Annotated in this window: 95 protein-coding genes (1 of these 95 cut by a window edge); 62 read left to right on the top strand and 33 right to left on the bottom strand. The window is 39.0% G+C overall.

The window, feature by feature from the left end:
* Positions 1-135: 135 nt before the first annotated feature.
* Together H6541_06640 and H6541_06635 are read left to right on the top strand one after the other, a co-directional pair.
* Positions 136-1,107: a 4Fe-4S cluster-binding domain-containing protein gene (locus tag H6541_06640; protein ID MCB9015459.1), complete on the top strand. Its 972-nt coding sequence runs from the start codon at positions 136-138 to the stop codon at positions 1,105-1,107.
* A gap of 5 nt (positions 1,108-1,112) precedes the next feature.
* The gene (locus H6541_06635) at positions 1,113-3,053 is read left to right on the top strand and encodes a tetratricopeptide repeat protein (GenBank protein MCB9015458.1); all 1,941 of its coding nucleotides are present in this window, start codon (positions 1,113-1,115) and stop codon (positions 3,051-3,053) included.
* Between the two features lie 179 nt (positions 3,054-3,232).
* Here H6541_06635 and H6541_06630 read toward each other — a convergent pair whose 3' ends face one another.
* The 5 genes from H6541_06630 to H6541_06610 form a co-directional block, all read right to left on the bottom strand.
* On the bottom strand, positions 3,233-3,610 hold the full coding sequence (locus H6541_06630) for a DUF3127 domain-containing protein (GenBank protein MCB9015457.1): 378 nt from the start codon (positions 3,608-3,610) through the stop codon (positions 3,233-3,235).
* A 30-nt stretch (positions 3,611-3,640) separates the two neighbouring features.
* Complete coding sequence (locus H6541_06625) at positions 3,641-4,117, bottom strand: nucleoside deaminase (GenBank protein MCB9015456.1); 477 nt, start codon at positions 4,115-4,117, stop codon at positions 3,641-3,643.
* Entirely contained in the window at positions 4,110-4,823 is a 714-nt protein-coding gene (locus H6541_06620; protein ID MCB9015455.1) for a leucyl/phenylalanyl-tRNA--protein transferase, read from the bottom strand. The genes H6541_06625 and H6541_06620 overlap by 8 nt, the downstream gene beginning before the upstream one ends.
* Positions 4,824-4,979: 156 nt before the next feature.
* Positions 4,980-6,050: a 3-phosphoserine/phosphohydroxythreonine transaminase gene (serC, locus tag H6541_06615; GenBank protein MCB9015454.1), complete on the bottom strand. Its 1,071-nt coding sequence runs from the start codon at positions 6,048-6,050 to the stop codon at positions 4,980-4,982.
* Positions 6,051-6,225: 175 nt separating this feature from the next.
* The gene (locus H6541_06610) at positions 6,226-7,143 is read right to left on the bottom strand and encodes a hypothetical protein (GenBank protein ID MCB9015453.1); all 918 of its coding nucleotides are present in this window, start codon (positions 7,141-7,143) and stop codon (positions 6,226-6,228) included.
* Between the two features lie 117 nt (positions 7,144-7,260).
* On the opposite strand from H6541_06610, the gene H6541_06605 reads away from it, so the two are divergent.
* The 5 genes from H6541_06605 to H6541_06585 all read left to right on the top strand — a co-directional run bounded on the left by H6541_06605 (position 7,261) and on the right by H6541_06585 (position 13,232).
* Positions 7,261-8,289 (top strand): hypothetical protein, encoded by a 1,029-nt coding sequence (locus H6541_06605; GenBank protein MCB9015452.1) that lies wholly within the window; start codon positions 7,261-7,263, stop codon positions 8,287-8,289.
* Positions 8,290-8,443: 154 nt separating this feature from the next.
* Positions 8,444-8,716, top strand: coding sequence for a type B 50S ribosomal protein L31 (locus H6541_06600; protein MCB9015451.1), 273 nt, complete (start codon positions 8,444-8,446; stop codon positions 8,714-8,716).
* 111 nt (positions 8,717-8,827) lie between these two features.
* Positions 8,828-10,003 carry a GlmU family protein gene (locus H6541_06595; GenBank protein ID MCB9015450.1) on the top strand — a complete coding sequence of 392 codons (1,176 nt, stop codon included), beginning with the start codon at positions 8,828-8,830 and terminating at the stop codon, positions 10,001-10,003.
* A 156-nt stretch (positions 10,004-10,159) separates the two neighbouring features.
* Positions 10,160-12,604 carry an endopeptidase La gene (gene lon / locus H6541_06590; protein MCB9015449.1) on the top strand — a complete coding sequence of 815 codons (2,445 nt, stop codon included), beginning with the start codon at positions 10,160-10,162 and terminating at the stop codon, positions 12,602-12,604.
* Between the two features lie 49 nt (positions 12,605-12,653).
* Positions 12,654-13,232: an NAD(P)H-dependent oxidoreductase gene (locus H6541_06585; GenBank protein MCB9015448.1), complete on the top strand. Its 579-nt coding sequence runs from the start codon at positions 12,654-12,656 to the stop codon at positions 13,230-13,232.
* An 80-nt stretch (positions 13,233-13,312) separates the two neighbouring features.
* Here the strand turns inward: H6541_06585 and H6541_06580 are convergent, their stop codons facing one another.
* A complete protein-coding gene (locus tag H6541_06580; GenBank protein MCB9015447.1) occupies positions 13,313-15,307 on the bottom strand; it encodes a T9SS type A sorting domain-containing protein in 1,995 nt (664 codons plus the stop codon).
* Positions 15,308-15,455: 148 nt separating this feature from the next.
* On the opposite strand from H6541_06580, the gene H6541_06575 reads away from it, so the two are divergent.
* The 5 genes from H6541_06575 to H6541_06555 all read left to right on the top strand — a co-directional run bounded on the left by H6541_06575 (position 15,456) and on the right by H6541_06555 (position 21,583).
* Positions 15,456-17,105 (top strand): ABC transporter substrate-binding protein, encoded by a 1,650-nt coding sequence (locus tag H6541_06575; GenBank protein ID MCB9015446.1) that lies wholly within the window; start codon positions 15,456-15,458, stop codon positions 17,103-17,105.
* Entirely contained in the window at positions 17,095-17,604 is a 510-nt protein-coding gene (locus H6541_06570) for a flavin reductase family protein (GenBank protein MCB9015445.1), read from the top strand. Before H6541_06575 ends, H6541_06570 begins: the two co-directional genes overlap by 11 nt.
* 151 nt (positions 17,605-17,755) lie before the next feature.
* Entirely contained in the window at positions 17,756-18,304 is a 549-nt protein-coding gene (locus H6541_06565) for a hypothetical protein (GenBank protein MCB9015444.1), read from the top strand.
* A 46-nt stretch (positions 18,305-18,350) separates the two neighbouring features.
* A complete protein-coding gene (locus H6541_06560) occupies positions 18,351-19,250 on the top strand; it encodes a 4-hydroxy-tetrahydrodipicolinate synthase (protein ID MCB9015443.1) in 900 nt (299 codons plus the stop codon).
* Between the two features lie 26 nt (positions 19,251-19,276).
* Positions 19,277-21,583, top strand: a complete 2,307-nt coding sequence (locus H6541_06555) for a carboxypeptidase regulatory-like domain-containing protein (GenBank protein ID MCB9015442.1) — start codon at positions 19,277-19,279, stop codon at positions 21,581-21,583.
* 5 nt (positions 21,584-21,588) lie between these two features.
* Here H6541_06555 and H6541_06550 read toward each other — a convergent pair whose 3' ends face one another.
* A complete protein-coding gene (locus tag H6541_06550; protein ID MCB9015441.1) occupies positions 21,589-22,392 on the bottom strand; it encodes a hypothetical protein in 804 nt (267 codons plus the stop codon).
* A 326-nt stretch (positions 22,393-22,718) separates the two neighbouring features.
* On the opposite strand from H6541_06550, the gene H6541_06545 reads away from it, so the two are divergent.
* The 3 genes from H6541_06545 (at position 22,719) to H6541_06535 (ending at position 27,788) form a co-directional block, all read left to right on the top strand.
* Positions 22,719-24,158, top strand: a complete 1,440-nt coding sequence (locus tag H6541_06545; protein MCB9015440.1) for a hypothetical protein — start codon at positions 22,719-22,721, stop codon at positions 24,156-24,158.
* Between the two features lie 86 nt (positions 24,159-24,244).
* On the top strand, positions 24,245-27,136 hold the full coding sequence (locus tag H6541_06540; protein MCB9015439.1) for a TonB-dependent receptor: 2,892 nt from the start codon (positions 24,245-24,247) through the stop codon (positions 27,134-27,136).
* A gap of 193 nt (positions 27,137-27,329) precedes the next feature.
* A complete protein-coding gene (locus tag H6541_06535) occupies positions 27,330-27,788 on the top strand; it encodes a toxin-antitoxin system YwqK family antitoxin (GenBank protein MCB9015438.1) in 459 nt (152 codons plus the stop codon).
* Positions 27,789-28,261: 473 nt separating this feature from the next.
* Here H6541_06535 and H6541_06530 read toward each other — a convergent pair whose 3' ends face one another.
* Entirely contained in the window at positions 28,262-28,612 is a 351-nt protein-coding gene (locus tag H6541_06530; protein MCB9015437.1) for a carboxypeptidase-like regulatory domain-containing protein, read from the bottom strand.
* Positions 28,613-28,740: 128 nt separating this feature from the next.
* Positions 28,741-29,406, bottom strand: a complete 666-nt coding sequence (locus H6541_06525; protein ID MCB9015436.1) for a YggS family pyridoxal phosphate-dependent enzyme — start codon at positions 29,404-29,406, stop codon at positions 28,741-28,743.
* An 85-nt stretch (positions 29,407-29,491) separates the two neighbouring features.
* On the opposite strand from H6541_06525, the gene H6541_06520 reads away from it, so the two are divergent.
* The 19 genes from H6541_06520 (at position 29,492) to H6541_06430 (ending at position 55,348) form a co-directional block, all read left to right on the top strand.
* Positions 29,492-29,941, top strand: coding sequence for a hypothetical protein (locus tag H6541_06520; GenBank protein MCB9015435.1), 450 nt, complete (start codon positions 29,492-29,494; stop codon positions 29,939-29,941).
* Positions 29,942-30,173: 232 nt separating this feature from the next.
* Positions 30,174-30,425: a hypothetical protein gene (locus H6541_06515; protein MCB9015434.1), complete on the top strand. Its 252-nt coding sequence runs from the start codon at positions 30,174-30,176 to the stop codon at positions 30,423-30,425.
* A 17-nt stretch (positions 30,426-30,442) separates the two neighbouring features.
* The gene (locus H6541_06510; protein ID MCB9015433.1) at positions 30,443-32,575 is read left to right on the top strand and encodes a GHKL domain-containing protein; all 2,133 of its coding nucleotides are present in this window, start codon (positions 30,443-30,445) and stop codon (positions 32,573-32,575) included.
* Complete coding sequence (locus H6541_06505; protein ID MCB9015432.1) at positions 32,572-34,011, top strand: sigma-54-dependent Fis family transcriptional regulator; 1,440 nt, start codon at positions 32,572-32,574, stop codon at positions 34,009-34,011. The genes H6541_06510 and H6541_06505 overlap by 4 nt, the downstream gene beginning before the upstream one ends.
* Before the next feature lie 276 nt (positions 34,012-34,287).
* The gene (locus tag H6541_06500) at positions 34,288-35,940 is read left to right on the top strand and encodes an L-lactate permease (GenBank protein ID MCB9015431.1); all 1,653 of its coding nucleotides are present in this window, start codon (positions 34,288-34,290) and stop codon (positions 35,938-35,940) included.
* A 62-nt stretch (positions 35,941-36,002) separates the two neighbouring features.
* Complete coding sequence (locus tag H6541_06495; GenBank protein MCB9015430.1) at positions 36,003-38,834, top strand: FAD-binding oxidoreductase; 2,832 nt, start codon at positions 36,003-36,005, stop codon at positions 38,832-38,834.
* 68 nt (positions 38,835-38,902) lie between these two features.
* Positions 38,903-40,132: a hypothetical protein gene (locus H6541_06490; GenBank protein ID MCB9015429.1), complete on the top strand. Its 1,230-nt coding sequence runs from the start codon at positions 38,903-38,905 to the stop codon at positions 40,130-40,132.
* A gap of 326 nt (positions 40,133-40,458) precedes the next feature.
* Positions 40,459-41,643, top strand: coding sequence for an acetyl-CoA C-acetyltransferase (locus H6541_06485; GenBank protein ID MCB9015428.1), 1,185 nt, complete (start codon positions 40,459-40,461; stop codon positions 41,641-41,643).
* Between the two features lie 9 nt (positions 41,644-41,652).
* On the top strand, positions 41,653-42,396 hold the full coding sequence (gene fabG, locus H6541_06480) for a 3-oxoacyl-ACP reductase FabG (GenBank protein ID MCB9015427.1): 744 nt from the start codon (positions 41,653-41,655) through the stop codon (positions 42,394-42,396).
* Between the two features lie 61 nt (positions 42,397-42,457).
* Complete coding sequence (locus H6541_06475) at positions 42,458-44,017, top strand: sodium:solute symporter (protein ID MCB9015426.1); 1,560 nt, start codon at positions 42,458-42,460, stop codon at positions 44,015-44,017.
* A 14-nt stretch (positions 44,018-44,031) separates the two neighbouring features.
* Positions 44,032-45,345 carry an acetyl-CoA hydrolase/transferase family protein gene (locus H6541_06470; GenBank protein MCB9015425.1) on the top strand — a complete coding sequence of 438 codons (1,314 nt, stop codon included), beginning with the start codon at positions 44,032-44,034 and terminating at the stop codon, positions 45,343-45,345.
* 15 nt (positions 45,346-45,360) lie between these two features.
* Positions 45,361-46,368: a ketoacyl-ACP synthase III gene (locus H6541_06465; protein ID MCB9015424.1), complete on the top strand. Its 1,008-nt coding sequence runs from the start codon at positions 45,361-45,363 to the stop codon at positions 46,366-46,368.
* A 12-nt stretch (positions 46,369-46,380) separates the two neighbouring features.
* Positions 46,381-47,427, top strand: coding sequence for a 3-oxoacyl-ACP synthase (locus H6541_06460; GenBank protein MCB9015423.1), 1,047 nt, complete (start codon positions 46,381-46,383; stop codon positions 47,425-47,427).
* Positions 47,428-47,591: 164 nt separating this feature from the next.
* Positions 47,592-48,422 (top strand): hypothetical protein, encoded by an 831-nt coding sequence (locus tag H6541_06455; GenBank protein ID MCB9015422.1) that lies wholly within the window; start codon positions 47,592-47,594, stop codon positions 48,420-48,422.
* 116 nt (positions 48,423-48,538) lie between these two features.
* Positions 48,539-50,152, top strand: a complete 1,614-nt coding sequence (locus H6541_06450) for a hypothetical protein (protein MCB9015421.1) — start codon at positions 48,539-48,541, stop codon at positions 50,150-50,152.
* 123 nt (positions 50,153-50,275) lie between these two features.
* Positions 50,276-51,133: an alpha/beta hydrolase gene (locus H6541_06445; protein ID MCB9015420.1), complete on the top strand. Its 858-nt coding sequence runs from the start codon at positions 50,276-50,278 to the stop codon at positions 51,131-51,133.
* 88 nt (positions 51,134-51,221) lie between these two features.
* The gene (locus H6541_06440) at positions 51,222-52,655 is read left to right on the top strand and encodes a hypothetical protein (protein ID MCB9015419.1); all 1,434 of its coding nucleotides are present in this window, start codon (positions 51,222-51,224) and stop codon (positions 52,653-52,655) included.
* Positions 52,656-52,888: 233 nt separating this feature from the next.
* Positions 52,889-54,103 carry a cation:proton antiporter gene (locus H6541_06435; protein MCB9015418.1) on the top strand — a complete coding sequence of 405 codons (1,215 nt, stop codon included), beginning with the start codon at positions 52,889-52,891 and terminating at the stop codon, positions 54,101-54,103.
* Positions 54,104-54,268: 165 nt separating this feature from the next.
* Positions 54,269-55,348: a methyltransferase gene (locus tag H6541_06430; GenBank protein MCB9015417.1), complete on the top strand. Its 1,080-nt coding sequence runs from the start codon at positions 54,269-54,271 to the stop codon at positions 55,346-55,348.
* 11 nt (positions 55,349-55,359) lie between these two features.
* On the opposite strand, the gene H6541_06425 is transcribed toward H6541_06430, so the two are convergent.
* Genes H6541_06425 through H6541_06410 form a run of 4 tightly spaced genes read right to left on the bottom strand, consistent with a single transcriptional unit; the run spans position 55,360 to position 59,750 of the window.
* Complete coding sequence (locus H6541_06425; protein MCB9015416.1) at positions 55,360-56,307, bottom strand: GDP-mannose 4,6-dehydratase; 948 nt, start codon at positions 56,305-56,307, stop codon at positions 55,360-55,362.
* A gap of 1 nt (position 56,308) precedes the next feature.
* On the bottom strand, positions 56,309-57,196 hold the full coding sequence (locus tag H6541_06420) for a flippase-like domain-containing protein (GenBank protein ID MCB9015415.1): 888 nt from the start codon (positions 57,194-57,196) through the stop codon (positions 56,309-56,311).
* A 1-nt stretch (position 57,197) separates the two neighbouring features.
* The gene (locus H6541_06415) at positions 57,198-58,142 is read right to left on the bottom strand and encodes a glycosyltransferase family 2 protein (protein ID MCB9015414.1); all 945 of its coding nucleotides are present in this window, start codon (positions 58,140-58,142) and stop codon (positions 57,198-57,200) included.
* The gene (locus H6541_06410; protein MCB9015413.1) at positions 58,143-59,750 is read right to left on the bottom strand and encodes a glycosyltransferase family 39 protein; all 1,608 of its coding nucleotides are present in this window, start codon (positions 59,748-59,750) and stop codon (positions 58,143-58,145) included.
* A gap of 162 nt (positions 59,751-59,912) precedes the next feature.
* Between H6541_06410 and H6541_06405 the strand changes: the two genes are divergently transcribed.
* Positions 59,913-61,772 (top strand): sulfatase-like hydrolase/transferase, encoded by a 1,860-nt coding sequence (locus H6541_06405; GenBank protein MCB9015412.1) that lies wholly within the window; start codon positions 59,913-59,915, stop codon positions 61,770-61,772.
* Between the two features lie 287 nt (positions 61,773-62,059).
* Entirely contained in the window at positions 62,060-64,912 is a 2,853-nt protein-coding gene (locus H6541_06400) for a cache domain-containing protein (protein MCB9015411.1), read from the top strand.
* Between the two features lie 24 nt (positions 64,913-64,936).
* On the opposite strand, the gene H6541_06395 is transcribed toward H6541_06400, so the two are convergent.
* The 6 genes from H6541_06395 to H6541_06370 all read right to left on the bottom strand — a co-directional run bounded on the left by H6541_06395 (position 64,937) and on the right by H6541_06370 (position 71,786).
* Positions 64,937-65,116, bottom strand: a complete 180-nt coding sequence (locus H6541_06395) for an ArsR family transcriptional regulator (GenBank protein MCB9015410.1) — start codon at positions 65,114-65,116, stop codon at positions 64,937-64,939.
* 15 nt (positions 65,117-65,131) lie between these two features.
* Positions 65,132-66,379, bottom strand: coding sequence for a DUF1015 domain-containing protein (locus tag H6541_06390; GenBank protein MCB9015409.1), 1,248 nt, complete (start codon positions 66,377-66,379; stop codon positions 65,132-65,134).
* A gap of 190 nt (positions 66,380-66,569) precedes the next feature.
* A complete protein-coding gene (locus tag H6541_06385; GenBank protein ID MCB9015408.1) occupies positions 66,570-66,980 on the bottom strand; it encodes a four helix bundle protein in 411 nt (136 codons plus the stop codon).
* Positions 66,981-67,121: 141 nt separating this feature from the next.
* Positions 67,122-68,045: a 3-phosphoglycerate dehydrogenase gene (locus H6541_06380; protein ID MCB9015407.1), complete on the bottom strand. Its 924-nt coding sequence runs from the start codon at positions 68,043-68,045 to the stop codon at positions 67,122-67,124.
* Positions 68,046-68,202: 157 nt separating this feature from the next.
* Complete coding sequence (locus H6541_06375) at positions 68,203-68,841, bottom strand: class II aldolase/adducin family protein (protein ID MCB9015406.1); 639 nt, start codon at positions 68,839-68,841, stop codon at positions 68,203-68,205.
* Between the two features lie 5 nt (positions 68,842-68,846).
* Positions 68,847-71,786, bottom strand: a complete 2,940-nt coding sequence (locus H6541_06370; protein ID MCB9015405.1) for a glycoside hydrolase family 92 protein — start codon at positions 71,784-71,786, stop codon at positions 68,847-68,849.
* Between the two features lie 189 nt (positions 71,787-71,975).
* Between H6541_06370 and H6541_06365 the strand changes: the two genes are divergently transcribed.
* Positions 71,976-72,707 carry a hypothetical protein gene (locus H6541_06365; GenBank protein ID MCB9015404.1) on the top strand — a complete coding sequence of 244 codons (732 nt, stop codon included), beginning with the start codon at positions 71,976-71,978 and terminating at the stop codon, positions 72,705-72,707.
* 74 nt (positions 72,708-72,781) lie between these two features.
* Here H6541_06365 and H6541_06360 read toward each other — a convergent pair whose 3' ends face one another.
* Complete coding sequence (locus H6541_06360; GenBank protein MCB9015403.1) at positions 72,782-73,672, bottom strand: endonuclease/exonuclease/phosphatase family protein; 891 nt, start codon at positions 73,670-73,672, stop codon at positions 72,782-72,784.
* Positions 73,673-73,732: 60 nt separating this feature from the next.
* Complete coding sequence (locus H6541_06355; protein MCB9015402.1) at positions 73,733-74,482, bottom strand: copper homeostasis protein CutC; 750 nt, start codon at positions 74,480-74,482, stop codon at positions 73,733-73,735.
* A 243-nt stretch (positions 74,483-74,725) separates the two neighbouring features.
* Between H6541_06355 and H6541_06350 the strand changes: the two genes are divergently transcribed.
* Both H6541_06350 and H6541_06345 read left to right on the top strand, forming a co-directional pair.
* Positions 74,726-75,544: an SDR family oxidoreductase gene (locus tag H6541_06350; protein MCB9015401.1), complete on the top strand. Its 819-nt coding sequence runs from the start codon at positions 74,726-74,728 to the stop codon at positions 75,542-75,544.
* A gap of 86 nt (positions 75,545-75,630) precedes the next feature.
* Positions 75,631-76,104: a hypothetical protein gene (locus tag H6541_06345; GenBank protein ID MCB9015400.1), complete on the top strand. Its 474-nt coding sequence runs from the start codon at positions 75,631-75,633 to the stop codon at positions 76,102-76,104.
* Here H6541_06345 and xerD read toward each other — a convergent pair.
* Positions 76,101-77,012: a site-specific tyrosine recombinase XerD gene (xerD, locus tag H6541_06340; protein ID MCB9015399.1), complete on the bottom strand. Its 912-nt coding sequence runs from the start codon at positions 77,010-77,012 to the stop codon at positions 76,101-76,103. The genes H6541_06345 and xerD overlap by 4 nt on opposite strands.
* A 269-nt stretch (positions 77,013-77,281) precedes the next feature.
* Here xerD and rpmG point away from each other — a divergent pair, with 269 nt between their 5' ends.
* The 6 genes from rpmG to H6541_06310 all read left to right on the top strand — a co-directional run bounded on the left by rpmG (position 77,282) and on the right by H6541_06310 (position 81,426).
* Positions 77,282-77,470 (top strand): 50S ribosomal protein L33, encoded by a 189-nt coding sequence (rpmG, locus tag H6541_06335; GenBank protein ID MCB9015398.1) that lies wholly within the window; start codon positions 77,282-77,284, stop codon positions 77,468-77,470.
* Between the two features lie 9 nt (positions 77,471-77,479).
* On the top strand, positions 77,480-77,635 hold the full coding sequence (locus tag H6541_06330) for a DUF4295 domain-containing protein (GenBank protein ID MCB9015397.1): 156 nt from the start codon (positions 77,480-77,482) through the stop codon (positions 77,633-77,635).
* Between the two features lie 146 nt (positions 77,636-77,781).
* Positions 77,782-78,735, top strand: coding sequence for a signal recognition particle-docking protein FtsY (ftsY, locus tag H6541_06325; GenBank protein ID MCB9015396.1), 954 nt, complete (start codon positions 77,782-77,784; stop codon positions 78,733-78,735).
* A gap of 82 nt (positions 78,736-78,817) precedes the next feature.
* Entirely contained in the window at positions 78,818-80,128 is a 1,311-nt protein-coding gene (rimO, locus tag H6541_06320; GenBank protein MCB9015395.1) for a 30S ribosomal protein S12 methylthiotransferase RimO, read from the top strand.
* A 43-nt stretch (positions 80,129-80,171) separates the two neighbouring features.
* Positions 80,172-80,933 carry a toxin-antitoxin system YwqK family antitoxin gene (locus tag H6541_06315; GenBank protein ID MCB9015394.1) on the top strand — a complete coding sequence of 254 codons (762 nt, stop codon included), beginning with the start codon at positions 80,172-80,174 and terminating at the stop codon, positions 80,931-80,933.
* A 10-nt stretch (positions 80,934-80,943) separates the two neighbouring features.
* Positions 80,944-81,426, top strand: coding sequence for a PaaI family thioesterase (locus tag H6541_06310; protein ID MCB9015393.1), 483 nt, complete (start codon positions 80,944-80,946; stop codon positions 81,424-81,426).
* Positions 81,427-81,501: 75 nt separating this feature from the next.
* Here the strand turns inward: H6541_06310 and H6541_06305 are convergent, their stop codons facing one another.
* Complete coding sequence (locus H6541_06305) at positions 81,502-82,158, bottom strand: CoA pyrophosphatase (protein MCB9015392.1); 657 nt, start codon at positions 82,156-82,158, stop codon at positions 81,502-81,504.
* Positions 82,159-82,277: 119 nt separating this feature from the next.
* Between H6541_06305 and H6541_06300 the strand changes: the two genes are divergently transcribed.
* The 7 genes from H6541_06300 (at position 82,278) to H6541_06270 (ending at position 88,852) form a co-directional block, all read left to right on the top strand.
* Positions 82,278-82,550 carry an ATP-dependent Clp protease adaptor ClpS gene (locus H6541_06300; protein ID MCB9015391.1) on the top strand — a complete coding sequence of 91 codons (273 nt, stop codon included), beginning with the start codon at positions 82,278-82,280 and terminating at the stop codon, positions 82,548-82,550.
* Between the two features lie 117 nt (positions 82,551-82,667).
* Positions 82,668-83,468: a M48 family metallopeptidase gene (locus H6541_06295; GenBank protein ID MCB9015390.1), complete on the top strand. Its 801-nt coding sequence runs from the start codon at positions 82,668-82,670 to the stop codon at positions 83,466-83,468.
* Between the two features lie 49 nt (positions 83,469-83,517).
* Positions 83,518-83,985 (top strand): NfeD family protein, encoded by a 468-nt coding sequence (locus tag H6541_06290; GenBank protein MCB9015389.1) that lies wholly within the window; start codon positions 83,518-83,520, stop codon positions 83,983-83,985.
* Between the two features lie 5 nt (positions 83,986-83,990).
* Positions 83,991-85,001 (top strand): flotillin-like protein FloA, encoded by a 1,011-nt coding sequence (gene floA, locus H6541_06285; GenBank protein ID MCB9015388.1) that lies wholly within the window; start codon positions 83,991-83,993, stop codon positions 84,999-85,001.
* Between the two features lie 95 nt (positions 85,002-85,096).
* Positions 85,097-87,307: a bifunctional (p)ppGpp synthetase/guanosine-3',5'-bis(diphosphate) 3'-pyrophosphohydrolase gene (locus tag H6541_06280; GenBank protein MCB9015387.1), complete on the top strand. Its 2,211-nt coding sequence runs from the start codon at positions 85,097-85,099 to the stop codon at positions 87,305-87,307.
* Positions 87,308-87,314: 7 nt separating this feature from the next.
* Positions 87,315-87,785: a hypothetical protein gene (locus H6541_06275; GenBank protein ID MCB9015386.1), complete on the top strand. Its 471-nt coding sequence runs from the start codon at positions 87,315-87,317 to the stop codon at positions 87,783-87,785.
* Positions 87,786-88,327: 542 nt separating this feature from the next.
* Positions 88,328-88,852: a hypothetical protein gene (locus H6541_06270; GenBank protein ID MCB9015385.1), complete on the top strand. Its 525-nt coding sequence runs from the start codon at positions 88,328-88,330 to the stop codon at positions 88,850-88,852.
* 29 nt (positions 88,853-88,881) lie between these two features.
* On the opposite strand, the gene H6541_06265 is transcribed toward H6541_06270, so the two are convergent.
* The 5 genes from H6541_06265 to gyrA form a co-directional block, all read right to left on the bottom strand.
* Complete coding sequence (locus H6541_06265; protein ID MCB9015384.1) at positions 88,882-89,361, bottom strand: hypothetical protein; 480 nt, start codon at positions 89,359-89,361, stop codon at positions 88,882-88,884.
* A gap of 56 nt (positions 89,362-89,417) precedes the next feature.
* Positions 89,418-89,720 carry a hypothetical protein gene (locus tag H6541_06260; protein MCB9015383.1) on the bottom strand — a complete coding sequence of 101 codons (303 nt, stop codon included), beginning with the start codon at positions 89,718-89,720 and terminating at the stop codon, positions 89,418-89,420.
* A gap of 104 nt (positions 89,721-89,824) precedes the next feature.
* Positions 89,825-91,828, bottom strand: coding sequence for an alpha amylase C-terminal domain-containing protein (locus tag H6541_06255; GenBank protein ID MCB9015382.1), 2,004 nt, complete (start codon positions 91,826-91,828; stop codon positions 89,825-89,827).
* Positions 91,829-92,157: 329 nt separating this feature from the next.
* Positions 92,158-93,300 carry a tetratricopeptide repeat protein gene (locus tag H6541_06250; GenBank protein MCB9015381.1) on the bottom strand — a complete coding sequence of 381 codons (1,143 nt, stop codon included), beginning with the start codon at positions 93,298-93,300 and terminating at the stop codon, positions 92,158-92,160.
* 58 nt (positions 93,301-93,358) lie between these two features.
* On the bottom strand, positions 93,359-95,968 hold the full coding sequence (gyrA, locus tag H6541_06245; protein ID MCB9015380.1) for a DNA gyrase subunit A: 2,610 nt from the start codon (positions 95,966-95,968) through the stop codon (positions 93,359-93,361).
* Positions 95,969-96,289: 321 nt separating this feature from the next.
* On the opposite strand from gyrA, the gene H6541_06240 reads away from it, so the two are divergent.
* The 4 genes from H6541_06240 (at position 96,290) to H6541_06225 (ending at position 102,157) form a co-directional block, all read left to right on the top strand.
* Positions 96,290-98,839, top strand: a complete 2,550-nt coding sequence (locus tag H6541_06240; protein MCB9015379.1) for an ATP-dependent Clp protease ATP-binding subunit — start codon at positions 96,290-96,292, stop codon at positions 98,837-98,839.
* 120 nt (positions 98,840-98,959) lie between these two features.
* Positions 98,960-101,254 carry a response regulator gene (locus H6541_06235; GenBank protein ID MCB9015378.1) on the top strand — a complete coding sequence of 765 codons (2,295 nt, stop codon included), beginning with the start codon at positions 98,960-98,962 and terminating at the stop codon, positions 101,252-101,254.
* A gap of 51 nt (positions 101,255-101,305) precedes the next feature.
* Positions 101,306-101,719 carry a hypothetical protein gene (locus tag H6541_06230; protein MCB9015377.1) on the top strand — a complete coding sequence of 138 codons (414 nt, stop codon included), beginning with the start codon at positions 101,306-101,308 and terminating at the stop codon, positions 101,717-101,719.
* A gap of 27 nt (positions 101,720-101,746) precedes the next feature.
* Entirely contained in the window at positions 101,747-102,157 is a 411-nt protein-coding gene (locus H6541_06225; protein ID MCB9015376.1) for a carboxymuconolactone decarboxylase family protein, read from the top strand.
* A gap of 40 nt (positions 102,158-102,197) precedes the next feature.
* Here the strand turns inward: H6541_06225 and H6541_06220 are convergent, their stop codons facing one another.
* Entirely contained in the window at positions 102,198-103,562 is a 1,365-nt protein-coding gene (locus H6541_06220) for a peptidoglycan synthetase (protein ID MCB9015375.1), read from the bottom strand.
* A gap of 125 nt (positions 103,563-103,687) precedes the next feature.
* On the opposite strand from H6541_06220, the gene H6541_06215 reads away from it, so the two are divergent.
* Together H6541_06215 and H6541_06210 are read left to right on the top strand one after the other, a co-directional pair.
* Positions 103,688-104,530, top strand: coding sequence for an MBL fold metallo-hydrolase (locus H6541_06215; GenBank protein ID MCB9015374.1), 843 nt, complete (start codon positions 103,688-103,690; stop codon positions 104,528-104,530).
* A gap of 9 nt (positions 104,531-104,539) precedes the next feature.
* Complete coding sequence (locus H6541_06210; GenBank protein ID MCB9015373.1) at positions 104,540-105,247, top strand: phosphoadenylyl-sulfate reductase; 708 nt, start codon at positions 104,540-104,542, stop codon at positions 105,245-105,247.
* A 124-nt stretch (positions 105,248-105,371) separates the two neighbouring features.
* Here the strand turns inward: H6541_06210 and H6541_06205 are convergent, their stop codons facing one another.
* Positions 105,372-106,595, bottom strand: a complete 1,224-nt coding sequence (locus tag H6541_06205; GenBank protein ID MCB9015372.1) for an ABC transporter permease — start codon at positions 106,593-106,595, stop codon at positions 105,372-105,374.
* A 76-nt stretch (positions 106,596-106,671) separates the two neighbouring features.
* On the opposite strand from H6541_06205, the gene H6541_06200 reads away from it, so the two are divergent.
* A complete protein-coding gene (locus H6541_06200) occupies positions 106,672-107,910 on the top strand; it encodes a DUF1343 domain-containing protein (GenBank protein MCB9015371.1) in 1,239 nt (412 codons plus the stop codon).
* Between the two features lie 56 nt (positions 107,911-107,966).
* Here the strand turns inward: H6541_06200 and H6541_06195 are convergent, their stop codons facing one another.
* Positions 107,967-109,163, bottom strand: coding sequence for a pyridoxal phosphate-dependent aminotransferase (locus H6541_06195; GenBank protein MCB9015370.1), 1,197 nt, complete (start codon positions 109,161-109,163; stop codon positions 107,967-107,969).
* A 150-nt stretch (positions 109,164-109,313) separates the two neighbouring features.
* Positions 109,314-109,787, bottom strand: a complete 474-nt coding sequence (locus H6541_06190) for a DUF1573 domain-containing protein (protein ID MCB9015369.1) — start codon at positions 109,785-109,787, stop codon at positions 109,314-109,316.
* A gap of 285 nt (positions 109,788-110,072) precedes the next feature.
* Between H6541_06190 and H6541_06185 the strand changes: the two genes are divergently transcribed.
* The 3 genes from H6541_06185 (at position 110,073) to H6541_06175 (ending at position 113,575) form a co-directional block, all read left to right on the top strand.
* Entirely contained in the window at positions 110,073-110,579 is a 507-nt protein-coding gene (locus H6541_06185) for a hypothetical protein (GenBank protein ID MCB9015368.1), read from the top strand.
* A 303-nt stretch (positions 110,580-110,882) separates the two neighbouring features.
* Positions 110,883-112,694 (top strand): DegV family EDD domain-containing protein, encoded by a 1,812-nt coding sequence (locus H6541_06180; GenBank protein MCB9015367.1) that lies wholly within the window; start codon positions 110,883-110,885, stop codon positions 112,692-112,694.
* 119 nt (positions 112,695-112,813) lie between these two features.
* A complete protein-coding gene (locus H6541_06175; protein ID MCB9015366.1) occupies positions 112,814-113,575 on the top strand; it encodes a DUF1295 domain-containing protein in 762 nt (253 codons plus the stop codon).
* A gap of 177 nt (positions 113,576-113,752) precedes the next feature.
* On the opposite strand, the gene H6541_06170 is transcribed toward H6541_06175, so the two are convergent.
* On the bottom strand, positions 113,753-115,343 hold the 3' portion of the coding sequence (locus H6541_06170) for a glycoside hydrolase family 3 C-terminal domain-containing protein (protein ID MCB9015365.1). 590 nt of this gene lie beyond the right edge of the window; only the last 1,591 of its 2,181 coding nucleotides appear in the window; its start codon lies beyond the right edge, outside the window; the stop codon is at positions 113,753-113,755.

Here is a 115,343-nt window from a genome sequence, read left to right as displayed (position 1 = left end):
TTTTTGGTAATATTGTTCTGAAAGTAAAAAAAATGATGAGTTAAGAGTTACTTTTTCTGCATATATAAATAAACAATTGACGTAGACATAAAACTGATAATTTTATCAGTTTATTTCTGTTATCACTACTACTGAATGAAACGATCAGAAACCCATACAAATTTTGATTCAGGGTTAAATCTTTCAGATTGCACCATTTGCCCGCGCAATTGCAGGGCTAACAGGTTTTCTGATGTAAAGGGATATTGCCAGGCAGGCACAGGCTTCGAAATAAGTTCTATATGTCGGCACCAGGGTGAAGAGCCAGTTTTATCAGGAGAGTATGGAGTGTGTAATGTCTTTTTCAGCCGCTGTAACCTGCAATGTGTTTACTGTCAGAACTGTCAGATAAGTACCAATGATCCTGCTGTTAAGATGCCTGTATTGAGCTTGCAGGAAACCTTGGACAGGATATGTAACTTGCTGGACAATGGATGCAGAGCTGTTGGTTTTGTTTCACCTTCTCATATGGTGCCTCAGGTTATTCAGATTATTAATGCTTTAAAGGAGATGGGGCGGCACCCTGTATTTATTTATAATACAAATGCTTACGATAAAGTTGAAGTACTTCAGTTATTGGAAGGTATGATTGATGTTTATTTGCCAGACTTTAAATATTCAGATGAAACCCTGGCAATAAAATGGTCTGATGCAAAAAATTATGTTAAGGTTGCCTCAGCCGCACTTAAAGAAATGTTCAGGCAAAAGGGGACATCACTGGTTACAGATGAAAATGATTTGGCAATCAGTGGCATAATTATAAGGCATATGGTTATTCCTGGACATGTTGAAAACAGTTTAGGCGTTTTAAGATTTATTGCCGGGGAATTGTCTCCACGAACTCACATTTCTTTAATGTCACAATATCATCCAATGCCCGGGGTATCAAATGATCCGGATTTGGGCAGAGCTGTTTGGGAATCAGAATATTTACAGGTAAAGGATGAAATGCTACAATTAGGACTCAACAGAGGATGGGTGCAGGATTTTTGCAGTAGTTCATTTTACTTACCTGACTTTGATAATGAACACCCGTTCGAAATAGGGTTGAATAATCTTACAAATTAATTAATTTGGTAGACTTTTTTATTACCGGCATGAAATATTTCAGAATAATCCTTTTTTTAGGATTTTTTGCTGTGTATCAACCACTCTCAGGTTCAAATACACAGCAAAGGGTCGATAGCCTCAGGCTTTTGCTTGAAAAGGCTACAGATCCTGCTGAAAAATCAGCTTTGTTAAAGCAGCTTACCCGGCTTTCATTTGAATCAGGTGATTATTTTTCTGCAAGTGAATTTCTTAAAGATGAAATTCAACATAACCTCCTTGTTGTCGATTCTGTTTCATGGGCCAATGCATGCTATAATCTGGGTATGGTAAACAGTATAACCCGAAACTTTGAAGAAGCCATACAATACAGCAGAGTTGCACTTGATTATTTTGAGGCAAACAGAATGTTTGCGCAAATAGCCAACTGTTGTATTAATCTTGGCTATATTTATAATGAGCAACGCCAATACGATCAGGCACTGGAATATTATTTCAGAGCTCAGATGATATTTGAAGATATGAAAGAACAGCAAGGTATGGAAGCTTCCTATCTTAACCTTGGTGTTTTAGGCAGTGAGCAAGGCGATGTTGGTAAAACAAGGCAAATTTATGAACAATCGCAGGGCGTCTCTCAATCCATTAACATGACATCGCTCATGTCAGTTTATATTAACATTGGCAATATTTTTCAGTCAAAGCAGGATTTTGTGCAAGCCGAGAGCTTTTTAGACAAGGCTTTTGCACTGGCAAAACAAAATAATAATCAACAATACCTGGCCACATCACAGGTTTATCTCGGTTCAGTATATTTCAAAACCGGACGTAAAGCTGAAGCATACAGAACGATTGAAAAAGGGATAGAGTTGGCAAAACTGGTCAAACTCCGTCCTCTGATAATGGAAGCATATGGTGAATTGGCCAGGGTCTCAATGAGCTTAAACCAACCTAAATTAGCCTATATTTTCCTTGAGACTTACAGCAAATACAAGGATAGTTTGTACAACGAACAGTTGGCCTTGCAAATGAGCCATGTAAGATCGAAGTTTGAAACAGGAAGCAGGGAGCTTGACAGTGAACGTTTGCTGCGCGAAAATCTGGAGCAATCTCTCAATATGGAGCGTGAGCAGAAATCAAGAATTGCTTTAATTACAGTATTGGTTTTGGTCATTGTTTTTATGGGTTTCTTCTTTAAACGATATTATGTAAAAGCCCGTTCAGCTGAGAACTTTGAAGAAAGCAATAAAATTATCCTAAAACAAAAAGCCGAACTTGAGCAATTGATTGCAACCAAGGATAGATTCTTATCCATAATCGCGCATGATTTAAAAAACCCGTTTACTTCTCTGTTGGGTTTTGCCGATTTAGCATATACTGAGTTTAATGAAATTACTGACCAGGAGAAGTTGTCTTATTTGGGTATCATCAGGCAGTCAAGTCAGAATATTTATGCTTTGCTTGAAAATTTACTTACCTGGTCAAGGGCGCAGTCGGGTCGTATTGATTTTAATCCAGAGCCCGTAGATCTTCCCGAAATTGTTGATTTTTCAATAGACGTAGTCAGATCGGCAGCTGAAAATAAGCAAATCTCACTTTACACTGATTTTTCAAAAGATGTTATTGTTAAAGCTGACAAGAACATGCTTTCTACAGTGCTTCGCAATTTACTCAGCAATGCCATAAAGTTTACTCCTAATGGAGGTTCGGTTACCATTAGTTGTTTGTGTAATAATGGAAAAGCCAGTTTAAGCGTTGCCGATACTGGTGTGGGCCTTGAACAGGATGAGTTGTCCCGTTTATTTAAAATAGATGGTAATCTGAAGAATCCAGGAACAAACAATGAAACCGGAACAGGGTTGGGATTGATTCTTTGTCAGGAGTTTATGAATATACACAAATCCAGGATTACAGCCGAAAGTACACCCGGAAAAGGCAGTGTGTTTAGTTTTAGCCTCGATGTAATTTAATTCAAATCAAATTTCTTTTGATTGATTATTTGCTTCCATTCTCTTTACCGTTGATTGATGAAAGTCCCGGGGTTGATATATCTATGGGGCATTTATACATGAAGCAATGCGGAATGTAAAAAAAACAAATGCCGGAATATTCAATTATTCCGGCATCCTTAGCTTGTTTAAGAAAAAAGTTAGAAGGGGAGATCACCTTCCGAATCCTCGGTAAGAGGAGGGAGGTTTTCTGATTGAGGCAGCCCGGCGGCGGGTGCTCCGGCTGAATCGGCACCGCCTTCTACTTTCCACGCTTCAAGATTGGTAAAGTAGCTGACATTGCCATCTTTTTCCCATTTTCTGCCTCTGAGGTTAAATGCCACTTTAATTTCCTGTCCAATGTTGTATGCATCGATAAGGTTACAGCGATCCTGAGTAAGCTGAAATTTTACCATTTCCGAAAAACTCAGGTTAGGGTTATCTCTGAATTCAATTACAAATTCACGTTTTTTAAACTTGTCAGAAACATTCTGTGTAGGGTACTTTTCGATTAATTTTCCGGTAACTTCAAAAGCCATTTTGCTTAGTTTTATTTGTGATTTATTAAATTAATAGGGGATTTTAACATCGGATTTTACCCAATGTTTAAATATTTCAATTGCTTCCTGGCGCATAAACTGATGGGTTGGGATGGAGCGTTTTTCAATCGGGACATTGATTTCTTCATAGATAAAGTTATCGTCAAAGCCGGCTTTTGCTGCATCTTCACGACCAGCAGCAAAATATACTTTTGCTGGCCTGGCCCAGTATATTGCGCCCAAACACATAGGGCATGGTTCACATGAACAATAGATTTCACAGCCATCAAGCTGAAAGCTGTCAAGTTGTTTACAAGCTTCTCGTATTGCAACTACCTCAGCATGCGCTGTAGGGTCATTCCAAATTGTAACATGATTGCTGCCGCGGGCTATTATCTGGCCATCCTTAACAATAACGGCACCAAATGGTCCACCATTGCCATTTTCAATATTAAGCCCGGCCAGGCGAATAGCTTCTGCCATAAATTTGTTTTGCAGTTCACTCATCATTCTCATTATTATTGTTTAGCCAAACTCCTTGTCTGGTTGGGTGTTTAAGAGCATCGTTCAACATAGTAAGGTAGGCGCTTCTTTGAACAACAACAGCACCCAGACTTAATAAATGACTGGTTTCCATTTGTGCATCAATAAAATGATATCCATCATTGAAAAGTTGATTGCAAAGATAATACAACGCGGCCTTGGAGGCATCGGTTACTGAATGAAACATTGATTCTCCAAAGAACGCTTTACCAAGTGATACTCCATATAATCCACCGGCTAACTGGCCATTATGCCACACTTCAAGTGAGTGAGCGTATCCGCTTTGGTGAAGTGATGTATAAGCTGCCATCATTTCAGGAGTGATCCATGTTCCGCTATCTCCATTTCTGTTAGTGGATGCACATAATTTGATAACTTCTTTAAAACTATGATCAAACGTAAATGTAAATTGTCTGTTGCGCAATTTTTGCCTAAGACTATGCGAAACTTTAAAGGAATCAGGCTTAAACAAACATCTTTCCAGGGGCGAGTACCACATAATGGGTGACCTTTCATCATACCAGGGAAATATTCCATTGCTATAGGCATTAATAAGCCGTTCTTCAGACAGATCTCCACCAATTGCCAGCAAACCGTCGTTCAGGCTTTCTTCAACCGGAGGAAATGGATCCTGGTTTCTGATATAGAATACACGTTTGTTTATCAGCATTTTAACGTTTAAGGCTTCAATTCTCAAAGGTATAAAATAAACCTCAATCTGCAAATTCAACTTTAAGTTGATTCGCGTGATTTTGTATTTGATGTGACGGGTGAAAATAAAAAAACCGGTCCTTGAGGGCCGGTTTTCATTATATTAAATCAATAATTAAGCGTTTTGGGCTTCAAATTCTTTCATGCATGCAACGAGTGCTTCAACACTCTCTTTGGGCAGGGCATTATATGTAGAAGCCCTGTACCCACCAACTGAGCGATGTCCTTTAATACCAATCATTCCTTTGCTTTTGGCAAATTCCATAAATGCATCTTCTTTGTCTTTGTATTGTTCCTTCATAACAAAGCAAATGTTCATGAGCGATCTGGAATCTTTGGCAGCAGTACCTTCAAACATTCTACTGTTATCAATGGCATCGTAAAGAATTCCGGCTTTTTCAATGTTCATTTTTTCAAGCTCAACAAGTCCACCCAAACTCTTGATCCACTTCAGAGTTTCCTTTACCGTGAAAATGGGTAAACATGGAGGTGTATTGAACATCGAACCCTCTTTTATATGCGTTCTGTAATCAAGCATGGTGGGAATCGGGCGGTCAGCTTTTCCTAAAATATCTTCACGAACAATCACAAAAGTTACGCCGGCAGGTCCCAGATTTTTTTGAGCACCACCATAGATCATCGCATATTTTGATACATCAACAGGCCTGCTAAGAATATCTGATGACATATCGGCAACCAAAGGAACAGGACTGTCAATGTCAGTGCGGATTTCAGTTCCGTAAATGGTGTTATTGGTTGTAATATGGAAGTAGTCAGCATCAGTTGGAATTGAGTAACCTGCTGGGATGTAAGAATAGTTTTTATCGGCTGAAGAAGCTACAACAGCTGTTTCGCCAAAGAATTTAGCTTCTTTAACTGCTTTTTTTGCCCACACGCCTGTTTCCAGATAAGCTGCTTTTTTAGCAAGCAAATTGAAAGGAATCATGCAAAACTGTAAGCTGGCGCCTCCTCCAAGAAAAAGTACCTGATAGCCTTCAGGAATTCCTAGAATTTCTTTAAAAAGCGCAACAGCTTCGTCTATAACAGCCTGGAAATCTTTGCTTCTGTGTGAAATTTCAAGTATTGACATGCCTATGCCATTCAGGTCTAAAACTGCTTTTGCAGTGTTCTCGATGGCCACCTGAGGCAGGATGGATGGGCCTGCATTGAAATTGTGCTTTTTCATGATAATGTTAATTTGTTTGTTGCGGTTAATATGTAAAGTTCGGTTATTTTGACCTCTGAAAATCGGAACAAAGGTATAAAGATTTCAATATTGGCAAAATCAGTTGTATATTTTTAAATTATAGTGTAAGGCGCTTAGCTACAGTTGGTTATGTCTGCTTTATTCTGAACTGTTTTTATTTTGAAGGAAATAAACCTTGTTGAGGCCTGTTAGGCTTCGTTTGTGGCTTTTTTTCCTGAGCAGGATTGCGGGCAATAATATTTTCGGTGTAAACCCAAAAACCATCCAAAAAAATAAAAGCATCATAAACATTACCTGCAGGAACCATAGCCCAATTCTGGCCCTGCAAATTTTCGTTGAGTGAAATCAATCTGTCAACTACTATCATGTTATCATCAACATTGCGTTGCGATCGCCTTACACCAGATAAGGTAACTTTTTGGCGGCTATAATTCATTGTAAATGAAGCCTGGGCTGAATATTCATATACAATTCTGTGACTGATTCCATCTTTTGATTTAAAAACAGGTGCTCCGAAAACAGGTTGTCCATTCGAATCAAAAGAGAGCCATTCTATTGATTTTCTTGCGGTTGTGCGGTTAAATCTGTCCCAACTTAATAGCGTATAGGTTGTTTGTCCTTTGTTTTTTTTGCTGATAATCTTATAGAAAAGCCCCGACGGCCATTCTCCGCTTTTAAAAATACGATCATGTAAAACACTGACTAATGATTTTTGTGTAGGAAGCGGAGTTACAATGGAATTATCCCGGGTGATTATTGCAGAATAATAGTTGTCTCCGTTATTCTGTTGAATATTCCAGCAATATATGGTTACATGGCCATCGTCAGAAGTTACCTTTCCAATATTTAATGAATCGGGAATTAATGGCACAGCAGAATCATTTTTAAGCGTTAAGGTCAATTTATTAAAAAATTCAGCGTTCAGCGACAGCCGTAAAGAGTCATCCTTTACTTTTCGGGTGCTGTCAAGCAACACCTTAAGTAAATTATTGGTTTTTATGGGAGAATTTTGTTGTGCCCATGATATATGAATACATTGCAAAAGGAAGGTTAATAATATCAGTTTACGCATGATCAGGGTTATTGGATGTTACATATAACGCAGCAATTCAGGTTTGTGTATATGTCAGAGCATAAAGTTTAACTTTGCTGCAAATATACCATCCGGTTGACGAAAAATAGAAAAGAAATGAAATTAAAAGAATTAAAGGCTTTTGCAAACCAACTTTCACTGTTTGAGGAGTTCGGTAAATCAAAGCCTTACGAAGCGCAAATGCCGGAAGAATTTAAGGATTTTGCCAGTTTGATTGCCGGGTATACAGCCTACAATCCCTGGTTTGTTGAAGATCATATCTGGTATGCGCTTGGTCATCTTAAACATAGTATTTACCATTTGAGTGATTTTTTGGGGTATGATGGCAGTGATTGTAAAAACAAGAACATCGTTTTTCTCATTGACCCGGAAGCGCCCCTTGAAGGAATTGGAGAAATGATATACTCAGCACTATCAGGCCATAATTGCTGGCTCAGCATGCCCGAAAGTGATATTCCATTGTATAAATCTGTTATCAAACTGATTGATTTAACCGTGCCTGGCTTTGCCGGGAAGTTTAAATTTCAGGATGGTTTAATACGGGATTTTGATGCTGCAATTGGCTTTAATCAACGGTTAAACCCAACGGTAGAAAAGTATTTCTCGAAACAGCCGTTCCTTAAGCTTGTTTCAAAAGGACGGTCAATGGTTATTACCGGAAATGAAGATTCAGAAACCTTGTCAGCTATAGCCGAAGGTATTTGTATGTATTTTGGCAGATCAGGATTTAATATTAAGAACATATTTATTCCGGAAGGGTACAGTCTTGATTCATTAATTGAAAAAACTGAATCTTTTAAAAGAAATGGGTTTCACAACAGGTACTTTAATCACTATGAATACCGTAAATCAGGAATGTTAATTAATTTGATTAAACACCTGGATAATGGTTTTTTATTGTTTTCAAACGATGAAAGTCAACTAGGGTTTGTAGGAGTTTTACATTATGCTGTTTATCAGGATTTTAATTCAGATGTACTTCATTCCGGATGGATAAAAAGTTATCCTCTTTCAAATGTGAAAGCTGATTTGACGGGCGGAACGTCTGTTTATAAAGGCATAAAAGCAACAGAAGACTTGTTTGAGAACGCTGCATTATTGCGTCAATTTTTTAAAAGTATATGAAAGCACTAATTTTGATTAAAATTAGCGGACTGAATATTTGCTAATTAAAAAAAAGTTTTTACTTTTGCAAACCCAAATTAACCGGTTTTGTTACAGATAGCTTTTCTTAACCGGCGCACTATTTAGCAGGGGTCCACAAAAAATAAACTGACAAATGAAAAAAGACATTCATCCCAAAGATTACAGACTGGTTGTTTTTAAAGATATGTCGAATGACTACGTGTTTATGACAAAATCAACCGTAGCCACTAAAGACACCATTGTTTGGGAAGACGGACAGGAATATCCGCTGATTAAACTCGAAATTTCAAACACTTCACACCCATTCTATACCGGTAAGATTAAACTTATTGATACAGCTGGTCGTGTTGATAAATTCAAAACCAAATACCAGAAACATTTCGAGAACCGCTCAAAGGTTCAATAAGTTTTCAGCAATTTGCTGTTAATAAGATTTCGAGAGCCCTTACATTGTGAAGGGCTTTTTTAGTTATTTTTGAGCAATTGAAACGAAATATTCATAAAAACACCTACATATATGAACTACGTTCTTTTTGATGAATCGAGGAGGAATAATCTACTGCCACTTACTTTTATACGTCCGGTTGCTGACATCAGGTTTGGCATACTTACCATACGGGAGAAATGGGAGAAATATCTTCATTGCTCCACATCCACTCTTACAGAAGCGTATTTATCAGCCAAATATCCATTGGTTAAAGAAAAAGATAATATCATTATCAATGGAGCCATTTGTCCTAATCCGGCTTTAATTCAGGAAATAAGTAAATTGCTTCCTGGCCAGGCGTTGGTAAAAGGCGACAGCGTTATTGCTATGTACCTGAATGAAAAAGACTTTGAAAAGCAATCAGGCGCTATTGAAGAGATTGAAACCGAAACTGATTTTCTTGAAATATTGAACACCTGGGATATTTTTGCAAAAAATGCTCAGGCAATTGCTGATGATTTTGCACTGCTTACAGAAGGTCGAAAATCAGCGAAACTTCCTGAAAACAGCATCTATTTTGCTGCTGAAAATATTTTTATAGAAGAAGGTGCTCAAATTCTGGCATCTACTCTCAATGCCACGGATGGCCCCATTTATATTGGCCACAATGCAGTTGTGATGGAAGGTTCAAACCTGCGGGGGCCTCTTGCATTATGCGACAATGCTCAAATAAAAATGAGTGCTAAAATTTACGGGCCTACAACCATAGGGCCTCACTCTAAAGTGGGTGGTGAAGTGAATAGTTCTGTAATTTTTGGCTATTCCAATAAAGCTCATGATGGGTTCTTAGGCCATTCAGTTATTGGCGAATGGTGCAACCTTGGCGCCGATACCAATACTTCAAATCTTAAGAATACTTACGATTCTGTAAAATTGTGGAGTTATCCCGATGAATCATTCGTTGATACAGGTCTGCAGTTTTGTGGATTGATAATGGGTGACCACTCGAAATGTGGCATAAATACCATGTTTAATACAGGTACTGTTGTGGGTGTAAGTACCAATATATTTGGTTCAGGATTCCAGCGGAATTTTGTTTCTTCATTCAAATGGGGTGGTGTAAGCGGATTTTCAACTTTTTTGCCTAAAAAAGCCATTGAAGTTGCCAAAGGCATGTTCAAGCGTCGCGATCTTGATTTTACTGAAATTGACGCTCAGTTAATTGAAGATGTTTATAACCTTACCCACAACTATCGCAGAATGTAAACTTTTTAGATGTAACGTTGTTGATCCGGTACCATGACTGGTGCCGGATTTTTTGTGCCAACAGACTAAACGGCACGAAATTTGACAAGTGCCCGTTTAAGCTTTTTGTAAACTATAATGACAACCTGACACTTTGTCGGGATTAAGACGATAACTATGAATAATGAAGGAATCAGGTTGACAGACCTGATAGAAAATGAAACCGAATTTATACCCTTGCTCACCACCGAAGATGAGGAGCAAATGAATGCAGAGGTGGTTCCTGATACACTTCCTATACTTCCTTTGCGTAATACAGTATTATTTCCTGGAGTAGTAATTCCGATTACCGTCGGAAGAGATAAATCAATTCGGTTAATTAAAGACTTTTATAAGGGCGACCGCATCATTGGAGCTGTTGCTCAGCGGGATGTAGAAATTGAAGATCCGAGATTCAGCGATTTAAATGAAATTGGTACCATTGCTTATATTATTAAGCTGCTGCAAATGCCTGATGGTACAACCACTGCTATTATACAGGGAAAAAAGAGATTTCGCATTACAGAAATGGTTCAGGAAGACCCGTATTTTGTTGCAAAGGTCAAGCCATTCGAAACCGTCAAACCCATTGTTAAAGACAAGAAGTTTAACGCCCTGATGTCTTCAATTAAAGATTTGGCCATTCAGATTATCAATCTTTCGCCAAACCTTCCGTCAGATTCTGTATTTGCCATCAGAAATATTGACAGTCCGGTTTTTCTTGTGAATTTTATTTCATCAAATCTCAATATTTCGCTTGAAGAAAAGCAGATGTTGCTTACAATTGATGATTTGATTGACAGGGCCAATACTGTGCTTGGGCTTCTTACCAAGGAGTTGCAGATTATTGAACTGAAAAACCAGATTCAGAATAAAGTAAAAATAGACCTGGATAAACAACAGCGTGATTATCTGCTTAATCAACAGTTAAAAACTATTCAGGAAGAACTTGGAGATAATCCTCATACACAGGATATCGCAGATCTTAAATCAAAAGCATCCAAAAAGAAATGGGGTGACAACGTTGTGGAGGTTTTTGAGCGTGAACTCGCCAAGCTTCAGCGGATGAACCCTTCTGCCATGGAATATTCCATGCAGTTGAATTATCTGGAAGTGCTGATAGATTTACCATGGAATGAATATACAACCGACAATTTTGACCTGAAAAGAGCTCGAAAAGTATTGGATCGCGATCATTTTGGATTAGAAACTGTCAAAGACAGAATTATTGAGTATCTGGCTGTGCTAAAGCTTAAAGGCGACATGAAATCACCCATTTTATGTTTGTTTGGCCCTCCGGGAGTTGGTAAAACGTCTCTCGGCAAGTCAGTAGCTGAAGCTGTTAACAGAAATTATATAAGAATGTCGCTTGGCGGGTTGCGCGATGAGGCAGAAATCAGAGGACACCGTAAAACGTATATCGGAGCTATGCCAGGTCGTATCCTGCAAAGCATAAAAAAAGCCAAAGCATCCAATCCTGTTTTTGTTTTAGATGAAATTGACAAGGTTATTGGTGCCAATGTAAACGGTGACCCGTCTGCTGCATTGCTTGAAGTATTGGATCCGGAGCAAAACAGTACTTTTTACGACAATTTTGTCGAACTTGAATATGACTTGTCGAAAGTTATGTTTATTGCTACTGCCAATAACTTGAGTACCATACATCCTGCCTTGCGCGACAGAATGGAGATAATTGAAATTAATGGATATCTGCTTGAAGAAAAGCTTGAAATTGCCCGCAGGCATTTGGTTCCCAAACAGCTCTCAGAGCATGGAGTTAAACCCGGCCAGCTTGAATTTCCCAAAAAGATAATTGAAAGCATTATTGATGGCTATACCCGCGAATCAGGAGTGAGATTACTGGAAAAACAGATAGCGCGGATAATTCGTTACCAGGCAAAATCGATTGTTTCTGGCGATGATTATAACGTAGTTGTAACTGATGAAGACATTCGTAAAATTCTGGGCCCTGTTAAATTTCAAAGAGAATCAGATGTTTTACCACATGAAACTGGCGTTGTTACTGGCTTGGCGTGGACACCGGTAGGAGGGGAGATTTTGTATGTTGAAACCAGCCTCAGTCATGGCAAAGGTTCTTTAGGCCTCACAGGAAACCTTGGTGATGTGATGAAGGAATCAGCTACATTGGCTTATGAATACCTGAAATCTCAAAGTCACTTGCTGGGGCTTAATGCCGAAATATTTGAGAAGTGGAATGTACATATTCATATTCCTGAAGGAGCAACGCCTAAGGATGGTCCGTCAGCTGGAATTACCTTGTTTACTGCTTTGGCATCTGCATTTACCCAGCGCAGGGTGAAGTCAAAACTGGCAATGACCGGAGAAATAACGCTTCGGGGAAAGGTGCTTCCTGTTGGAGGAATCAAGGAAAAAATTCTTGCTGCAAGACGGTCAGGAATAAAAGATATCATTCTGCCTAAAGACAACCAAAAGGATATTGAAGAAATTAAACCTGTTTATCTGAAGGGTTTGAATTTTCATTATGTGGATAAAATGATAGAAGTGATAAACATTGCACTTGACACAAAAACTGCGCCTAATCCATTAAATATTAACTACTAACTGATGTATTGGCCGGTTGCAGCCGTCCGGTAGTGTTGAACTTTACTGAATGAAAAAAATACTGATCATCATAGGCCATCCTGTAAAAGATACGTTTTCAGATTTACTGAGAACCTCTTATTTAAAAGGTGCAACTGAGTCTGGAGCAGAAATTCGGCAGATTCTTCTGAGAAAACTTAGTTTTGATCTTAACTTTAGTGAAGGATATCGCGGTAATCAGCAACTCGAACCTGATTTGCAAAAAGCACAGGAGGATATACTATGGGCCGATCATCTGGTAATTATTTACCCTAACTGGTGGTCAACATTTCCGGCACTGTTGAAAGGATTTATTGACAGAACTTTTTTGCCGGGTTTTGCTTTCAGATACCGGAAAGGTAGCCTTTTATGGGATAAATTGCTGACTGGCAAAACTGCCAGACTCATCATCACAATGGATACTCCGCCCTGGTATTACTGGCTCGTTTACCGCAGACCCGGACATAATGCCATGAAACGCGGAATTCTTGAATTTTGTGGAATCAGGCCTGTAAGAATTACAACCCTTGGTCCGGTCAAATTGTCTTCAGAAAAGAAAAGAGCAAACTGGTTGCGAAAAGTAGAAAGCCTTGGCAGAAAGCAAAATTAATTTTTCCAATACCTGTCATGAGCTGTTGTTAAAAAAAAGCCTGTTTCAACTTGAAACAGGCTTTTTTGGTAAAACTTATTCTATCGGGCAATAACCAGCTTTTCGGTTAGCTTTTGCTTATTTGTGATAAGAGTTACAATATAAGTGCCGCTTTTGAATGCGGTAGTATTAATATTTTCGCGCTGGGTGCCAGCAAAACGGTGAAAGTTCCCCGAATTATACACCTGCTTCCCGTTAATATCACTTATAAGCAATGTTACATCTGAGGCTGTTTGTAACTCATAATGAACAGTAACCTTATTTTTAGCAGGGTTCGGTTCAGGTGCAAGCAGAGTAGTTTGAGGGGTTGATAGCTGAGGAGTACCTACAATTGTCTGCGCTTCTTTAAGAATGATCCTGTTGTTAGGGTCAAAAGTAAGCGCAACAGGCTGTTTGTTAAATTGCATGACAAAAACCTGGTGGTTTACATCATTCATTACTTTCACAATCGAATCACTGGCATCTTCAAACTGAATGCGGATTTCAAGAGGCATAGCAAAGAAAGTTGCATCGCTTTGAGTCTGATTGGCCTGAAAATGAACATTCCACTGATTATTTTCCATTTCCTTAAAACTATACGTATTGTTATATTCAGGATGGTTAGGCTGGTAAATCCACTCATTGAAAAACCAGTCAAGATCCTGCCCTGTAGATTCATTCATTTTAGCGATAAAATCCGGAATGGTAGCTGATTGATATCTGAAATTCAGCGTATCATTGGCATAATCGTATAAACTACTGAAAAACAAAGAATCACCAACCACATAACGATACATATAAAGAACGCATGAGCCTTTCATGTAGGTGATGGAATAATTAAACAGCACATTGTTCGAAGGAGGGTTGATTGCCCAGTCAGGGTCGGAAATAGGCCATCCAGGGTTTGTGGCCAGATAATAAGCTGCATTGTCGGCCAATTCTTCTTCATAGGCTGGCTGGCCGTTAACTTCACCTGTCCACAATGCTTCAACATAGGTTGCAAAGCCTTCGTTTAGCCACAAATCAGCCCAAGTGGCGCAAGTAATCATATCGCCAAACCACTGATGCGCAAATTCATGTGCAATAAGACTTGAATACCAACAACCAGGGCAAAGGCTTGTGAGCGTTTGGTTTTCCATGCCTCCCCATTGAAATTGAGGATTGAGTGTTGCAAATCCATCTTTTTCAAAAGGGTGATCACCAAAAAGTGAGTAATAAAAATTAGCCAAAGGGGTAATCATATTGATCATGGCTGTGGGGTTTTCGCCTGGATTATAGTAAAATCTGAAAGGAATAATTTCATTCTCATTTCCCGGATTTTGCCAGTTTACAATCTGAAGATTATAATTTACACGAGAACTGATGACCATGAGATAAGTTGCAATCGGATCGCGGCTTGTCCATGTGTACCAAAGGGAGTCAGCAACAATAACTGAATCGGCAAGACTGCCGTTAGAGCCTAATTTTACGTTAAGTGGCACCTTGGCTCTGAGTGTAAGCCTGGCTTTGTCGGATGGCTGATCATAACAAGGAAACCACTTTCTGGCGCCCTGAGGTTCACAGTCAGTAAATACAAAACCATTACTTACATAAAACGCATTGTCAACTACGTTAAGGTGTTGGTAATGAATGCTAACCTCTACAGTGTCTCCTGCTTCGTAGGTATCATTCAGGTTAATTGTAAGTTTATCATTTTCATGAAGGAAGGATACTCCTGCCATTCCAACAGATTGTATTTGCAGTGAACCATTATCTGCATCCAGATCAATGGAATTTAACACGCTGTCGACCTTAAACCGAACAATATTGGAAGCAGTAAAATTTTTCGGATAAGGACTTGAATAACAATGAAAAATATCGAGATCAAGATTATAATTCAAAACGTCAAATTTATGACGTGGTGAATTGGGAGATCTATTGTCAATCATCTGGACAGAAGCTCTGTGTTGTTTGCCAAAAGCACAAACAGCGCTGCCTTTTTCAATGTTTAAGTCCTGACCAACAGCAGTTAACATGCCAGCCATGAGAAAGAATGAAGTTATTGCTCTGATTTTCATTGTCATTATTTTAAGTTGATTCAAAAATACTATTAATCATAACATTATGCCCATAATGATTTGATAACTTATAAAAAGAGGGTTAATTTCGGCTTTAAGCTTAATAAAACAGGCCAATAATAGTATTTTTGCTTTATTAAATAAAGCTATGAAACACTTTCGCCGATTATTCATGCTCTTAATTCCAGTATTGCTGGTTTCCTGTTTTAAAAAAGGGAATGACCATGGGACAATGACGGTATTCAGGTATAACGAATCAGCGGGAATTACATCACTTGATCCGGCATTTGCAAGAAATCAGGCCAACATTTGGGCTGTTAATCAACTGTATAACAGTCTTGTTCAGCTCGATAGTAATTTAAACATTCAACCTTGCATTGCCCGAAAGTGGACGATTTCGGACGATGGAAAAAGCTTTACCTTTTATTTAAGAGATGATGTTTATTTTCATGACAATCAAGTTTTTAAAAATGGCAAAGGCCGGAAGGTTACAGCCCGGGATGTGGTATATAGTCTGTTTCGTTTGGCTGATGATAAACTTGCATCGCCCGGGGCATGGGTGATGGGGCCTGTTTTAAAAATAAATGGGAAACCTGCTATTCATGCGCCTGACGATACAACGGTTGTAATTGTACTTAACAAGCCTTTCCCTCCATTTTTGGGAATGTTAGGCATGCAATATTGTTCGGTTGTTCCGCGTGAAGCTGTTGAGTATTATGGAAATGAATTTCGGTCGCATCCCGTCGGAACTGGCCCTTTTTACTTTAAAATGTGGAAGGAAGGTGTTAAACTTGTCATGCTTAAAAATCCAGGTTATTTTGAAACTGAAGAACAAAGCAGATTGCCTTATCTTGACGCTGTTTCGGTTTCATTTATAATTGATAAACAATCAGCGTTTCTTGAGTTTGTAAAAGGAAATTTAGACTTTATGTCGGGGCTTGATGCAAGTTATAAGGATGAGCTGTTGACTTCAACCGGTAAATTGAATCCAAAGTATAATCATCAAATCCAGCTGAGAAGTCAGCCTTATCTTAATACAGAGTATCTGGGAGTGTTATTTGATGAAAAGAATCCGGTAATGAGGAATAATCCACTGACAGACATACGGATAAGAAAGGCCATAAATATGGGTTTTGACCGGGAGAAAATGATTCGTTATCTTCGGAATGGTATAGGGCAGCCCGGAACACATGGTTTTATTCCTTATGGTTTGCCTGGCTTTGCGCTTGATTCAGATTTTGGTTATCAATATAATCCGGCTGAAGCCCGTAAATTATTATCCGAAGCAGGTTATCCCGAGGGAGCAGGATTGCCGCCAATTACCCTTTCAACCAATGCTTCATATCTTGATTTATGCCAGTTTATTCAGAGTCAGTTAAGTCAGATTGGAATTGATTTGCGCATTGATGTCAGTCCGCCGGCTACTTTGCGTGAAAATATTGCTCAAGCGAGGGTTGCATTTTTCAGGGGGTCGTGGATTGCTGATTATCCTGACGCTGAGAATTATTTGTCGTTGTTCAGTACTTCGGCCAAAAGCCCCGCAGGCCCTAATTATACACAATATTCCAGCCCGGTTTTTGACGAACTTTATAAAAAAGCCTCATTAGAAACTGATGCTGATGTGCGTTCAAGGCTATACAGGGAAATGGATAGTCTGGTTATGCAGGATGCGCCGGTAATTGTGTTGTTTTACGATCAGGTTCTTCGTTTTTCGCAAAGAAATATATCAGGACTGGGAAGTAATCCGTTAAACTTGCTGGAACTTAAACGAGTAAAAAAAAGAAATAATGAAAAATGAGATGATTTCGATTAACCCATTGGAATTAAATGAGAATGCAATAAATCTCATAGGTAAGGAATGGATGCTGATTTCTGCCGGTACACCCGATAAATTAAATACCATGACAGCCAGTTGGGGAGGATTGGGAATGTTGTGGAATAGGCCGGTTGTATTTATTTTTATCAGACCTCAGCGTTACACTTATGAATTTGTAGAGCAAAACGATTATTTTACCTGTTGCTTTTTTGATAAAAAGTACAATGATGCTTTGCATTATTGCGGCTCCCACTCAGGGCGTGATGTCAATAAAATCGAAGAAACCGGTCTTCGTCCGGTAAAATCACCTTCAGGAAGCATATTTTTTGAAGAAGCCCGAATTTCGCTGGAGTGTAGAAAGATCGCCTTTCAAGACATAAATCCTGATGGTTTTTTGCAAGAATCAATTGCCAAGAATTACCCCGGGCATGATTATCATCGCATGTATATTGGCGAAATTACATTTTGTGGCATAAAATGATCAATCACTGATCAATTTATTTTGAAAGAAGGCATAAAGTTCCCATAGTTTTATAATTTTATGCTTTCCAATTTACGTTTCTCATGTGTTAGCGTATTGGGCCTGTATAAGGTTGTTAATGCGTTAATTTATAATCTATTATATTACTACATTGAAATTTTTCACCAACATACGGGTTAAACTCGGTCAACGGTCGCTTAAGAAAGAAGTGGCAAAATCTGTGCGGGTTAAAAAGGCCATCAACCTTGAGGCTGCCCGCGAGATAGGAATTTTGTTTTCGATGCAATCAGAAGCTGATTTTGATCGTATTACGCGTTTTGTCAATGAACTTCACGCTGTTGGAAAGAAAGTGCAGGTTGTCGGATTGTATCATTACAGGAAATTACCTCCTTATTATGCACAAAAACTTTCCTACGACCTTCTTTTACCCGGAGATTTAGATTTCTTTTACCGTCCACAGGCAAAATTTGCAAAATCATTTATTGAGCATGAATTTGACATGCTCATCGACTTAAGTCCAGCCAATGATTTTCCTCTTAAATACATGGCAGCAATGTCAAAAGCATCATTCAAGTTAGGTAGTTCATCAGGCGAAGATGATTTACCATATGACCTGATGATAGAAACCAGCGGTCAAATTGAAAGTGATGAATTAATCAGGCAATTAATTCATTATACAAGCGTATTCAAATTTAAATAGAGAATTCAAATCTCAACTTTTCAGTTATAAAGATAAAAGTTAAGCGATGGCAGTAAAATTAACAGGAACAGGTGTTGCATTGGTTACACCATTTCATAAGCAGGGAACTATTGATTTTGGTTCTCTCGAAAACCTGATTGAATACACCATTGTCAATAAGGTAGATTACCTTGTTGTTCTTGGTACCACAGGTGAGGCCGCAACTCTTTCAAAAGATGAGAAGCGGGCTCTTGTAAGTTTTGTGAAAGATGTGGTGGGCAAAAGAGTGCCTATCGTTCAGGGTATTGGTGGTAACAATACCCAGGATGTTATCAACCAGCTTAGCAGCAATGACTGGGAAGGAATTGACGCAATTCTTTCAGTAACACCTTATTATAACAAACCTACGCAAAGAGGGTTGTTTCTTCATTTCAAGCACGTAGCCAGTGCGTGTCCGGTTCCTGTTATACTGTACAATGTGCCTGGCCGCACCAGTGTGAATATGCTGCCTGATACAGTAATTGAACTGGCCAATGAATTTGAAAATATAATGGCCATTAAAGAGGCTTCGGGAAATATAGCCCAAATAATGGAAATTATCAGAAACAGACCCAAAGGATTTAAAGTTATTTCAGGAGATGATGCACTTACCATGCCTCTTATCTCTGCTGGAGCTGACGGAGTGATTTCGGTAGTTGCCAATGCTTTTCCTTTATCGTTTTCAAAAATGGTAAATGCTTCGCTCAAAGGAAACCTTGAAGAAGCCCGCAAAATTCATTACCAATTGCTGCCCTTTATAAATGCTTTGTTTGCTGATGGAAGCCCCGGGGGTATCAAAGCTGCCCTTGATGTTATGAAACTGGTTCCCAATAACCTCAGACTACCTGTTGTGAAAGTAAATAAAGCAACTCAAAACCAATTGGCGGGTTTAATAAATGAACTCAGAGACAAAGGGATAGAATGTTAATTTTAAACCAACTACATAAATCTAAAATGAAAACTTTTTTAACCTTCGCTTTTTCTTTAGCGTTTTTTATCGTTTCTGCCCAGGTTTCGATTAAAGAGGCTGATGTTGATCAACTTTTTAACTCAAAAGGTGAGATTTATTTTGCGCTTCCTCATTCGGGCAGTAGTGCTGGCCAACTAACAAATTTAATTAGCATTGACAATGTCAGAGGCGATACTGTTTTTGCTTATGCAAACCGCAAAGAATTCGTAAAACTTCAAAATGCAGGAGAGCGGAGTTTTATACTGCTCAAACACCCGGGCACATTAATCAACCCGGTTATGTCGTCAGATTTAAGACAAATTCAAGAATGGGATTCATACCCAACCTATACGGCATATGAGCAAATGATGGAGCAATTCGCTGCTGACTACCCCTCAATCTGTTCACTTCATACAATTGCTGTATTGCCCAGCGGTCGTAAAATACTTGCAGTTAGGATTACTGACAATGTAAATATTGATGAAGATGAGCCTGAATTCTTATATACATCTACCATGCACGGAGATGAAACAACCGGTTATATTCTGAATTTAAGACTTATTGACTACCTGCTTTCAAATTATGGTCAGAATGCCAGAGTGACCAATATGGTAAACAATATTGATATATGGATTAATCCTTTGGCAAATCCCGATGGAACATACGCCGGGGGAAATAATTCAGTTTACGGTGCAATGCGTTACAATGCAAACTATGTAGACCTTAACAGAAATTATCCTGATCCGGAAGATGGCCCGCACCCTGATGGTGAAGCATGGCAGCCAGAAACCATAGGTTTTATGAATTTTGCTGAAAATCACAGTTTTGTAATGTCGGCAAACTTTCACGGAGGTGCCGAAGTTATCAATTACCCGTGGGATACATGGAGCCGGCTTGCTGCCGACAATAACTGGTGGGTGATGGTGAGCCGTGAATACGCTGATACCTGCCATGTAAATAGTCCGGCAGGTTATATGACCTATCTTAACAACGGAATTACTAACGGATATGCATGGTACACAACTGCTGGATGCAGACAGGATTATATGAATTATTTTCAGCAATGCAGAGAATGTACGATTGAACTTTCAGATACAAAGTTATTACAGGCTAACCAGTTGCCAAGTCTCTGGAATTACAATTACCGGTCATTGCTTAACTACATTGAACAATCCAATTATGGTGTAAGAGGCATTGTAACTGATACCGTTACAGGAGAGCCACTCAAAGCTCAGGTCTTTATTTTTGGCCACGATATGGATAGCTCAATGGTTTTTACCAGCTTACCTGTAGGAGATTATCACAGACTTCTCAAAGCCGGAACCTACAATCTTACTTTCTCGGCACCTGGTTATAATCCCAAAACCATAAACAATGTTGTTGTAACTGATAAGAATACTGTACGCCTTGATGTTCAGTTGTGGAACGGAGCGGCATCTGCATCATTCACATCCAGTGATACAATTACCCACGCTGGTGGTACCATCCAGTTTTTTGATAATTCAACCGGAAATCCAACCTCAAGATTATGGACTTTTGAAGGGGGGAATATTGCTACATCTACTCTGCCTGATCCCATTGTTACTTACAATGAACCCGGTGAATATGAGGTTAAACTATTTGTATCAAATGCAATGGGTGGCAACGAACTCGTAAAACAGGATTATATTACTGTTACTCCTGATTATTATATTGGTAATTTAAACCCCACTACCTGTTTTGCCAGATTTTATGATAGTAAGGGTCCTGAATCAGATTATCAGGCAGGCGAAAATTCGGTAACGACCATTACTGCTGCTGATAATACAAGAGTATTGCGTATTAGTTTTACAAGCCTTGATATCGAAAGCTCAGAAGGCTGTGTCAATGATGTACTCAATATTTATGATGGCCCCGATACAAATGCCCCTCTGCTAATGAGTGTTTGTGGTTCCGAAATTCCTGATGATATTCTTTCCAGCGTTGGAGGTGGTTCTGTTACATTTGAGTTTAAATCAAACGGTAGCATCAATGGCGCCGGGTGGAGTGCAATCGTGAAATGTGACAGCGGTGTAGGTATTTCAGAAAAACCGGAATCTACCCTCAGAATATATCCCAACCCTGTAGCCAACGGCGAAGTTAATATTGAATCTGCCGAGCCTGTTGAGTGGATTGAAATTCTTGATTTTGCCGGAAGGGTTGTATACAAAACTTCTGTGAATACATCAAAAACAAGCATTGCCACCGAAAGCCTGAAAACTGGCCTTTATCTGGTTAATGTTAAAACCAGAAATGGTATCTCAAAAAATAAGCTTCAGGTAATTGGTCAATAATTTCTCTAAAATTTCAGGGGAAAGCTAAGCGCGACTCTGTAAATTATCAGAATAATAAAAGCAGCAGCTATCAGGCTGCTGCTTGCTTTTATAACCTTATGATTTTCATCAAAATATATTACAGGAAAATTGTTGCTGTTAAGAAATGAAGGCAGTATAATCAAAACCGGCGTAACTAATCTTAGCGATTCATAATAGTTCATCGGGTATCTTATTGCCGCTATAATCAAAGTGCCCAGTATAAATGGGAGCAAGGTAGAATAAAAGAGAAAAGCAGGTCGCTCTGACGGTTCCTGTTTGTTGTAATAGCTGTTTGCTGTAAGTAAAATCAATCTGGTAATCCCGAAACCAACAGCCGCCAGTCCAAAAAATCCAATTAATGTAATGATCATTTTTCCGGTGTCGGCCATAAAGAGCCAGATTAATACATGACCAAACCCTTCTCCAAGCAAAGCACCGGCCAATGCTGAACCCAAAAATAAGTTTATGCAATGAATAAACCCCCAAAGGAAAAATGATTTTAATAAGCCGTCATATTCACGGAATTTAATGGCTACTACCAGCATGAAAATTGATAAAATAAAACATATAACCGGCCCGGCACTAAATATGATTTTTACTGAATCAAAAGTCCATTCATACTCATAAACCCAATAAATAATAGTGGTATAGTTTAATTCAACCGGAAAACTAAAGATTTTGCAGGCGATAATTGTGAAGAACTGGTGAATTAAAAATACAAACAAGTAGGACAACAAATATATGGCCGTTGAATTGGCAGTTATAAAGAGGTTGTTTTTAAGTTTCATTTATTGCCGGTTTGTAGTCTTCAGGTGAAACAACAATGCAAATATAAATGATTAGAGAGTAGGGCGCCTAATCCTGGGCAAGGTGAATACTGGGATTTTGTCTTCGGCCAGTAAAAATGTGCCGAATAATTTGGCCGGTTTTTGGAAGTAATTTTATATAATATTGAAATATAGTGAGATAAGAGGTGTGATTTATGTCATTTCCAATTGGTTTATAAAAGAATAACGGTTAACATTAACTTAATGTATTGTTAAAAGTGCCTTAATCTGTTTTAGAAATTGATTCGGTTACTTTGCCATCGTTAATCAACAAAAAAAATTGAGAAATGAAAAAATTTATGACGTATGCTTTGATTGCTTCTATCGCAATCTTAAGTTCGTGCAAAAAAGACGAAGAATCATTTAAAGTTCCTAGTGCTACAGCACCAGCAGCTACAACTGTTCAAACAGATGCTGTTGTTGAACTTACTTTCAATTATTTGGCTGAGGCCGGATTTAAATCATCTGCTGTTACTGCAACAAACGGAACTGCCAGTATTAAAACTGACGGAACTGCCAATGCAACCTCAGGAACCGTAGTTGTAAACTACATTGCCGGAAGTGCTGCCGGTGCCGGTTCAGTGGTACTGACTGTAACTGATTCAAAAGATCAGACCTCTACTGCAACAGCAGTTATCAGCGTAGTTGAAGAGCAACTTGTTTTTAATGTTACAGGTAATATTACCAGCAATACAACCTGGGAATCAGGAAAAGTATATGTACTTGAGAGCCGTATTGCCGTTGTTTCAGGTGTAACACTTACTATTGAGCCTGGTGTTATTGTTAAAGGACAAGCTGGAACAGGGGCAAATGCAACGGCCTTGTTAATTGCCCGTGGTGGCAAGTTAATAGCTGATGGAACAGCTAATGCTCCTATTATTTTTACATCGGTTGCCGATGAAATTATGCCCGGTGAAATCGCAAGCCCAAATCTTGACGCTGAGTTGAATGGATTATGGGGCGGATTGATTATCCTTGGCAATGCACCTATTTCAGCTGATGCTGCTTCAGTACAGATTGAAGGTATTCCACCATCAGACCAAAACGGACTTTATGGCGGCACAGATGCTACCGACAATTCAGGTATAATCCGCTATGTTTCTATCCGTCACGGAGGAGCCAATATTGGAGAAGGAAATGAAATTAATGGACTTACTCTGGGCGGGGTTGGCTCCGGAACAATTATTGAAAATATCGAAATTGTTGCCAATCAGGACGATGGAATTGAATGGTTTGGCGGAACAGTAAATGTTAAAAATGCCATTATCTGGAATGCCGGCGACGATGCAGTTGATACAGACCAGTCATGGGGCGGTACACTTGATAACTTTATTGTGGTGAACCCAGGTGATGAATGCTTTGAACTTGATGGTCCGGAAGGCACGATGGTTGCTAAACATACCATAATGAACGGGACTGTTTATGCTGCTAACGCAGATGGTTTGGTTGACAATGATCCAAACTCAAATGTTGATATGAGCAATGTTTACTTCCGCAACATAAAGGCTGGTCAGGATTTTGACCAGATGCCTACTGATTATATCTGTGTATTTCAAAATCTTCAGGTTACATTACCAGAAGGTACAGTTGTTACAGACTTCTTTAAAGATGGTTCTGACGCTTTTGTAACAGTTGTTCCAATGGGAGCCAATACCGTTGGTGCTGATATAACTAAGTTTCAGACCTGGTCTTGGGCGGTTGTTTCAGGTGCTTTAAATGGTTTTTAATGATTAACCTCACACGTTTAATCCAAGCTCACGGGTCAATTGGCCTGTGAGCTTATTTTACTGAATCAAAACCCAAATTCACACACATGAATTCGTTGAAAAAATTAACCACATTTATTATTTTTCTTTTGTTTTCGTTGATTTCAGTTGCCCAGAATGGTTTTATACGGGGCACAGTGTATGATGACGCAACTGGCGAATCGTTGCCAGGCGTTACCATTTTTGTTGAAGGGACTACAACAGGAACCATGACTGACTTTGATGGAAAGTTTAATCTCAGTATAGCTCCCGGAAACTACACTTTGAGGGTTTCATTTATTTCATATGAAACAATTAACATCAAAGGTATGCAGGTTAAATCTGGTGAAGTAAACCTGCTTGACAATCTGCGATTAAAAGAAGCAAAGATTGAACTTTCAGAAGTAACCATTACCGCTGATGTAGTGCGTAACTCTGAAATCGCGATGCTTACGATGAAGCAGAAATCTGCCAATCTGCTTGACGGGATTTCTGCAGTGAACTTCAGAAGAATCGGAGATTCAGATGCGGCCTCATCCATGAAACGTGTGTCAGGCGTTTCGGTTGAAGGAGGTAAGTATGTATATGTTCGTGGATTAGGCGACAGGTACACAAAAGCCATCCTCAATGGTGTTGATATACCAGGGCTCGATCCTGATAGAAATACCCTGCAGATGGATATTTTTCCAACAAATGTGATCGATAATATAGTAGTGCATAAATCATTCAGTGCTGATTTGCCCGCTGATTTTACCGGAGGTGTGATCAATATTGAAACTAAAGATTTTCCGGAAGAGAAAACGGGAAACATTTCGTTCAGCCTGGGTTATAACCCACAAATGCATCTGAACAGCAACTATCTAACCTACGAAGGGGGTAAAACTGATTTTCTTGGGTTTGATGACGGAACAAGAGATATTCCGGCTTCGACCGATATCCCTCTCTTTTCTGAAGTTGTGGGTAATCCTGACGGGGACAAGGGCTTAAGGTATCGCCAGATTCTCGAATCATTCAATCCGACCCTGGCCACAATGAAACAGAATAGCTTTATGGATTATAGCATCGGAGCCACTGTTGGAAATCAAATTTCAGGCAAAAAATGGACCTGGGGTTACAATGTGGCACTTTCGTACAAGAATAATACGGAGTACTATGAGAATGCTGAATATGGTCGTTATGGAATGTCAGAAAACCCCGGGATTAACGTGTTGGAAACGCGCGAACTGCAAAGTGGCGATTTTGGTATTAACAATGTACTGTTGAGTGGATTGGCAGGAATAGCCATAAAGTCCAATCATTCAAAAATCCGTATCAACTTTCTAAAATTGCAGAATGGTGAGTCCAAAGCAGGTGTTTTTGATTATCAAAAATCTAACCAGGGTACTGTTTTTGAAGGGGTTCAGCATAATCTTGAATACAGTCAGCGTTCACTCACCAACATCCTTTTTAACGGTAAACACATCATTCACAATTGGGAAATTGATTGGAAACTCTCACCAACTTTTGCTAAAATTAAAGACCCCGATGTACGTTTTACGCGATATGAAGTGCGTGATGGAGCATATTCCATCAGCACCGAATCGGGCTTCCCTGAGCGAATCTGGCGCGACCTTGAAGAAACAAATCTGGCGGGCATTCTGAATATAACGAAGGAAATGAGCGTTCTGGGCAATAAATCAAAATTGATGTTTGGTGGCGCATATACTTATAAAGAAAGATCGTATAGTATCTTGAATTTTGCCATTAATATCCGCAACGTTCAACTTACCGGTGATCCCAATGAGATTTTTAGCCCGGAGAACTTATGGCCGATGGGAGGTTCTTCTGTAAAAGGGACAACCTATGAGGCTCCGTTTATTCCTACAAATCCTAACCAGTTTGATGCCAATAACGCCAATACGGCTGCCTTTGTTTCATGGGAGCTGAACCCTGTTAAACATCTGAAAGCTATACTTGGGGTGCGTGGTGAAAATTTCATACAGCGCTATACAGGCCAGGATCAACTTGGAACAAATGTGTTGGATAACGAGGTTGTTATTGACCAACTGGATATTTTCCCGACGGTAAATCTTATTTACAACGTTACAAAAAACCAGAATATCAGGGTTTCTTATGCTAAAACAATTGCCCGTCCTTCATTCAAAGAGTTGTCTTATGCTGAAATCTTTGATCCAATTACAGGCCGGACTTTTATTGGTGGTTTATTCCGCGATGCCAATGATTTTGCAGGTATTGAATATTGGGATGGAAAGCTTCAAAGCACCAATATTCAGAATTATGACATCAGGTGGGAATTGTTTGGCCAAAAAGGAGAAACTGTTTCATTGGGGGCTTTTTATAAGTCGTTTAGCAAACCTATTGAAATTGTGCAGTTTGCCACGCTTGTGGGCGCTTTCCAACCCCGAAATGTGGGCGATGGAGAAGTTGCCGGCGTTGAACTAGAATTGAGAAAAAATCTCGATATTATAAGCCAGACATTGAGCAATTTCTCTTTTTCTGCCAATCTGACTCTCACCCGTTCAAAAATAAAACTGAGCAATACTGAATATCAGTCGAGAATTGAAAATGCCCGGAATGGACAGTCAATTGATAATTATCGCGATATGGCCGGACAAGCTCCTTTTATTGTCAATGCCGGTTTGGCTTATAATGGCGGTGAAATGGGTTTCTGGAAAGGTTTTGAGGCTGGAGTTTATTACAATGTACAAGGACAAACTCTTGAGATAGTCGGTATTGTCGATCGTCCGGATATTTATTCAAAACAATTTCATAGCCTCAATCTGAATACCAATAAATCATTCGGCAAGAATAAACGTATGCAGATTGGTTTGAAAATTGAGAATATCCTGAATCAAAAGAAAGAATCGGTGTTTGTATCTTATAACACAGCTGACCAGTTTTTTACCAAATTGAATCAGGGTACAACTTTTCAGCTTCGCCTGGGATATAAATTCTTTTAATCTTTTCATTTCTCAGTTTGTAAGTCTTCATCGGCAAAATCAAAACTATCAGTGGCAATTTGCTGATTATTTAGCAGTCATGCCGCAATCATTTGAAAAACTGATGAATGTATTTTGGTTAACTGATATTCATTATCTTTAGCTATTGCATGAAGCAGCAAAACTGAGGCAATTGATTTAACACAAAATAATTATGAAAAAAATAGCGATTTCGATTCTTTTTCTGACTCTTGGAGCCTTTGCATTTGCTCAAAACCTGGAATATCAGGACGGTAGGTATTATAAAAAAGGCATGCTATTTACCGGCCAGAATATTGAGTATGATGAAAATGGGAAAATCCAGCTGGAACAAAATATCAAAAATGGCCTTGTTCACGGTAAAATGATTCTGTATTACCCTAACGGAAACATAAAGGAATTACGCGAATATGATGAAGGCAAGAAGACAGGAAAGTGGAACAACTGGAGTGAAGAAAATGTAAAAACTGCCGAGGCCGGATATGAGAATGATTTAAAAAACGGAGACTGGTTTGTTTGGGACAACAATGGTAATCTGCTTTATGAGATGCATTATATTCTTGGCAAAAGGTCGGGTATATGGCGAAAGTGGGATGAAACCGGCAAACTGATTATGGAACGTGAGTATGAATAGTTTATAGTTTAACTCTTGTTTAGCCAGGCTTTTTAGTTCTGTTAATCTCACGATTCAGCCTTTGTTTTTAATAAAATCAGATCATAAACCGGTTGCAATTTTGCTGCAACCGGTTTATGTTTTTATCAACAGAATTTCTCTCAACTTTAGCTCTCTCTGTAATTTAAACCTAAGCTTTACTTAACTGGCTTATTGAGCCGATTGGGATATTTATAAATACAGTAGTCATTGAAAAAAAACGGGAACTGCTCTGCTAAAGCAACATTCCGGAATTATAAACATCCTCTGCTCTTTGGTATGTATAGCGATCGGGTGATTAAAATAAAAATACGCCCGCACCTTTCCTTGTTGCTTTTGATGTAAAAACGCAGGTTGCTCATTTCACATCCGAAAATGTATCACTAAAATATAAAATGCCGGAAACAAAAAAAGGAGCCATTTCAAATGGCTCCTTTCAAAGTATCTGGCAGAGGTTATTTGTTGTCGAGTTTAATATCCATTTCTTCTTTATCATTAGCCTGCAGCTCAACATTTTCAATTAAGCTGTTTTTATATGAAATCATAGAAAGAATGAGATTGTAAGTTCCGGGTTCAAGGTTATTGATAGTAAAATTACCATCAAGATCAGTGTAAACCTTCAAATCGGTTCCTTCTACTGATACAGCAACACCAGCAAGCGATTCGCCGGAATTAATATCCTGAACTGTGCCACTTACAGTTGCTGTTGCAACCGGTAAATGAGTTGGATGGCCTTCAGCAAATGATAAACTGCTGAATAATAATGCAAAAGCTGTAACGGCTAATATTTTAATTGTGTTTTTCATGGCTTATCTTTCTTTGATGTTGCAAATTTATAGCGACATCTTTAAGTGTAAGTTAAGCCAATGTTAAAACAATGTTAAGTTAATGGAGGTGATGTTAGGCACAATACATATCAGGCTAATGCAAATGCTTAACGGTCGCCGAAAAGCGCTGTGCCAATTCTTACCATCGTACTGCCTTCTTCTATGGCTATTTGATAATCGCCCGACATTCCCATTGACAATTGATTGAAAGATGACAGATTAGCAAAATGCTTTTGTTTAACTGTTTCAAAAATCGCTTTCAATGAAGTAAACTCCTTTCTGATAAGTGAAACATCATCAGTAAAGGTAGCCATACCCATAAGCCCGCATATTCTGATGTTGTTCATCGTTTTATATGCTGATGACGACAGTAAATCTTCCATCTCTGTTTCGTCGAGGCCAAATTTTGATTCTTCTGTAGCTATATACACCTGAAGCAAACAATCTATAACCCGGTTGTTTTTTTTCGCCTGTTTATTTATTTCTTCAAGTAATTTCAGGCTTTCAACACTGTGAATCAAGTGAATAAACGGAGCTATGAACTTCACTTTATTGGTTTGCAAATGACCTATCTGGTGCCATCTGATATCACTGGGCAGGTTAGAATGCTTGTCAATCATTTCCTGTACCCTGTTTTCGCCAAAGTCACGCAAACCTATGTCATAGGCCTGTCTCAGTACCTCAACAGGCCGTGTCTTGGTTACAGCAATGAGGCTTACATGCGCCGGTATCTGCTGTATAATATTGTTAATATGTTCAGTAAGGATTTCCATAATTAAAAAGTAGCTCATGCAAATTTATTATAATAATTCAGGGATTCTTTAGCTTTATACAGAAAATAAGCTCTATTTTTATGTGATGATTTTAAACGCAATTTTATTACTGGCTGTCTTATCGGCCATTTACCATACCATTGTAACCAGGAAATTATATCCGGCCATTGTTACAACTGGAATGGCGGCAAGTGTTCTGATCACTGTTTTTATTCCAAAATCTTTCGGATTTTCAGGATTTTATGTTTACCTGATTTTTGTAGCATTGGCTTTTATTTATGGATTAACCGTAAAAAGGAAGCCCATTTTTGAACGAACGATAATATGCCTGATGGCAGCCACTATATTTTTATACTGGCTATGGATTTTTAATCACTGGCATGGGAATTCAGTTTTGGCTGCTGTTGTTACACTTTTAGTGGCTTTAACAGGAATACTTGGAAAAGCCAAATTAAAGAATGAGGCCGGGTTTCTTTTAATTCTTGTTGCTGATGCTATTGTAATATTGATCGAAAATTACCTTAAGCTTCAATAAAAGTACCAGTTAAGGCTGTTGCTCAGCATAATGATTGCCTGAGTTCAGTTGCTTGTAAGTTGGTTTTTAGCCGTTTACATAAACAACAATACAAATATCTCATCGCTTTTACCCAGGCTGTTCATGATAGTGAAGGCCTTGTGGCAAAATATTGTCTATTTTTGAAAACACTTCGGATAGAATCTTAAAGCAGCCTGAATAATTTTCATTATTATTTACGAATCTCAATCAGATGAAGGGAAAGCTGATAATACTTCTTGTATTTTTTATTCCGTTATTGGTTCAGGCACAGCGAAAAAAAGTGCTTGTATTCCATTCTTACAATGAAGGATTAACCTGGACTGATAATGTGAATAAAGGCATTCACAGAGCTTTTAAACCTGTTGAGGAAAGTGTGGAACTCTTTTTTGAATATCTTGACAGGAAAAGAAATCTGAATCAGGACTATTTTGAAGGCCTTGAAAAATTATATGAAATAAAATAAAAGGAACTTCTTTTGATTTGGTGATAACAAGTGACAATGATGCGCTTGATTTTGTGCTGAGAAACAGAAAAAAATACTTTGGTGAGACTCCGGTTGTTTTTTGCGGTATCAATAATTACAGCCCATCCATGATTGAAAACCAAAAAAGCATTACCGGCATTACAGAAGATCCCGACTTTAAGGCTACAATTGACCTGATTACGGCTTTGCATAAGAACAGCGATAAGCTTTATATCATCAATGACAATAAAACAACCACCGCAATTGAAAATATTCATCTCCTGAAAAAACTTGAACCATTTTATCATCAAAGGTTACGGTTTATTTACTGGGACAATCTGCGGAAAAGTGATTTTTATGATTCAATTCGCAGCCTGGACGATCAAAGCGTGATATTACTCCTTACTTTCAATAAAGACAAAGATGGGACGTTTTTATCTTACCGCGATAATATTGACTTGATACCCAAAGATGTAAAAGCTCCTGTTTATACTACCTGGAAATTTTTTATGAATGGCCGTGTAATCGGGGGTAAGATGATAAGCGGTGAGGAGCAGGGGTTTAAAGCCGGCCAAATGGCCATTGAAATACTTCAGGGTAAACAGCCCGACAGCATTCCTGTCATTATTGAAAGTCTTAGTCAGTATATTTTCGATTATAATCAACTCAAAAAGTACAAAATATCTCTAAATAAACTTCCGGCTGAATCGCAGATACTAAACAAGCCTGTTAGCCTTTATTCAACCAACAAAAAGCTGATAAACATTGGTATCATTATTCTTTCTGTAGCATTGGCAATTATTTTGATTTTATCTAATGCCATTCGCAAAAGAGTTGTTGCAGAAAAATCACTTCAACAAAAGCAAAAGCATCTTGAAGACAGGTATGAGTTTCAAAAGTTGATAGCTGACGTTGTGGTACTTCTTAATTCAACCAATGACTTTACCAAAGTAACTGATCCAATTCTGCAGCGTATTACCAATCATTACCATATTGGTAAAGTTTCCTTGTATAAGTTTGATGTTCGGGGGGCTATTAAAAACATTATTGGAAGCAAACTTTCTATTGAAGGGAAAGGAATACTCGAACTTAAAAAACAGGAGTACAGCAAGTTGAATAGAATAATTGAGGAGCTCAAAAAATCTGACTTTTTTATTTCTGAGAACCTGTCTAACCTGACTCCTGAAGAGCAAACATTTTATCAACAGCGTGAGATTGGTGCAATTGCAATTTTTCCTATCAGGGTTGGAACAAAGCTAATCGGAATGGCTGGGTTTTCGCAGGCTTATACTTATAAATGGGATGAAAGTGAAATAAATGAACTGACCACTCTTGTGCAGCTCATTGCCAACGCCTGGGAACGTAATATGCAAATGAATATGCATCTTGAGGTAGAGAAAAAACACGTTAAAGCCATACAAATTCTCGAAAAATCATCGCGGCTTGCATCCATTGGGGTAATGGCATCGGGCATTACACATGAGATAAATCAACCGCTGAATGCACTGCGCGTTACAGTCGACAGCATTGCTTATTGGGAGCGCCAGAATTCAACTGAGCTTCCTGAAATCATCAAAAACAAGTTAACGACCCTCAAAAGTGGCATCTCACGTATCGATGAGATAATCCGGCACATGAGAAATTTCTGGATTGCACCTTCATCGACAGAATCGGAACTCGAGGTTGATTTGGTTCAGATAATTAACAATGCCTATTCGCTTCTCGAAACACAGATTTCTGAACAAAAAATAACAACTAAACTTATCCTTCCCGAAAATGAAATCATGATCAAAGCTTCATTCATTCAGATTGAACAAATAGTTATCAACCTGTTGGTGAATGCAATGCAGGCTTTAAAAAATGTTGAGCGCTCCGAAAAAAGAATAGTCATTAAAGTGAAAGACAATGCAGGACATATCCGGCTTTCAATTGCTGATAACGGCCCCGGAATTCCTGATGAAATTGGTGAAACACTTTTTGACCCGTTTTATTCCGGCCAGAAAGAATCAGGCGGTACGGGGCTGGGATTGGCCATTGTGAAGACTTTTGTTGAAAAACTTGGAGGAAAAATTGAATTTAAAAACAATGCAGAGGGTGGAGTAACCTTTACTTTAACTCTTTATAAACTGAATAAACCTGAAATTTTATGAAAATATTGGTTGTTGATGACAATAAACTTAGTCGTGAAGCAATTGCACAATTTTTAAGCGAGCAATTAATGCATCAGGTTACAATGGCCGTTTCGGGCGAGCATGCACTTGAATTTCTGAGCGAAATGCCTTTTGAAGTTGTGGTCACCGATATGAAAATGCCTGGAATGAGTGGCATTGATTTAACAAAAGAAATAAAAAAAATAAGAGCAGCAACCGAGGTGATCATTATGACCGGTCATGGCGATATGGAATCGTCTATCAATGCTTTAAGAGCAGGTGCCACAGACTATCTGCTTAAACCGGTAAATATTGAAGAGCTGCTCATTACACTGGAAAGAATTCAGAAACTTAACCTGCTGCAAAATGAGAATTTGCAGTTGAAAGACACGGTGAAAAATTCTGATGAATTGCTGAAAGAAGAAAATGCCAAATTATTCACACTGCAATCAACCCTAAGAGAAGTTACAAAAACAGGTTCTATTGGTATATTTTCATCGGCCATGAAAAATATAGTAAACATGTGCGAAAAATATCATAAAGAAAGAGATGTTCCTGTTTTAATTCAAGGTGATACCGGTACCGGAAAAGAAATTATTGCCAGACTGTTGCATCACGGCAATGGGCAGAACGACGAGCGTCCGTTTGTTCCAGTAAATTGTGCTACCATCGCCCCTCATTTATTTGAAAGTGAACTATTTGGCTATGCTGAAGGCGCTTTTACCGGAGCACGTAAAAATGGTGCGGTCGGGAAAATGGAATTGGCCCAGGGAGGCACACTTTTTTTGGATGAAATAGGGGAGATGCCGAAGGAGTTTCAGCCCAAATTGCTCAGGGCATTGCAGGAACGCGAGATTTACCGGGTGGGTGGCGATAAATTAATTAAACTTGATGTGCGCTTTGTTTTTGCCACCAACAGAGATCTGAAACAAATGGTTGAAAAAAATGAATTCCGTAATGATTTATACTACAGGCTCAATTTGGGTCAAATCAAAATTCCTCCCTTGAATGAGCGAAAGGATGAAATTGTTCCGCTTGCCCAGATGTTTCTTGAAAAGTACGCTATTAAAAGAATGAAAGCCTTCAGGTTTATTGCTGATGATGCGCGTGAAATCCTTGTGAATTACCCTTGGCCCGGAAACGTAAGAGAGTTGCAAAATACGATTGAGCGTGTTGTTTTACTTTATAATGATGAAATTTTGAAAGCCCATCATATTACATTTTTGCTTAATAATCCATCCATATCCCATGATCTTATGGGAGCAGTAATTGAGCCCGGCAGTATTTTGCTTCCCGATAACAGATTGCCTATCGAAGAAATCGAAAAAGAGATTGTTTCAAAGGCCATGAAAAAATTTCAGGGCAATAAAACGAAAGTTGCTGAGTATCTGGATATTTCGAGAAGTGCTTTAAGAAGCAAGCTAAGAAAATTATAATTGAGCAGCCTGTCATTGATTTCTATAAAACAAGCATCAATTAACTGATCCAAATGGAACAGCTGTGCCAATCGGAACACCACAAGAATAACAACTGTTCCAAACAGATCAGTTTCTTAAAATGCCCATTTTTAAAACCTGAATAATTTCCTGTAGCGTAAAAAGCTCATAATGTGCAACATATATTTAGAATCTATCTAAATAGATATCATCATTTGTTTTTGGCATTTCTATTGACTTAGGGCAAGCCAGTAGAAACTAAAAAAAGCCAAAACTATGAGCGCCTTTCTCGCCTTTTTGCCTATCCTTTTAACAATTGCATTAATGGCCGGATTTAACTGGCCGGCCAAAAAAGCTCTTCCATTTGCCCTTCTTGTGGCTATACTGGTTGCCTTTTTTCAGTGGGATATGAGTTTGTCTCATATTTTCGGATATACATTTTTCGGGTTTCTGAAAGCCATTGATATTTTAGTCATTATTTTCGGAGCTATTCTGATTCTCAACACACTCAAGCTGTCGGGGGCAATGGCCACGATTAACAATGGCTTTAATGGCATTACAAAGGATAGACGTATTCAAACCATTATTATTGGGTTTATGTTTGGTTCGTTTATTGAAGGGGCTGCCGGATTTGGTACGCCAGCAGCGTTGGCAGGTCCTTTACTTGTGGGGCTTGGTTTTCCGCCCTTAGCCGCAGCTTTAGTCGCCCTTATTTTTAATAGTACAGCAGTTACTTTTGGTGCAGTCGGCACTCCGATATTCGGAGCCATGAGCACCTTAGGGGCCAACTTAGAACCAGCCGGAATAGGGGCCGACAGCTTTATGCTTGCCCTTACCAAATGGATTGCTATTCCTAACGCTATTGCCGGAATTTTTCTTCCATTGCTTGGAATTATGATTTTAACCCGCCATTTTGGTAAAGAGAAGTCTTTTAAACCTGCATTTGCTGCAATGCCATTTGCCATTTTTGCAGGTTTGTCATTTATGGTTCCTTATCTGCTTATTGCTATCTTCTTCGGACCTGAGCTGCCTTCACTCGTTGGTGCTTTTATCGGTTTGGGTATTGTTATTTTTGCTGCAAAAAAAGGGTTTCTTGTGCCAAAAACTTCATGGGATTTCCCGGAAGAAAGTGCATGGCCTAAAATATGGAAATCAAATAGTGATACAGGTACTACCGGTCAGGCTAAAATGTCGCTGCTGAAAGCCTGGGCCCCATATTTACTCATAGCTGTGATACTGGTCCTTACCCGAATTCCGTCTATTGGTTTAAAAAGTATCTTGTTATCACAGGAAATTAAATACAATCAGGTTGCTGGTATCGAAGGACTTAATTATGTGCTAAAATGGGCTTATCTGCCAGGAACTATTCCTTTTATTTTAGTTGCCTTGCTCACTCATTGGATGCATAAAATGCCTGTCAGAGACATCAAAACTGCCTGGATGCTCACTTTAAAACAGATAAAAGGTGCAGCTATAGCTTTGTTTGCCGGTGTTGGTATGGTTCAGCTGATGCTTAACTCAGGTGTAAATGGAAGCGGAATGGAAAGTATGTTAACTGAAATGGCTTCAGCAGCTGCAAAAATTAGCGGTTCAGCCTATCCTTTATTTGCTACCATGATTGGAATGCTAGGCTCATTTATGTCGGGTTCGGCTACCGTTTCCAATATTCTTTTCATGTCATTTCAATTCGAAACAGCTTCAATTTTAGGCCTGCCTCAAATATTAGTGCTTTCAATGCAGGGTATTGGCGCTGCAGTGGGAAATATGATTTGTGTAAACAACGTAGTGGCCGTTGCTGCTACTGTGGGATGTTTGGGAGCTGAAGGCCGGATTATCCGTACAAATTCATTTCCCGCATTCATTTACTACCTGTTTATCACCATCCTGATAGGATCTTTGATATTTATCGGTTTTAGTCCGGCAATTTAATCGCCGTAAAAAGTAGTTCATTACAAGGCTTGATACCTTAGTCTGAAAAAAACAAAAGAATTATGAATAACTTACCTGAAAATTACAAGAAACTTTACCACAATCTGGTGCAATACATCGATAAAAGCAGGTTGTTGACAAGTCCGCTCAGCACCCTGGCTTTTGGCACCGATGCGAGTTTTTACCGGCTGATTCCAAAAATTGTGATAAAAGCGAAAGATGTTGCAGAAGTATCGCGCATTCTTAAGGATTGCAGTGCATCTGGCATTCCGGTTACTTTCAGGGCTGCAGGAACCAGTCTTTCCGGACAGGCTATCTCCGATTCTGTTTTAATTATTGCCGGTAATGGTTGGAAAAATCATCATATTCTGGAAAATGGTCACAAAATCAGGCTGGAACCTGGAGTTATTGGCGCACATGCGAATAACTTCTTAAAACCTTTTCAAAGAAAAATCGGGCCTGATCCGGCATCTATTAATGCGGCTATGGTTGGCGGAATTGTGGCAAATAATGCCAGCGGAATGTGCTGTGGCACTGCAGAAAATTCATACCAGACAGTTGAAAGTATGAAAGTGCTTTTGCACGATGGTACTTTACTCGATACTGCAGATGAAAACAGCAGGCACGCCTTCCGCATGTCGCATGGCAAACTGCTCGAAGACTTAACCCAACTTGCACGGGATATTCAGAGCGACAGCGAATTAAGCCAACGAATCAGGCAAAAATTCAAAATGAAAAATACAACGGGGTATAGCCTCAATGCATTGGTCGACTTTGATGATCCTTTTGAAATTCTGCAGCATTTGATGATAGGCTCTGAAGGTACTCTCGGCTTTTTGGCAGAAGTAACGTTTAAAACGGTAGTTGATGACCCTTTTAAGGCAAGTTCGCTCATGATTTTTTCAAATATTGAAAAAGCCTGCCAGGCAGTATCCAGATTGAAAAGCGAACCTGTTTCTGCCGTTGAACTGATTGACAGAGCCGGGCTTAAATCAGTTGAAAATGATTCTGATGTCCCTGCATATCTGAAAACCCTTTCTTCCAAAGCTTCTGCCATATTGGTCGAAACTACCGCAGCCACTAAAGAATTGCTTGACGATAAGGTAACGCAAATTATTAGCGCATTAAAAGAGATACCAGCAGAGCTTCCCATAACTTTTACCGCTATTCCGGTTGAATATGCAAAATTGTGGAAGATTCGGAAGGGTTTATTTCCATCAGTTGGAGCTATGCGCAAAACTGGTACAACTGTTATTATTGAAGATGTGGCTTTTCCCGTTCCGCAGTTGGCCGAAGCCACACTTGCTTTGCAGCAATTATTTGCCAAGTATAAGTATCATGAGGCTGTTATCTTCGGCCACGCCCTTGAGGGAAATCTTCATGTGGTATTTAACCAGGACTTTAATGAGCCCAAGGAAGTGAAGCGGTATGCCGAATTTATGGATGACCTGGCTGCAATGGTTACCGGACAATTTGACGGTTCGCTTAAAGCCGAACATGGTACCGGCCGTAATATGGCACCTTTTGTTGAACAGGAATGGGGAAGTAAAGCTTATAACATGATGAAAAGGATTAAGCATATTTTCGACCCGGAAAATTTGCTCAACCCGGGAGTAATCCTGAATAATGACCCCAAAGCTCATTTGAAAAACTTAAAACCTATGCCTGCATCAAACGAATTAGTAGATAAGTGCACTGAGTGTGGGTTTTGTGAACCCGCTTGTGTTGCACATGAACTTACGATGTCGCCCCGCCAGCGGATTACAGTTTATCGTGAAATGAAGCGATTGGAAAAAAGCGGAGAACAACCTCACATTCTGGCCTCGCTCATACAGGAGTATGATTACAAAGCTCTTCAAACTTGTGCCACCGACGGACTTTGTGCATTGAGCTGCCCCGTAAAAATTGATACTGGTAAACTTGTTAAACATCTCAGGCATGATCAACTTTCTGACAGAGACAAAAAGATAGCAGCTTATCTTGCTCCCCGAATGGATAAAGTAACAGGTTATGCCCGCTTCGGACTTAACACCGTAAATGCATTTCATACCATTTTAGGCACAGGCGCAATGAGTGTTATTGCAAATGGTGCCAGAAAAATTTCAGGTGATAAAATACCTCAATGGAACCCTTTCTTCCCCAAAGGAGCACCCAAAATTAAAACCACGACACACTTAAGTGATAACCCTAAAAAGGTTGTGTATTATCCCGCTTGTATTAACCAGGCAATGGGTATTTCAAAAGATTATGATGAGAAAGTTGCCCTTACGACAAAAGTGAAACAACTTCTGAATAAGGCTGGTTTCGAAATTATTTATCCTGATAATATGCCCAATTTATGTTGTGGTATGGCATACTCAAGCAAAGGATTTAAAGAGTTGGGTAAAAACAAATCAGACGAGCTGGAAGCTGCTCTGTTAAAAGCAAGTGAACATGGTAAATATCCGATCTTATGTGATATGAGCCCATGCCTTTTTACCATGAAGGAAAATATGGGGAATTCACTAAAATTATATGAACCCATTGAGTTTGTGCTTGAATTTCTGGTCCCTCATCTGACTTTCAATCCAATTAATGAAACTGTTAGCGTTTTTGCCGTTTGCAGTGCGAAAAAAATGGGCCTTGAAGATAAGATGGTGAAACTGGCTGAAATGTGTGCCCAAAAAGTTGTTAAACCCGATACCAATTGCTGTGGATTTGCCGGAGACAGAGGATTTAGCCATCCTGAGTTAAATTCTCACGGGTTGAGAAATTTGAAATCGCAAACTCCTGCAGAAGCAACTCATGGATATTCTACCAGCCGGACCTGTGAGATTGGCCTGACTAAACATAGTGGCATTTCTTACAAGTCAATCCTTTACCTGGTTGATAAAGCAACAGTTGCAAAAGTATAATCTGAATTATCGATATTCAGATTGGCTCTTCACATTAACACAAAAGTCTAAACGCTAAAAAATATAAAATGAAAAAAATAACCTTGCCACTTTTGGCTGCTCTTTTTCCGGCTTTACTTTTTGCACAAGAAGCTAAAGATTATTCTGTTACGCTGGGTGGTTTTGTCAGCTCTGAATCAATATTTGATTCACGACAGGCTGTAACTGCCCGTGAGGGAGATGTTTTTCTTTTTCCTGCTCCGGTTTCGAACGATGCAAACGGAGATGATTTGAATGCTATTGCCAATTTTAATATGTTTAGCATTCACAGCCGGCTTCAGGCTAAAGTGTCAGGTCCTGAAATGTTGGGTGCGCGCTCAAGTGCTTTACTTGAAATGGACTTTGTGGGCAATGCCAATCCGGTAATCAGTATGATGCGCCTGCGGCATGCCATTATCAAACTTGAATGGGCTAAAACATCTCTTTTGGTTGGACAATTCTGGCATCCGTTCTTTGTTTTAAATTCATATCCTGAAGTTTCGGGATGGGGTGGAGGTGCACCCTTTGCAGTTTTATCAAGAAACCCGCAAATCAGATTTGGATTTAAATTATCGAATAAATTAAGTGGCCATATAAGTGCACTCACGCAAAGAGACTTTTCCAGTACTGGCCCTGGCGGAGCATCTCCTGATTATATGAGAAATGCTGTTGTTCCAGAAGTTAATCTCAATCTTGAATACCAAAATGATGGATGGAAAGCCGGCTTTGTGATTGGTCAAAAAACCTTAAAACCACGCTTAAAGGATACTGAAGGGTTAAAGTTTACAAAAACCTTGAGCTCATTTCAGGGGAATGTTTATTTGCGCAAAGATGCCGGAAATTTTACTGCTAAAATTCAAGGACTTTATGGCGAAAACATGTATAACTTTCTGATGATGGGCGGATATGTTGAATCGATTGATCCCCTTACCGGTTCAATTGAATACTTTAATATGAAAACAGCTTCTGTATGGACTGAACTTTTATTAAAAAAAGGAAAGCTCACCTATTCTGTTTTCGGTGGATACTCCAAAAACCTGGGACTCTCCAGCAGTCCGGATGAACTGGCTGAAATTAACCGTTATGGAAGGGGAAGTGACATCAATGATACATACCGTATTGCACCTCGTGTAACCCTTACCATTCATAAGTTTGCTCTTATGACTGAATGGAGTTACAATATGGCTGCATATGGCAGCGTTCAGGCAAACGGGACAGTAAGCAATACCACTCAGGCAGATGGATTCCGGCTACAAACCCATTTAAAATACTCGTTCTAGGAAACATACTTGTTGAATTGATTCCCGGACAAGGAATTAAATACTGATTCTGCTAGAATTATAACTTCCATGGGCTTTTCAGATGAACTAATCCCTTACAGTTCTTTCTGAAAGCCCATTCCTGTTTTTAATCCTTAACTTCTGATAGAAATTAAAAATATTAAGTCCACAACTTAATTGATACACCTAATACGCTGTATATTAATATTATAAACAAATATCCAACCAAATATATTGCTTTAAGTCAACCCTGAAATCTTGTAATTGAACTGGACTTGGGCCGGGTGAATGCTGTTTCTTCGTGAAAAAAAAGTAAACCTGTTTTCATGAAAGAAGTAGTAATTGTATCAGCAGTTCGCACCGCAATCGGAAATTTTGGAGGTGCATTGGCAGGGGTTTCGGCCACTGAATTAGGAATCACAGCTGCCAAAGAAGCCATTCGCCGGGCAGGAATTAATCCTGATGAAATATCAGAAACAATTATTGGAAATATTCTTTCGGCCGGACTAGGGCAGAATGTAAGTCGCCAAATTGCCATTAAAGCTGGCATACCCGATACAAAGCCTGCCATGACCATCAACAAGCTTTGCGGTTCGGGCTTAAGGGCGGTTTCTATGGCGGCACAGTTTATTATGCTGGGCGATGCCGATGTTGTGCTGGCCGGAGGAACAGAAAGCATGTCAAATGCCCCTTACCTTATGATGCAGGGACGCACTGGATACCGGATGGGCCACGGACAGATTATGGACAGCATGATTCTTGACGGTCTTACCGATTCCTTTAACAACTACCATATGGGTATTACTGCTGAAAATATAGCCGAACGCTGGAATATTAGCCGTGAGGAGCAGGATGCTTTCGCATTGGAAAGTCAGCACAGAACTGAAGAAGCCCAGAAAGCCGGGCGGTTTGCTGAAGAAATTGTTCCTGTTAGTATTCCTCAGCGTAAAGGCGACCCGGTTATTTTTGATACGGATGAATTTCCTAAACACGGTCTCAAAATTGAAAAACTATCAGCATTACGACCTGCTTTTAAAAAAGACGGGACTGTAACAGCCGGCAATGCTTCAGGAATTAACGACGGGGCTGCCATGCTGATTATTATGTCAGCCGAAAAAGCAGCTCAACTTGGACTTAAGCCGCTGGCCAGAATATTATCATACGGTAATGCAACTCTCGACCCTGCAATTATGGGCTATGGGCCGGTGCCAGCAACACTGGCAGCATTGAAAAAAGCCAATCTGACTATTGATGACATTGATTTGGTGGAAGCCAATGAAGCCTTTGCAGCGCAATCATTGGCTGTTGTGCGCGACCTGAAAATAAACCCGCTCAAAGTAAATGTGAACGGTGGAGCCATTGCATTAGGGCATCCCATCGGCGCATCAGGTGCCAGAATCCTGACCACCCTGATTTATGAAATGAAACGCCGTAATGCAAACAGGGGCTTGGCCACACTTTGTATTGGAGGCGGACAAGGAACAGCTTTAATTATTGAAAACATTAAATAAACACATATTATGAAAAGACTTGAAAATAAAATTGCAGTTATTACCGGAGGAGCCGATGGACTTGGACGTGCCGCCGCACTTAAATTTACGGATGAAGGTGCCAGGGTAATTATCTGGGATATGAACGAAGAAAAAGGAACGCAAACAGTAAACGAAATAAAAGCAAACGGTGGAGAAGCATTCTTTGCCAAAGTGAATACGGCCTCGTTTGCTGAGGTTGATGCTGCAACACAGCAAGCCATTGCTCAATTTGGCAGAATTGATATTCTTATCAACAACGCCGGTATCACCCGTGATGCTTCAATCAAAAAGATGACTCCCGAATTATGGCAACAGGTAATAGATGTTAATCTGACCGGCGTTTTTAATTGTGCCAAATGCATCAGTGCCCACATGGTTGAAAATGGGTTTGGGCGAATTGTAAATACATCCTCGGTAGTTGCCCTTTATGGAAATTTCGGACAAACGAATTATGTGGCAACCAAAGCAGGTGTAATTGGTATTACCAAAACTCTGGCTCGCGAACTCGGTCGTAAAGGCATAACAGTAAATGCGGTGGCACCCGGGTTTATTGCAACTGAAATGGTGAAGAAAATGCCTGAAAACGTGCTGAAATCCATGGAAGAGAAAGTTCCTCTTGGCAGACTTGGCGCTCCCGAAGAAATTGCATCTGCTTATTTGTTTTTAGCAAGCGATGAAGCGGCATATATCAATGGCGCAACTATCAGCGTTGATGGAGGAATTACAATTTAGTTCATCAATTATGGAAAAGCTAATTTAATTTTCGTGAAATTTAGCATCCTAAACCAACCCTATGGCATCAGCACAACAAGTAACCGGAGGATGGATTTTAATCGCACTTTATGCGATAGCTATCCTGTTTTTTGTAATTCGTGGAGCGCTGCGCACCAAAAATATCAGTGACTACGCTGTTGGAAATTTTAATTTTTCGCCCTGGTTTGTAGGGCTTTCACTTGCTGCAGCTATGACAAGTGCTGCTACATTTGTTATTAATCCCGGGTTAATTGCCGCATATGGTATCAGCGGAGTATTATCATTTGGGGTGTTTTTTCCTTTGGCATCACTGGTATCACTGGTATTGCTTACCAAAAGCTTTCGCAGATATGGCAGTACGGTTAAGGCACTTACCCTGGCTAACTGGATTGGCTCCAGATACAACAGTAAGGGATACGCCCTGTTTATTGGCTTTCTCTCTGTTTTGCTACTTACTTTTATTGTTCTGATTCTTGTCGCAATTACTAAAGTATTAAGCAAATCACTAAACGTTAATGAGATATACGTTTTACTGGGAGTTGTCATCTTTGTATTTGGATATATGATGTTTGGAGGTGCCAATTCCATGGTTTACACCAATACTATCCAGGCAATGGTCATGGTAATTGTTGCGGTTGTGCTTATATCATCAGGCTATCCCTATCTGAAAGACGGACTGTTTTCATTCTTCGATAAACTTGCTGCTATCAATCCGGTGCTTGTCAGTTCAACCAATGAAAGCAGCCCCTTGTTTCGCGATTTCTTCGAAATTATTTTAGCCCAGATGATTGTGGGAGCTGCTGTTGTTTGTCAGCCTCACATCATTACAAAATCACTGTTGCTCAAAAAAGAAAGTGATGTAAACAGATACCTGGTTGCGGCTGTTATTATTCAAGTCCTGTTTTATTCGGTAATCGTTACAGGGCTGTATGCGCGTTTAACTTTTCCTGAATTAACTGCAAATGGCAAATCTCTGAATGTTGACGGCATTATACCGGCTTATGTTGTTCAGGTTTTCTCACAAGGCTGGATAGCCATCGTAATTGGTCTTATTGTAATACTGGGATTACTGAGTGCCGGACTGTCGACCATTGAAGGTCTTATTCAAAGTTTAAGTACCACTATAACTTCAGATATTATTAAACCATTATTTGGAAAACATATTGATAATGATCAAAAGTTTATTTTGATAAATCGATTGGTGATAGTGGGAATGGCTGTTGCATCATTTGCAGCTGCCCGATCCCAGATTTTACATCCCAATCTGAGTGTTGCTATTTTTGCACAGAACGGTGTTTATTCTTTCTTCTCCATTGCCTTTGTACCGATTGCTTTTGGGATATTTTTAAAAGATACTTCCAGAAACACGGCATTAACCGGCTCAATTACTGCATTGGTGGTTTATTTTATGGTGTACTATGTCTTCCCCTGGATGGTTAACACCCAAAGCATGAGCTTTGGCTTCTTCGACAGGTATTTTTCCGGTAAAGTCCAAAATCCAGCTATAGCAGCAGCCAGCGCTATAACTTTGTCTGTTATAGCAGGCCTTTTGGTGTATTTATTAACGAAAAGCAAAACTACAGCTTCTGCTAAAAACTAAATTCTGTAAACCTGATGAAAACGAACGAGAAAATATACAAGGAAAAGCTTATCAGCATTGAACAAGCAATAAGTTTTATCAAAAGTGACACAGATATTATTGTAGCTCAGTGTGCATCAGAGCCACAAGGCTGTATGTCAAAATTTCATCTGGCCAGGGAGCGTGGTGTGACTGATGTAAAGGTATTTTCGGTGCTTACATTGAAACCGTATGATTTTTATATGAAACCTGAAATGAAAGGGCATTTTGAACTTTGCAGTTGGTTTCATGCCCCGGGTTCACGGCAGGCGCTCAAAGCTAAAACAGGCACAGTTACCTATGTGCCCAATATGCTTCACCGGTCAGCAACTGATCGGCTGAAAGTGCGCAAACCTCATATGTTTTTCGGCACCTGTACACCTCCCGATGAGCGGGGCTACGTGTCACTGTCATTGGGAATTACCTATGAAAAGGATATTATTGAGGCCGCTGAAATAACTGTACTTGAGGTCAATGATCAACTTCCCCGCACGCTCGGTGATACCCATATTCATGTCAGTGAAATTAGCTACTTTGTTGAGTTCTCGCAAACACCTCCAACTTTGCCCGCTCCACAGCCCGATAATGTTGCCTTAAGCATTGGCAGGCACATTGCTGATTTAGTTGAAGATGGTTCCACAATTCAGCTGGGGATTGGAGAAATACCCAACGCTGCGGCCTTATCGCTAAACACAAAAAAAGACCTGGGCGTCCACACTGAAATGATGGTTGATAGCATGATGGAGTTATATGAAGCCGGTGTTATTACCAACAAGAAAAAGGCTGTTCATAAAGATAAGTTTATCTGCACATTTGCTATGGGAAGTGAAAAACTTTATAAATGGCTTGATAATAACCCCAGTGTTGAGTTTCTGAGGGGGAAATATGTAAATGACCCGTGTGCTATGAAACAAAACAGCCGCATGGTTTCAATCAATACGTGTATTATGGTTGACTTCACAGGGCAGGTTTCCAGCGAATCTATTGGCATAGAACAATATTCGGGCACCGGCGGACAAACCGATACTGCTGTGGGCGCTATTGAAGGTACTGATGGGCTGGGAAAATCCATTATTGCCTGTCGTTCAACCGCACGAGGCGGTACCATTTCTACCATTGTTCCTGTATTGCCCGAAGGAAGCGCTGTAACCCTGCATAGAAGTCATACTGATTATGTTGTAACAGAGTGGGGGAGTGTAAGACTAACAGGACGTACAGTTAGGGAACGCACAAAATTGCTGATTTCTATTGCTCATCCTGATTTCAGAGAAAGCCTTACTGCACAGGCTGAAAAACTCGGGTTTATTTAACTTAAAAAAAAACAAATGCTTGCTGTTAAAATATTAGGGACTGGATTATATGTCCCGGGTGAAAAAATTTCAAACGCAGAATTAAAGCAAATAACCGGACTTGAGTTTAAATCAGATAAACTCGAAGAAAAGCTTGGTGTTTTTAGCCGACATATGGCTCATTTGCGTGGAATAGCAGAAACAACGGCTGATTTTGCTACAAAGGCTGCTCAAAACGCCATCTCAGATGCTGGTTTATCAGGCGATGACATCGGGCTTTTTATTGTGGGTACTGATACCCCTGAGTACATCTCTCCGGCTACCGCTATTCTGGTACAAGGTCGAATACAAAAACAAGAAACTTGGGCCTCAGCTTTCGATATTTCAGCTTCGTGTGCAAGCTTTACCATTGCGCTTGATAATGCTGTAAGGATAATGGCTACTGACCCCGCTATCAATTACGCAGTGGTTACCGGGGTTTACAATATGCCAGCCTATCTGAGACCTGACGATGCTTTTGGCTATTCTTTATTTGCCGATGGAGCAGGTGCAGTGGTTTTAGCAAGAACCGATAATGAAAAACAGGGCTATATCGGCAGTCAGCTTTTAACTGACGGAACCCAATTTGACTTTATAGGTGTTTATGCGGGAGGAACTAAAATGCCCGTTACACGGGATGTTCTCGATAATAACCAGCAAGGGCTCCTTAGTCTGCAGCCCATGCCTGGCGATAGAAATGTGAGACTTTGGCCAATGGTGGTGAGAAAACTACTCGACAAATACAAATTATCAGTTTCTGAAATTGATCATTTCATCTTTACCCAAATTAACCATTCGGTAATCAACGATGTAATGAACGTGTTGGGCGTATCCATGTCAAAAACAACCACTGTGATGGATAAATATGGCTACACCGGCTCAGGCTGTGTACCAATGGCTTTTCATCATGCCGTTAAAGAAGGCAGGATCAAACGGGGCGATCGCGTGTTGTTTATGGCTTCCGGGGCTGGCTTGGCAGTTGGTAGTAACCTGTTTATTTATTAATTAATCCTGATTATGACAAACACAAAAGAACAGGGATTTCACGTTGGAATAGCTGGCACTGGTGTATATATTCCTTCATTGCGCATGTCAGCTGCCGAAATATCTGCCAAAACCAACGGACAATGGACTGAGGAAGCCATCGTGCAAAAACTGGGCATTTATGAAAAACCTGTACCTGGTATAGGTGATGGAACCCAGGAAATGGGCGTTAAAGCTGCAATGGATTGTCTTAAAAATACAGGCATTCATCCTGAAAAAATTGACCTTATCCTCTCCATTGGTGAAGAATGGAAAGAGTTTCCGCTGACAACCACCGGTATCTATATTCAGGAACGCATTGGTGCAGTAAATGCATGGGCTATTGATCTACAGCAACGTTGCTGCACTTCAGTTGCTGCTCTGAAAATTGCCAAAGACATGATGTTTGCCGATGATGATATCAACACTGTGCTTATTGCAGGAGGATATCGTAATGGCGATTTTATTGACTACACCGATAGCTCTGTCTCTTTTATGTTTAACCTCGCTGCAGGTGCAGGAGCTATTTTGCTGCAGAAAAATTTGGGCAAAAATGCCTTATTAGGGACTCACATTGTGACTGATGGTTCTATGGCCCGTGATGCCGGTGTTGAATTTGGAGGCACTGAGAAGCCGATTACCTGCGAAAATATTTCGGAAGCTTATTGCTCTTTGCGGGTTTTTGATGAGCAACATATGAAAGCTAGATTAAATGAGGTTTCCATGCAAAACTGGATGACCTGTATACATCAAGCCTTCGCTAAATCAGGTTTAAAAATAGCTGACCTGGATTATCTTGCTGCTTTACATTTCAAACGTTCCTTGTATTTTGGGTTAGTAGAGCAACTGGGGATTAAACCAGAACAAACGATTTATCTTGAAAATTACGGCCACCTGGGGCAAATAGATCAGATTCTTTCCCTTCATCTTGCACAACAAATGGGTAAACTAAAGGAAGGTAGTGTGATTTCCATGATAGCTGCGGGTATTGGCTATGCCTGGGGTGCCAATGTAATTCAATGGGGGAGATGTAAGGTCTGATAGTTTTGTAAACATTGTATAGTTCTGTATATCTGAACTATAAATGATGCATTAAATCAATTTGCCTTTTAAGTCAACCCTATAAAATGTTTCAAAAATTCGTAACTTACAATTCAAAAGAATACCTTTAACCCACTAATAAACAACCTTAAAAATCAATCAACATGAAAAACAAAGCAATTTTATTCTTATCCATTGCATTTGCTGCAGTTTTAGGATTTTCTTCATGCAGTAAAGATGAGAATCAGGCACCCAAAATTAAATCAGCCGAACTTTCATCTGACAACAAAACAATAAATGTGACTTTTTCAGAAGTTGTTTACGCCAAAGCTGACATGACCGGAGCACTTGATGCATCATCGTTAACTGTAACAGCTCCTGCATCAGTTGACTTTACTTATACTGTTTCTCACACCGCCGGTAGTGCTACTGCCACCATTAATCTGACCATTACCTCTATTTTACAGGGAACTGAAAAGTTTACCGTAAAACCAGCTTCTGCTACTTCTATTTATGATAACGAAGGAAAAGCAATGGAAGCCGCTGAAATGATAGAAAGTAATGCAGCTGCTCAGGATTTGGGAATCATGGGAAGCTGGGTTTCGGAAGGTAGCAATGTTGCTCCGCTGCTCGTAACCTATTTCAATGTACTTAAGGTAGAAGCTGAATTTAAGGCTGATTTTACTTACGTTGTGAACCAGTTCAACATTGGCAATGCAACTACTACACCTGATTTGGTATTTACCGGAACCTATGAAATTGTAAAATCAACGTTTGGTAATATCTGGACTATCACCTGCAGCCAGGAGTTGCCTTACACTGCAACCGCTTCTGGTATTTTTGAAATTAAAACCGGCCCTGAAGTACTCTGGTATGAGGTTGTTCAAACTTCTGGCACCCAAAATGTACCTCCAACTCCTGCTTTGGGCTTTGGAAGCTCAAATGGCGGAACACTTGGCGAATTAAATATTCAGAAATTTGTTCGCGTTCAATAAGTTATCTGCTTTGCTTTAAAGTGGAAATTTAAATACAAAAAATTAAATTAAGGCAAAGCCGAAGTTAATGAATTGACCCGGCTTTGCCTTTTTTTTAACATCTTAATACTTGCTACATGAATAAAATTACGAAAGTTTTTTTGGTTGTTCTATTGGCTCTCGTGCAGCAATTGCCGGCTCAGATAACGGGTGAAAAGCCGGTGTCGGATGCCAACAAATTCAATTTGTTCAGCAACGACATGCCCTATAATGCTAAAGCAAACAAGGAGTTTCAGTTTCTGGCATTTTTTATCACACAGGGCGTAAATTCCAACATGTACCCTAAAGCCAGTTTGTTTAATGGACAGCTGGTAGGCCGTCTTTTTGGACCAAATTCATCTTCAACATCTGACACCAGTACTTCAAGCTATTTCGAGCAGCGTATTATCCCGTTTTTTATTTATCAGCCTAAGCTGTTTAATGGAAAGGCAATTTTAAGAACTTCGTTTGAAATTGATTGGACCTGGGGCGATCAGGCATATGGAATTAGTGGAAATAAAGGAGGGGCTATCAATGCCGACCAGGTAAACATTCAAACACAAAATGTTGAGCTGGAGTTAATTCCGGCAAAGAATTTCGCTATCAATCTTGGCTTGCAAAGACTTTATGATACACCGTACAACCCGTATCGCACAATGTTTGACAAGATGACTACAACCGGGTACAGACTTGCATACTGGGGTACTGATGCAGTTGGGATTTCAGCAAGGTATGACGGAGATTTTCAAAAAGTTAAGGCCGGTTATTACCTGCTTTATGAGAATAACACTGAAGCCGTTGATGATGTTACTTTAACCGAGTTGGTTTATCAGCAAAAACTAAGTTTAAAGTGGAATGCAGGTGCTTCTTTATATTATGTGCGCGACAGAGGCAAAGGACAGGGAGGCGTTTCAGTTTTTGGTGAAGGCCTTACCAGCACGCTGGCGGCCTATAATGGCTCTTTTGTTTTTAATATGCCACGAGATTATAAAGCAGATATAGCCTGGTTAGGTCTGACTCTCAGCCGTAATCCTGATTTTTGGCTCGATCCGTTTCAATTAACCAGTTTTGTTAATTTTAACCTTGGAACAGCCCAGGCAAAGGTTGGCAATTCCTATGAAAAAGCTGCAGATATTGCCGGTTTTGCTGCAAATATAAGAGCTGCTTATCGTTATGGCCGCACGTTAAATGATTATGTGTCCGCTGATTTTATCTATGCATCAGGCGATCCCAATGGAATTGACGATAAAAAGTTTAAAGGTGTTATTACGGGCAACAGTTGGGGAATGCCTTCAAGCATTTTTATTGGCACCGGTGGTTATCTTTTGTTCCCTCATGCAAATGTGGTCAACCGATTTACACCGGTTGTAGCTGATATTTCAAACATGGGTTATGGCTTAATTGGAGGGACGATGAATGTTGCGCATGATTTTATCCCTCATAAACTGAATGCGAAAGCAGGCTCTGCATTTGCAGTGAGTCAGGCCAAACCCCAGGGTGGCGGTTGGAGCCTGGGCACTGAATTAAATGGTTCTGTTTCTTATTCTCTTGGGCCATTTATGAGTATTGAGATGCATGGAGCATATCTGTGGCTGGGCGATTTCTTCGATAGCCAGGATGATTCTCATGGCTCTTCAATAAACGGAAATTCAATAACCCGACCTGTCAATCCGTATACTTTTTTTATAGTTTACAAATGGTTGATGTTCTGATTATTCAAGTAAAACTTCACGATGAAAACATATACAAAAATGAAACTTAAATCATTCATCCCGTTTATTTTCTTGCTGTTAACTGCTTGTAATCCTTATCAGAACATAACAAAAATCAGTTCAATGAAGGATTTAAAGTACGATTATCCGGTAAAGTATGCCGAATTAAGCAATGGAATTAATCTGGCCTATATTGATGAAGGAAAAGGCTCTGAAACTATATTAATGATACATGGTCTGGGAAGCTACCTTCCTGCCTGGAAAAAAAATATAAATGAGCTCAGTAAAAATTACAGGGTAATTGCCATTGACCTGCCGGGATATGGAAAGTCATCAAAAGCTCCTCATAGCGGTCTCATGACTTTTTATGCAGGAGTCATTGCCGAGTTTATTCAGCAACTTAATATTGGCCCGGTGAATCTAGCCGGACATTCAATGGGCGGGCAAATCTCAATGGTTTTGGCACTTGAGAAACCCGAGCTGGTAAAAAGGCTGATTCTTGTCGATCCCGCCGGTTTTGAAGCTTTTCATGCCGGTCAACGCAACTGGTTTAAAGATGTAATGACCCCCAATCTGGTGCGATTGACAAGTCTCGAAGCCATTGAAACCAATCTGGCAAGCAACTTTTTCAGAATGCCGGCTGATGCAAGGTTTATGATAGAGGACAGAATTGCTATGCGCGATGCCACTGATTTTGATGCATATTGCCTTGCAGTGGCCCGTTCCGTTCATGGAATGGTGGATGAACCTGTATTGGATAAAATTTCAGCCATTAGCGTACCAACGCTAATTTTCTTTGGCGAAAACGATATGCTGATTCCAAACCGGTATCTGAACCCGGGTTTTACGGTTAAAATTGCTGAAACCGGTGCTAATCTTATTAAAGGGAGCAAGCTGGTTATGGTTCCTAAATGCGGACACTTTATGATGTTCGAAAAATCTGATGTTTTTAATGAAGAAACCAAAAAATTTATTCAATAATTCTGTTGGTTGATTTATTATTCATAATGGGGGCTCACCTTTGAGCCTCCATTATTTTTTGTTGTAATTTAAAGCCAAAATCTGACACATGAAGTTGAAACTTGTTACGTTCAGCCATTTTGCCAATCATCTTTACCCACATGAAGCTGATTACCTTTTAAGTATTCAAAAATTCAACAAGAGCCAGAACAGGCAAATACTTGACACTCTTCATCATAATTGCCACAACCCATCCAAACGCAAGGAGTATGATGCTTCTTTGGATAAACGTTCATACTCTTATTTAAAAACATGGATTGTTCAATCGCTTGATAAAATTGATGTTGATAAATTCTACGAGTGGCTTGCCTATACCGAAAAACAAGTATTAACAGATGCAATAACGCCCGAAGAAGAAAAGGAAATTCTGAATTACATCAAGTCGATAAATCCAACCCACTACTTCTTCCTGAGATTTTACGAACTGGTTCAATATTTCAGAGACTATTTGCTTATAAGAGTACGAAATCAGTTTTATAAGCCAACCAATGCGTTTCTGCAGAAATATGAAACAGCCTATCGCAAGAGCATTGAAATTAATAACCAACTGAATCAGGCTGCCGAAGAAATTATAAGGCACCATGCTTCACTTGAAGCCGAGCCAATACATTTCAGCGAATTTCTGCAATCCACTTTTAATAATTCAGATCTCGACGGATATACCCGATACAGAGCCGCTGTCAGACTTACTTTCCTTTACTACAACTATCGTGAGTTTGAGAACCTCCGAGTCGTTTACAACGAGTTGGATGAGCTTTTTAAAACATCTCTCTTTTACTCGAAAAGGCTTTTGGCTAATTATTATTCAAACAGAGCCATGATGCACAGCAAGTTGAATGAGCTTGAGCTTGCCGAGCAATTCGGGTATTTGTCTATCAGGCAAAAAAACAGCGATTATTTGTTTTATCTGGCCAATTTGTGTGGTGTGCTTCTGCGCAGCAGAAAGTATAGTGTTGCTTTAAAATTGATGAATACATCCATTCCCGACTTAAAAAAAACCAACAGTTTTTATAACAAAATCGGGTTTGTAAGCTTTTATACCAGAACATTGGTGTACAATAAAATGGCAAAGAATGCTGTCAGTTATGCCTCTACTTTTCTTGATGCCTATAAAAAAGAAATTTTTGAAACACGCTGGCATCTGTTCTTTACAGCCTATCTGCAGGCACTGCTAAGCGCCGAAAAATACAGCCGGTTGGTTGCTGTTGCCAAACATTATAATTTACTGGCACTGGAAAATAAAATTGTCGACAAAACAGTGTATATGCCTGTGATTTTATGGTATAACGAAGTGGCATTGTATATGGAAGGCAAACAAACCAAAGAAAAAATGCAGGAAACCATCATTTCTTCTGCCCGGATTTTGCTTCAAAATAAATATAAAGCAGGTAGAATAAATGAATTACTACTCAGTTTTTCCGATTCAATTCCTCTTGAAATTGAAGAAATTAAAGCCAGCCTGTTTCCGCTTCACGAGCATTAACATACCTGGTATTTACGTTTTGAATGCTATAATTGTAATTGTGAAATGTAACGTTTGAAACTAATCGGGTTTGATACTGTTGTGCATTTATGAAACTGTTGTATAAACCTTGTTGAAAACAAGAAGTTAAATTAACTTCGCAACATTAAAACTTACATTCAGGCAGGTATTTTTACCAATGAGAATGGCAAGTAAAGCAGTCCGGAATTTTAAGTTCATTTACGGGTTAAAAAATGACAACAACCATCATCATTACTTTCTGTCTGCTTTTGCTTATTGCATATCTGTTTGATTTATCTGCTTCAAAAACAAGGATTCCAAGCGTAATTTTATTGCTGATTCTGGGATGGGTTCTGCGCCAGATGTCTGTGTTTTTTGAAATTAAAATTCCTGACCTTACCACCATTTTGCCCGTTTTTGGCACAATCGGATTGATTCTGATTGTGCTTGAAGCCTCGCTTGAGCTCGAGCTGGATAAGTCAAAAGTTTTACTTATCAAGCAATCGTTATTAGGCGCCTTGCTTCCCATGTTTGCATTGACACTCATTCTGACATACTTGTTTTATCACATTGGAAATTATTCATTCAGAAATAGTTTGATAAATGCCATTCCTTTTAGTGTAATAAGCAGTGCCGTGGCCATTCCAAGTGTGCGTAACTTGGCAAAATCGCTCAAAGAGTTTATTATTTACGAAAGCAGTTTTTCTGATATAGCTGGTGTTATTTTCTTCAATTTTATTGCATTAAATGTTAGCTTTGGCTTGGCTTCATTTGTAAACTTCGGACTTCAGCTGCTGGTTATAATCCTCATCTCATTTGTTGCAACAATAGCTCTTGCAATTTTGCTGCACCGCATTGAGCATCATATCAAATTTGTTCCAATCATATTATTGGTAATTCTGATTTATGCAATTTCCGAAATTTATCACTTGCCTGCCCTGGTATTTATCATGTCATTCGGCTTGTTTATAGGCAACCTGAATAAATTAAAACGATTTAAACTTATTGCCCGCATTCAGCCTGAGGAGCTGGAAATTGAGGGCAGAAAATTTAAAGAAATTACAACTGAGGCTGCCTTCCTGGTCAGGGCTTTATTTTTTCTTTTGTTCGGCTTTATTCTTGAAACTTCTGAAATTCTGAATACAGAGACGCTGCTCTGGTCGAGTGGAATTTCCCTTATCGTCTTTATTTTAAGGGCCATACATCTGGAAATTTTGAAACAACCCTTAATTCCATTATTGTTTGTAGCTCCCCGGGGTCTGATTACTATATTACTTTTTCTGTCAATTGAGCCAGTGAACAGAATAATAATTGTGAACAAGTCGCTGGTTATTCAGGTAATTGTTATTTGCGCCCTTATTATGATGTTCGGACTAATGCTGATAGACCATGAAAAACCTGTACGAAAAAGGTTAAGCTCTTTCAGGAACAAACAGCTTGATGCTTAACGCAATTGCCTCAGGCATGGAATAAATCAGGCTTTTACGAATTATTTCCTCATATTTGTGCTGATTTCAGGGCTTTGTTTTTCTTTACCTGACAACAGAATTGTCTGAATTCATTTCGCTAAAGAGGTTTATACTTTTGCCATGCAGGATTTATCAGATTACAATATGAGCCGTGAGAATATCATTCAGCCTGAATGTCCGTTTCCTATCGATATCAATAGTGAAGCGTATATTTATCATCGCGGGGTTATTCCTCAGAGCGCAGTTGAAGCTTTGGCTGAAGGATTTTTTGTTTTAATTGATGATTACTACAGCAGTGGACTTGAAGTGTTGAATGCCTTAAAAAGGTATGTCAATCAAAAGTATTCTGCACAGTCATTTAGTGAACAACGCAGTGCACGTTCGGTTTATCGCGAGTTATCTCACAGGTTATTGTTAAAGATTGCAAATCATAAGCTGAGTGTGAGGAAAGCACCCGAAATTGGTTGGTTGAAAATTTTTTACCCCGGATTAAGCGAATTTTTATTGCCATTCCCACAGGTACAGGGACTTAATAGTTCATGGCAGTGGTATAAAAAAGGAATTTATATTCCTGTTCTGAAAGAGAAGATTCATCCCTGGTATGGGACATATTTTCCTACACGGTTTGAACATCTTGAACTTTTTGAAAACTGGCTAACCCAATACAAAGGAGAAAAAAAGTCGGCCTATGATATTGGAATAGGTAGCGGCATCCTTTCATTACAAATGCTTCGGCATGGTGTGAGTAAAATATGGGGAACAGATATCAATGCCAATGCCATTATCGGGCTTCGCAAACTTATAAAACAGCAACAACTGTCCGATAAGGTTGAATTAATCCATGGAAATCTTTTTGCAGAAGTAACTGAAGCCTCAGAACTGATTGTTTTTAACCCACCCTGGATACCAGCTTCCTGTAATTCAGAAGGGCTCGATCACGCTATTTATTACGATGAAGATCTTTTCCCCCGTTTTTTTTCTGAATCATTTCAACATCTTGTTCCGGGAGGTAAAGTGGTATTATTGTTTTCTAATATTGGCCAGATAACCGGCACTCAGGAACTACATCCCATTGAATTTGAGCTGGCCAACGAAGGAAGATTCAGAAAAAAGATGTGTACTCGTAAAAAAGTCAGGGCTGCTTCTCAAAAAACCAAGCGAAACCCGTCGTGGCGCAGTGATGAATTGGTTGAACTGTGGGAGCTGGAAAAAATCAGGTCGTGAATAAAGAATAATCAACACATTTTTTGATCTTTAAACATTTTAAGAAGGCCTTTTTTGACAGGGTAATCGGGTTTATAGTCGAGCATTTTTCGGGCTTTATCAACATCTGCATAAGTTATTTCAACATCGCCCGGCTGCATGGGCTGCCAGTTGATGATGGCTTTTTTGCCCAGCGTTTCTTCAATTCCATGCACTAAATCAAGAAGTGAAATGGTATCACTGTTCCCAAGATTAAAAATCTCATAACCTTTCAGCCTTTTCACTGCAGCTGATAAACCGCTAGTTATATCATCAATAAAGGTGTAATCACGGCGGGTAGTTCCATCTCCAAAAAGTGTGACAGGCTCACCATTTAAAATTTTGCGGCCAAATTGCTGAATGGCCATTTCGGGGCGCTGCCCGGGTCCGTAAACTGTAAAAAAGCGCATACAAAAGATGTTGAAGTTATACAAATGGTGATAAGTATAACAAAGCAATTCGCCTGCCTTTTTTGTAGCAGCATATGGAGAAATTGGATTATCAACCGAATCCAGTTCGCTGAAAGGAACTTTTTTATTATTGCCATAAACTGAGGAGGAGGAAGCAAACAGCATATCTTTTATGCCGGCACTCTTCATTGCTTCAAGTAAAACCAATGTGCCATTTACGTTCACATCATAGTAAAGACCAGGTTCCTGAATAGAAGGTCTCACTCCGGCACGGGCCGCCAAATGGATAATCAACTCAGGTTTCTCCGTCTCAAAAATATGGTTGATAAATGATTTGTCGCGTATATCTCCTTCGTAAATTCTAAAAGATTCAGATAACTTAAGTTTCTTAACCGCTGCTCGTTTAATTTCAGGATTATAAAAGTTGTCAAAATTGTCAATTCCAATTACAAAATATCCTTCTTTAAGGAGTCTGGCCGAAAGATTGGAACCAATAAATCCGGCAGCTCCCGTAATGATAACCTTTTTCATATCAGGTATTTTCCATATTTTTAAATGAATTGTCTGAAAGTTGCAAATTCAGTGCTTTTTCATTCAGACTATAATAAATTCCAATCAGTGAAACAAAAGCAGTTATCAGATAAAACAATAAACTAAGCGCAATTGACTGATGGATATCGAGATGCATGATTTCTGCACCAAAAAGAAAAGTAATTTCACGCGAACCAATTCCCCCGATGGTAATAGGGAGGGTAGCCACAATGGATGAAATCAGAAACAGGAAAAGGTAGGAAATTGTATTATCCTGATTGTTATTGGCATAGAGAATAAACCAGGCTGCCACTATCTGAAAAACCTGAACTGCTAAAGACTGCAGGTTGGTTTTATTTACTCCTGAATAAAAATCCTTAAAAAAGTATTTGATGACAATATAATAAACGGCGATTGAAACGGGGATAGCGCTTATAGCTAAATATTTGTACAGCATTGGAATCGGTATAAATGGAACCATCACCATTGCAAGAACAAAAAGGGCAAGCACGCCATTTACCCTGTCAAGCAAAACTGCCCAGAAAAGCTTTTTCGCCTTTACCTTGAACAGTTTGTTAAGCAGGTAAATTTTATAGCCATCACCTCCAATTCCGCCGGGCAGAAACAAATTGTAATACATGCCCAACAGGTAAAGCTTTAAATTACTCAAACCGGTAAGGGCAGAATTTATATTGGCAAAAAACACATTCAACCGAAAGGAAGAAAATACTTTGGATACAACAAACATAACAGTAGCCGCAAGCAACCAGCCATAATGTACACTGCTGAAAATGCTTAAAACCTCCTGCAAGTCTATTTTGGTGTAAACATAATAGAGCGCTGCAACAGATAATGCAATTTTAAGAAAGGCTTTGAGATACCCCGGCATGCTATGAATTAAAAGTATGAACTTTCCGGACTTTGTATGGCCGTTTTTTCTGCGATTCGTAGTAAGTTCTCATTAAAAGCTCAGCCATAATACCCACTGTAATAAGCTGAATGCCGGCAATAAGCAGAAGTATTCCTAAAAGTAGCATAGGTTTACCCCATATATCGTGCCCCATAATTTTCTCAAACAGAAAATAGGTATTGATAAAAGTGCCAATGATAAAAAATACCAACCCGAGACCACCAAAAAGATGCATGGGCTTTTGCATGTATTTCTTAAAGAATAGCATCAGTAAAAGGTCGCTCACAACTTTAAAAGTGCGGTTAATCCCGTATTTCGATTTGCCAAATTCACGTGCATGATGTTTAACATCCACCTGCGTAATCCTGGCACCTTCAAGACTGGCCAATACAGGGATAAAACGGTGTAATTCACCATAAAGCCCTATATTTTTCGCTAAATCGCTTTTAAATACCTTTAACGTACAACCATAATCTTTAATGTGCACTCCCGTACTGTTTCGGATAATTGAATTGGCTATTTTGCTTGGTATTTTCCTCAGAAAAACGCCATCCTGTCTGTTTTTTCTGATTCCGGCAACTAAATCCCAGTCTTCATCTTCTGCCATTTTCAACATCATGGGGATATCAGACGGGTCATTTTGTAAATCGCCATCCATGGTAACCAGGTATTCACCACGTGCATGCTCAATGCCTGCATAAAGCGCAGAGCTTTGCCCGTAATTTTTCCGAAATTCGACCAAAACAACCCTGGGATCATTCAGCGAAATAATTTCCTGCCTTGTGCGGTCTGTTGAACCATCGTCAACATAAACTATTTCATAATCAATATCTTGTATCGACTCATTAATCCATTTGTTGAGCGGTTTTATATTTTGCTCTTCATTGAATACACAAATGATAATGGATAATTTTGGTTCGCTCATTTATTCAGATTTTATAAGGTAAAGTTCGGTCTCCATCAGTTTGATGGTAAATTTCTTATAGATTTTGTAGTTAACCAAACGATCTGCAAAATTAGCCAGATTTTTTTTATCGGTTAAATAAAAAGCCGGTTTCTGCTTAATTTCAGATGTTCGGGTCAATATCTGTTTGCGCTCACGTGTTATGTAAAATGAGGCATCATGGTTTACCGGCGTATCACCCAAAATAAATAAATCATAATCACCGGTAAGACGCCCTGCCATGATCTCATCCTGGCGATAAGTGGCGTCAGGGTATGAGTTATACCTGGCTGGCAGATTAAAAAGATTGAAACTTATTCTTACACAAAGCAATACAATTAAGATGAATAACAACCTGTAATCTTTCATTTTTAATGAAAAATATGCGGACAAAACAGAAACTATGAATAAGAGGGGGATATAAATCCAAACGCCACTCATTTGATTTGTTTCGCTCCAAAATAAATAATAAAGAATTGAAAAAGAGCCAATAAAGGCAAATATTTGCAAAGTCAAATCTATCATTCTGAAAAGTCTGGCCTCCACCTTTTGCGACTCATGATAGGCCTTTGCCGCAATTAGAAAGAGCAATGGCACCAGCATAAAAAGATAGCGTGGCCTCATATCAGCCGAAATCCAGTAAATGATGATGTTAGATGCAAAAATGAGCAGGCAAAATTGCAAAAATTTCGCTGACATGGTCTTTCCTCTGACTTCCTTATTGAACAATAAAAGCAGCAAGACAGTCCATGGTGCAAACTCATAGCCTAAATCCAAAGGAAATTTGAACAAGTGAATGGTCCAACTTAATATTGTTCCCTCCTTATCTTTAATTCTGTTGGATTGATCAAAGAGGGTAGAGAAAACATCCTGCAATGAATTTGTTTGCAGATAAGCATAATAATACAAGCCAGTTACAAGTAAAAAAACCCCAATACCCACAAGGTGTTGCCAGCTAAAAAGCTTTCTGATTTCTTTAATAAACCCCAACCACACTACCACACTTATGGCTTGAAAAGCAAGAGATGGAAGTCCTTTCATCAGATACCCGATGGCTGTTAGCAAATAAGAAACAGCAAACAAGAGCAGAAATTTGCGCTTTTCCGAGAATACATACAAGGCTGCAAAAGAACAGAAAGTTACCAAAGAGTAAGTTATATCTATCAACCCTTGAAATGAATCCCAAAAAAGTATCCTTGAAGAGGTAACAAACATCAATCCGGCAATGGCTGCATTGGTTTTTCCAATTTCTTTTTTCCCAATCAGAAATATGGCTAAAGCAAACAACAATAATGAAATCACAGTGGGAAGTCTGAAAATCACCTCATTCAAATTTCCTGTTAAATAGGCAAAACCGGCAAGTATCCAGTTAAATAAAGGAGGTTTATTGTAGTAAAATTCACCGTTAATTGTAGGTGTAATGTAGTTGCCCTTCACCATCATTTCAAGCGTTACTATGGCTCTGGTGGGTTCATCAGAAAGTAAAGGCATTAATCCGATATTGATAAAAAGGGCAGGAATCAATAAAAGCAAAACCAATATCCAAATGTAATATGGATGATTTGTAAGGGATTTAATTAACCATTGCATGAATGAACTGTTTGTACAAAGTAATTGCAAAAGTAATGATATTTGGTATGATTCACCGGCCGGTGCAATAACGCGTAAATTAATTCATTATTAAAATGCTTGATAAAGTATTGTAATTTTGCACACTCTAATTCAGGTTGTCTGACTTTGAACTCTTAAACTATGAAAAAAATACTGTTGGCTTTTCTGAAAATGTTTATTTTCTGGATGTTATATTTTGCAATTGCCAGAACCCTGTTTCTGGTTGCCAATGTGAATCTGCTGAAAGTTGAAGGTATTGCATTTTCCGAGATAATGGCATCGTACCTGTATGCACTTCATCTCGATTTTGCAACAGCTTGTTATTTTATGATGATACCTTTTGTATTGTTTTTAGTTCAATCTGTTTATAGTCCAGCCTGGCTCAATAAAGTATTGAAGGTTTATACCTATATTGGTCTCTTTCTTTTTAGTTTATTAACTGTTGTAGAACTGGGCATATATCCTGAATGGAAAACGAAACTTCCATTTAAAGCATTTACATATCTGAGCCATCCGGCTGAAATCTATGACACTATTTCCACTGCCAGTTTTTTCTCTTTATTGGGAGCTTTTGCTGTTTTTTTTATGATCAGTCTTTTGATTTTCAAAAAGTGGTTCTATAAAGATATTGTTCAGGTAAAGAGAAATTATCTCTTCTCGGCTGTTTTTGCAGTTATCACACCCATAGTCCTGTTTATTGGTGCTCGCGGAGGTGTTCAGCAAATTCCCATCAACCAAAGTGAATCGTATTATTCGCACCATAATATTCTCAATCTGGCATCGGTCAACTCAGGGTTTAATCTGTTTATCAACATCATCGAAAACTATAAAAACTTCGGCAAAAATCCATTTGCATCTTATCCCGATGGCGAAGTTAAAGAAACAATCAATGAAATTTTTAAAACCCCGGTCGATACTACCATCAGGGTATTGAATACTGAGCGTCCCAATATTGTGTTGATTATAATGGAAAGCTGGTCGGCCGATTTGATTGAATCCCTGGGAGGTGAACCTGGCATCACACCCGAATTTCATAAACTTGAAAACGAAGGTATTTTATTTACCAATCTTTATGCTACAGGCCCCAGAAGTGAACAAGCAATGTCGAGCATTTTTGGTGGTTTCCCTGCTCATCCAATTTCTTCTATTACAGTTCAGCCCGATAAATTTGCCAAATTGCCCACCCTGACAAACAAGCTAATCAATGAAGGTTATGCTACTTCGTTTTATTTTGGCGGACAACTCATTTATGGAAATATCAAAGGATTTATCCTGCACAATGGATTTAAAAGAATAACGGAAGGTGCAGACTTTGGAAATGATGTGAAAAAAGGAAAGTTGGGGGTTCATGATGAATTTGTCCTGGCGCGACAGCTCAATGATTTAAACAAAGAAAAGGAACCTTTTTTCTCAGCACTTTTTACACTGAGTTCGCATTCTCCGTATGATCAACCTATGGAAGAAGTGCTGCATTGGGGCGATAATGAAAGAAAATACATTAATTCCGCTTACTATACCGATCGTTCGTTGGGGCAGTTTATTTCGAATGCCCGAAAGCAACCCTGGTTTAAAAACACACTCTTTATTTTTGTCGCTGACCATAGCCATAACTCTTACCGCAACTGGCCATTTACCACACCTTTATATCACCGGATACCTCTCTTGCTTTTTGGTGATGTGATTAAAGATGAATTTAAGGGGATGAAAATCAAAAGGCTGTCAAATCAACCAGACCTCGCATCCACTTTATTGCATCAACTTAATATAAGCGCTGATGAATTTCACTGGAGCCGCAACCTTTTTAACCCGTATTCACCTGAATTTGCCTATTATTCATTTGAAGAAGGATTGGGTTGGGTGCGCCCGGCCGGACATTTTGTATGGGATGCCCGGGTAAAACACTATAACGAAAATTCAATTCCGCCTGCATTTCAAGATTCAATTATAAGAGAAGGAAAATCTTATCTGCAGGCTGTTTTTCAGGAGTACATGGACTTATAAATTCCCTGATTTTTTATGTTTTTCTATAGTTACTTTTGCTGATATTCGCCATTATTCATTAGATTTGCTAATGAATCAGAATGACTTGGTGAGAACTGCTTTTTTGAATTTTTTACTTGTTTGATTTAATCATTTGAAAACAATGAATTAGGTTGGCAAATTATCATTTGTGGTGTTCTGAAATCATCTTTATTTATGTAACTGCATTTGATTCATTAACAGCTCTCTTAAGAATTTTATCAGGTTCATCTACTGGAGTTATTAATTTCTCAGACATTCGACATATTTTGAAATTATATAGCAGAATTATTAATTACATCAGAAATCAAAGCCTTATTACGGTGCTTTCGGTGAGCTTTATGGCCATAGCATCGCTGGTTGTATTGTCCGTCAGCTTTTATCTGGCATATTCCGAGATGAAACAATTTAAGGCTGAATCTGATAATTTGAGAAGCTCTTTTAATGAAACACAAAAACTCCTGATTAAAAGTGAGGTTGAAAGAGCGATTAAGTACATTGAGTATAACAGATCACTTTCACAGGAAAATATTAAGCGAAGCATCAAACAAAGGGTTGATGAAGCATATGAAATAGCAAATAATATCTATACCGAGAATAAATCTATCAAATCGAACAGCGAAATAGCTAAGATGGTGAAAGATGCACTCCGCCCTATCAGATTTAACCAGGGCAGGGCTGATATCTTTATTTATACGTGCGATGGGTATTCTGTGTTGCTGCCGAGAAGCCACAAATTTGAAAACCGCAACAGTATCAATTTCAGGGATAGTTTAGGTAATTATCTGGTAAGAAATGAAATTGAATTTTTAAAACAGGTGGACAGGGGATTTTTGACATACAGAGCCCCTATTAATGAAAACATACAGGATTCTGTTGTATATAAATTTACTTATGTCAGAAAATTTGCTCCTCTAAACTGGTATTTTGGCTCAAAAGACTACCTGAAAGATTTTGAGGACGACTTAAAAGAGGATTTGCTTGAATGGCTCTCTCATTTAAGATATGGAAATGCTGGTTACATTTTTATCAATACGCTTGATGGTAAGGCATTGTTATCTAACGGAGATCGTCCTGCAAAGCCTGTGGATATATTGCAAAGCGGTGATAAAAACTGGATAGATATATTTCAGAATTGCCGCAGAATAGCCCTTGATGAAAATGACGGTTTTTATGAATACAAATTTATAAAACTGGCTTCCAATGATTTTGAGCCTAAAGTCTCTTATGTTAAATACTTTAAGGAGTGGAACTGGATTGTAGGAGCTGGCTATTATAAGAATGACATTGAAAATGATATCCTTTTAAAACAGAATGACCTAAAAGCTAAAATATTCTCATGGGCTATCCGGCTGGTGGTTTTATTGGTGTTGTTCCTGCTCTTATTTTACATATTTGCCCGGTTAGTGTCAGGAAGATTATTGCTTGAGTTCAGCCGGTTTACCGCAAACTTTCGAAAAGCCAGTCTTGAATCAATACTGATTGAAAAAGAGATGGTTTCATTTAAGGAATTTCGCGAATTGTCAGAATCTGTCAACAGTACGATTCTTGAACGGGATGCAGCAAGAATTGCACTTGAAAAAGAACAGGCATTGTTACGTTCTCTCATAGATTCAATTCCTGATTTTATTTTCTTTAAAGACACTAACAGTAAATATGTTGGGTGCAATAAAGCCTTTGCCAGTTATATCGGAATGAAAGAGACTGATATTATTGGTAAAACAGATTTTGACTTTTTTCAAAAAGATTCTGCAGAACGTTATTTGAAATCAGATTTAAAGATTTTAGAAGATCATATCCCCATTAGAAATGAAGAATGGAACGTTTTTTCAGATGGTTCGAGGCGACTGCTTGATACTGTAAAAGTAATTTATACTGATAATAAAGGTCAGGTTTTGGGCATTATGGCTATTAGCCGCGATATTACCGAAAAGGAAGAAATTCAAATGCAATTTAAAGCAGCCAAGGAAAAAGCGGAAGAATCTGACAGGCTAAAAACCGCATTTCTGGCAAATATGAGTCATGAAATCCGCACTCCAATGAATTCTATTATCGGATTTTCATCACTTCTTTCTGAAGATAGTTTATCGGCTGAAGAAAAAACGGAATACATTCAACATATCAACAATTCAGGGGAAGCATTATTAAACCTAATTGATGACATTATTGATATTTCAAAAATTGAAGCCGGGCAATTAAACATTTCAATTGAGCCTTGCAACCTGAAGGAGTTGGTTAATGAACTCTTTGTGTCATTTTCCGATCAACTTAATCGTAAGCTTAAAACCGATGTCAAGTTGATTGCTGAAGTTGAACAACACGATATTTCAGAATTGGTGTATACCGATCCGTTCAGATTACGACAGGTGTATTCCAATCTTTTGGGCAATGCAATTAAATTTACAGTAAAAGGAGCCATCAGATATGGTTACAAACTTGATGGAGGCAATTTATTGTTTTATGTTAAGGATACTGGGATTGGTATTTCTGAAGCTGACCAAAAAGTTATATTCACCAGATTCAGGCAGGTCATTGATTCGGGCATCAGACACCGCGGTGGTACCGGTCTCGGGCTTGCTATTTCCCAGAATATAATTGAACTTCTGGGTGGTTCAATCTGGGTTGAATCAGTTTTAGGCGAAGGTTCAATATTTTATTTTACTGTTCCATATAAACCTGTTGAGCCGAATTATTTATCACCGAAGCAGAAAAATCACGCTGATTTTCCGTTACTTTTTGACTGGAGCTCAAAAACCATGTTGATCATTGAGGACATTGATTCACACTTTAATTATATTTATACAGCGCTCTCCAGAACGGGTATAAACTTATTAAGAGCCAAAGATGGTGTCACAGGACTTAATATCTGCAAAGAGAATGGACAGGTTGATTTGGTAATTCTTGATGTCAATATTCCCAAAATGAATGGGTATGAAATTGCACGTGAAATCAAGAAATTATCGCCGAAAATGCCGGTTATTGCACATTCTAACAGGTTGACTGCAAATGAGGAAAAGTTATGTTTCCAGGCAGGCTGTGATGATTATATTGCCAAACCAGCTAAATTTAATATTTTGATGAATATCTTATCAAGATACCTTGAAACAAAGCATCAGAAATAAAAAGCGGGGCTATTGCCCCGCTTTTTATTTCTTTGGTTCGTAGTAACATACTTTAGGCGAACTCAACTTATCTTCTTTTTTTAGTTTTTTGATAGCATTGTCCACCTCTTTCTTATCAATGCCGGTTGATTCAGCAATTTCACCTGCTTTCATAGGTTTGCCGGCATCGGTAAGTGCTTTTAGAATTTGTTCTGCTATGTCCATATTTGCTGTGATTGATTAGTCAAGTAAATGAACAACTAATCCGCTTCTGAGTTTGGGCTCAAACCAGGTTGTTTTAGGAGGCATAATATTACCGGAATCAGCAATATCAATAAGCTGCTGTAAAGAAACAGGGTAAAGTGCAAAAGCAACAGCCATTTCACCACTGTCTACTCTTCTTTTAAGTTCTCCTAATCCACGTATACCCCCAACAAAATCAATTCTTTTTGAGGTTCTCAGATCCTGAATGTCAAGCACTTTTTCCAGAATTTGTTTGCTTAAAACAGTCACATCAAGAATGCCTATAGGATCATTATCGTCATAAGTGCCTGTTTTAGCCTTCAGTGAGTACCATTTACCATCAAGATACATACTGAAGTCATGTAATTGTTCTGGCTTATAAATTTCTTCCCCTTTCTCTTCAATCTCAAAAGCCTCTCTGAGCTTTTCTATAAAATCAGGGCCAGTTAAACCATTCAGGTCTTTCACCACTCTGTTATAGTCGATAATTGTCAGCTGATTGGAAGGGAAATGAACAGCCAGGAAGTAATTATATTCCTCATTTCCTGTATGTTCAGGGTTATTTGCTTTCTTTTCATTGCCAACCAGGGCTGCTGCTGCTGTGCGGTGATGTCCATCTGCAACATAAGTGTAAGGCACCTTTTCAAAAAGCGAGGTAAGCGCACTTATCGTAGCTTTATCCCTTATCACCCAGAAATGATGACCAAATCCATCATCTGCTGTAAAGTCATATTCAGGCTGCTCATTGCTGACAATCTTTTCAATAATGGCATCAATTTCAGCAACTGCAGGATAGGTAAAGAAAACCGGCTCCATATTTGCGTTAGTTACACGCACGTGCTTCATTCGATCTTCTTCCTTGTCTTTTCGTGTAAGCTCATGCTTTTTTATAATACCATTCATGTAGTCTTCTACACCGGCACATCCAACAAGTCCATACTGAGTGCGGCCGTTCATTGTTTGAGCATAGATATACAGAAATTCTTCATTATCCTGCTCCAGCCATTTGTTTTCACGAAACTTATTCAGGTTTTCTTTAGCTTTTAAGTATACTTCCTCTGCATGCTCATCCATGTCTTCCGGAAGGTCTATCTCAGGTTTGATAATATGCAGTAATGACCATGGATTACCATTAGCTTCGATGCGAGCTTCTTTTGAATTGAGAACATCGTAGGGTCGTGAAGCGAGTTTTTGTGAAATGTCTTTGGGTGGCCTTAGCCCCCTGAATGGTTTAAGAATTGCCATAATGAGTTTTATTTTATGTAAGATTCCATGAACCGGTAATCATAAAAAAACCGGAATTAACAATTCCGGCAAAAAGGGTAAATAAATACCATACCCGCATGCCGGATGTGGCAAAAATATAGAATATTATCGGAATGCAAAAATATACTGTTTACAAACAGATGGAATTCAATTTTTACATATAAAGTTGTCAATCAGGATCTTCTGCATTTAAATCAGAGGCCCGCTGTAAAGAACCAATAAGCGCTCCGATCATTTTGGTCATTTCCATCAATTGCCCTCTTGATTCTTCAACTTCAGTTTCGTTAATGTAGCCTAGTTTTGACGCAAGCAGCGTAAAAACAACACACTCCCTGACTGCGCTTTTGGCCATTTTAAGATAGTAAATAAACTGACTTTTATTTCTGGCCGAACCTTCTGAAATATTAAGTGCAATGGCCTGGGCAGAAAGGCCGAAACGCCCTCCAATGCTTGCCTGATTGTCATTTGGAAATTGAGATGTTTTAATAGTTACCCACTCAATATAATCTATTGCTTTATGGTAAATTCTTAAATCTTCGAATCTGAAGAAGGTTACTGCTTTTTCGAGTTCAGAATCCATTTCTAGTAGTTTTGTTGGTTAGTAATTTTATATCTGTCTTTTTTTCAGAAAATTATGCTGGTCATTCTGAAAATCTGCTTTATTTATCTGGTAAACCATGTTGAACCTTAAAAATAAGATTCAACATGGTTTAGAAAATCATTATTTGTTTACTTGAAAAGTAGTTACTCCGTTTTCAAGGAAATTCACTATCTGGTTAGCTGCAGCAAGTCCTGCATTTATATTGGCTTCTGAAGTTTGCGCTCCCATTTTTTTGGGAGTAAAGAAGAATCTTCCGGCATATTTTTCAGAAATTTCAGTTTTTGCTTCAGGTTCAATGTCACTTAAATATTTAAAGTCCGTTCTTGATTCAAATATTTTTAATAAACCTTCTTCGTCAATAACCTCTTTTCGTGCTGTATTAACAAGGGTAGCACCCTTAGGCATTTTTGAAAGCAGGTCAAATCCAATCGACTTTTTAGTTTGAGCATTAGCAGGAATATGAAGCGAAATATACTGGCATTTGCTGTATAACTCATCAACTGTACCAATAGATTTAACACCGTCTTTTTCCATAGATGCAGCATCAACAAACGGGTCAAAGGCAAAAACCTCCATTCCGAAACCCTTGGCTATCTGGGCAACATACTTGCCAACATTTCCATAGGCATGAATACCCAAAGATTTTCCCCTTAATTCAGTTCCACTGGTGCCGTTATAGGCATTGCGAGCCATATAAACCATCATTCCAAGTGCCAGTTCTGCAACTGCATTAGAATTCTGTCCTGGTGTATTCATGGCAACAACTTTGTGCTCGGTAGCTGCAGCTAAGTCAATGTTATCGTAACCGGCACCGGCACGAACAATAATTTTTAAGTTTTTTCCAGCCTCAATTACACTGCGGTCGGCAATGTCACTGCGAATAATCATAGCATCAACATCTGCTACAGCATTAATTAAGTCTGAATGTTCAGTGTACTTTTCGAGTAGAACGAGTTCATAACCTGCTTTCTCCACAATTTGCCTTATACCATCTACCGCAACTTTGGCAAAAGGTTTGTCTGTGGCAACAAGAACTTTTTTCATAAAACAAGTATTTTTAGAATTAAACAATAAAAGTAAATAGGAATATTAAGGTTTCCAAATTTCTGCATCAATTTCTGTTCGATTTCGTGCAAATTGTTATTTCAATGTCCGAATCCGGTCATTTTTTTGTCCAATTTGTAAAGTATGTTAACAAATGCTATTTTAAAGTATAGGTTAACAGGGATTCAACTTGTACATTATTCAGAGCTTTCGCACTGAAATTACTCTGAAGTAATATATTGCAGGCCAATTCAAAAAAGACAGCCTTCTGTATAACATCCTGATAGGACTTTCCGCAAACTACCTGCCCATGATTGGACAGTTGAACCAGCGAGCATTCTCTCATTTTGTCAATAACAGCCTCGGCCAGCTGATGAGAACCTGGTGTAAAATAGGGCAAATGGCAAATTTTACCGATATAAATCGGAATTTCAATGATGACATTATAATCAGGCTCAATTCCCATACACGCTATTGTAGTTGCAGCCTGAGACTGAAAATGAAGAACGGTATTGATTTCTTTTCTTGATTGCATAATTCCCAGATGAAATTTATGCTCGGCAGATGGTTTTATATCGTTTATCAGGGTGCCATCATCAATATTAAATATAGCAATTTGTTTGGCTGTAAGTTCTGATAGCCAACAACCCGATGCTGAAATCAACATTTGATTATTTTGAACCCGATGCGACAAATTGCCACTACTACACTTTATGAGGGCATGTTTTGCTGTTTCATTCGCCCAAAAAGCAAATTCATTGAATTCTGATTCTTCCATTGTTCTGTGAACCATCATATCAGTTAAAAATTAATACTGATCTCATCTGCAAAAATCCAGGTAATATTTCCACTTGCCGGATGCCATTCTGGAATCAATCCGGCATTTTTTGCAATAATCTTAATAAACCTCTCCTTTATGTTTAAATTATTGAAGATGTATTCATGTGTAAATGTACCCCATTTGTCGACAGGGAAATCATTTTTTATTGAATTTATTTTATGAAAAGTAACGCCATCAGCTGAAGTGAAAAGATCTATCTGTGAGGGCATAAATATCCATGAATTGATGTCCTGCAAAAACCCCGATGAGATGGAATTAATCGGCTTATTATTGTTTATTTTCAACACAATTTCCATATCAACCCCCTGAAATCCCTGCCAGCCTCCCAGTCTGTAATCATTGCTTCCTTTCAAACCATCAATCAGGTTATTCCGGCCTGAACCCGAATACTGACTGGCATATGGTGAAATTGATATTACTTCAATATCTGCAGGGCTTTGGGTAAAATCAGCCTGTTGGGTACTACCCTGAATATATCCATCCTTAAATGCATTAAATTTTAAGGTTGTATTGGATGTTATGAGAATAGGTTCTTTATATTTTTCTGAATTCTTTTCCGGTTCAGACCCATCTGTGGTATATGTAATAGTGGCCCCGTCATATCCCTTCAAAGTAATGCGCTGATTATTATAAAAAATTTTGTTGTTTGGTTCAGCGTAAGGAGCCGGCAGAATTTCTTTCCCTTTTACAGAGGTTTCCGGAGCATTGAAAGGCAAAAGGGAAGGAGAGGAGCTCATCTCAAATGTAAGCTCACCGCCTGCCATTATTTCATCATGTTGAATAAAACTCCGGGTTAAATCCAGGCCATTTAATTTTATGTTTTTAACGTAGATATTCTCAGAATTTAAACGAAGGGCTTTCACTACAAATTTTTTACCGTTCTCAAGATTTATCGATGCCTCGCTGAATAGTGGTGTGCCAATAGCATATTGAGTACTTCCGGGACATACAGGGTAAAACCCCAAAGAACTAAATACTGCCCAGGCTGACATCTGCCCGCAGTCTTCATTCCCTATCAGTCCGTCAGGAGTGTTGGTATAAAAATTCCGCATAATAAAGCTGACTTTTTCCTGGGTTTTCCAGGGCATATCGCAGTAATCATACAAATAAGCAATGTGATGACTGGGTTCATTGCCATGAGCATACTGTCCTATGAGTCCAGTAATATCTGACTGATCGCGACCGGTAGTTTTAGATGAAACATTGAAAAGACTATCCAGCATCACAGATGTTGCTTGTTTGCCTCCGTGCAAGGCTATAAAATGATTCATGTCATGCGGAACGTAAAAACTATATTGCCAAGAATTGGCCTCGGTATAGTTAAAATTCACTTCAGCAGGATCGAAAGGGGCATACCATCCGCCATTGTATCTGGCCCTCATAAAACCAGATGCCGGATCAAACATATTTTTATATGATTGAGCTCTTATTGCAAATACATCACGGATGGAGTCAAGTCCTAAACTATCGGCCATTACCGAAATACACCAATCGTCATAAGCATACTCAAGCGTTTTTGAGACTGATTCGTGTTCGTTTTCAGCAGGGATGTACCCCATTTGCCTGTAATACTTCAGACCCATGTGATCCTGCATTGCACTGTTTACCATAGCCTTAAAAGCTTTATTTTGGTCAAAACCTCTTATCCCTTTGATGTATGCATCGGCAATTACCGGAACTGCATGATAGCCAATCATGCAAAATGTCTCATTTGAAGATAATTCCCAAACAGGCAAAAGCCGCCCCAGTTCATACTGTGAAATAAATGTATTGATAAAGTCATTCGTCCGCTTATGATCTATAATGGTATATAAAGGGTGTAGAGCACGATAAGTATCCCATAATGAAAATACAGTATAATAATTGTTTTGGGTATTTTTATGCGGTTGCAAATCTCTTCCTAAAAAAGTACCATCAACATCATTGTATATGTTAGGGCTTATCATGGTGTGATAAAGTGCTGTGTAAAAAACTGTTTTCTCATCTTTTGAGCCTTCTTTTACTGAAATCTTGTTCAGCTCGTTTTCCCACAAACTCCTCGCCCGATGCCTTGTTTCATTAAAATCCCATCCGGGAGCCTCAGTCATCAGATTCAAACGGGCATTTTCAATGCTGGTGGCTGATAAGCCAACTTTTATTACAATAGTTTCGCTGCCTGACTTTTCGAATTCAAGCCATGCCTTCAAATTTTTGCTTGCAACTTTGCCAGAAAAAGGAATTTTCTCATCATCAGCAGCTATTCCGGTTGAGCTGAATGGTTTTGAAAATTGTGCAACAAAATACAACCGTTGGTCTCTGGCCCATGAAGATGACCCTCTGTAACCAGCTATTTCATTTGTATCAGTAATTTCAAGCCATGAATCGGTCACTTTATCGCGATGAAATAAATCAATTAAAATGCACTGTGTCTTATTCTTCTGAAAAGTGTAAGCATGCATTCCGACTCTCGCTGTAGCAGTTAATTCTGCTTTAATCCCGTCTTTTTCAAGCTCTACCGAGTAGTAGCCCGCCCCGGCAGTTTCATATTGATGACTAAATTTACTCCTGTAACCCGGCTTGCCATCAGCACCATTGTTAAGCAATACTTCGCCGGAAAAAGGCATAAATAAAATATCACAGTAATCAGGCACACCCGTTCCACTCAAATGGGTATGGCTAAATCCATAAATGTACTCATCGCTATAGTGATAACCACTGCAACCGTCCCAGCCGTCAAGTCTTGTATCGGGACTAAGCTGAACCATTCCGAACGGAACAGTTGCGCCTGGAAAAGTATGACCATGGCCGCCTGTACCAATAAAAGGATTTACAAAATCAACCGGACTTTGTCCGTAGCAAATGAAAGGAGTTATTGTCATCAAGAACAATAAGCGGGTAATGTATCTGATATTAAGTAACATCATCTGCGAAACTTATTAAATAAATATTGTATTTCTCACTCTATCAGCTTTATCTGATCGGATTCAAACCTACGTATTTTTTTTCACTGTCCCAAATAAACATGCTCAATAACTTAAAATGAATTGATGGATAAAAATTGGAAATACATTAAGATTGTTTTACATTTGAACAAAACAATCAACAGTCTTATGAAGAAACTTTTATTTATTTCGACACTGGTTTTAATTTGTTTATCAGGCAAAGCTCAAACATGGTTTGACATAGGCCTGAAAGGTGGAATCGGGAGCTCGTTTATGTACAATAGTCAGATATTTGACGACCAGCTTATAGTTCATAAGTTTAAACCTGCATACGCTTTTGGTGCAAAAATCGGATTTAACTTTATTCAGGAGCATCAGATTACATTTGATATAATGAAATCGGCCTTTAACCAGGGATTTACCTATACTCCCGAAAATTCAACTATTCCCGGTGAAGAATCGCTGCGTGAGTATAAAATAGGAGGGATGGATATGTTATTGATGTACAGGGCAAATAAAAATGGTACTTACTTCGAAATCGGGCCGCAATGGTCTACTTATTCAACTGTTAAATATTCTGACACAGGAGGCGATCACGTTTCTCCGAATGCTATTGGCGACTATGTCAATAAAAGTAATTTTGGAATGGCAGTTGGGTTTGGTGGCTATATTTTTGGAACCGATAATTTTGGTGTAACCACTGGAATCAGGTTAAATTATATGTTCAATGATTTAGCATCTGAAGAAGGGAAAACTGCCAACTTTCCTATTTTACAGCAAACAGGTAAAACAAATGCCACACATAATATTGGCGCATTATTCATTATTGAAATGAATTATGACTTTGGATACCTGGTAAGTTCGCGATGCGGACAAAGAACTAAATTGTTTGTATTTTAACCTGTTGGTTGACTTTACTTTTTCGTAACTACAGCTTAACCGAAAAAACAAAGAAGACTTCAATAAGCTAAAGCCTACTTTATATTGAGGATTGCAATTACCGGCAGGTGATCAGATAAGTATTTCCCTTTGGCTCTGAAATCAAGAATTTCATTGTAAATAACGTCTATATCCCAGGAAACCATAATAAAGTCAATCAATTCGGTAGGTTCAACTGACGGATCGAACCCAACAAATGAAAAATCGGGGCCTGTTATTTGCGCTCCAACCCTGGTTCTTGAATCTGACAGCGTGTATTCATTTTCAGAAAAGGTAAGGATACGGTAGGCTTTACTTTTTTGAGTTACATTGAAGTCTCCGGTTAAAATAACCGGTAAATGATTGGCTATGGAAGCCAGTTTTTTAATGATAAGTTTCGCACTTTCCACCTGAGCTATTTCGCCCATATGATCAAAATGGGTATTCAATGCAATAAAGTGCTTTCCCGTATTTTTATCTTTAAACTCAGCCCACGTAACTACCCTGTTGCATGCTGCATCCCAGCCTCGGCTACCAGGTATATCAGGAGTTTCAGAAAGCCAGAAAGTACCGCTTCTGACAACTTTCAATGATTGGCCTCTATAAAATATTGCACTAAATTCCCCTTCCTTTTTCCCATCATCACGACCAGCGCCAATATATTTATACCCTTTCATTCTTTTCTTCATGTCTTTTAACTGGCTGTAAAAAGCCTCCTGAACACCCAAAATCAATGGCGACTGCTTCACAACCTCCCGACAAAACTCATCTTTTCTATACTTCCATTGATTTAAGCCATCGTCAGGTGTATCCAATCTGACATTCCAGGTCATCACCTTCAGGTTATCATTATTCTGGCTATATGATGCCGAAGTCATGAAAAAAAGAGTAATTAACAGGAAAATGACTACCTGATATTGTTTGAATGCTTTTGTTTTGATATTCATACCGGCTTCGATTTACAACGGCGAAATTACGAAATCACATCTGCTGTTTGATAAAAACAATTATAGATTCTTGGCAATTTTACAAATTTCACTCACCAGCTCCTGGCTTGTCTGAGCAATCATAAATTCATCAGAGTACCCGTTTCCCATTCCAACTCCCTGATTTTTATACATCATTCTGCTATTTATCTTAACAGTTGCCGACAGATGGAATTCAGCTGCATTGGTTTTTTTGTGCAATTCAGACAGGTTTGATGAGTTAATTCCACTACCTGGCATAATTATTATTCTGTTGCCTGAAGCCTTTACCAATTCAGCAATCAAACCTGCCCCTGAAAAGGCATCAGCCGCCTGCCCCGAAGTAAGTATTCTCTGACAACCCAGTTCTACAATATCTTCAAGGGCTTTTAACGGGTCTTTGGTCATATCAAAGGCCCTGTGAAACGTAACTTCCAATGGTTTTGCAATTTCCATCAATTCTTTCATTCTGCATGTATCCACTGTTCCGTCAGTATTCAACATCCCAATCACAATTCCATTTGCACCTTTTAATTTTGCCGAGAAAACGTCAGATTTCATAACATCAAATTCAGCCCTGGAATAATTAAAATCTCCGCCTCGCGGGCGTATGAGAACATTTGTTTTAATTTTCAGATGCTTCATCACATATTCCAGTAAAGCAACGGATGGCGTTAATCCTCCTTCGCTCAAAGCACTGCAAAGCTCTATTCTGTCTGCCCCGCCTTTTGCTGCTGCAATGGCTGATTCTACCGAACCGGCACAAATTTCAATTGTTATATTTTTTGCCATTTAATCTATATTTCAGATTCTAAAAATATGTAAATTAACTTTATCGGGTCAAGCAAAAAGATTAAAAAAAATATCTTGTAAATTCAGTTTATTGCTTGATTTAATTCATAGAAATTATTTTGTGCTCAGGTAGGTTCTATTAATTAACTTAGTTTATCCTTTATCTTTAAGGAATTTTAAAGGAGTTAAATAAATACCGCTTTACCTGCTTGAAAAAATGGTATACTTGCACTGCCAATTATTATGAAAAACTTAAGAGATAAAGTAGTGATTATCACCGGAGGTTCGTCAGGCATAGGTTATGCACTGGCGCACGAATTCGGTAAGTTTGGCGCCAGAATTGTTATTTCGGCGCGCAATAGTGAAAAGTTAAACCAGGCAGCTGCTCAACTTAATTCATTAGGAATTAACACCTTTGCTGTTCAGGCTGATGTAAGCATAGAAAGCGATTGTGTTAAACTGATTGAAACAACTGTTTCAAAATATGGAAAAATTGACATTCTGGTTAATAATGCCGGGATTTCGATGAGAGCCGCGTTTGTGAATACCGACCTGGAAGTTCTGCAGAAACTGATGAATACCAATTTTTGGGGAACTGTTTTCTGCACCAAACACGCCATGCCCTTCTTGCTTAAATCCCAGGGGTCAGTAATTGGAGTAATATCCATTGCAGGCTATGTGGGATTGCCCGGCAGAACAGGGTATTCTGCATCAAAATTTGCTATCCGGGGTTTTTTAGATACCCTCAGATGTGAAAACCTGAAAACCGGATTACATGTCATGGTGGCTGCCCCCGGATTTACATCCTCGAATATCAGAAATGCAGCACTTACAGCAAATGGAGCTCCTCAGGGTGAAACTCCGCGTGATGAAGCTAAAATGATGTCGGCCGATGTGGCTGCCAGAAAAATTGTGAAAGCAACTTTGAAACGAAAAGATTCCATTGTGCTTACTTTTATTGAAGGCAAGTTTACCGTCTGGCTAAACAGTATTTTTCCCAAATTAGCAAGCAGGCTTGCTTTTTACTATATGTCTAAAGAGCCTGATTCTCCATTTAAATAATTGGAAGTGAAGGCAAAAGAATGAATGCTGACTAAGTTTAATTAACTTATTATTAACAATCTCAAATTCAGATGAAACAAATGAAAATGGAAATTCTGCTGCTTGAAGGCCTGGCCGATTTAAAGTTTGGTGATTTGCCTGTTGCTGTTGAAAATACCTTAGGCAAACCTCATGAAATCGAAAACCTGGGTGAGGAAGCTGATGAAGAACTGGATACCATTCTTTGGAACTACGATAAAGAAGGATTGTCGGTGTTTTTCGAAGGTAAAAACAACCATGTTCTTTCCTGCTTTGAAACTGACAACGAAGAAACTACTCTTTTCGGAAAAAAAGTCTTCAGTATGACCGAACAGGAAATTATTGAGCTTATGAAAGAGGAAGGACTTACCCAAATTGATACTGAAGAAGAAGAATGGGGAGAAAAAAGGGTGTCTTTTGATGAAGGCTTGATCGATTTTTATTTTCAGGACGGGAAACTGGTTACTGTTAACTGGGGCGTTTTTGTAAATGAAGATGGTGAAATTGAAGAATTCGACGAAGAAGACGAAGACGAAGATTAGTTTTTCATATTCCTTCGAGGATGATACTTCAGGATATTAGTCCTGAGATATTCCCTGTCGAGGTGAGTGTAAATCTCAGTGGTGGTAATGGAAGCATGACCCAACATTTCCTGCACCGCCCTGAGATCTGCACCGTTTTCAACTAAATGTGTTGCAAATGAATGCCTCAGAGAATGCGGACTGATATTTTTTTTAATTCCTGTTCCTGCAATAGCTTTTTTCACTATTTCAAATATCATAGCTCTGGTCAGTTTTGCCCCGCGTGCATTCAAAAAAAGGAAATCCTCCTGTCCTTTTTGTATTTTACCCGTTCTTCTCACGTAAGTCATGTATCTCTCAATTTGTGCCGAGGCCTTATTTCCAATGGGCACAATCCGTTGCTTGTCACCTTTTCCGGTCACTTTAATAAACCCATCTGTAAAAAACAAATCAGAAATCTTCAGATTGATCAGTTCTGACACCCGCAAACCACAACCATATAAAGTTTCTAAAATGGCTTTATTCCGTTCGCCGTTAGGGTTGCTTAAATCTATAGTTTGAATTAAAAGCTCCATCTCATCAATCGTAAGCACATCAGGTAATTTTCGTCCAATCCTTGGCATAGCAAGCAATTCGGTTGGATCGGTCAAAACTTCATTTTCAATTAGTAAATAGCTAAAAAAGGATCTGATTCCTGATATAATACGTGATTGACTGCTGGCAGCTATGCCAATATCGGCAAGTGTATTCACAAACAATTGCAAGTCCTTGAGTTGAACCTGAGAGGGCTTAATTTCCTGGTTTCCGGCATTAAAATATGCAACCAGCTTGGAAATATCACGGCAATACGCATCCACAGTGTTTGCAGGCATTGACCGTTCAACCTGAAGATAAGCTTTATAACCATGAATATAAATCTGCCAGTGCATCAGAGTAATTTTAAGTCAAACCTACCGTAATTTTTAATGCAACTGCTATTTTGGTTCCAAAATTTCTCAATTGTTTGATCAATTTTTAACAATAAATTGTTTATAATTATAATATTACACTTAATATACTCTTTTACAATCACATACAACAATACATCGGGGCAAATACAGATAAAAAGTACGAAGCGGGCTATTTTTTCTGCTTTGGCTTTTGGATGGTAAGTAAATTTTTGTATTTTTGCAGTCCGAAAATTTAAAGGCTTACAACAATGGCTAAGAAGAGTAAAGAAGCAAGAATCCAGGTGATACTGGAATGCACCGAGCATAAAACCAGTGGTATGCCCGGAACCTCGAGGTATATTACTACCAAAAATAAAAAGAATACTCCCGAAAGGTTGGAGATTAAAAAGTATAATCCTATCCTTAGGAAAGTAACTGTTCATAAGGAAATTAAATAACATTACACCATGGCAAAGAAAGTAGTTGCTACCCTCAGAACAAGCTCGGGTAAAGATTTTGCAAAAGTAATCCGCATGGTACGGTCAGAAAAAACCGGTGCGTATTCTTTTAAAGAAAACATTGTTCCAAACGACCAGGTAAAAGATTTCCTGGCTAAGAAATAATTGCATTTATGCTCTATAAAACAGGGCCTTTTCTTTCAAAAGAGAAGACCCTGTTTTTTATTTTCTGATTTCAGAGGTGTTTAATTTGTTTAATTACCTAATTTTGCTTCTGTTAAAATCTAAAATCTAATACATCTTCCTGAAATATGGGTATTTTTTCATTCTTCTCGAAAGAAAAGAAACAGGATCTGGATAAAGGCCTTGAAAAAACAAAAACAAGTTTTTTTGGTAAACTTTCCAAAGCAATTGTTGGCAAATCAAAGGTTGACGATGAAGTCCTTGATAACCTTGAGGAAATTCTTGTTACATCTGATGTAGGTGTTGATACTACATTGCGCATTATTCAACGAATTCAGAACCGGGTATCGCGTGACAAATATCTGGGAACTTCAGAACTAAACCAGATTCTGCGTGAAGAAATTTCCGCTTTGCTTGACGAAACCTCAAACCCCGGGTTGATTGATAGCTTTAACTTTCCTAAGCGTGAAACGCCATATGTCATTATGGTAGTTGGCGTCAATGGTGTTGGAAAAACCACTACAATCGGCAAACTGGCATATCAATATAAAGCTGCCGGTAAAAGTGTGGTACTCGGCGCAGCTGACACTTTCAGGGCTGCTGCAGTTTCACAGCTTGAAATCTGGGCAGAAAGGGTAGGAGTGCCATGCATTACGCAGGGCATGGGTGCCGATCCGGCCTCTGTGGCCTTCGATACACTTAAATCGGCAATGGCCCGAAATGCCGACGTTGTAATTATTGACACTGCCGGTCGACTTCATAACAAAATCAACCTGATGAATGAACTTTCAAAAATCAGGAAGGTGATGCAGAAACTTTTACCTGACGCACCAAACGAAATATTGTTGGTGCTTGACGCCTCCACAGGCCAGAATGCAATTGAACAGGCCCGCCAGTTTACAGCTGCCACCGAAGTGAATGCATTGGCTCTTACCAAATTAGATGGAACGGCCAAAGGAGGTGTAGTGATTGGTATTTCTGATCAATTTAAAATTCCGGTTAAATATATCGGTATTGGTGAAAAAATGACCGATTTACAACCTTTTGTTAAAAATGAATTTGTCGATTCTCTCTTTAGCTGATGGTCTGAATTTATTCTATTTAGTTCAGGCGGAATTGGTAAAGAGCTGATATCCTGTGTGCAGTCTTTAAAACTCCTCCGCTTTGAAAACCAAATTATTTAATCATAAAACAGTCAATGTAATTACACTGGGCTGTTCAAAAAATCTAGTTGATTCTGAAGTAATGCTCCGGCAACTCAATGCCGCAGGACTTCAAACTGAACATGATGGCGCATCTGATGCTGATGTTGTTATAATCAACACCTGCGGCTTTATCAACGATGCCAAAGAAGAATCAATCAATACCATCTTGCATTGGAGCCAGGCCAAAAAAGAGAATCGCATCGAAAAACTTTTTGTGATGGGGTGTCTTTCTGAGCGCTATCGTCATGATCTTGAAAATGAAATCCCTGAAGTTGATGGCTTTTTTGGTGTCAACGATTTAAATGCAATCCTCAATGCAGTAAATGCACCCTTTCGTTCCGATTTGCTCAGCGAACGAATTATTACCACTCCTCCTCATTTTGCTTATCTCAAAATATCTGAGGGTTGCGACCGGCAATGCTCTTTTTGTGCCATTCCCGGAATCAGAGGTAAAAACATTTCAAAACCCGTCTCCGAAGTTATTGCAGAAGCCAGGTTTTTAGCTTCTTCAGGGGTTAAGGAAATTATGCTTATTGCCCAGGATTTGACCTATTACGGCATTGATTTAAACGGAAAACGACAACTGGCCGATCTTCTTGAAGCTTTGGTAAAAGTTGATGGAATCGAATGGATTAGATTACATTACGCCTATCCTGCCGGCTTTCCTGTTCGCGTTCTTGATGTGATGCGCAACAACCCTAAAATTTGTAAATACATCGATATCCCGCTTCAACATATCAACAGCCGTATCCTTAAATCGATGAAAAGGGGACTCGATAGTAGCAAAACCCGTGAACTTGTTGAAAAAATAAGACTCAAGGTGCCGGGCATCGCTATCAGAACAAGCTTTATTGTAGGATATCCCGGAGAAACTGCAGAAGAGTTTAACGAACTCAAAAAATTTGTGCAGGAAGCCGGCTTTGAAAGAATGGGCGTATTTACTTATTCTCATGAAGAGAACACTCCTGCATCCAAGTTGGTTGATAATATCAGACCTGCCGTTAAAGCCAGAAGAGCTGAACAACTTATGCTTCTACAGCAGGAAATCTCCACCCGGCGAAATCAAACGCTTGTTGGCACAAAAATGAAAGTAATAGTTGATAAGGCTGAGGATGGCAAATGGATTGGCCGTACTGAATTTGACTCTCCTGAAGTGGATAATGAAGTCTTGATTTCAGTTCTGAATAATCCGCCAATCCCCGGACAGATGATTGAAGTCACCATAACCGGTGCCGATATGTATGATCTTTTTGCTGAATTTGTAAGCTAAGAAAATCCCTTTATTTAATTTGAATTATTAAAACGCTTGTATGATGAAAAAACAATTCCTGACTTACTTATTGGTTGCTATTTTACCCGTTTGTTTACTTGCACAGGGAAATCAACCTATCAACAATACTGATTCCAAAGGTTTGAAACAGGGACGCTGGATTGAATTAAATAATAGTCTGGAATCAAGCGGGGATTATGTGAACAATATGAAAAATGGTATGTGGATTACACATTTTCAGGATAACAATATGCTTTACAAAATTGAGAATTTTGAAATGGATAAAAAGCAGGGGGTATTTATAGAATTGTCTAAAAGAGGTTCGCTCGTGTCGGAGCAGTATTTCACCAATGATATGCCCGATGGGCCCGTCAGACAATATGCGCCTAACGGGTTACTTTTGTCTAGTGGAAATTACCGGCAGGGTGTTTTACATGGAATTCAAACATCCTATTATGAAAATATGCAAAGTAAAAAATCAGAAGAATCTACTTTTTCAAATGGAGTTAAAGATGGCCCGTCAAGGTGGTTTAATACCGAAGGAGCCGTTATAGCCGAATACATTTATAGCAACGGAATGCTTCAGGGAGAGCAAAAATCTTTCTACAATGGTGAAAAAGTTAGAACCCTCGAAACTTATCTCAACAATATTCAGGAAGGGCCTTCAATCGAGTATTTTGAAAATGGCCAGATAAAAATAAATGGACAATATAAAAACGGACTAAAAGAGGGCAACTGGATGGAATATGATGAAAGTGGAAAGCTTATAAAGTCTGTTTCTTACTCTAAAGGCAATCTTCGTTAACAGATCAACCATGAGCAAAATAACGAATCCTTTTGTTAAACAGCCCGGCTATAACTGCTTTGGTTGTTCGCCTGATAATAAGTTTGGCCTCAAGCTCAGTTTTGTTGAAGAGGGAGAAGAAGTAATCGCACACTGGTTACCCCAACCTCAGTTTCAGGGGTGGAACAATACATTGCATGGTGGAATTCAAACCACCCTTTTGGATGAAATTGCCAGTTGGCTTGTTTTTGTCAAGCTAAACACTTCAGGAGTTACCTCAAGAATGGAGGTTAAACTCCGAAAACCGGTAGCTATGGACCAGGGAGCTCTGATTTTAAAAGCCAGACTTCGCGAAATGAAAAGAAATATTGCCGTGATTGACACCTGGCTTTATAGCCATCAAATGGAATTACTCACAGAAGCTGTTATGTATTATTATACCTTTCCAGCCGATATTGCCGCTGAAAAGTTCTGGTATCCTGGCAAGGAAGCTTTTTATGACGAGCCTGTCTGATAATTCTGACAATCTGTCAGATTGTTATCTAATCTCCTGAAAATAAAGTTGATATCTGTTTAATTTCGCAACAAATTAATCTGCCAATCCATTGGCTTTTATAATATATATCAACTCACTCAGAATCATAGCTGTAGCACCCCAAATAAGGTGATTTTGAAACATAAAACCAGGCACTTTCACCTGATTTCCATTTCTAAATGGTATTGAATATTCTTGCAACACGCCGTTGTTTGTGAAATACGAAAGCGGAACCGTAAAAATTTCAGCTACTTCTCTTTTATCAGCAATAAAACCTGGCTTCACCTCAGTTGTAGCCACAAATGGGCGAATAATAAAGTTACTGGGCGGAACAAACAAATCGCTCAGCTGTCCAACAATTTTGATATTTTTTTCTTCTAATCCAATCTCTTCATGAGATTCCCTTAATGCTGTATTCTCCAAACTTGAATCGGTTTCTTCAAATTTGCCCCCCGGAAACGCAACTTGCCCGCTGTGAACACCCTCATATTCAACTCTTTTAATAAATGCAGTGTGAACTTCTCTAACTTCATCAGGAAAAAGAAGTATCAATACACTGCTTTTTCGCGCTTGATCAATTCCTTTGCTGTTTTTTATCAACTCATTCCGATTGGACGGAGCAAGTATCTCGTGAGCCCTGGGTCCGGGTAACTCTGATAAAAGTGCAGAGGGCAATTTTTCAATAAAACGGTCAAACTTAATGGATGGCATTGTTCTTGTTAAATTAGTTGCAGAAACATAAAAAAGCCGATTAAGTGTAAATTAATTTACATTTATTGCGTATTTTTATGGGATTAAAAGAGGCAATGTTTAAACACCTGAATTTGAAAATGGTTAAGGAAAAAACGATTACAACGCACAAAGATAAGGAGCAGGTTGTTAGTAACCGCGAACTTGTTTTGTATAATGATGATTATAATACATTTGAATTTGTAATTGAAACACTTATTGATGTTTGTGATATTGAGCCTGTTCAGGCAGAACAAATCACACTGATTGTTCATTACAAGGGAAAATGTGGTGTAAAAAGCGGTTCAGAAACCGAACTTAAGCCTGAGTATAACGAAATGCTCAACCGTGGCCTTACGGTTTCCATCGAATAACCCTGAATGGGTAACAAATGAATTGTTTTAAAGTAATTCATCAATTCACCTTTCTGAATAAATTAGTTTCCTGAATAACCCATCATTGTTTCGGCCTGTAAACAAATTATTTTTCGAATGAAAAATCAGATTTTCGCAATAGTCTTAGGATTAGCACTGGCATTGACATCATGTTCAAAAGTGCCAATTACCGGTCGCCGGCAGTTTAACGTTGTACCCGGACAGATGATTTCTGAAATGAGTTTGACGAGTTATCAGGATTTTTTATCACAAAATCCTCCTATTCCGGAAAGCAATAAAAATACGCAACAGGTCAAACGCGTTGGACAAAAAATAGCTCAGGCAGTTGAGGAATATCTGATTAATAACGGGCAACAGGATAAAGTTTCGGCATACAAATGGGAATTTAATCTGGTTGAAAGCCCTGAAGTAAATGCTTGGTGTCTTCCTGGAGGTAAAGTAGTTGTTTATACGGGAATTCTTCCTTTGACCAAAGATGACGCAGGCCTGGCTGTCGTTATGGGCCATGAAATTGCGCATGCCGTGGCCAATCACGGAGGTGAAAGAATGAGTCAGCAGCTGGCTGTAGTTCTGGGAGGGGTGTCGCTCGACATTGCGTTACAGCAGAAACCCGCCCAAACCAGAGAATTGTTCAATATGGCTTATGGAATTGGCTCAACTTTAGGAACACTGGCTTATTCGCGAACCCACGAATATGAGGCCGATAAACTGGGAATGGTTTTTATGGCTATGGCTGGTTATGAGCCCGAACGTGCTGTCAGTTTCTGGGAAGAAATGGCTGCCATTCCCGGACAAGCCCCGCCTGAACTGCTTAGCACGCACCCCAGCAGTCAGAATAGAATCAAAGAACTTAGGAATTATATCCCTAATGCCCGTATTTATTTGAAAAAACAGTAATTTGCATCGTTTCTAAACGTATATTTGTAAAACATAGAATCAGGGTAAAATGTCATTGACACTTATTATCATATTAATCATCGCCGGTCTGCTTTTTATCATGCTTGAAGTTTTGGTAATTCCCGGAACTACAGTAGTTGGAATAGCAGGTTTCGCACTTTTGGTATTTTCGATTTGGGAGGCATACCATGTTTATGGAACTCCATCTGGTCATTATATACTCACAGGAACATTGGTTCTTTCTGGAATTGTAATTTATCTTTCATTCAAAACCAACACCTGGAACCGGTTGATGCTCAATACAGAAATAACCGGAAAGGTTAATGAAATTGACAATTCGAAAATACATGTTGGTGACGAAGGAAAAGCTGTTTCACGTATTTCTCCCTCAGGAAAGGCTGTTATTCATAACGAGTTTTTTGAGGTTCATACAAACGGAGATTTTATCGATCAGGAAACTGAAATAGTTGTTTCACAGCTTATTGATAATAAAATATTTGTTAAACGTAAAGTATAAAAACTATGGCTGAATCAGGCTTTTTGGTAATTGTAGCAATAGGAATTGCTTCCCTTTTCGGGTTATGGATAATTTTCTATTTTATCCCGGTAGGCCTTTGGTTTTCGGCATTGTTGTCGGGAGTCAGGGTTTCTTTATTACAACTGGTTTTTATGCGTTGGCGAAAAGTGCCACCCTCAGTAATTGTAACCGCTATGATTAATGCAACAAAAGCAGGTTTGTCAATTACACGGGATGAACTTGAAGCGCATTATCTGGCAGGCGGAAGAGTTAAACTAGTGGTGAATGCACTGATTTCAGCTGACAAAGCGAACATCCCCCTGAATTTTAAAGCTGCAACTGCCATTGATTTGGCAGGACGTGATGTTTTTGAGGCAGTGCAAATGTCAGTTAATCCAAAAGTTATTAATACGCCTCCGGTAGCTGCGGTTGCCAAGGATGGTATTCAGCTGATTGCTAAAGCCAGAGTAACCGTAAGAGCTAACATCAAACAATTAGTTGGAGGTGCAGGAGAGGAAACTATCCTGGCCAGGGTTGGCGAAGGTGTTGTTTCTTCTATTGGTTCAGCTGACTCACATAAAGCGGTTCTTGAAAATCCTGACTCTATCTCTAAGGTAGTACTATCGAAAGGTCTGGATTCCGGCACAGCTTTTGAAATTTTGTCCATCGATATCGCTGATATTGATGTTGGAAAAAACATTGGAGCTCAGCTTCAGATGGATCAGGCCAATGCCGACAAAAATATTGCCCAGGCAAAAGCTGAAGAACGCCGGGCTATGGCTGTTGCTAATGAACAGGAAATGAAAGCAAAAGCACAGGAAGCCCGCGCAAAGGTTATTGAAGCCGAAGCTGAAATTCCAAGAGCAATTGCTGACGCTTTCCGAACAGGCAATTTAGGTATTATGGATTATTATAAGTTTCAGAATATTCAGGCTGATACCCATATGCGTGAATCAATTGCTGAACCTCAAAAATCAAAACCGGGCACTAAAAGCCTTGATAATCCGCAAAAATAATCATACACGGATTTCAAACTTAAAAGCGCCCTGGTTTAATCAGGGCGCTTTTTTTAATTATTCCCAATGGCTTATCTTTGTTAAAGTAAATTGTTATGAATACACCCTTGGCACACATCGACAAACAAAAGATTGTTGTTCTTAAATACAGACAGCTTCTTCAGGCCTGTAAACCATTTTTAACACCATCAGGTCAAAAACAACTGCGAAAAGCTTTTATAGCAACCCTGAACATCCATGGTGACCATTTATACCAAACATCGGAGTCTTATTTTTGTCATTCAGTGGATGTCGCTATCATTGTTGCTAAAGAAATGGGGCTTGGATTAAGTTCTGTAATTGCAGCTATGCTTCACAATATTAGCCATGACGATAACAAATTTGCAGAGCTTGTCAGCGAGCTGAAACTTCCTGAAGTCGCTGTAATCTGCAGTAATTTAAATCGCCTTAATCAGCTCCCGACTGAAAAGCTTACCGATAATGCAGAAAACTTCAGTAGTCTTTTACTCTCCCTCGCTGATGATGTCAGGTCGGTACTTATCCAACTGGCTGACAGGTTGCATCATATGCGTAAAATAGAAAGCTTGCCGGATGCAAAAAAAAGGGAAATTGCTTTGCAAACCTCAGATTTATATGCACCTCTGGCCCACAAACTCGGACTTTACAGAGTAAAAGGAGAATTGGATGAGCTTTCGCTTCATTATAACAACCCCATTGCTTATCAAACAATTTCGGCCAATATTGCAAAGGCAATAAGTGATAGTAGCGACTTTATCATAGAGTTTCTGGATCCTATAAAAGCTGAACTTAGCAGAATGGGCCTTGATTTTGTGATTAAAAACCGTACAAAATCAGTTTCATCGGTTTTTACCAAGATGAAAAAGCAACAGGTTGACTTCGAGGAAGTTTTTGATTTGTTTGCCATCAGAATTATACTAAACAGCTCAATTTCTGATGAAAAGGCCGATTGCTGGAAAGCTTATTCAGTAGTTACTAATTTATATAAACCTGAGCCCAAAAGGCTGCGCGACTGGATAACAATACCGCGCCCAAATGGCTACGAATCGTTACATGTAACTGTTTTAGGCCCGGGCAAAAGATGGGTTGAAGTGCAAATAAGGACCTTGCGAATGGATGAAGAGGCTGAATCAGGCAATGCGGCCCACTGGCGTTATAAAGGCCAGAAAGGGTCTGTTGAAACTGATGAATGGCTCAACTCTATCAGAAAAATTCTTGAAAATCCGGAAGAATCAGAAGAGGCTTTATCATCAGGAACAAAACCGGTGGCTGCCGAAAATACAATTTATGTTTTTACGCCTGAAGGCGATCTCAAAAAGCTCAGAGCAGGTTCAACTGTACTCGATTTTGCCTTTGAAGTCCATACCAACCTTGGAGCAAAATGCAGCGGAGGAAGAGTAAACAAAAAAATAGTTCCCATCAGACATCTCCTGAAAAATGGAGATCAGGTGGAAATCATTACTTCCCGTAATCAAAATCCCAACATTGACTGGCTGGGCTGGGTTACCACCAGCAGGGCAAAAACCAAAATAAAACGATACCTGAAAGAAGCTGAATTTAAACAGGCTGAGGCTGGTAAAGACATTTTCAGAAGAAAAATCGCTCAATTAAAGATTACCAAAGAAGATGAGGCCATCAATAAGCTTGTTGCATTCTTCAAACTTTCCGGCCCTCTTGATTTATTTCAAAAACTGGCGGAAAGTAAAATTGAACCTTCGGCAATCAAAGATATTGTTATAGGAACAACAAAAGCTGAAGACGAAAAAATTGAATCAAAACCCAAACCCCCGGTAAAGGCTGAACCACTCAAAACCAACCGAACCTCCGAGAATGTAATCATTGTTAACGAAAACTCTGAGATTGAGGGATATAAGCTGGCTCGTTGTTGTAACCCGGTAATGGGTGATGAAATTTTTGGTTTCATTACCGTTAGTGATGGAATTAAAATTCACCGGATTTCATGCCCCAATGCCTCCAGAATGCGCACACGATTCCCTTACCGCTCAATGGATGCACAATGGTCAAAACCTGTTGAAGGAACTTACTTTATCTCAACAGTAAAAATAAGCGGATTTGATCAGCTTGGAATTTTAAGCTCTATCACCAACCTGATTTCAAATGAACTCAAAATGGACGTGAGAACCATTTCTCTTGATAGTAAAAATGGTAAATTTGACGGGCTGATCAAAGTGAGTATTCGGGATACCAAACACCTTGACTTACTGATGAAAAGGTTGCTATCAATTAAAGGAATTATTAAAGCAACGCGTCAAAGCTCCTCAAATTGAATTATATATGACTGCGCCAGCCTGGTTTAATAATAAAGTTAAATTGAATGAAGGCGATGTTTCTTTGTTCCAATATATTAAACTGGTTCAATTATCAGACCATGAAGAATATATGATTCTTGAAGACAACACAGGCGTCAGACATCTTGTGCCATACAAATATTACCTGAACTATGGTTTTGAACCAGGTATGGAATTAACTTGTAAAGTAGATCGCATAAATTGTACAGGAAGAGTTTTTCTTGAACCAGCACACCCAATATACACTGAAGGAGCAAGTTATGAGTTTAGAATAATTTCTGTTGAAGATCATATTCAGATGAATTCAGACAAAATTACTGTTACCATTGCAGATGTATTTAACAATTGTATTCGTTGTGAAATACATCCGGGCACATCAGACTTTCATGCAGATGAAAAAATCATTCTTAAAGTAAAAGGCTTTAAAAAAGGTAAACCGGTTTTGGTTGCGGAATAGCCCGGTAATCCTGAAAGGGGAGGAGTTTTAATAAAAATGTCAGACACAGGATATTAACAATTGTTCATATCTTTTGTTCGTAATGTGTTGATAATCAAATTTAAAAAACACTTGACAAAGGGATGAAATTATATTAATTTTACAAAACCAGACCAACGATATGGTGAAAAATTTCGGGAGGTGAAAGTGAATCAGCTGAAAAGCAGAAACACCTGACCAAATGGCCGGAGACAACCAGAAACGAACTGCAAGGGGAGTAGCTGAAAAATCGAAAGGTACAATAACCGGAATCCTTTTCAAAAAACTACAGCTTAGGTTGTAAAGTTTTGAAGATGGTAAGTTAAGGATTACCTCACGGGGAAAATCAATAACAAGGCACCAAAACAATAATCTGGAGTCAGCAACAGATCAAGGTCTGATGCTTGACTAAAGGGAAACAACTCCGCAAGGGTAGTTTCCCTTTTGTATTTTTAAGTATTCTGATATTTCAGGAGAATAGCTATTTTTGCTTTCCTTAGGTTTATGTCAGCTATCTGCCATCATTGGAAAAAGAACTAAAAAATATTCTGCTTCAGGAACAATCCAGAGCCAATACCGACCTGGTTGTACGTATAATTATGGCTCATCCGGCACTATTTGACACCTTGTGGTCATTCATATTTAAAAATGAAGATCCATTAAGCAGAAGAGCCGCCTGGGCTGCCGATTATTGTGCCGAAATTAATCCTGAGTTTTTGATAAACAAGATCGGAAGGCTCTCATCAGGTTTGGTCAACTTCAGTAGCGATGGGCTGAAAAGGCATGCTCTGAGAATGATATCAAGATCGGATTTGCCAAAAGATGAATTGGGAATTTTAGCTGACACCTGCTTCAACTGGCTGCAATCTGACAATGAAAGTATTGCAGTTAAAGTACACTGCATGGTTATTCTCAAGAAAATCTCAGATAATATCCCTGAAATCAGGCGTGAACTGTATGATATAATTGAAATTCAAATGAATGAAGCAAGTTCCGGTTTTAGAAATACAGGTAAGAAAATTCTGAAAAGCTTAATTTTTAGAAATTAAATACCCGGTAAACTTTCCTTGATACCTGATTAAATATTTCCGGCAAGCATTCCTGCGCCGAAAACCAATAAGAACATGATAAAAATCAAGTAAACAGCAATAAAACCAATAGTAATTATACCAACTGTTCTAAAATGCAGTTTTAAATTATATAAAGCACTGCTCATTAAATTACCGTTAGAAGAAGCTATGGCCTGGCGCACCAGTTTTGTAAAACGAAACAGATAGATGATTGGAAAAAGATAAATTACCCCAAGTAATAAATACACCAGTCCTGTAACAATTGCTGGCAATGCTGTTGGCTCACTTTCCTGGTTAAGCATGGGCAGAACAATAATTGAAATAATCCCGGCTACAAACATGAAAACCAAGGCAATAATCCCTAAAACAGCAAAGAAACTGGTCCATTTTCTTGTTTCAGCCAGAGAATGAATGGCTTCAGCATTTAAAACGATAGATGGTAATTCCTGAGTAAGCTGGTCATTTTTAGTCAACAGAGTATCTTCCATGATTCTGGTTTATAAATTATATACATAAAAAAACAGCCTTGCCGGCTGTTTAATAATTATTCGTCAATTTCAGCAGAAGGTTCATTCTCCTGATATCCTTCGTCAACTTCCTTATCATCGCTGGTGTCATCCAGATTATCATCATCATTAAGGCTTCCCTTTGTATCAATCTTTACAGGGACCTTAACAAGATAACTGGCTTCTTCAGTATCAACAGTAATTGCATAAAAAAAATCGTCACCCTTTGTATTTACTTTAATCACATGATTAGAGTACCCTAAAGGATATTTTTTTCTGATGGCTTCAAGTACCTCAGGAGAAACATTACTATAACTAATTACCAAACGTTTTCGTTCCATAAAATAGGCTAATTATTAAAAAAGTTTGCAATAATAATAAACTTAATCAGAATAAAGATTAACCAGGTGTTAAAAATATTTAAAAACCGGTAATTTTCCAACAATCAGGTTTCAGATAAAACCAGCGCAGATCTGTTGGTGACATACAGTTTTAGCATATTTAATTCACCAACAGTTTGATAAGTAAGTTGTTCATCAATTCGCCCATGTCCTCCGTATTTTTTATTGTCACTACAAAGTACAACTTTATAACTTCCCTGTTTTGGCAAATGAATACCATAATCGGGCAGACTGTTAAAGGGATTGAAATTAAAAATAAAAATCAATTTTCCACGGGAAAATGCAATTATTTTATTGTCAATATCAATATGAAGTTGATTTGCAAATTCATCGTTAAGCACCCGGTATGATTTTATAATTTCTATCATATCCTGGTCAAACAACGCCATAAACCTGTACTTCAATTCAGGATTGGTTGCCAGTGACCATTGCCTGCGTGCAAAGTGATAGCTCCAATTATTGCCCTCACGCGGGAAATCAATCCATTCAGGATGCCCGAACTCATTTCCCATAAAATTCAGGTATGCCTGGCCTCCTAATGAAATAGTAAAAAGTCGGATTAACTTATGCAGAGCAATTCCACGATCAACTATCAGACTGGCATCGTCTTTTCCCATGTGCCAGTACATTTCCTGATCCATTAACCAGAATGCCAGAGTTTTATCACCAACCAACGCCTGATCATGCGATTCAGCATAAGCAACTGTTCGTACGCCGGGCAAACGGTTGTTCATAACGTGCCATAATTCCTCTACATTCCAATCTTCATCTCTTGACTCTTTTAAGAGCTTAATCCAGAAATCGGGAATGCCCATTCCAAGTCTGTAATCAAATCCAATACCACCTTCGGCAATCGAAGATGCAAGTCCGGGCATCCCAGTCACATCCTCGGCTATGGTAACGGTTTCTTTTTTAATGGAGTGAATGAGTTTATTGGCAAGTTGCAGGTAGGTAATAGCGTCCCATTCAACTCCATCAGTAAAGTATTTTTGTGGCGAATCAATTGTTTCGTTTCCGTGATGAAAATACATCATAGACCCCACGCCATCAAATCTGAAACCATCAAAATGAAATTCCTTTAACCAATATTTTACATTAGAGAGCAAAAACTGTAAAACTTCAGTTTTGCCATAATCAAACAACATGGAATCCCACTGAGGATGCAACCCGCGCTCACCTGAATGAAAATACTGACTGTCAGAACCATCAAACATATTGAGGCCTTCATTCACATTCTTAACGGTGTGAGAATGAACAATATCCATAATAACGGCAATCCCCATTTCATGTGCTGTCTTTATCAGGAATTTCAATTCTTCAGGTGTGCCAAATCGCGATGAAGGAGCAAAAAAGTTAGCTACATGGTATCCAAAAGAACCATAATAAGGATGTTCCTGAATAGCCATCATCTGAATCGCATTATACCCGCATTGCTTGACCCATGGAAGCACATTCTGAGCAAATTCAATGTAAGTTCCTATGCCGGCTTTTTCCTGCGCCATGCCAACATGACACTCATAAATAAACAAGTTTTTAGCAGGAGGGAGGCTTCTCCGATCATTGCCCCAGTTAAAGCGCTTAAACCATAGCTGTCCTGAATAGTTCTTGGTATCTTCATCCTGTACAACCCTTGTAATATATGCCGGAATTCGCGGAAGAAACCCGTTAGCTCCATCAACCCACACTTTAATTTTACTTCCATGCACAAACTTATCACCATAGGCTGATTCTTCAATAAAAATCTCCCATATACCATTATCAATGCGGTGTAACGGATGTGACAACGGGTCCCAATCATTGAAATCGCCGGATAGAAACAACGCATGAGCTGCTGGCGCCCATTCACGATAAAACCAACCTTTTAATTTTTTATCATAATTAATGCCCAGAAATTTATAAGCATCAGCAAATTTGCCAAGACTGCCATATTCCTGCTCAATGATTGATAATTTATCTTGAAAGCGCTGATATCGATTTGTAACATCATGAACTACAGGATTTAGCCATGGGTCTGATTTTACGATTCCTGGTATTTTATCTGATTTCATTGTATAGATCTTGTGGTTTCAAACAAATTAAACCCGCTGAAGTTTGTGGGAAACTAATTTCAGTTTTTTTTCTTAAAATTAGGAATTATAATCCAGCGTAATTTATTAATTCACATTTTTTTTTACGCTTTAAATAATCGCAATATGTAACAGTCAATGAAATAAATGATGCCAATTTTTACAACCATAAAATGTTACATAATTTATATTATGTCAAATATCAAATTTCCAAACCTGCCCTCCTTTATCAAAATTAAATACATCATTAGTTATCCCTCATCAAAAAAAAAGGCTGCATAAAGCAGCCTCTTTTAAAAAATCATCAGCAATTATAATCCACTGAGTTTTTCTTCAATCTCTTTGCGTTTATCAGCCATACCAAGTCTTGTATAAATTTCTTTGAGTGACAAAAGCGTGCTCTTGTCTTCAGAATTTAATCTGGCTGCATTTTCCAAATGAGGAATTGATTTACGAAGAATATCATCAGCCTGCAGTTTGAGTTTATCATATTCAGCAGTTTCTGATAACGGCAGTTTATTTGCTTTTTCAATCAGCAATGCAGCTTCGTTTACATATAAAGCGCCCAGGTTGTAACTAGCTTCAAAGTAATCAGGATTTAATTCAATTGCTTTGATATAACTTTTTTCAGCGGAAGCCACATCATTCATCAGAGCATAGTTTACACCTACTGCATAATGAATTGTAGGATTTTCCGGATCTTTCTTAATTGCTTCGCTCAGATTTGCCATTGCTTTATCATTTTGATTTGAAGCAAGGTAAATATTGGTTTCAGCAATTAAAAGGTTGAAATTATCGGGATATTTAACCCTACCGGCCTGGATAGTTGCAATAGCAGTAGTTGTATCTTTCATTTCGAGATAAATACTTGACAATGAATTATAAACCAATGGCTGAGGGTAATTCAATTCAATAATACGATTGTAATACTCAATTGCTTTGGGGAAATTTTTTCCATTTTCAGCAGATAAACCTGCATTGAAAATTGAAAGAGTGTCAATGTTGCCATAAGAAGCATTTACATCAGCAGCCCTTTCAAAGGAAGAAAGAGCACATGCAAAGTCTTCAGCACTGAAACATTTAACACCTTGATTATAAAGCTGTTCACTAATAACGAAAATATTTTGAATAGCTTCGGTGTAATATTCCTTTTTGGTATCAAGTTCAAGTAATCTTTTGTATGATTCATATGCTTTGGTTAAAGCATTAGCGTCCAGACTTTTGTATTCCGGATTTTCGCTCATATGAATTTGCAGATAGATATTACCACGGTAGAACCAGGTTTTAGGATCATTCATTGTTGAAGGATCGGAAATGGTTGGCTCAATATTTTGCATGGCTTTGTCTAACTGACCTTTACGCAGATCATTGAATGCTGTGGTTCGCATTGCTTTTTGACCAAAAGCAACTGTGATGGCCAACATCATTAAGAGAATTAGTGATGATTTTTTCATTGTTTTTTGTTTAAAAGTTTAATACCCTCCTGTTAGAGCGTGCAAATATAAAATATTATTACTCAGTATCAATTTCCGGGCCAATCTCTTCATCAGTTTCATCGGCCTCTGTATCAGGCGATGCGCCATCTGAATCTTCTTCAACCGGGAAAGTGTCATATGCGGTTTCAGGGATTTCAACTGAAATTGAATCATCTGAATCGTCCATATCATTTGTTTCGTCAGCTTCAACTTTCGTTACAGCTGCAATTGAATCATTATCTCTGAGGTTGATAAGTCTAACACCCTGAGTAGCACGTCCCATAACTCTCAATTCTGAAACGCCCAGCCTGATAATTAATCCTGACCGGTTGATAATCATAAGGTCATCTGAATCCGTTACAGAATCAATAGAAATAAGCTGTCCTGTTTTTTCGGTGATATTCAAGGTTTTCACCCCTTTTCCACCTCTGTTGGTTACCCGGTAATCATCGAGTTTTGAGCGTTTTCCGTAGCCATTTTCAGAAACTACCAGAATATCGAAATTGTTGTTTTCCATACAAATCATTCCAACAACTTCATCATTATCGCCTGATAGTGTAATGCCTCTGACTCCGCTTGCATTCCGGCCCATCGGTCTGACGGTATTTTCATTAAATCTGATGGCGCGTCCGGATTTCAGCGCCATTACCACTTCGCTTGAACCATTGGTCATTCTGGCTTCGAGCAGTGTATCATCTTCACGTATAGTAATGGCATTGATACCGTTTTGTCTTGGTCGTGAATAAGCTTCCAGTGAAGTTTTCTTGATTACACCCTTTCTGGTACAGAGGATTATAAAGTTGTTATTGATATACTCTTCATCCTTGATACTTTTCAAATTAATATAAGCGCGGATTTTATCGTCCGGTTCTATATTAATCATGTTTTGAATAGCCCGGCCTTTTGAAGTTTTTGAGCCTTCCGAAATTTCGAAAACCCTCAGCCAGAAGACCTTCCCTTTTTCGGTAAAGAATAACATGTAATTATGCATGGAGGCTACAAACAGGTGTTCAAGGAAATCTTCGTCCCTGATATCGGAGCCTTTGGCGCCACGTCCTCCCCTGTTCTGTTTCCGGTATTCCGACAAAGGTGTCCGTTTAATATAGCCCATGTGTGAAATTGTAATGACTACATTTTCATCAGCGATAGTATCTTCAATTTTAAAATCGCTGGCAGCATAAACGATTTCAGTTCTGGCTTCATCACCATAATTTTGTTTGATGGCAGCAAGTTCCTTTTTGATGATTTCCATCCTCAGGTCTTCGTTGGCCAAAACATCATGGTAATAATCAATCATTTTCAGAAGTTCGTTGTATTCTTCATGAATTTTATCACGCTCCAGCCCTGTTAAACGCTGCAATCTCATATCGAGAACGGCTCTTGCCTGAATTTCAGAAAGATTAAATCTCTCAATCAAGCCATTACGGGCTTCTTCAGGAGTTTTTGAGGCTCTGATAAGGGCAATAACTTCATCGAGGTGATCAAGTGCAATCAGCAAACCTTGCAAAATATGCGCTCTTTTCTCAGCTTCATTCAAATCATATTGGGTTCGCCTGATTACAACTTCATGCCGGTGTTCCACGAAATAATGAATCAGCTGTTTGAGGTTAAGCAGCATTGGCCGGCCTTTAACAAGACAGATGTTATTTACGCTGAATGAAGTTTGCAGCTGAGTAAGCTGATAAAGTTTATTGAGCACTACATTTGTAATGGCATCACGCTTAAGTTCATACACGATGCGCATACCACTGCGGTCAGATTCATCGCGGATATCTGAAATGCCTTCAATTTTTTTGTCGTTTATCAGGTCGGCCGTTTTTTTAATCATTTCGGCCTTATTTACCTGATAAGGGATGGCATTCACAATAATGCTTTCCCGTCCGTGTGCATCAGTTTCAATTTTAGTTTCAGCACGCATGACAATTCTGCCCCTTCCGGTTTCATACGCATCCTTAACGCCTTCGTAGCCATAAATAATGCCACCGGTAGGAAAATCGGGAGCTTTAATAAACTTCATCAGCTCCGGTATGGTAATATCTTTGTTATCGATATATGCGATGATACCATCGATGACTTCACTTAAATTGTGAGGTGGCATATTGGTAGCCATACCAACCGCAATACCTGAAGCTCCGTTGATAAGAAGATTGGGAAGTTGGGCCGGCAAAACAGTAGGTTCTTCGAGCGAATCATCGAAATTCAACTGAAAATCAACTGTATTTTTATTAATGTCGGCAAGCATTTCTTCGGCAATCTTTCTCAGACGCGCCTCCGTATAACGCATAGCAGCGGGGCTGTCACCATCAATTGAGCCAAAGTTACCCTGTCCGTCAACCAAAGGATATCTGAGAGACCACTCCTGAGCCATTCTGACCATGGCATCATATACAGATGTATCGCCATGTGGATGGTATTTACCCAGCACCTCCCCTACTATTCTGGCGCTTTTCTTGTATGGTCTGTTAGAAAATACACCCAGATCAAGCATTCCGTACAAAACACGGCGATGAACAGGTTTAAGACCATCGCGCACATCAGGTAAAGCCCTCGACACAATTACCGACATTGAATAGTCGATATAGGCCGATTTCATCTGGTTTTCAATATTTACTTTTACAATTTTTTCGCCATCGGCTTGATTTTCCATCACTTATATCTAATCAAATTAAAAAATCCTCAATCCCGTTAAAGGGTTACGAAGGTAGATATTTTTAGCTTACGATCCGCGTATTCTTTATAGTAAATTAGCTGATTTACTAACAACTTAATGTTAAGAATTTAAAAACGGCATTGTATTTGATTAATCAAGGTGAATTATCTTTACATTGTTTGTTTTTCGCATGAAGCCTGCTTGTCAAATAGCTGTATTTTTAAGCTTTCTTGCAGAACATAATATGTAATAAATTGTTATAAATCAAGGTGCCGGAAATTATCTCCGGGAAAACGGAAACCTCTAATGATATTTGAAATGGAAGCTAAATTTTCGCAACGTGTTAAAGACGTTTTGACATACAGCCGGGAAGAGTCGTTAAGGCTTGGAAATGATTATATTGGCGTTGAACATCTTCTTCTGGGAATTATCCGGGAAGGTGAAGGAATGGCAATTCAGATAATGAATTTGCTCAATGTTGACACCAACGAAGTGCGAAAAACAATTGAAGGAACAATTGGCACAAATATAAAACGTGACAAATCGGCAGAAAACCTGCCATTGGTGAAGCAAGCTGAAAGAGCTTTGAAACTTACATACCTTGAAGCCAAGATGTTTAACAGCGAACTAATTGGAACTGAGCATCTTTTACTTGCCATTCTCAAGGATGATGACAATCTTGTTACCAGTACCCTGGGAAAATATGGTGTTGATTACGACGCTGTGCGCGATGAGCTCAAATCCATCATCAGCAATGAAGAAAACACTGCTTTTGAATCACCACGCAGTGAATTGCCCGGTAGTTCATCTGAAGATGAAGGAGATGAAAGCCGGTCGTTTGGAGCGCCCAGAAAAGCCGGAGATTCTAAATCAAAAACCCCGGTACTCGATAATTTTGGCCGTGATTTAACCAAAGCTGCTGAAGAAGGCCGACTCGATCCGATTGTAGGCCGGGAAAAAGAACTTGAACGGATAGCCCAGATTCTGAGCCGCAGAAAAAAGAATAATCCTATTCTCATAGGTGAACCAGGCGTTGGTAAATCAGCTATTGCCGAAGGACTTGCCTTAAGAATTATTGCCAGAAAAGTTTCAAGAGTGCTGTTTAACAAGCGGATTTTCACCCTCGATTTAGCCTCGCTGGTGGCAGGCACAAAATATCGCGGTCAGTTTGAAGAACGCATGAAAGCTGTGCTGAATGAACTTGAGAAGAACCGTGATATTATTCTGTTTATTGATGAAATTCATACGATTGTAGGAGCTGGTAATGCATCAGGGTCGCTTGATGCCAGCAATATGTTTAAACCAGCGCTTGCCAGAGGTGAAATACAATGTATTGGAGCAACCACGCTGGATGAATACAGACAGTATATTGAAAAAGACGGTGCATTGGAAAGACGGTTCCAAAAAATACTTGTTGACCCTACCTCCATTGAGGAAACTGTCGAAATATTGAACAATATAAAGGAAAAATACGAAGATCATCACCTGGTCAAATATGCTCCTGAAGCAATTAAGGCCTGCGTAAGTCTTACCAACAGATACCTTACCGATCGCTACCTGCCCGATAAAGCCATTGATGCGCTTGACGAAGCCGGTGCACGGGTACACATCACCAATATGCAGGTTCCTGTTGAGATCCTTGAACTTGAAACCAGAATTGAAGAAGTTAAAAAGCTTAAAAACAAAGCAATACACAGTCAAAAGTTTGAAGAAGCTGCAAAATACCGCGATTCCGAACGAAAGCTTATGATTGAGCTTGATGCCGCAAAGAACAGATGGGAAGAAGATTCAAAAGTTCATCGGGTGGAAGTAAGCGAAGAAAATGTGGCCGAGGTGGTAGCCATGATGACAGGTGTTCCTGTTCAGCGTATTGCCCAGAATGAAAGCGACAGATTGTTGAATATGGAAGAGGACTTATCTGGTTCTGTTATTGGTCAGAATGAAGCAATTAAAAAGATTGTAAAAGCCATCAGACGCAACAGAGCCGGACTGAAAGACCCGAACAAACCTATCGGAACATTTATCTTCCTTGGCCCGACAGGTGTAGGAAAAACACATCTTGCCAAAGTGTTGGCCAAATACCTTTTTGATTCTGAAGATACTCTTGTCAGAATTGACATGAGTGAATATATGGAGAAATTTGCTGTTTCAAGACTTGTTGGAGCGCCTCCGGGTTATGTTGGTTATGAAGAAGGTGGTCAGCTTACTGAAAAAGTCAGGCGCAAACCTTATTCTATCGTTTTGCTCGATGAAATTGAAAAAGCACACCCTGATATTTTCCATATATTGCTTCAGGTACTTGACGATGGTATACTCACCGACAGTCTTGGACGAAAGGTGGATTTCAAAAATACCATTGTCATTATGACATCCAACATCGGGTCAAGACAATTAAAAGATTTCGGACAAGGTGTTGGCTTTTCAACAAGTGCCAAGCTTTCGGGAAGTTCAAGTCATGCTCAAGGGGTGATTGAAAATGCCCTTAAACGTTCTTTTGCTCCTGAATTCTTAAACAGGATTGACGATATTGTTATTTTCGATTCTCTTGAACGGGAAGATATTCATAAGATTATTGATATTGAATTATCAAGCCTTGTGAAAAGAATTGCTGAAATGGGATATCACCTTGAAGTGACTACCAAAGCCAAAGATTTTATTGTTGAGAAAGGATGGGATTCACAATTTGGAGCCCGGCCGCTGAAAAGAGCTATTCAAAAATATATTGAAGATGCCCTCGCTGAAGAAATTATTAAAGCAAAGGTTCATGAAGGCGACCTTATAACAATTGATTATGAGGACAATGAGGCTGAATTGAAAATTGGCATCTCTAACAATTCAAAAGAGGCTGAAATCATTACTGAAGGGTAATCCTTTCACATTTTATTCAAAAAGAGAAGCTTAAAAGCTTCTCTTTTTATTTTCTTACTGGTGCCTGTTTTATTTAAACAATTAAATCATTATTTTTGGTAGAGCTATAATATTTTACTGATGATACAACATAAGAATTTTAAAGTTCTGATTGCAGAAGATAATTTCTACGATTTGGAACTGGCTGTGCAAGAACTTAAACGCGCAGGGTTAATATTTGAAAGTAAATGTGTTGATAACAGACCCGATTTTATTGAAGCATTGGACACTTTCAAGCCCGACATTATTATTTCTGACTACAGCATGCCGGATTTTGATGGCATTTCTGCCTTAAAGATTGTACAAGAGAGCCATATTGATATACCCTTTATTGTAATTACAGGCTCATTAAATGAAGAAATAGCCGTAAACTGTATAAAAGCAGGTGCGAATGATTATGTTATAAAAGAGCAATTGAAACGCCTGCCCTATTCTGTTACTGAAGCTTTGGAAAATTTAAGCATCAGAAAACAGAAACGATTGACTGAAGCCGCTCTCCGGCAAAGTGAAGAACGGTTCAGAAATCTGCTTGAAAATGTTTCGAACATTGCTGTACAGGGATATGCTCCTGACGGGACAGTTAAATACTGGAATAAAGCATCAGAGACACTTTACGGCTACACAAAGCAGGAAGCCATCGGTAAATCGCTTTACGACCTGATTATACCTTCGGAAATGATCGAAGAAGTAAAGACCAATGTAAAACTCATGTATGATTCGGGAATTACATCTACCTCCGAAAAACTCGTACTTAAAACAAAAGATGGTTCTGCTGTTTCTGTTTACTCCAATCATGCCATTATAAACTCGGCGGAATACGGCAAAGATTTATACTGTATTGACATAGACTTATCGCAAATTACGAAAGCTGAAAATGCACTGATTGAATCAGAAAACAAATACCGTAAACTTGTAGAAAACTCTATTACAGGAATCTACAAATCGACCATCGAAGGAAATTTCATTTTTGCCAATGTTGCCCTGGCCAATCTTCTAGAGTACAACTCAACACAGGAACTGCTTTCCGTTCCGGTTTACGAAATATTTGCCCATGCCTATAAACGTGAAGAGTTTCTGCAAGTAGTTGTTGAACAAAAATCTGTTACAAATTTCGAAACCATCTTATTGACTTCCCGCGGCGTTAAAAAGAATGTCATTATCAATGCCCTGTTTGACAACAATGAAATAACAGGAATGATTATGGATATAACAGAACGGAAATTGGTGGAAGAAGAGCTTAAACTGGCTAAAGAAAAAGCAGAAGAAAGTGACAGGCTTAAGTCAGCGTTTCTTGCCAATTTAAGTCATGAAGTCAGAACTCCCATGAATGGCATTATCGGGTTTGCAGAGCTTTTACTTGAACCTGAAATTGATGATGAAACGAAAAAAGAGTACGTTGACACCATTTTTTCAAATTCAAATCAATTGCTCAAAATTATTACTGATATCATCGAAATTTCTAAAATTGAAACTGAACAGCTTTCGGTTAATTACCACGAATTTTCAATCAACAATTTGCTGAATGACATTTGCACTCAATATAGTAACATCGCACAGCAAAAGTCAATTGAGTTTATCATTTCCAATGAACTGGAGTCGCAGATTAAAGTGATTTCGGATGAAGCTAAAATCAGACAATCAATTTCGCATTTGATTGACAATGCCCTTAAGTTTACTGAATATGGCAGCGTAAGGGTTAGCTGCAATGTAATGGATTCAGGTTTACATTTTCAGGTTGAAGACACCGGAATAGGTGTAAAACCCGGATTTGAGGATCTTATTTTTGAACCTTTCCGACAGGTTGAAGATTCATTTTCAAGAAAATATGGTGGTAATGGGCTGGGGTTGGCCATTTCCAAAGCTTATGTAGAGGTAATGGGAGGTACAATCTCACTTATTTCGAGCAGCCATTCAGGCTCAACTTTTGGCTTTAGCATACCACTCAGGTCAAGACCTGAACCGGATTTACAAAATAGATTAAATGGATTGGATTCAATTCCGGACTATTCTGAATACATTTTCCTGGTTGCAGAAGACGAATTGACCAATTTCGCCTATCTTGAAAAATTACTGCTGTTATCACGTGTGAGAATCCTGCATGCAAAAACCGGCAGTCAGGCATTGGAGTTATACCAAAAATATCCGGCTATTCATTTAATACTGATGGATATTAAAATGCCTGAAATGGATGGACTTGAAGCTACCAGGATGATTAAATCATTAAATCCTCAATTACCTGTAATTGCCACTACAGCCTACGCAATGACGGGCGATAAGGAGTTATGTCTGGCAGCCGGATGCGATGGTTATATTTCAAAACCTATCAGAAAAGCAGATCTTTACAAGGAAATTGGAAAATTTATTGCCCAAAATTAAAGAACAATATCCCTGAAATTTGTTTATTGATTGTGCTGCAAAACTATGGTTATGAAGGCTAAAACTTTTTTATTACTTCTTGTAATTAGCATATTTACATTGCCTTGTGCCATCTTTGCTCAAAGTGCAGTTTCTCATCTGCCTGACACCTCAAAAATGACAACCTATTTTTTGGTTTTGCTCAAAACTGGTCAGAACAGAACTCAGGATTCGCTGAGTGCAGCCAGGATTCAGGATGGCCATATGGCTCATATTAAGCAAATGAGCTTAGACAAAAAATTGGTTCTCGCAGGCCCGTTTATTGACAATACAGCGTTGAGAGGAATATTTGTACTTCATGTGGACAGCATTGAAGAAGCTACCTCTCTAACCCAACAGGATCCGGCAGTAAGCTCAGGAAGGCTTGTCGCGGAAATTCACCCATGGTACGGCCCTGTTGAATTGCAAAATATTGAATGGTATTAACTTATTCTAAAAATTACACTCAGCATTATGAAAAACAACGACTCTTTGCCTAAAAATTATGAAAAAAACAAGGCATCTTTTCCTGCATATTTTGATGCACTTGAAAAGCTTGGAGAAACAATTCGTGAAACAAGTCCCTTGCCCGACAATACCATGTGCCTGATAAACCTGGCGGCTGCAGCAGCAATTCAGTCAGAAGGTGCCGTTCACAGCCACACCCGAAGAGCGCTAGAAGCCGGAGTTACTCCCGAAGAAATCAGGCATACAATACTTCTGCTCACCAGCACCATTGGTTTCCCAAGAACTATGGCTGCCATGAGCTGGGTAAATGATTTGATTCCTGAAAAGAAGATAAAAAAATTAAAAGAAGAAAAAATTGAAGAACCCTCTCCTGAAAAAAGCAAAAAAGTAAAAGTTAAAAAAGAAAAGAAGAAATAATGGTTTGATATTCCTTCTTCCGGATGATGGTGTAATTAAATCAGGCTTCAGTCAGCAAAACTTCTGATAACTCTTTCAGGTTTATTCCGTCAAAATTTCCGGAACTCATCAATAAGAGATTGGCATCTTTCCATGCCATGGAAACGAGTGCATTATAAAGTTGGTCTTTTTCGTTAAACACCAATATATCATCCCTTTTAAAAGCCCTGGCTACATCTTCAGTTGAAAAAAACGGAAGACGTTTTAATTCCAGGGCATGACGGCTGTAAAATACAATTGCTGTATCAGCCAGATCCATACTATTTTTATACTCATCCAGGAAATTGATATTCAAGCTGCTGTAAGTATGCAACTCCATAACTGCAATCAATTTCCGATTAGGAAATTGTTCCTTTACCGCGTTAACCGTGGCCTTTAGTTTTGAAGGACTATGGGCAAAATCCTTGTAAATGGCACCAGATTGATTTTTTGCTACCAGTTCAAGCCGTTTGGAAGCTCCAGTAAACGAGCTTATCATGTTATAGAAAGCTGATTTACCAATTCCCAGCGCTTCACAAACCAACCTTGCCCCCTCGAGATTCAGCATATTATGATAGCCAAATATTTTCAAAGGAATTGACTCGTTGTCACATTTAACATAAGTAATCCCATCAATTATGGAATATTCGGGCCTGAAGTAAGGATATTTTTGAATATGATGCTTAACGGCTTCAGCTACTTTAACCACCTGTGCATCTTCGGCGCAGTATATTAAACGCCCCTTTTCGGGAACGAGGTTGGCAAAAATGCTGAACTGTTCAACATAATTATCGAATGTGGGGAAAACATTCACATGATCCCAGGCAATTCCACTGATTAAAGCAATATGTGGCTGATAAACATGAAATTTAGGGCGCCTGTCAAGAGCTGAAGTCAGATATTCATCACCTTCAAACACCATAATATCAGCATTTTCCGATAATTTAACCATAACATCAAAACCTTCAAGCTGAGCGCCAACCATATAATCAGCATCTATACCTGCTTTGTTTAAAACATGTAGAATCATTGCGGTTATGGTTGTCTTCCCATGACTACCACCAATCACAATGCGCTTTTTATCCCTGGCCTGTTCATAAAGAAATTCAGGATATGAATAAATCTTCAATCCCAGTTCCTGCGCCTTTATTAGTTCAGGATTATCAGCTCTGGCATGCATTCCCAGGATGATAGCATCAAGCCCGGCGTGAATATTTTCAGCATTCCAGCCTACTTTTTCAGGTAAGATACCTGAGTTGAAGAGCCTTGATTTGGCGGGTTCAAAAATTTCATCATCAGAACCGGTAACCATATAACCTTTACGATGCAGTGCAATTGCCAGATTGTGCATGGCGCTTCCGCCAATAGCGATAAAATGTACGTTCATTCAGACCTTGTTTATTTTCTTACAAAAATAGGGAAATTAGATCATGCCTCCTTTCAATGTGCATAACAAAACCCATAAAAGGTAAAAGATTAAAATGCTACTTTTGCAAAGGAAATCCCTGTTTTATGAAATTAATTACCATTGAAGCTGATTACTGGAAAATGGATGGCGGTGTCGCTTTTGGCGTGGTTCCAAAATCGCTCTGGACAAAGGTCTATCCCGAAGACAGTGATAATCTTATCAGGATAACAACCAGATGCCTTCTGATTATGACTGACGGGCGTAATATATTGGTTGACACCGGAATGGGCAATAAGCGCGATTCAAATTACTATAAGTATAAATACCGTTTTGGGGAGTCGGGTTTGATTGAGCCATTGAAAAAAGCTGGCCTCTCCCCTGCCGATATTACCGACATTATTTTTACGCATCTTCATGACGATCATGTTGGAGGCGCCTTGGGTGTAAATGAATCAGGCCATATTGAAGAGATTTTCAACAATGCAAATTACTGGTGTTCAGAAGCACAGTGGGAATGGTCAAAAAATTCGAACAAACGTGAAGCCGCTGCATTTTTTACTGACAACCTTGAACCTCTCGAAAAATCAGGCAAACTGCACCTGATAAAAAGTGAAGGCGAATGGTTGCCAGGAATCAATCTGAGAATATTTAACGGCCATACACGAGGCCAGATTGTACCTTTAATTGAGTGCAACGGACATATAGTTGTGTTTGCTGGCGATTTCATTCCCGCAAAGGCTTACATTCCCCTGCCCTATGTGCCATCAGTTGATATTGAACCTTTGTTAACGCTCAAAGAAAAGGAGGCGTTTCTGAAAGAAGCTCAACAAAATGGCTATATTCTGCTTTTTGAACATGATTTTTATCATGAAGCTTGTCGTCTAGTAATTTCTGAGAAGGGAATTATTGCAGGCGACGATTTAACTATTGACCAAATTTGTAAATAACTTATCAAAATGAAAGAATTGGAAAAAGTGCAACATCTGAATCAATTATTGGCCGGAAAGTCAGCTGAAGAGGTCATCAAATGGTTTCTTCAGGATTTTGACGGAAAGGTTGCATTCTCGACCAGCCTTGGCGCTGAAGACCAGATCATTACCCAAATGATAGCGTCAATCGACACATCTGCTCACATTTTTACCCTGGATACCGGACGTTTGTTTCCTGAAAGCTATGATTTGATTGATCTTACAACCAAAAAATATGGCATAAATATCCGTATTATGTTTCCTGATGCAACCAGGGTGGAAGAAATGGTTAACTCACATGGAATCAACCTGTTTTATGATAGCATTGAAAACCGTAAACTTTGTTGCCATATCAGAAAAATCGAACCACTGAAGAGGGCTTTTCAGGGACTCGATGCCTGGATTTGCGGATTAAGGCGTGAACAGTCTGTCACCAGAAAAGACATGCAGATGGTTGAATGGGATGAAGGCAATAAACTTATCAAAATCAACCCACTGATTGACTGGACAGAAGAACAGATATGGGCATTTATTAAACAGCATCATATTCCTTACAATAAACTTCACGATAAAGGATTTCCCAGTATCGGGTGTCAGCCTTGCACACGTGCCATTACAGCTGGTGAAGATGTCAGAGCCGGCCGTTGGTGGTGGGAAAACCCCGAAACCAAAGAGTGCGGTCTTCATAAAAGATAACCATCATGTTGAATACAGCTGCATGAAATCATGCAAAAAAGTCTCCCTTCTAACGGGAGATTTTTTTTTGACTTCATTGCTTTTTGCCATTCTAACAGCCATGCTTTAGTTGCGCCTCTTCAGGCTAATCAAAACGAATGGCTTTCACAGGAGAGATGTAGCGGATAACCAAAGAAGGAATCAGCATCATAAGCGTACAAATGATTATGGTAGCCGCATTGATGATAAAAATGTGTACAAAACCAATCGAAACCGGAACGGTTGAAACAAAATAAGAATCTTCGGGTAATGGAATAAGTTCAAATTTCTTTTGCAGATAAATCAGTATCAGCGCCATTGCATTTCCCCAAAGCAATCCATAAAAAGTAATATTGACAGATGTATAAATAAAAATTTTACGGATGCTTTTATTGCCAGCCCCCATGGCTTTTAGTAATCCAATATCGCGGGTGTGCTCCAGAATGAGTATCAATAGAGTTGAAATCATGGTGATTCCCGATACTAATGACATCAATACCAAAATAACCAGCACATTTAAATCCTGAATTTCAATCCAGTCAAAAATTTGGGGATAAAGCTGCTTAATTGTTTGAGTGTTGAGATTATAACCTGCAATCTCATACACTTCATTTGAAATTTCTGAAAGCTTTTTCCAATCGTTGATTCTGATTTCAACCCCTGACACCTGATTTAAATTCCATCCGTTTAACTTTCTGATATGGCCAATATCGCCAAACAAATAGGTGCCGTCAAATTCAGGCAGGCCGGTATTGTATATCCCTGAAATTTTAAACTTCCGGCCACGCGCCAGGTTATCGATGATAAAATACATTCTCAGTTCATCGCCAGTTTTAAACCCCAGGAGGTTGGACAATTTCTGTGAAATCAAAATTTCATCCGATGGTGAAGCTGTATCGCCTATAGCAGGTATATTGCCGCTCACAAGTTTTTCCTTGAAGAAAGACCAGTCATATGACCCAGAAACACCTTTAAAAACAACTCCTTCAATTTGGTCTTTAGTTTTTACAATCCCGGCTTTTAAAGCAAATTCCTGGACATGCTCAACTCCTTTAACCCTGATAATTTCATCGACAGATGCTTCTCTTAAATCAATAGGTGCAGGTTCGTATGAATTGTTGGAGTCAAACCCGGAAATTTGGATATGCCCTCCGAACCCGGTAACTTTATCGTGGATCTGAGACTGAAATCCCTGCAAAATGGCCACAGAAATAATCATTACCGCCAAGCCAAGCGCTATGCCAGTAATTGAGACCCTGATAATAGGTCTGGAGAAAGAGGCTCCTTCTTTCTGTCTAATCCTGCGACTTATAAAATACTCGAAGTTCAAATCACTTAATTTTGTGCAAAGTTAAGTGTTTAGGGCTAACTTTGCAGTAAAGGCAAGTATTACAAATCTGATTTTTATGCGACAGCTATTTATTACATTACTCATTGCTATAGTTTTCACATCATGCACCCAGCCCAAAATAACGCAACAAACCAACACTGAATCAGCAAAAGGCCGGGCTGATATTGCTGAATCGCCTGCCCGTGCTGAATTTATCAAACCCGGTGCCGAAAGGACCAAACTGTACTTTAACCGGCTCAACGAATTAAAGGTAGGAGTGGTTGCCAATCAAACCTCGCTCATTCACCATGTTCATCTTGTTGATAGTTTGCTGTCTTCAGGCATACAGGTAGTTAAGGTTTATACGCCCGAACATGGGTTCAGAGGGAATGCAGATGCGGGCGAATTGGTCAATAACCAGGTAGATGCCAAGACCGGTCTTCAGCTGGTATCGCTCTATGGCGATCACCGGAAACCAACACCGGATGATTTATCAGGAATTGACATCATGGTCTTTGACCTCCAGGATGTCGGAGCCAGATTTTATACTTATATTTCTACCTTAACCCTGGTGATGGAAGCCTGTGCCGAACAAGGCATTCCGCTTTTGGTGCTCGACAGGCCCAACCCCAATGGCTTTTTTATTGACGGTCCTGTTCTTGAATCCCAATATCAATCTTTTGTGGGCATGCACCCGGTGCCGGTTGTACATGGTATGACAATGGCTGAATATGCCAGAATGGTAAACGGAGAAAAATGGTTAAATAACAGTGTTCAATGTGACCTTGACTGGGTGCCGGTTGGCGGTTATAATCATCATAAGAAATACACTTTGCCGGTTAAGCCATCCCCCAATTTGCCTGATATGGAATCGGTTTACCTTTACCCATCGCTTTGCTTTTTTGAAGGCACTGTGGTGAGTGTAGGAAGAGGCACCGACACCCCGTTTACAATTATTGGATTTCCCGGAAACACCATTGGCAACTATACATTCAGACCTGAAAGCAGGCCCGGAGCAAGTCTGAAACCCCCATACATGAATGAAGAGTGCAGAGGATACAATCTCAGAAATGAAGTTGCCGGCATTAAAAGCAGGCCGGGTTTAAGACTTGAATGGCTGATTGAATTTTACAATCATTACCCGGAAAAAGATAAATTTTTCAATTCATTTTTCGACAAGCTGGCAGGTACTGATTTGCTCCGGAATCAAATCAGGAATAACATATCAGCACATGAAATAAGAGAATCATGGAAAGAGGGACTGGAAAATTTTCAGCAAATCAGAAGAAAATATCTGATTTATCGTGACTTTTAAAAAAAACACGGAAAACCTGAAGGAAATCCGTGTTTAAGATATGTTGTGGATAGAAACTATTTTCTGCCCGGATACACTTTCAAGGCCTCACCCAGGCACTTAACGGCATTGTGGAGGTCTTCTTTTTTAAGCACATAAGCAATTCGCGCTTCATTTTTACCTAAACCTGCCGTAGCATAAAAACCGGAAGCAGGCGCCAGCATCACTGTCTGACCTTCGAAACTAAACTCCTCGAGTAACCACTGGCAGAAATGATCAGCATCTTCAACAGGCAAGCTGATTACCGAATAAAACGCTCCTTTGGGTAATGGTGCAAAAACACCCGGAATTTTATTTAACTCTTCAATAACCAGGTTTCGGCGAGAGATATACTCATCATAAACTTCTTTGAAGTACTGGGTTGGCGTTTCGAGTGAAGCTTCGCCAATTACCTGTCCTAAAGAAGGTGGGCTTAACCTGGCCTGTGCAAATTTTAAAGCGCTGGCAATCAGATTTTTGTTTTTTGAAATCAGAGCTCCAATTCGCACGCCACATTCGCTGTACCGTTTTGAAACAGAATCCATCAATACAGCATGGTTTTCGAGACCTTCAAGATTCATCACCGAGAAATGTTCAGCTCCATCGTAGCAGAATTCGCGATAAACCTCATCTGCAAATAAGTATAAATCATATTTGAGCACAAGTTCACGCAATTGCATCAACTCTTCCTTGCTGTACAAATAACCGGTTGGGTTATTGGGATTACAAACCATAATGGCTTTTGTGCGCGGAGTAATTGATTTCTCAAATTCGCTGATGGCAGGAAGTGCAAACCCATTGTGAATATTGGAAGTAATGGGCACAACTTTCACACCTGCCGCCAAAGCAAAAGCATTATAATTGGTATAAAATGGTTCGGGAATAATTACTTCATCACCGGGATTCATGCACACTTTGAACGCAAACGAAATGGCTTCAGAACCGCCGGTAGTAATAATAATTTCGTCCTGGTTAACATTGATTCCAATACCTTGATAATACTTTGCAAGTTTCTTTCTGTAACTTTCGTTTCCGGCAGAATGGCTGTATTCAATCACTTTAAGATCGAAATTGCGGATGGCCTGCAAGGCTACATCAGGAGTTTGAATATCCGGCTGACCAATGTTCAGATGATAAACTTTTATTCCTTTTTTCTTTGCTGCTTCAGCAAAAGGAACCAATTTTCTTATGGGAGATGCGGGCATCTGACAACCGCGGTCTGAAATTTTAGGCATAGCTATTGGGTTTTCAATATTTGGTACAATTTCGGAGCAAAGGTATAAGCAATTTTAAGAGTTCCAAGAGATGTAATTTCATTTTTTCAATTTATTGATAAAAAAAATGGCCGGTTCATACCGGCCACATTCATTGCTTTATGAAGCACATTATTTTTTCGATACCGGAGTAGTTCCTGTGCTGATATTTTTTTCAGGAATTGTAGTTTCCTCCTGGTTTTTAACAATGTTTCCAGCAATTCTTAAAACTACCGGCGTGTTTTTGGCATTCGACATAACCGTGATAGACTTATTTATCGGGCCAAGGCGGTTGGTGTCATATTTTACTTTGATGCTTTCCTTTTTACCGGGAAGAATTGGTTCGCGCGGCCAGCTGGGAACTGTGCAACCACATGAAGATTTTACACTTGAAAGAATTAAAGGCTCTTTACCTGTATTGGTAAACTCAAATTCACAGTTTCCGTCACCCTGAACAAAAATAGTTCCATAATCATGAACTGTTTTAGTAAAAGTAATCTCAGGTGCATTAGGATTTTGCGCAGCTGTTTCAGTTTTAACTTCCTGAGCAAAAATTGAACCCATGGTCATAAGCGCTGCTGCTAACATTGTAATTGACTTTTTCATCGTTCAGATGTTTTTGTATTTAAGATTAAGTTGTTTTAAAACTCTAACAATATTACAAAAGTACTGTTAAAATTTTGATTGAACCGGGATTTTTATGTTTTTTAACAAAACAATTTTCATACCAGAAAGTAAATTCTTCTTTCATTATCGAAATTTAAGTTTTATTAAAATTTCTATGACTTCCTTTGGTAATTTTGCATCTTTGCGCTGGTTGTGCTGCGGCATCCTGTGTCATTTGCTAAAAAACCAATCATGATATTGTTTCACCCTTGTTAATTTAAAAAAATGAGAAAATATATTTTACCAACTCTGACTGCTATTGCCATGATAACCGGTACATATTCATGTAAAAACACATCAAAAGTAACTGAATCAGCAAAAATGAATCAAGTGGCAGCACCTCAGGTATTCATCTACAAAACTAAAGCTGATTATCAGCAGCAAGTTCCGGTTATTCTGTCGTCAGACAAAAGTACGCTTGTTTCGTATCCGGCCCCCGGTGATGTATTTTATAATGGTGATCTTGCATATCCTGTTCAGCTTGAGAATGGTTATCTGCTTGACAGACGCGGAATTAACAAAGACTGTGCATTTTTGAAATGGACCTATTACGAGTACAGTCGTCTTGACCACACACCGTCGCAGCCCGAAATTATGGAGATGATTCTGGACAAAGATCCGCTTACCGAACTTTATAATTGCGGCAAAAAAAGCAATTATACCCATCTTGAAGCAGAACTGAATGAAATCATTAAAAAAGGAGAACTCAGCAAATTCAAAAAAATAAAGTAGTCTCCCTGTTTTAATTAGTTACTTATCTGTCAGTACCTTGCAACTATTATATTTATTTCCGGAAAAACTGAGTATTAAAAGTACCTTAAAAATGACAAGGGACTAACCAAGCAATGAATCAAACCGGGAATAAAGCGTAAATTTGTACTACCAAAATGGTCAGAAGGGATTACAAGACTATTTTAATTTTATGTTGACAACAACGGAATGGGTCACCCTTGTTCATGATAATATCTGTACCCTATTAACATTTTGGCAGTTAGCTTGTTAATTAAGCTTTAGTTTGTAACCAAAATTTAAAAATTGAACACTACCTCCAAATCAGTCACTGAGTTAGACGGTAAAACACTTTACTACAGTTTTTTAGCCGGAGCTCAAAAGATATTCGAAAATCAGGTTCTCATCAATAAAATTAATGTATTTCCGGTAGCTGATGCCGATACGGGAACCAATCTGGCTTCAACCATGAGATCCATTGTTGAAAGCCCCATCCCTACCTCCGATCTGAAAGTTACTGCAGCTGCATTGGCAGATGCTGCGCTTACCGGAGCCCGGGGCAATTCAGGAATTATTTTTGCTCAGTTTATTTACGGTTTCAGTACCGAAATACAGAAGCATGAAACAGTAAGTGTTGAGACTTTTGCCGAAATACTGCGCAAAGCTGTTACTTACGCATATGAAGCTATAGCTAACCCTATCGAAGGAACAATGATTACTGTTATCCGCGAATGGGCTGAGTTTATTTACATTCTCAAGGACAGTATCAACGACTTTATCGAATTATTGGCTCAGGCCTATCAGAAAGCGCTGGAATCTCTTCAGGCTACCACCGGCAGACTTGAAGTTCTTGCCAAATCAAATGTGGTGGATGCCGGGGCTAAAGGATTTGTCGTTTTCCTGCAGGGAATGGTCGAATTTGTAAAAATAGGTGAACTCCGAAAAATGTTATCGGGCCGTGAAACAGTAGTTATTGCTGATTCAGAGGTTGTTTCGCATGATGTGATTACTTTCAGATATTGCACCGAAGCAATGATTGTGCTTGATGAAAAGCGCAAAACCGATCTTTCACAAATCCGCAAGTCAATTGCTCATTTCGGCGATTCTATGGTGGTTGCCGGATCGGCCAAAAAAATGCGCGTTCATATCCACACCGACCATCCTTCAAAGGTGATGAAAGTACTTAGCCACTATGGCAACATCACTTTTCAGAAGGTTGATGATATGGTGATGCAAAATGAAATTACTTCAAATGCAGCTTATCCCGTGGCATTACTCACCGATTCAACCTGCGACCTGCCTCAAAATCTGATTGAAAAATATCAGGTGCATGTTGTTCCTTTAAGCGTGCATTTTGGCGAGAATTATTTTTTAGACCGCCTCACTATCTTACCTGAGCAGTTCTATTCGATGCTGGATAAAGCTCCTGTTTATCCTTCAACTGCACAACCCGCTTACAAAGACTTCTTTAACAGATACTCTTACCTGGCCAGTCATTACGATTCTATTATTGGAATGCATATTAGTGCTGCCATGAGCGGAACCTGGAGCAACAGCTCTAAAGCTTCACATGCAGTGGCTGAACACAGTGGCAAGAAAATAAGTGTGATCAATTCCAAACGTTTGTCGAGCGGTCTGGGGCTTATCGTGCTCAGAGCTGCCAAAGCGCTTGAAAACGGTGCTTCACATACCGAAATAACCAATAGCATTGATTCCTGGTCAAAAAATACCAAAACCTTCGTCACTTCAAAAACCATGAAATACATGGTTAAAAGTGGCAGGGTCAGCCATAGTAAAGGTCTGATTGGCTCTCTTTTAAACATTAAGCCCGTAGTTATTGTAAATGATGAAGGCCGTACCGAAACATTTGGCAAACCCTTTAGTGAAAAAGGCAGCATGGAGCTGGTTATTGCTAAAATAAAAAGCATGGCTGAAACCAAAAAGATTTGGGGCTATTCAATTTCACATGCCAAAAACCTGGCAACAGCCAACTGGTTTGCTGACAGAATGAAGGAAATTTCAGGACTTGAGCCCGAATTTATCGGTGACGGTTCGCCCGTTTTGGTGGTAAATGTTGGGCCGGGCGTTGTTGCTTTGTCTGTGATGTTTGAAGATTAAAACATCTAAATAAATCTTATCAACCGGAAATGCTTTGCTTTTCCGGTTTTTTTTATGCTACATACCCAGTTCCGTAACTTTTATTAAATTAGTATGTTATTTAATTAAAATAATTTGTGATGATACAATACCTGTCTGAACCGGTTATCACTGTCTTTATTTACATGACTTTGATTTTTATACTCGCCATGATACTGAAGGATAATTCCATTGTGGATATTTTTTGGGGCGCAGGATTTATAGTACTTGCCATAGTCAGTTTGTGGCCTTTTGATTATTTTGATATCAAAAAGATGGTGGTTACCCTGCTTATTATCGTGTGGGGAGGGCGGCTGTCCATCCACATTTCAAAACGAAATCATGGTAATGCTGAAGATTTCCGATATGCCAACTGGCGGGCTACATGGAAATTTTTCGTTCTCAGAAGTTTTCTCCAGATTTTTATGCTTCAGGGGTTTTTTATGTTAATCATCAGTTTGCCTGTGCTCCATATTAATTATCATGAAGAAGTTTCTTTTGGGGTTATTGACATTGCAGGTATTTTAATCTTTTTAACCGGGTTTTATTTTGAAGCAGTGGGCGACCTTCAATTGAGGAAATTCAAACAAAATCCTGAAAATAAGGGTAAAATTATGACTGAAGGATTGTGGCGCCTTACCCGTCACCCGAATTATTTCGGAGAAGCTCTTCTTTGGTGGGGAATATGGCTGATGGCTGTTCCCGTAGTGGATGGTATTTTTACTATTATCAGTCCGATAACTATAACGCTTCTGCTTCGTTATGTTTCCGGGGTTCCGATGCTGGAAAAAAAGTATGAAGGCCGTCCCGATTGGGAAAAGTACAAGTCAGAAACGCCCGTATTTATCCCATTTCTCAAATAATGCCAGGTAGCTGATATGGCTGCCAACCACTCTTTTACATTCTTAAAAACCTTTCAAGGAAAGGATGAAAGCCTGTTGAGCAACCATTTAATTGATTGCTATCATTTTTCAAATCATCCCTCTCATGAATAACAGCAGACGCTTTGTTCCAGATGATTTATTCGTTCAGACAATTCACTATTCCAGCGTAAGCTTGACACGCACTGGAGCAGAAGCGCCAAGCGTTAATGCTCTTTGTGTTGGCAAACTGCCTGAAATAGCCAAAGTAAAATCGCCGGCTTCAGTAATAGCCTCACCCTGCTCATTGATAAGTTCAAGCATTTGAGGAGTGATGGCAAAAACAACCTTTTTGCTCTCCCCTGGTTTCAGGTTGATGCATTGAATGCCTTTTAAAGAAAACAAGGGAGTTTCAACACTGGCCTGATTATCTGTAATATATAATTGTGCAACTTCTACAGATGCATATTGGCCTGTATTGGTAACTGTACAGCTGATTTCAGTGCTTTCACCTTTTTTTATTGTTGAAGAAAGAAGTCTTACATCGCTGTAAGAGAATGAAGTATAGCTCAAGCCGAATCCAAAAGGATACATTGGTTCTTCGGTCATGTACCTGTATGTCCTACCTTTCATTGCATAGTCTTCGTATGGAGGTAACTGTTCCAGCGATTTGGGAAAAGTAACGGGCAATCGGCCAGAAGGAACCGCATTTCCGAACAAAATGTCAGCCAAAGCATGGCCACCCTCCTCGCCCGGATACCATGTAAGTAAAACAGCGTCAGCTATTTCGTGAACTTCAGAAAGATTCATGGGACTTCCACCTGTAATTACAGCAATAACTGGTTTGCCATGGGTCCCCTTGATTTTTTTTAAGTAATCTATTTGATTCTCAGGAATATTATAGTCGAGTCGATCGCCAAAATAGGGTGATGATACAGATTCTCCTTCTTCACCTTCAATATGCCTGGTAAGTCCCATGGCCACAATGGTAACATCAGCCTCGGCAGCTTCTCCGCTCGACCAGTCAATCGGGTTGACATTCTTTCTATCCAAAGTGGTTCCCGGGCTGTATTGCACCTGACTGTTTTTAGCAACTCCGGCTGTAATTCCTTCGAGGAAAGTGACAATATTGGGATTTACGCCAAAATAGTTTCCTAAAAGCGCATCGATAGAGGCAGCATTAGGCCCTACTACATAATATCTGTTCAAATTATTTTTGAGAGGCAGTACCCCATTATTTTTTAACAGAACGATTGATCTTTTTGCTGCTTCATAGGCTAGCGCCCTGTTTTCTTTGCTGTCAACAACCTCATATGCAATAGCATTGTAAGGATTGCTTTCCATCGGATCGAACATGCCCAGTTTAAATCTGGTTTTTAGCAGCGGAAAAAGTTTTTCATCCAACAGTGATTCTTCAACCAGGCCTGACCTTACAGCATCGACCAAGGCGGTATAGGTATCACCGCAATTAAGATTCACACCACTTTTCAAGGCCAGTGCAGCGGCTTCAGTTTTATTGTCAACAGTGCCATGGCCATTTTCTGCATAAAAATCAACCAGGGCCCAGCAATCGCTTACCACATGGCCTTTGAACCCCCACTTTCCGAACAATACTTCTGAAAGTAAATAATTGTTGGCACAGCAAGGTTCATCGTTGGTTCTGTTGTAAGCACACATCACAGACTCTACACCCGCATCAACAAGAGCCTTAAATGCAGGCAGATAAGTTTCATACAAGTCTTTGGGGGAAACCTTTGCATTAAACGAATGT

The organism is Lentimicrobiaceae bacterium, assembly GCA_020636745.1.
Taxonomy (GTDB): Bacteria; Bacteroidota; Bacteroidia; order Bacteroidales; family Lentimicrobiaceae; genus Lentimicrobium.
Note: the sequence above shows the minus strand (reverse complement) of the source record. Positions and strands in the feature narration are given on the sequence as shown.

Bases quoted from the DNA above. Each gene is read 5' to 3' on its own strand.
- H6541_06485 (MCB9015428.1), top strand. From the start codon at position 40,459: ATGAAAGAAGTAGTAATTGTATCAGCAGTTCGCACCGCAATCGGAAAT.
- H6541_06265 (MCB9015384.1), bottom strand. From the start codon at position 89,361: ATGGAAGATACTCTGTTGACTAAAAATGACCAGCTTACTCAGGAATTA.
- H6541_06550 (MCB9015441.1), bottom strand. From the start codon at position 22,392: ATGAAACTTAAAAACAACCTCTTTATAACTGCCAATTCAACGGCCATA.
- H6541_06330 (MCB9015397.1), top strand. From the start codon at position 77,480: ATGGCAAAGAAAGTAGTTGCTACCCTCAGAACAAGCTCGGGTAAAGAT.
- H6541_06195 (MCB9015370.1), bottom strand. From the start codon at position 109,163: ATGCCTAAAATTTCAGACCGCGGTTGTCAGATGCCCGCATCTCCCATA.
- H6541_06500 (MCB9015431.1), top strand. From the start codon at position 34,288: ATGAGCGCCTTTCTCGCCTTTTTGCCTATCCTTTTAACAATTGCATTA.
- lon (MCB9015449.1), top strand. From the start codon at position 10,160: ATGAATAATGAAGGAATCAGGTTGACAGACCTGATAGAAAATGAAACC.
- H6541_06240 (MCB9015379.1), top strand. From the start codon at position 96,290: ATGGAAGCTAAATTTTCGCAACGTGTTAAAGACGTTTTGACATACAGC.
- H6541_06605 (MCB9015452.1), top strand. From the start codon at position 7,261: ATGAAATTAAAAGAATTAAAGGCTTTTGCAAACCAACTTTCACTGTTT.
- H6541_06535 (MCB9015438.1), top strand. From the start codon at position 27,330: ATGAAAAAAATAGCGATTTCGATTCTTTTTCTGACTCTTGGAGCCTTT.
- H6541_06580 (MCB9015447.1), bottom strand. From the start codon at position 15,307: ATGAAAATCAGAGCAATAACTTCATTCTTTCTCATGGCTGGCATGTTA.
- H6541_06290 (MCB9015389.1), top strand. From the start codon at position 83,518: ATGTCATTGACACTTATTATCATATTAATCATCGCCGGTCTGCTTTTT.
- H6541_06260 (MCB9015383.1), bottom strand. From the start codon at position 89,720: ATGGAACGAAAACGTTTGGTAATTAGTTATAGTAATGTTTCTCCTGAG.
- H6541_06200 (MCB9015371.1), top strand. From the start codon at position 106,672: ATGCGACAGCTATTTATTACATTACTCATTGCTATAGTTTTCACATCA.
- H6541_06520 (MCB9015435.1), top strand. From the start codon at position 29,492: ATGATTTTAAACGCAATTTTATTACTGGCTGTCTTATCGGCCATTTAC.
- H6541_06640 (MCB9015459.1), top strand. From the start codon at position 136: ATGAAACGATCAGAAACCCATACAAATTTTGATTCAGGGTTAAATCTT.
- H6541_06430 (MCB9015417.1), top strand. From the start codon at position 54,269: ATGAGCCGTGAGAATATCATTCAGCCTGAATGTCCGTTTCCTATCGAT.
- H6541_06625 (MCB9015456.1), bottom strand. From the start codon at position 4,117: ATGAGTGAACTGCAAAACAAATTTATGGCAGAAGCTATTCGCCTGGCC.
- H6541_06470 (MCB9015425.1), top strand. From the start codon at position 44,032: ATGAAAACGAACGAGAAAATATACAAGGAAAAGCTTATCAGCATTGAA.
- H6541_06375 (MCB9015406.1), bottom strand. From the start codon at position 68,841: ATGATGGTTCACAGAACAATGGAAGAATCAGAATTCAATGAATTTGCT.
- H6541_06495 (MCB9015430.1), top strand. From the start codon at position 36,003: ATGAATAACTTACCTGAAAATTACAAGAAACTTTACCACAATCTGGTG.
- H6541_06215 (MCB9015374.1), top strand. From the start codon at position 103,688: ATGAAATTAATTACCATTGAAGCTGATTACTGGAAAATGGATGGCGGT.
- H6541_06385 (MCB9015408.1), bottom strand. From the start codon at position 66,980: ATGGATTCTGAACTCGAAAAAGCAGTAACCTTCTTCAGATTCGAAGAT.
- H6541_06460 (MCB9015423.1), top strand. From the start codon at position 46,381: ATGACAAACACAAAAGAACAGGGATTTCACGTTGGAATAGCTGGCACT.
- H6541_06190 (MCB9015369.1), bottom strand. From the start codon at position 109,787: ATGAAAAAGTCAATTACAATGTTAGCAGCAGCGCTTATGACCATGGGT.
- H6541_06410 (MCB9015413.1), bottom strand. From the start codon at position 59,750: ATGCAATGGTTAATTAAATCCCTTACAAATCATCCATATTACATTTGG.
- H6541_06390 (MCB9015409.1), bottom strand. From the start codon at position 66,379: ATGGCAATTCTTAAACCATTCAGGGGGCTAAGGCCACCCAAAGACATT.
- H6541_06600 (MCB9015451.1), top strand. From the start codon at position 8,444: ATGAAAAAAGACATTCATCCCAAAGATTACAGACTGGTTGTTTTTAAA.
- H6541_06185 (MCB9015368.1), top strand. From the start codon at position 110,073: ATGAGAAAATATATTTTACCAACTCTGACTGCTATTGCCATGATAACC.
- floA (MCB9015388.1), top strand. From the start codon at position 83,991: ATGGCTGAATCAGGCTTTTTGGTAATTGTAGCAATAGGAATTGCTTCC.
- H6541_06415 (MCB9015414.1), bottom strand. From the start codon at position 58,142: ATGAGCGAACCAAAATTATCCATTATCATTTGTGTATTCAATGAAGAG.
- H6541_06425 (MCB9015416.1), bottom strand. From the start codon at position 56,307: ATGAAAAAGGTTATCATTACGGGAGCTGCCGGATTTATTGGTTCCAAT.
- H6541_06475 (MCB9015426.1), top strand. From the start codon at position 42,458: ATGGCATCAGCACAACAAGTAACCGGAGGATGGATTTTAATCGCACTT.
- H6541_06445 (MCB9015420.1), top strand. From the start codon at position 50,276: ATGAAGGATTTAAAGTACGATTATCCGGTAAAGTATGCCGAATTAAGC.
- serC (MCB9015454.1), bottom strand. From the start codon at position 6,050: ATGAAAAAGCACAATTTCAATGCAGGCCCATCCATCCTGCCTCAGGTG.
- H6541_06225 (MCB9015376.1), top strand. From the start codon at position 101,747: ATGAAAAACAACGACTCTTTGCCTAAAAATTATGAAAAAAACAAGGCA.
- H6541_06315 (MCB9015394.1), top strand. From the start codon at position 80,172: ATGAAAAAACAATTCCTGACTTACTTATTGGTTGCTATTTTACCCGTT.
- H6541_06620 (MCB9015455.1), bottom strand. From the start codon at position 4,823: ATGCTGATAAACAAACGTGTATTCTATATCAGAAACCAGGATCCATTT.
- H6541_06455 (MCB9015422.1), top strand. From the start codon at position 47,592: ATGAAAAACAAAGCAATTTTATTCTTATCCATTGCATTTGCTGCAGTT.
- H6541_06540 (MCB9015439.1), top strand. From the start codon at position 24,245: ATGAATTCGTTGAAAAAATTAACCACATTTATTATTTTTCTTTTGTTT.
- H6541_06595 (MCB9015450.1), top strand. From the start codon at position 8,828: ATGAACTACGTTCTTTTTGATGAATCGAGGAGGAATAATCTACTGCCA.
- H6541_06280 (MCB9015387.1), top strand. From the start codon at position 85,097: ATGAATACACCCTTGGCACACATCGACAAACAAAAGATTGTTGTTCTT.
- H6541_06275 (MCB9015386.1), top strand. From the start codon at position 87,315: ATGACTGCGCCAGCCTGGTTTAATAATAAAGTTAAATTGAATGAAGGC.
- H6541_06220 (MCB9015375.1), bottom strand. From the start codon at position 103,562: ATGAACGTACATTTTATCGCTATTGGCGGAAGCGCCATGCACAATCTG.
- H6541_06530 (MCB9015437.1), bottom strand. From the start codon at position 28,612: ATGAAAAACACAATTAAAATATTAGCCGTTACAGCTTTTGCATTATTA.
- H6541_06630 (MCB9015457.1), bottom strand. From the start codon at position 3,610: ATGGCTTTTGAAGTTACCGGAAAATTAATCGAAAAGTACCCTACACAG.
- ftsY (MCB9015396.1), top strand. From the start codon at position 77,782: ATGGGTATTTTTTCATTCTTCTCGAAAGAAAAGAAACAGGATCTGGAT.
- gyrA (MCB9015380.1), bottom strand. From the start codon at position 95,968: ATGGAAAATCAAGCCGATGGCGAAAAAATTGTAAAAGTAAATATTGAA.
- H6541_06585 (MCB9015448.1), top strand. From the start codon at position 12,654: ATGAAAAAAATACTGATCATCATAGGCCATCCTGTAAAAGATACGTTT.
- H6541_06420 (MCB9015415.1), bottom strand. From the start codon at position 57,196: ATGCCGGGGTATCTCAAAGCCTTTCTTAAAATTGCATTATCTGTTGCA.
- H6541_06515 (MCB9015434.1), top strand. From the start codon at position 30,174: ATGAAGGGAAAGCTGATAATACTTCTTGTATTTTTTATTCCGTTATTG.
- H6541_06380 (MCB9015407.1), bottom strand. From the start codon at position 68,045: ATGAAAAAAGTTCTTGTTGCCACAGACAAACCTTTTGCCAAAGTTGCG.
- H6541_06435 (MCB9015418.1), top strand. From the start codon at position 52,889: ATGACAACAACCATCATCATTACTTTCTGTCTGCTTTTGCTTATTGCA.
- H6541_06175 (MCB9015366.1), top strand. From the start codon at position 112,814: ATGATACAATACCTGTCTGAACCGGTTATCACTGTCTTTATTTACATG.
- H6541_06255 (MCB9015382.1), bottom strand. From the start codon at position 91,828: ATGAAATCAGATAAAATACCAGGAATCGTAAAATCAGACCCATGGCTA.
- H6541_06345 (MCB9015400.1), top strand. From the start codon at position 75,631: ATGGAAATTCTGCTGCTTGAAGGCCTGGCCGATTTAAAGTTTGGTGAT.
- H6541_06555 (MCB9015442.1), top strand. From the start codon at position 19,277: ATGAAAACTTTTTTAACCTTCGCTTTTTCTTTAGCGTTTTTTATCGTT.
- H6541_06610 (MCB9015453.1), bottom strand. From the start codon at position 7,143: ATGCGTAAACTGATATTATTAACCTTCCTTTTGCAATGTATTCATATA.
- rpmG (MCB9015398.1), top strand. From the start codon at position 77,282: ATGGCTAAGAAGAGTAAAGAAGCAAGAATCCAGGTGATACTGGAATGC.
- H6541_06570 (MCB9015445.1), top strand. From the start codon at position 17,095: ATGAAAAATGAGATGATTTCGATTAACCCATTGGAATTAAATGAGAAT.
- H6541_06575 (MCB9015446.1), top strand. From the start codon at position 15,456: ATGAAACACTTTCGCCGATTATTCATGCTCTTAATTCCAGTATTGCTG.
- H6541_06360 (MCB9015403.1), bottom strand. From the start codon at position 73,672: ATGAATATCAAAACAAAAGCATTCAAACAATATCAGGTAGTCATTTTC.
- H6541_06560 (MCB9015443.1), top strand. From the start codon at position 18,351: ATGGCAGTAAAATTAACAGGAACAGGTGTTGCATTGGTTACACCATTT.
- H6541_06545 (MCB9015440.1), top strand. From the start codon at position 22,719: ATGAAAAAATTTATGACGTATGCTTTGATTGCTTCTATCGCAATCTTA.
- H6541_06365 (MCB9015404.1), top strand. From the start codon at position 71,976: ATGAAGAAACTTTTATTTATTTCGACACTGGTTTTAATTTGTTTATCA.
- H6541_06355 (MCB9015402.1), bottom strand. From the start codon at position 74,482: ATGGCAAAAAATATAACAATTGAAATTTGTGCCGGTTCGGTAGAATCA.
- H6541_06305 (MCB9015392.1), bottom strand. From the start codon at position 82,158: ATGCCATCCATTAAGTTTGACCGTTTTATTGAAAAATTGCCCTCTGCA.
- H6541_06465 (MCB9015424.1), top strand. From the start codon at position 45,361: ATGCTTGCTGTTAAAATATTAGGGACTGGATTATATGTCCCGGGTGAA.
- H6541_06295 (MCB9015390.1), top strand. From the start codon at position 82,668: ATGAAAAATCAGATTTTCGCAATAGTCTTAGGATTAGCACTGGCATTG.
- H6541_06210 (MCB9015373.1), top strand. From the start codon at position 104,540: ATGAAAGAATTGGAAAAAGTGCAACATCTGAATCAATTATTGGCCGGA.
- H6541_06490 (MCB9015429.1), top strand. From the start codon at position 38,903: ATGAAAAAAATAACCTTGCCACTTTTGGCTGCTCTTTTTCCGGCTTTA.
- H6541_06505 (MCB9015432.1), top strand. From the start codon at position 32,572: ATGAAAATATTGGTTGTTGATGACAATAAACTTAGTCGTGAAGCAATT.
- H6541_06230 (MCB9015377.1), top strand. From the start codon at position 101,306: ATGAAGGCTAAAACTTTTTTATTACTTCTTGTAATTAGCATATTTACA.
- H6541_06395 (MCB9015410.1), bottom strand. From the start codon at position 65,116: ATGGACATAGCAGAACAAATTCTAAAAGCACTTACCGATGCCGGCAAA.
- H6541_06450 (MCB9015421.1), top strand. From the start codon at position 48,539: ATGAATAAAATTACGAAAGTTTTTTTGGTTGTTCTATTGGCTCTCGTG.
- xerD (MCB9015399.1), bottom strand. From the start codon at position 77,012: ATGCACTGGCAGATTTATATTCATGGTTATAAAGCTTATCTTCAGGTT.
- H6541_06310 (MCB9015393.1), top strand. From the start codon at position 80,944: ATGAGCAAAATAACGAATCCTTTTGTTAAACAGCCCGGCTATAACTGC.
- H6541_06440 (MCB9015419.1), top strand. From the start codon at position 51,222: ATGAAGTTGAAACTTGTTACGTTCAGCCATTTTGCCAATCATCTTTAC.
- H6541_06405 (MCB9015412.1), top strand. From the start codon at position 59,913: ATGAAAAAAATACTGTTGGCTTTTCTGAAAATGTTTATTTTCTGGATG.
- H6541_06525 (MCB9015436.1), bottom strand. From the start codon at position 29,406: ATGGAAATCCTTACTGAACATATTAACAATATTATACAGCAGATACCG.
- H6541_06250 (MCB9015381.1), bottom strand. From the start codon at position 93,300: ATGAAAAAATCATCACTAATTCTCTTAATGATGTTGGCCATCACAGTT.
- fabG (MCB9015427.1), top strand. From the start codon at position 41,653: ATGAAAAGACTTGAAAATAAAATTGCAGTTATTACCGGAGGAGCCGAT.
- H6541_06370 (MCB9015405.1), bottom strand. From the start codon at position 71,786: ATGTTACTTAATATCAGATACATTACCCGCTTATTGTTCTTGATGACA.
- H6541_06300 (MCB9015391.1), top strand. From the start codon at position 82,278: ATGGTTAAGGAAAAAACGATTACAACGCACAAAGATAAGGAGCAGGTT.
- H6541_06235 (MCB9015378.1), top strand. From the start codon at position 98,960: ATGATACAACATAAGAATTTTAAAGTTCTGATTGCAGAAGATAATTTC.
- H6541_06350 (MCB9015401.1), top strand. From the start codon at position 74,726: ATGAAAAACTTAAGAGATAAAGTAGTGATTATCACCGGAGGTTCGTCA.